Genomic DNA, 115343 nt, shown 5'->3' with positions numbered 1-115343 from the left:
CCATGCGGCGGCGTATATTTCAGGGCGTTATCCAGTAGATTCCCACACAGTTCGCCGAGCAAGACTTCATCGCCCTCAATCCACACCGCGCCCTGTTCCCCCTCATAACCCAGATCGATAGCTTTACTGCGCGCCTGCGCCAGCCGGGTAAAACAGCTGCTTTGCACCACCTCATACAAATTAACCGGTGAGAAGTGCTTTTCTCCCTGCTCTTTGCGCTTCACAGCCGACAGCTGAAGCAGCCTTTCCGTCAGTTGAATCGTGTTATCCAGAGTCACGCTCATGGCCTGTAAACTCTCGTACCACTGCTGAGGCTGTGGGCTGGCGAGGGCTACCGCCGCCTGAGTTTTCAGTACCGCCAGCGGCGTTTTGAGCTGGTGGGATGCGTCCGCACTGAAGCGTTCCTGACGAGAGATAAGGCCGCGCAGTCGGTCCAGATAGCGGTTAAACGCCACAATCAGCAGACGGGTTTCCGACCACGGCAACAGCTCCGGCAACGGCGTCAGCAGCCCAGGCTCGCGACGTACCATCAGCGATGACAACTGGCGCATCGGACGTAGCACCCGGCGCAGCAGCCAACCAACCAGCACCAACGTGAGCATTACCAGCAGTCCTTGCGAAACCCACGAGGAGAACAGCAACTGTCGCGCCAGATAACGCCGTGATTGCAGCGTTTCAGCGACATAAATCTCCGCCATGCCGATAATACCGCCCTCGTTGACGGGCTGTAGTAAACGCGCCACGCGAATTGCTTCGCCGCGATATTCAGTGTGATAAAACCACGCCAGCGCCGGATAAAGTCGTGTGCGCGAGGTGGCAGGCGGCATCGCAGGTAAATCGTCATAACCTGATATCACCTTCCCCGCCGGGTCGACCACTTTGTAATACAACCTGTCGTTCATATTCAGTTCAAAGCTGTCCAACACCACCCACGGCACATTCACTTCCAGCCGTTTATTACGCACCACTAACCGCTCAGAGACGGTTCTGGCGGACGAGAGCAGCGTCCGATCATACGCCTGCGTCGCCGCCTGTAACGCGCTGACATAGCTGTTAAACGCCGACAGCCCCCACAGCAACAGCAGTGGTAATCCGAGAAACATCAGCAGTTGCAGATACAACGACTGAGGCTTAACCCACCTCATCGCTACGCTCCAGCACATAGCCCAGACCACGTAGCGTGGCGATGCGTACATCGCTTCCCTGAAGTTTTTTACGCAGACGATGGATGTACAGTTCGATACTTTCTGGGCTGACCTCATCGCTCAAACTAAAGACCTGCTCAAACAACTGTTGGCGCGAAACCGGGCGCAACCGACGGTACATCAGCACCGTCAGCAGGGCCTGCTCACGCGGCGTAAGCGCCAACGGTTGCCCCTGCAACAGAAAGTAGCCTTCATCATGAAACGCCAGTTCGCCCAGTTGCTGTATGCCTTGTACCTGCCCCGCGCTGCGACGAAGCAAAGCCCGCAGCCGGGCATCCAGTTCCTCAATTTCAAACGGCTTTGCCAGATAATCATCGGCCCCGACGTTTAACCCTTTCACCCTGTCGGCCACCGCGCTGCGCGCCGTCAACAGCAGAACGGGGAGCGTCTGGCCACGCTTGCGCAGCCGCTGGACGACTTCAAGACCGTCCAGCCCCGGCATATTGATGTCCAGCACCGCCAGCGCGTACGTTTCGCTATGTAAAAGATGATCGGCCGCCTGACCATCAAAAACGCAGTCAACGGCAAAACCGTTTTGCACCAGCGCTTTCTCCAGCCAGTGAGCTAACTCACGGTTATCTTCCGCTAATAAGAGACGCATATCACATCCTGTAAAGTTTCTGCCGCATTGAAAGGGAATTGAAAGGTTAATGTTTTAACAATCACGCAACCGAACTGCTACACATCGGCTCACATAATCACAAAAATCTTCTTTCGTACCTGAAAATCCGGTTTTCCGGTGTGAGGATAAACAATGAAAAAACAATTACTTCGTACCCTTACTGCAAGCATTTTACTGATGAGTACCTCTGTTCTGGCAGAACAAGCGCCATCGCGCACCGAATGTATCGCCCCGGCGAAACCCGGCGGTGGCTTCGATCTCACCTGCAAGCTGATTCAGGTGAGCATGATGGAAACCGGCGCTATCGAAAAACCGATGCGCGTAACCTACATGCCCGGCGGCGTTGGCGCTGTGGCCTATAACGCAATCGTCGCTCAACGCCCGGCTGAAGCAGGTACCGTGGTGGCTTTCTCCGGCGGCTCCCTGTTGAACCTGTCACAAGGTAAATTTGGTCGCTATGGCGTGGATGACGTGCGCTGGTTGGCAAGCGTGGGCACGGATTACGGCATGATCGCCGTACGCCAGGACTCACCATGGAAGACGCTGAAAGATCTGCTGACGGCAATGGAAAAAGATCCTAACAGCGTAGTTATTGGCGCGGGTGCCTCAATCGGTAGTCAGGACTGGATGAAGTCGGCGCTGCTGGCGCAAAAAGCCAACGTCGATCCGCACAAGATGCGCTATGTAGCCTTTGAAGGCGGCGGCGAACCGGTTACCGCGTTGATGGGCAATCACGTACAGGTAGTTTCCGGCGATCTCAGCGAGATGGTGCCTTATCTCAGCGGCGACAAAATCCGCGTGCTGGCGGTGTTCTCGGAAGAACGCCTGCCGGGTCAGTTAGCCAATGTGCCAACCGCCAAAGAGCAGGGTTACGACCTGGTGTGGCCGATCATTCGTGGCTTCTACGTTGGACCAAAAGTCAGTGATGCCGAATACCAGTGGTGGGTCGATGCCTTTAACAAACTCCAGCAAACCGAGGAATTTAAAAAACAGCGCGATCTCCGCGGCCTGTTCGAGTTCAACATGAGCGGTAAGCAGCTCGACGAGTACGTGAAGAAGCAGGTTACGGATTATCGTGAGCAGGCGAAAGCCTTCGGTCTGGCGAAATAAACGCAGAGGCAAAGATGATGAGCGATCGTATTTTTGCAGGTATCTGGCTGTTGCTCTGTATAGCCGGGCTGTTCGTGGCCTGGCAAATCAGCAGCGAATACAGCTATGAGCCGGTTGGCCCGCGTCCCTTTCCGCTGGGCATTATCAGCCTGATGCTGTTATGCGCCGTGGCGCTGCTGTTGCGCCACCCGGACACCATCAGTTGGCCTCGCCGTCATGTGCTGCAAAAGCTGCTGACGATGGTGATTGTTCTGTTGATGTACGCCTGGGGTTTTGAATGGCTCGGTTTTCCCATCGCCACCGCCATTCTTACCGTGGTGATTGGCATGCTGTTCGGCGCAACCATTCCGGCTGCGGGTATTTCCGGCGCGGTCCTCGGCATTCTGTTGTGGTATGCCTTCGACCGGCTGCTTGACGTCACCTTACCACTCGGCGCCTGGCTGGGTTAACGGAGAAACGATGGATACCTGGATTTATCTTTCTCAGGGTTTCGCGGTGGCGATGACGCCGGAAAACCTGGTTATCGCCTTGATTGGCTGCTTTGTCGGCACCATCGTCGGGCTGCTGCCCGGCCTCGGGCCTATCAACGGCGTGGCGATCCTGCTGCCGCTGGCTTTCGCTTTGCACCTGCCGGCTGAATCTGCGCTGATCCTGCTGGCGACGGTCTACATTGGCTGTGAATACGGCGGGCGTATCTCCTCCATCCTGCTGAACGTGCCCGGCGATGCGGCAGCGATTATGACCGCGCTGGATGGCTACCCGATGGCGCAGCAAGGGCGCGGCGGCGTCGCGCTCTCTATCTCGGCGGTCAGCTCATTCTTTGGTTCGCTTATCGCTATCGGCGGCATCATTCTGTTTGCCCCAGCGTTAGCCCAATGGTCGCTGGCCTTCGGTCCGGCGGAATACTTTGCCTTAATGGTTTTCGCCATTGCCTGTCTCGGCAGCATGATGGCGCAAAATCCACTGAAATCATTTCTGGCAGCGCTTATCGGTCTCGGCCTTGCGACCGTCGGCGTGGACGCCAACACCGGGGTTTATCGCTTTACCTTTGACAGTGTTCATCTCTCCGACGGCGTGCAGTTTATCGTGGTAGTAATTGGGTTGTTCTCTGTCTCAGAAATACTGTTAATGCTGGAACATACCAGCAGTGGCCAGACGCTGGTGCGTAAAACGGGCCGCATGTTGTTCAATGCCAAAGAAGGTGCGCAGTGCGTGGGCGCCACCCTGCGTTCATCGGTGATCGGCTTTTTCGTCGGCGTCTTGCCTGGCGCGGGCGCAACCATTGCCAGCGCTATCACTTACATGACCGAGAAAAAGCTCAGCGGCAACAGCGACAGCTTCGGCAAGGGTGATATTCGCGGTGTGGCGGCACCTGAGGCCGCGAACAATGCCTCGGCCTGTGGCTCTTTTATTCCGATGCTGACGCTCGGCGTTCCAGGCTCCGGCACCACGGCAGTGATGATGGGCGCGCTGACCCTGTACAACATCACCCCTGGCCCGGCGATGTTCACCGAACAACCGGATATCGTTTGGGGACTGATTGCGGCGCTGCTGATTGCCAACGTGATGCTGCTGGTGATGAACATCCCGCTGATCGGTCTGTTTACCCGTATGCTGACCATCCCACTGTGGTTTTTGGTGCCCGCTATCGCAGCAGTCTCCGCGGTTGGCGTGTACGCCGTTCACAGCACTACCTTTGATCTGGTGTTGATGGTCGCCCTTGGCGTACTGGGCTACATTCTGCGTAAGATGCACTTCCCGATGTCGCCATTGATTTTAGGCTTCGTGCTGGGCGAAATGCTGGAGCAAAACCTGCGTCGGGCGCTGTCTATCAGTAACGGCAGCATGGATATTCTGTGGGCCAGCGGCGTAGCAAAAGTGCTGCTGGTGATGGCGGTACTGGTTATCGTGATCCCGCCGGTGCTGCGCCTGATCCGTAAGCGTAACAGCAAACCGCAGGTGGATATCGGCTAGTAATATGCCGGATGGGCATCGCCATCCGGCATTTTCATCTTAATTCCTGAACTGCACTAAGAACGTGCTCGACAAACCGCGTCAGTTTCGGCAACGCACGCAAATCTTGCCGCCACAGCAAATGAATGGGTCGCGGCTGCGGCGTAAACGCCTCCAGCACCCGCACCAGTCTGCCAGTAGCTAACTCTTCCGCCAACAGCACCTCCGGTTGTAACAGCAGCCCCGCCCCCGCCACTGCCGCCATACGCAGGCCATGACCATCGTTACAGCGCAGGATCGCATCGCGTTTCCATCTGACTTCGCCCCCTGCGCCCGGTAGCATCCATTCGTTGCGGGCCGTCCAGACGGTGTGGGACAGGCACAAATGATCCACCAGATCCGCGGGCGTGAAGGGGGTGCCATGACGAGCGAGATAATCCGGCGAAGCGCAAATCGCCATACGGTACGGACACAGATATTTCGCCACCACATCAGTCTGATGGATATCGCCAATGCGGATCGCCAGGTCAACCCCTTCATTCACCAGATCGACCATCCGATTGGTCAGATCCAGCTCAATTCGCACTTCCGGCCAGGCCTGTAAAAACGAGGCGGCCAACGGCGAGATCACACAGGCACCAAAGGAGGTTGGCGCGCTGATGCGCAGCGTCCCCGCAGGCGCCAGCCGCAGACGCTCCACTGAACGTTCGGCTATCGTCACCTGTTCCAGCACACGCCGGGCCTCTTCAAAATAGACTCGTCCGGCATCGGTCAGGCTCTGGCGGCGAGTGTTGCGCTCCAGCAGGCGCGTACCGAGTTGCGCTTCAAGGTGGGTGATATATTTCCCCACCATCACCGCAGACATCCCCAGTCGCGTTGCCGCGGTGGTAAAGCTCCCGCTCTCCACCACCGCGATAAACGTTTCCATGCCGCGCAGCTTATCCATATTGCAAACCTCTGGTTAGTAATCATCTAACTTTTAGCCAGTTTATCCGATTTCATTTTCATTAAAGAATAGCGGCTCACACTAATGCGGAGGTGGTTATGAAAATTGTTATTGTTGGTGCCAGCGGTACGGTGGGTCGTGCGGTTACAGAAACATTAAGCCGTAAACATGAAGTGATCCGTGTGGGTCGCAGCCAGGGTGATTACCAGGTCGATATCACCTCCCAGAAGAGTGTCGAGGCATTGTTTGAAAAAGTCGGTCGGGTAGACGCGATCGTTTCCGCCACCGGCAATTTGTTCTTTGGGCCGTTATCCACCATGACCGATCGGAATTTTAATCAGGGTTTACAGGATAAGCTGTTAGGGCAAATACGACTGGCCTTAACCGGGCAGCATTACCTCAATGATGGCGGCTCGATTACGCTCATTAGCGGTATTATCGCTCATGAACCCATCGCGCAAGGCACAAATGCGGCAACAATCAATGCCGGTCTGGAAGGGTTTGTTCGCGCAGCAGCCTGTGAATTGGGTCGTGGACTGCGCATCAACCTGATTAGCCCAACCGTACTCAGTGAATCCGCCGCAGCCTACGACGATTTCTTCCCTGGCTTCGAAAGCGTCCCGGCCGCCACCGTTGCCAACGCCTATCGCCGCAGTGTGGAAGGCATCCAAACGGGTCGCATTTATCAAGTCGGTTACTGACTTACTGCTGTCGCTGGTTTATCTCCAGCGACAGAGCAATTAACCCTATGTTTTAAAATACATTTTCTTGCCAACCTTCCCTCTACTCGCAGATATCCTCACCTTTTATAATGTTAAATAATTGTTGCTTTTGATCACAAATAAGAAACAAACAAGTTCATTCTGTGCGCGTTTTTCAAAAATGTAGATATTTTTAATTTATGGCTACGAAACGAGCTGCGCCATATCTCCCTGACAATCTACTGAGAGGATCGATTTGATGAACGCACTGACTGCCGTACAACCGAACGCTGAAGATCCAGCCCAGCACTACAGCGGTTTCACACTGAAACCATCAGTCCAGTCTCCACGCCTGCTGGAGCTGACTTTTTCTGCCGAAACCACTGAGCAATTTCTGCAGGCCGTCGCGCAGTGGCCGGTGCAGGCCCTGGAATACAAATCTTTCTTGCGTTTCAAAGTGGGCAAGATCCTCGATGATTTGTGCGGCAACCAGTTACAGCCCCTGCTGCTGAAAACGCTGCTCGATCGTGCCGAAGGGGCGCTGCTGATCAACGCCGTCGGCGTGGATGACGTGGCGCAGGCTGAAGAGATGGTCAAGCTGGCAACGGCGGTCGCGCATCTGATCGGACGCTCCAATTTTGATGCGATGAGCGGTCAATACTATGCCCGTTTTGTGGTGAAAAACGTCGATAACTCAGACAGCTATCTGCGCCAGCCGCACCGTGTTATGGAGCTGCATAACGACGGAACCTACCTCGAAGAAATCACCGATTACGTGCTGATGATGAAGATCGACGAGCAGAACATGACCGGCGGTAACTCGCTGCTGCTGCATCTCGACGACTGGGAGCATCTGGATCAGTACTTTACCCATCCATTGGCGCGTCGTGCGATGCGCTTTGCCGCCCCGCCAAGCAAAAACGTCAGCAAGGATGTGTTCCATCCGGTGTTTGACGTTGACCAGTTGGGCCGCCCGGTAATGCGCTACATCGACCAGTTTGTCCAGCCAAAAGACTATGAAGAAGGCGTCTGGCTGAGCGACTTGTCCGATGCGCTGGAAACCAGCAAGAACATTATTTCCGTTCCGGTTCCCGTGGGTAAATTCCTGCTGATTAACAACCTGTTCTGGCTGCACGGTCGCGACCGCTTCACCTCGCACCCTGACCTGCGCCGCGAACTGATGCGCCAGCGTGGTTATTTCGCTTACGCGACCAACCACTACCAGACCCATCAGTAAGCGCGAAGGAAAAAAGCGGATGTATGATTTTGTGATTATTGGCGGCGGTATTATCGGCATGTCGACCGCCATGCAACTGATTGATGTCTATCCGGACGCCAGAATCGCGCTGCTGGAAAAAGAGTCCGGCCCGGCCTGTCACCAGACGGGCCATAACAGCGGCGTGATTCATGCCGGGGTTTATTACACGCCTGGCAGCCTGAAGGCGCAGTTTTGCCTGGCCGGAAATCGCGCCACCAAAGCCTTTTGTGATCAAAACGGCATCCGCTACGACGTCTGCGGGAAAATGCTGGTTGCCACTTCCGCTCTGGAAATGGAACGCATGCGCGCGCTATGGGATCGCACCGCCGCTAACGGCCTGGAACGCGAATGGCTGAATGCGCAGGAGCTACGCGAGCGTGAACCCAATATCACCGGGCTGGGCGGCATTTTCGTCCCGTCGAGCGGGATCGTCAGCTACCGCGAAGTCACCGCCGCGATGGCAAAGATTTTCCAGGCCAAGGGCGGTGAGATTGTTTATAACGCCGAGGTCAGCGCGCTGAAAGAGCATGCCGCGGGCGTGATCGTCCATACGCGTCAGGGTCAGGAGTATGAAGGGTCAACGCTGATTAGCTGTTGTGGCCTGATGGCGGACCGACTGGTGAAAATGCTCGGCGTTGAACCCGGCTTTATCATCTGTCCGTTCCGTGGCGAATACTTCCGTCTGGCGTCAGAACATAATCAGATAGTCAATCATCTGATCTACCCGATCCCCGACCCGGCGATGCCGTTTCTCGGTGTGCATCTCACCCGCATGATTGATGGCAGCGTCACGGTGGGACCCAACGCGGTACTGGCATTTAAACGCGAAGGTTACCGTAAACGCGATTTCTCACTCAGCGATACGCTGGAGATCTTCGGCTCTTCCGGCATCCGCCGCGTACTGCAAAACAACCTGCGCTCCGGGCTTGGCGAAATGAAGAATTCGCTGTGCAAAAGCGGCTACCTGCGGCTGGTGCAAAAGTATTGTCCGAGTCTGACGCAGAAAGATCTGCAACCGTGGCCTGCAGGCGTGCGGGCGCAGGCTGTGTCTCCGGACGGCAAGCTGATCGACGATTTCTTGTTTGTCACTACGCCACGCTCCATTCATACCTGCAACGCCCCTTCTCCGGCGGCGACATCAGCGATCCCTATCGGCGCGCATATTGTCGGCAAAGTTCATGCACTGCTGGAGAGCCAGAGTAATCCCGGACGCATGCTGCGTGCGGCACGTAGCGTGGAGACATTACACGCCGCATTCACCCGTTAACATGATTAAGACAGGAAGCAATTATGCAACTGAACGATCCAACCTTATTTCGCCAACAGGCGTTGATTGACGGCAACTGGCGTGACGCCAACAACGGAGAGACCATCGCAGTAACGAATCCCGCCAACGGTCAGCAATTGGGTAGCGTACCGAAAATGGGGGCGGATGAAACCCGTGAAGCCATTAACGCCGCGAACCGCGCTCTACCCGCCTGGCGTGCACTGACCGCCAAAGAGCGGGCCAATATCCTGCGCCGCTGGTTCAACCTGATGATTGAGCATCAGGACGATCTCGCCCGCTTGATGACCCTGGAACAGGGCAAACCGCTGGCGGAGGCCAAAGGCGAAATCACCTATGCCGCCTCATTTATTGAGTGGTTTGCCGAAGAGGGCAAACGCATCTATGGCGATACGATCCCTGGCCATCAGGCTGATAAACGCCTGATCGTCATCAAGCAACCAATCGGCGTGACCGCCGCGATTACGCCGTGGAACTTCCCGGCGGCGATGATCACCCGCAAAGCCGGTCCGGCACTGGCGGCGGGTTGCACCATGGTGCTTAAACCGGCCAGCCAAACCCCCTACTCCGCACTGGCGCTGGCAGAGCTGGCCAATCGCGCCGGGATCCCGGCTGGCGTATTCAGCGTGGTGACCGGTTCAGCAAGCGCGGTCGGTAACGAACTGACCGGCAACCCGCTGGTGCGCAAACTGTCATTTACCGGCTCCACCGAAATTGGCCGTCAGCTGATGGAACAGTGTGCCAAAGACATCAAGAAGGTGTCACTGGAGCTGGGTGGCAATGCGCCGTTTATCGTCTTTGACGATGCCGATCTCGACAAAGCCGTGGAAGGCGCGCTGGCGTCGAAGTTCCGTAACGCCGGGCAAACCTGCGTCTGCGCCAACCGTCTGTACGTGCAGGACGGCGTGTATGACCAGTTTGCCGAAAAACTCGAGCAGGCGGTGAGCAAGCTGCGCCTCGGTGATGGTCTGCAACCAGATGTCACCACCGGGCCGCTGATCGACGAAAAAGCGGTCGCCAAAGTGCAGGAGCACATCGCCGATGCCCTGGATAAAGGCGCGCGCATTATCGCGGGCGGCAAGCCTCACGCGCTGGGCGGTAACTTCTTCCAGCCCACCATCCTGGTCGATGTGCCGGACAACGCGAAGGTCGCCAAAGAAGAGACATTCGGCCCGCTGGCGCCGCTGTTTCGCTTTAAAGACGAAGCTGACGTCATCGCGCAGGCCAATGACACCGAGTTTGGCCTGGCAGCCTATTTCTACGCCCGTGATTTAAGCCGCGTCTTCCGCGTTGGCGAAGCGCTGGAGTACGGCATCGTCGGGATTAACACCGGCATCATCTCCAACGAAGTCGCCCCATTTGGGGGGATAAAAGCCTCCGGTCTTGGCCGTGAAGGATCGAAATACGGCATCGAAGACTACTTAGAAATCAAATATATGTGCATCGGCCTTTAATAAAACAAATACTGGAGAACACCTGATGAGCACCAACAAAGAACTTATGCAACGTCGCAGCAACGCCGTTCCCCGTGGCGTAGGACAGATCCACCCTATTTTTGCCGAGCGGGCAGAAAATTGCCGGGTCTGGGACGTTGAAGGCCGCGAATTCCTCGATTTTGCTGGCGGTATTGCGGTGCTGAATACCGGTCACCTGCACCCGCAGATTGTTTCTGCGGTAGAAGCGCAGTTGAAAAAACTGTCGCATACCTGCTTCCAGGTGCTGGCCTATGAGCCATACCTGGAGCTGTGCGAAATCATGAACAAGAAAGTGCCGGGCGATTTCGCCAAGAAAACTCTGCTGGTGACCACCGGTTCTGAAGCCGTGGAAAACGCGGTGAAAATTGCCCGCGCCGCCACCAAACGTACAGGTACGATCGCCTTCAGCGGCGCTTATCATGGTCGTACCCACTACACCCTGTCTCTGACCGGAAAAGTAAATCCGTACTCTGCCGGAATGGGACTGATGCCGGGTCACGTCTATCGCGCGTTGTATCCTTGCCCGCTGCATGGCATCAGCGAAGACGATGCTATCGCCAGCATTCACCGTATTTTCAAAAATGATGCCGCGCCGGAAGACGTTGCCGCCATCGTAATTGAACCCGTCCAGGGCGAAGGCGGTTTTTACGCGGCCACCCCGGCATTTATGCAGCGTCTGCGCGCCATTTGTGACGAACACGGGATCATGCTGATTGCCGATGAAGTGCAGAGCGGCGCAGGCCGCACCGGTACGCTGTTCGCCATGGAGCAGATGGGCGTAGCACCCGATCTTACCACCTTCGCCAAATCTATCGCTGGCGGCTTCCCGCTGGCAGGAGTAACCGGTCGCGCCGAAGTCATGGACGCTATCCCGCCGGGTGGCCTGGGCGGTACCTATGCCGGTAACCCGATTGCCTGTGCCGCCGCGCTGGCGGTGCTGAACATTTTCGAACAGGAAAATCTGCTGCAAAAGGCCAACGAACTGGGGCAAACCTTGCGCGAAGGCCTGCTTGCTATCGCCGAAACGCATCGCGAAATTGGCGACGTGCGTGGGCTGGGGGCGATGATCGCCATCGAACTGTTCGAAGACGGCGACCATACGAAGCCAGACGCCAAACTGACCGCGGAAGTGGTGGCCCGCGCGCGTGATAAAGGTCTGATCCTGCTCTCCTGCGGACCTTACTACAACGTACTGCGCATCCTTGTCCCGTTGACCATTGAAGATGCGCAAATCCGCCAGGGGCTGGACATTATCGCCCAGTGTTTTGCTGAGGCGAAGCAGGGCTAACCCTATAAAAAACGCAATCCATAGGCCGGATAAGGCGGAGCCGCCATCCGGCACATAGGGTCAATAACAATAATACGCGTGCCCCGGCGCGGGAATGCCGGGGTGCTCTCCCAAGTGAAATACTTTCGAGAGGTTTAAAAGATGGGGCAAGTGTCACAATCACATGATTTAGGGGGCGGGCTGAAATCACGCCACGTCACCATGCTGTCTATTGCCGGGGTTATCGGCGCGAGTTTATTCGTAGGTTCAAGCGTGGCGATTGCAGAAGCCGGTCCCGCCGTATTATTAGCTTATCTGTTTGCCGGACTTTTGGTGGTGATGATTATGCGCATGCTGGCCGAAATGGCCGTCGCCACCCCGGATACCGGCTCCTTTTCCACCTACGCCGATAAAGCCATCGGCCCATGGGCAGGTTATACCATCGGCTGGTTGTACTGGTGGTTCTGGGTGTTGGTTATCCCATTGGAGGCCAATATTGCCGCCATCATTCTGCATTCCTGGATCCCTGGCATACCTGTCTGGTTATTTTCTCTGGTTATCACGCTGGCATTAACTGGCAGTAATTTGCTGAGCGTCAAAAATTACGGTGAATTCGAATTCTGGCTGGCGCTGTGCAAAGTGATTGCCATTCTGGCGTTTATTGTCCTCGGCGCGGTGGCGATTAGCGGTTTCTATCCTTATGCCGAGGTTAGCGGCGTTTCACGCCTGTGGGATCAGGGCGGCTTTATGCCGAACGGTTTTGGCGCCGTACTCAGCGCGATGCTGATCACCATGTTCTCCTTCATGGGCGCTGAGATTGTCACCATCGCCGCCACCGAGTCCGACACCCCGGATAAACACATCGTCCGCGCCACCAACTCGGTTATCTGGCGTATATCCATCTTCTATCTGTGCTCCATTTTCGTGGTGGTGGCGCTGATCCCATGGAACATGCCGGGGCTAAAAGAAGTGGGTTCTTACCGCTCGGTGCTGGAGTTACTGCATATTCCGCACGCGAAACTGATCATGGACTGCGTCATTTTGCTGTCGGTGACCAGCTGTCTGAACTCCGCGCTGTATACCTCATCCCGTATGCTCTATTCCCTGAGCCGTCGTGGCGATGCCCCCGCCTTTATGGGGAAAACTAACCGCAGTAAAACGCCTTACGTGGCGGTGTTACTGTCTACGGGGGCGGCGTTCCTCACCGTGGTAGTCAACTATTACGCCCCGGCCAAAGTGTTTAAATTCCTGATCGACAGCTCTGGTGCTATCGCTCTGTTGGTTTATCTGGTAATCGCTATTTCCCAACTGCGGATGCGCAAAATTCTGCTGGCGCGAGGTGGTGAAATTAAACTGAAAATGTGGCTTTATCCGTGGCTTACCTGGCTGGTCATCGCCTTTATTATCTTTGTGCTGGTGGTCATGCTCTTTCGCCCGGCGCAACAACTGGAAGTCATCTCTACCGGGTTATTAGCCATAGGAATTATTTGCACGGTGCCCATTATGGCACGCTGGAAAAAACTGCTATCGTGGCAAAAAGCACCCTTGCAAAATACGCATTAAATCTGTTCCCGGCGCACGCCGGGACATTTATTCAGGAGTAAGACCATGACCGCCATTCCCCAACCGACGGCCATTGATGGATACCGCTGGCTAAAGAACGACATCATCCGCGGTATTTATCAGCCTGATGAGAAACTGCGTATGAGCCTTCTGACCTCGCGCTACGAGCTTGGCGTGGGACCGCTGCGCGAAGCGCTTTCACAGCTGGTGGCGGAGCGACTGGTCACGGTGGTCAATCAGAAAGGGTATCGTGTCGCCCCGATGTCCGAGCAGGAATTGCTCGATATTTTCGATGCCCGCGCCAATATGGAGGCCATGCTGGTCGCGCTGGCCATCGAACGCGGCGACGATGCCTGGGAAGCGGAGATTTTAGCCAGGGCGCATATGCTCAGTAAGCTTGAAGCCGTGGACGCCAGCGAACAGATGCTTGATGAATGGGATCAGCGCCATCAGGCGTTTCACTCGGCGATTGTCGCCGGCTGCGGTTCCCAATATCTGCTGCAAATGCGCGAACGATTGTTTGATTTAGCGGCACGTTACCGGTTTATCTGGCTACGTAAAACGGTGTTGTCAGTTGAGATGCTGGAAGATAAACACGATCAGCATCAAACACTGACCGAAGCGATTCTGGCACGCGATGCCGTGCGCGCTAGCGAATTAATGCGCCAGCACCTGCTGACGCCGATTCCAATTATTCAACAGGCGATGGCCGGCAAGCTGCTGACGGAATAAGCCTGCACTTCATCATTCTTCCGGAATACGTAACACCTGCCCGGGATAAATTTTATCCGGGCTTTTCAGCATCGGTTTATTCGCTTCGAAGATTTTATTGTACAGATTAGCGTTACCGTAAACCTGTTTGGCAATAGCGCTCAGGGTATCGCCCGCTTTCACGGTATAAAACTGACTTTCGCTCGCGGGTGCAGAGGTTTTGACCTGATCGTCTACGCTGGCGATACCGGAGATATTACCAATCGCAATCAGGATTTTCTCTTTCGCTTCCTGGCTTAATCCATCACCAGAAACGGTGGCCTTGCCTTCGTTAATTTGGACGTTCACCTTATCTGCATCGGGGATGCCGGTTTTATTCAGGTGTTCCTGCACCTTCTTCGCCAGATCGGCCGTGTCATGATTTCCGGTGACCGCATCCCAAAGTTTTTCACCTGCATCTTTCACAAAATTGAAGAGTCCCATATCCACCTCGGTTATTAACAAGCAACACCAGGAAGTGTAGCAGAGGAGAGAGGACGGCAAAGAAAACGGCGCAAATGCGCCGTTTATGAAAAGAAATCTTAATTACGCGTTTGTACCCAAAAGGCGTGGATCAAACCTGGAATGTAGCCCAGCAGCGTCAGAACGATATTAAGGATAAACGCCCAGCCGAATCCTTTTCCCAGCAGTACGCCAAGCGGGGGCAGAATAATAGTGAAAACGATTCTCCAGAAACCCATACAAACTCCCTACAAGCAAAAAAGTTAATCATTGTTTAAAAAGAGATTTTATCTCTAAGAGTAGTCATTCTACTCAAATCTGCCAGCCTTCCCCTGCTGTTTTACCCTCTTTTACGCTCTTTACGCTGGCGTACGTTGGTTTTTTATTTTAGAATTTACTTAATTTAGAATATACTTAAATACATATGACAGAACTTGAACAACTCCAGGCCAGCGCTGAACAGGCGGCCGCTCTGCTCAAAGCGATGAGTAACCCGAAGCGGTTGCTGATTTTGTGCATGCTCTGCGGTTCGCCCGGTACCAGCGCAGGCGAATTAGCACGCGCTACCGGCCTGAGTCCTTCCGCTACTTCACAGCATCTGGCGCGTATGCGCGAAGAAGGTCTGATAGACAGCCAGCGCGATGCCCAGCGCATCCTTTATTCCATTAAAAATGCGGCCGTGAATTCGCTGATCGCCACATTAAAAACACTGTATTGCCCATAAGGAGCCATCATGACCATTGGGACGATTTCCCCGCGCGAGGCGCAGACGCTGGTCGCGCAAGGCGCGAAACTGATTGATATCCGCGATGCCGACGAGTACCTGCACGAGCATATTCCTGAGGCGCATCTGGCACCGTTACCCACACTTGAGCAGGGATCGTTGCCTACGAATTTACGCGCCGAGCAGGTGATTTTTCACTGCCAGTCAGGCAAACGCACACAAAATGCAGCGAACAGGCTCAGCGCGATTGCCGCGCCAGCACAAGTCTGGTTGCTTGAAGGTGGAATTGATGGCTGGAAAGCCGCAGGTTTACCGGTGGCAAAAGACAGTTCGCAACCGTTGCCGCTGATGCGTCAGGTGCAGATAGCCGCAGGTAGTCTTGCCTTACTCGGCGTCATTCTGGGTTACGCCGTCAGCAGCGCCTTCTTCCTGCTGAGCGGTTTTGTGGGTGCCGGGCTGATACTCGCTGGCGTGACCGGCTTTTGCGGCATGGCGCGGTTGCTGGACAAAATGCCCTGGAATCGTCGTACTCATTAAGCGGTAATACCTGAATCAGCGCTGTACCCGTCGATTGACGTGATCTATGGTGAGTTGTGCGATAAATAAAGGAGCGCAATATGTTTAAACCTGGCGATCTGGTTCAACCACGCATGGGCGGACCTAAACTGAAAGTTGTCGAAGTCAACGAAGATCAAATTGTGGCGGTACAAGCCAGTAATGAAAGCGGTGAGAAATTCACACTGAAAGCAGCTGACGTGACGCGATATACCGAAGACGGTGATTTCGGCGTCTGCTGAAAACAGGCGGTGAGGATACCCTCACCGCATTTATAATTAGATTAAAAAATCATCAAGAGATTTACCGGCAGCCAGCGCCTGGGCAATTGGCTTTGGTGTACGGCCTTGCCCGGTCCATGTTTTTGCTTCACCGTTGAAATCGATAAAACGATATTTCGCCGGGCGTGGTTGACGTTTTTTGGCTGCCCGCGACGTCGCTGGCGTCATACTCAGCAACTCTTCCGGATTGATCCCATCTGCCTGCATCAGGGCCAGCAAATTATTAATTTTTTCCTGCTGTTCTGCACGTTGGCGCTGAATCTGTTCTTCTTCATCGCGGCGTTCTTTGGTTACTACTCTGAATTTTTCGAGCATATCTTCGAGCACATCAACGGAAAATTCACGCGCCATTACACGCAGCGAGCGGATATTATTTAAGTTTTTTAACATTGAACTCATATTAACAAAACCTCTTTAACGTAAAAATGGTATTACGCCAAATATTGTATGCAACTGATTATTATTTTTCCAGTCTAATTTTTTCACAGATTATTAAACAAATAGCCATTCCCGTTATTTAAATGGCTATCCTGAAACCTGACATCAAATATTTTATATTCCCTGGCTAGTCACTGTAAATATACTCGCATAACGTCTCAGCACATCGTCTGATAAACACATCACTTTATTGTCCGGGGCCGGCACGCGCACATTCTGAACATCAGTCAACTTTCAGAAAAGGAGCGCAAAAAATTCAGAAAAACAAGTCTCCATAACTTATTGATATAAAATGCTTTTAATTAGCTAAACAACGAAAACACCAAAACGAACAAAAATCAAACCAATACAGAGCATTTTATCGACAAAAAGACAATAAATAAAAATTTTAAGCTAGTTGCCAGTTATTATCCAGGCAGATATCCTATTGAAACGCGAAAGCAGCAAGACAAATCACTAGCATCAAAGGTATTCAAAACCTTTTTTCCCCTTTTTACAAGGAGCATTAACATGTTCTCTCCGCAGTCACGCTTGCGTCATGCTGTAGCAGACACGTTCGCGATGGTTGTTTATTGCTCTGTCGTGAACATGTTGATCGAGATATTCCTTTCTGGAATGAGCTTTGAACAGTCACTGTACTCCAGACTGGTGGCCATCCCTGTCAATATTCTGATCGCCTGGCCATACGGCATGTACCGTGATTTGTTTATGCGCGCGGCACGTAAAGCCACGCAGGCTGGATGGGCAAAAAACCTGGCAGACGTGCTGGCTTATGTCACCTTCCAGTCGCCGGTTTACGTGATTATTCTGTTGACGGTTGGCGCGGACTGGCACCAGATTACGGCTGCGGTAAGTTCGAACATCGTGGTATCGATGCTGATGGGCGCAGTATACGGCTACTTCCTTGATTATTGCCGCCGCCTGTTTAAGGTCAGCAGCTATCACCAGGCTAAAGCCTGACACGCCTCTCGCGACTGGCCCTGCCAGTCGCGTTATTAGTTAGCGTTAACGTCGCCAAATAACCCACTCAGATAACGCTCAAGTGCAATACGCGAACTAAAGCCGTGAGGAATACCATAATGCTCATGGTTCTCTCCAGCTAAATACAACGGGAATTGCTGGTAGTGATCGCAGGTTTTAATGTCTGTCGCAGGTTCCGCCAGTGAAGAGCTGCGCTCTTTAAGCGTGGGATGGATGACTAAAGCGGTACGTCCCATACGTGCTTCCCGGTTAACGTACACATAATTTTCACCACGTCGATAGCCGTACGTTTTCGGCGTCACTACATCAACGGTAAAGCCCACTTTTTCAAGTACGCGCGCCACCTCATCAGGTCGTAAATACATATTATTTTCCTCGTTATCTTTTACTGCGGGCTTACCTTACCTGATTCAGCATTAGCAACGCTTTCAGAAAAGTCCATAAACGAGTGAAGACGGTGGGACGAATATCTTAAGAACCGTGCAGATTTATGTCAGCGCCTGCCGCAATTGATATGCCGCCTGCTGCGCCATTTCCGCTGAGCTAATATTGGTAAATGACAATAATATTCCCCCTTGTCCGTTCGGCGTTATACGCCACTGGCTCAAGGCCTGTACGGCCAGACCTGCCCGATTCGCTTTACGCACTAACGCAACATCGTCTGCGTCTACACTCATCACCAGTTGGATCCCACCCTCTTGCGGGAGTACGCTAAAACCGTGTTCGGTCAGGGCATTTTCCATCCACTGACGTCGCTGGGCATAATGTTGACGCATGCGTTTTAAGTGCCGCCAGAAGTGCCCCTCGCGCATAAAGTCCGCCAGCGTTTGTTGCCATAAAACCGGAACGCTACAGGCCGCTAGCGCCACCTGCTGGCGAAAATGTTCGACCTGAGTCATAGACACCACCAGCCATGCCGTGCGCAGGGCAGGAAACATTGATTTGCTGAACGTTCCGGCATAAATCACCCGCTGCGGCGCATCCAGGCTTTTCAACGGCGGCAACGGTTTACCGTGGTAGCGAAATTCACTGTCATAGTCATCTTCAATAATCCATGCCTGGGTGCGGGCCGCCCACTCCAGCAACTGATGGCGACGCTCCAATGAAAGGGCCACACCCAGCGGGCTTTGATGCGCGGGTGTAAGCAAAACAAAGCGCGCCTGCGGGTAATCGCGGATCCCAGCGCAGACATCCAGACCATTGGCATCAACAGGAACCGGCATCAGCGCAATTCGCTCCTGAGCCACCACCGGTCTGATCAACGGAAAGCCGGGATCTTCGACCCACATCCCTTCACCGGGTTGAGACAGCGCGCGCAGGATTAGCGTCATCGATGCCGCATAGCCAGAAGTGATAAAAACCTGCTCCGGCTGGCACTCAATGCTGCGCGAAACGCGCAGGTAATCAACAATCGCCTGACGCAGCCCCCTTTCGCCGCAAACATCCCCCACAGCCAGATCAAAACGCGTTTGGGTGCGCAAACGTCGGCCCATCACCCGCGCCCAGACTTCACGCGGGAAGAGATCGAGTGCGGGTAACCCCATCTGAAAAGGTTGTGGTCTGGGATTTTCTCCTGCGAAGATAGTGGGAGCCGTAGGCGCGGTCTCTGGTCGCAATTGCTCGCTGACAAAAGTTCCCGCCTGCCCACGTCGAGCCAGCCAGCCCTGCGCCACCAGCTCGGAATAGGCATGTTCCACCGTCGAACGCGAAACCCCCAGTTCCTGGGACCACGTCCGGCTGGAGGGCAATCTTGTGCCTGGTTTGAGTTCACCGGTCTCAATGGCATTTTTTAACTGGCGGGCGATTTGTTGATAGCGCGGCATTTATGGTCTGCTTTTTTTGCAACAATATGGCTCTCTGTAGCAGTCCATTATAGTGCTACATTGCGGGTTATCCAAACGAGGAGAGATACCATGACAATGTTACGCCAGCCCTATTATGAACTCAGTCCTGAAATTTATAACGCTCTGGTTCAGGCCAGCAAAGCGCTGGAAAATTGCGCGCTGGAACCTACGCTGACGGAACTGGTGTACCTGCGGGTCTCGCAAATCAACGGCTGCGCATTTTGCCTGGAAATGCACAGTAAGGCGCTGCGCAAAGCAGGCGTTGCGCAGGCCAAACTTGACGCGCTGGCAGGTTGGCGAGTGAGCCACCATTTCAGTGAGCAGGAACGTGCGGCGCTGGCGTGGGCCGAATCAGTCACTCATATCGCCAGCACCCACGCGGAAGATGATGTTTATCTGCCGTTGCTTGACCATTTTAGTGCCAAAGAAATCAGCGATCTGACGTTTGCCATCAGCCTGATGAATTGCTTCAACCGCCTGGCGGTTGGGATGCGCATGTAATTCTGCCCTGCCGGATGGCAGTATAAATGCCTTATCCGACCTACGATGTGTTCCCCTGTAGGCCGGATAAGACGCGACGCGTCGTCCTCCGACACCCCGTCATGCTACATATCCCTTCCCCCGTCACGCTCATCACTTTCCCCTTCATCAATCTAAAATTCCCATATCTTGTATGGTTGAATCTTTTTAAAACTACATCTAGTATCATTTCTATCAAGACACCTACAATCCGACGCTATCAATCGCGTCGATCCTTCACCCATAAATGGAAATACGAATCATGCGTATTGTTATTTACACTCGTAATAACTGTGTTCAGTGCCACGCCACTAAGCGGGCAATGGAAAGCCGTGGGTTTGACTTTGAGATGGTAAATATTGATTTGCAGCCCGATATGGCTGACAGCCTGCGCGATCAAGGCTTTCGTCAGTTACCGGTCGTCGTCGCCGGGGAAACCAGTTGGTCCGGGTTTCGCCCGGACATGATCAACCGTCTGCGTCCACAACCCCATATGGTCAGCGCATGAGCCAGCTCGTCTACTTCTCCAGCAGCTCCGAAAATACACACCGCTTTATCCAGCGTCTGGGGCTGCCTGCCATCCGCATTCCGCTTAACGAACGCGAGCGGATGCGGGTAGACGAACCTTACATTTTAATCGTGCCGTCCTACGGTGGCGGCGGAACGGCGGGTGCGGTTCCGAGACAGGTGATCCGCTTTTTAAACGATCCGCACAACCGCGCGTTAATCCGTGGGGTGATTGCCTCCGGCAATCGCAATTTCGGTGACGCCTATGGTCGCGCGGGTGAGGTCATCTCACAAAAATGCGGCGTGCCGTGGCTCTACCGCTTCGAGCTGATGGGCACCCAAAGCGATATCGACAACGTTCGACAAGGAGTGAGTGAATTTTGGCAACGACAACCGCAGAACGCATAACCCAGCCCACGCTGGATTATCACGCCCTGAACGCCATGCTGAATCTGTACGATCAGGCCGGGCGTATTCAGTTCGACAAAGACCACCAGGCGGTAGAGGTTTTTTTGGCCACGCATGTCCGCCCCAACTCGGTAGCGTTTGCCAGCCCGCAGAAGCGCCTGGAAACATTGATAGATGAAGGCTATTACGATGCCAGCGTGTTAGCTCGTTACGATCGCGCGTTTGTGATAAAGCTCTTTGCCCACGCTCACGCCAGCGGATTCCGGTTCCAGACGTTCCTCGGTGCGTGGAAGTTCTATACCAGCTATACGCTGAAAACATTTGATGGTAAGCGTTATCTCGAAGATTTTGAGGATCGGGTAACGATGGTGGCGCTCACGCTGGCGCAGGGAGATGAAACGCTCGCCATGCAGCTTACCGATGAAATGCTCTCCGGGCGCTTTCAGCCCGCCACGCCAACCTTCTTAAACTGCGGCAAACAGCAGCGCGGGGAGCTGGTTTCCTGCTTCCTGTTACGCATTGAAGACAACATGGAGTCCATTGGCCGGGCGGTTAACTCTGCGCTGCAACTTTCCAAGCGCGGTGGCGGCGTGGCGTTTTTGCTCTCTAACCTGCGCGAAGCAGGTGCGCCGATTAAACGCATTGAGAATCAGTCCTCCGGCGTAATCCCGGTAATGAAAATGCTGGAAGATGCGTTTTCTTATGCCAATCAACTCGGCGCGCGTCAGGGTGCGGGCGCAGTGTACCTGCACGCACACCATCCGGATATTTAATGAGATGGTCACTCCCTCCTTCCCAGTACTATGCTGAGGACAGGCTTTCATTCGGAGAACCATCATGGAAAACATTGCGCTTATTGGTATCGATCTGGGTAAGAACTCTTTCCATATTCATTGTCAGGATCATCGTGGGAAGGCCGTTTACCGTAAAAAATTCACCCGACCAAAGCTAATCGAATTTCTGGCGACATGCCCGGCAACAACCATCGCGATGGAAGCCTGTGGCGGTTCTCACTTTATGGCACGCAAGCTGGCAGAGTTAGGGCATTTTCCAAAGCTGATATCACCGCAATTTGTCCGCCCATTCGTTAAAAGCAACAAAAATGACTTCGTTGATGCTGAAGCTATCTGTGAAGCAGCATCACGTCCATCTATGCGTTTCGTGCAGCCCAGAACCGAATCTCAGCAGGCAATGCGAGCTCTGCATCGTGTCCGTGAATCCCTGGTTCAGGATAAGGTGAAAACAACTAATCAGATGCATGCTTTTCTGCTGGAATTTGGTATCAGCGTTCCGCGAGGTGCTGCCGTTATTAGTCGACTGAGTACCCTTCTTGAGGACAGTAGTTTGCCTCTTTATCTCAGCCAGTTACTGCTGAAATTACAACAGCATTATCACTATCTTGTTGAGCAGATTAAAGATCTGGAATCTCAGTTGAAACGAAAGTTGGACGAAGATGAGGTTGGACAGCGCTTGCTGAGTATTCCCTGCGTTGGAACGCTGACTGCCAGTACTATTTCAACTGAGATTGGCGACGGGAAGCAGTACGCCAGCAGCCGTGACTTTGCGGCGGCAACAGGGCTGGTACCCCGACAGTACAGCACGGGAGGTCGGACGACATTGTTAGGGATTAGCAAGCGGGGCAACAAAAAGATCCGAACTTTGTTGGTTCAGTGTGCCAGGGTATTCATACAAAAACTGGAACACCAGTCTGGCAAGTTGGCCGACTGGGTCAGGGAGTTGTTGTGTCGGAAAAGCAACTTTGTCGTCACCTGTGCTCTGGCAAACAAGCTGGCCAGAATAGCCTGGGCACTGACGGCGCGACAGCAAACTTACGAAGCATAAAGGCAGAAATACACCAGTTTAAACAATCATTCATCTGGTTTTGCGAATACTGATATTGATGATACTAACGGCCCACCGGCCTGTTGAGGAACCTGTAAAACGGAAAGGCTCATTGAAGCCGTATATTTTCTGGAGGTTCATCAGGCGCGGAACTCATCGAGGCGCGGGAATAAAATCCCATTCAGACGCCGGATAGATTCAAGCAAGCCAACTTGTCGTCAAAATCGGTGTTGCAAAAACGGGAGTGACCATAGATTACGTTTTCTGGATACCAAACGTGAAAACGCCGACGAGAAAATCCGTATCAAAACCCTGTCGCTTGGCGTGGTGATCCCAGATATCACCTTTAAACTGGCCAAAGAGAATGCCGACATGGCGCTGTTCTCACCCTATGACGTGGAACGCATTTACGGCAAAGCGTTCGGCGATATCGCCGTCAGTGAACGCTATGACGAACTGCTTGCCGATGAACGTGTGCGTAAAAAATACATTAACGCCCGCGATTTCTTCCAGCGGCTGGCTGAGATCCAGTTTGAGTCCGGCTACCCTTACATCATGTTTGAAGATACGGTGAATCGCGCCAATCCGATTGCCGGTCGTATTAGCATGAGCAATCTGTGCTCCGAAATTTTGCAGGTTAACAGCGCCTCCACCTACGATGAAAATCTCAACTACGCGCAGACCGGACACGATATCTCCTGCAACCTCGGCTCGCTGAATATCGCCCATACCATGGATTCCCCGGATTTTGGTCGTACCGTGGAAACGGCGGTTCGCGGCTTAACCGCAGTTTCGGACATGAGTCATATTCGCAGCGTGCCCTCGATTGCAGCCGGAAACAGCGCATCGCACGCGATTGGTCTGGGTCAGATGAACCTGCACGGATATCTGGCGCGGGAAGGCATCGCATACGGTTCGCCGGAAGGGCTGGATTTCACCAATATCTACTTTTACACCATCACCTGGCATGCGCTGAATACGTCAATGAAGCTCGCCCGCGAGCGTGGTAAAGCCTTTGCCGGATTCAGGCAGTCTCGCTACGCCAGCGGCGAGTATTTTAGCCAGTATCTGCAGGGTGACTGGCAGCCAAAAACCGACAAAGTTCGCGCGCTGTTTGCCGCCAGCGGCATTACGCTGCCGACGCGTGAGATGTGGTCGCAGTTGCGTGAAGATGTGTTGCGCTACGGCATTTATAACCAGAATTTACAGGCTGTCCCACCAACCGGCTCTATTTCCTACATCAACCATGCGACATCCAGTATTCACCCAATCGTGTCAAAAGTGGAAATTCGCAAAGAGGGCAAAACCGGGCGCGTTTACTACCCTGCTCCTTTTATGACCAATGACAATCTGGCCTTGTATCAGGATGCCTACGAGATTGGCCCACAAAAGATCATTGATACCTATGCAGAAGCGACGCGCCATGTCGATCAGGGACTGTCGCTGACGCTCTTTTTCCCCGATACCGCCACTACCCGCGATATCAACAAAGCGCAGATCTACGCCTGGCGTAAGGGCATCAAATCGCTGTACTACATCCGACTGCGTCAGTTGGCGCTGGAAGGGACCGAAATCGAAGGTTGCGTGTCATGCGCGCTGTAAGGAGGAGATCATGACATTATCCCGCGTGAGCGCCATCAACTGGAACAAGATTGAAGATGATAAAGACCTTGAAGTATGGAATCGCCTGACCAGTAACTTCTGGCTACCGGAAAAAGTCCCGCTCTCTAACGACGTCCCGTCCTGGCAAACGTTGAACGCTGCCGAGCAGCAGTTAACTATCCGCGTTTTTACCGGGCTAACGCTACTCGACACCATTCAGAATGTTGCCGGTGCGCCAGCGCTAATGGCGGATTCATTAACACCACACGAAGAAGCGGTGCTGTCGAATATCAGCTTTATGGAAGCCGTTCACGCCCGCTCATACAGCTCTATTTTCTCCACGCTTTGCCAGACCAAAGATGTGGATGCAGCTTACGCCTGGAGTGAGGAAAATAATCCGCTCCAACGTAAGGCGCAGATTATTCTGGCCCATTACGCCAGCGATAATCCGTTGCGGAAGAAAATTGCCAGCGTGTTTCTGGAATCCTTCCTGTTCTATTCCGGCTTCTGGTTGCCGATGTATTTCTCCAGCCGCGGCAAACTGACGAATACCGCCGATCTCATTCGTCTGATCATTCGTGATGAAGCGGTCCACGGGTATTACATTGGTTATAAATTTCAAAAAGGCCTGGAGTATATTTCTGAATCCGCACGCGAGGAGTTAAAGAATTTTGCCCTCGACCTGCTCATGGAACTGTATGATAACGAAGCGCGTTATACGGAAGAATTGTATGCAGAAACCGGTTGGGTGGATGACGTCAAAGCCTTCCTCTGTTACAACGCCAATAAGGCATTAATGAATTTGGGTTATGAGGCGTTATTCCCGCCAGAGATGGCGGAGGTTAACCCGGCAATCCTTGCCGCGCTGTCGCCCAATGCAGACGAAAACCACGATTTCTTCTCAGGTTCTGGCTCATCTTATGTAATGGGCAAAGCGGTCGAAACTGAAGACGACGACTGGAATTTTTAACTCTCATTTTCACGGGAAATACCGTACATTTTTCGCGGAAATATTTTAACAGGATCACACTTTTATCGTGCAAATATAATTGTGTGATCTACACTCAATATCAGCCGCATTATTCGCCTGCATTCCATCAATTCAGGCGCCTTTTCATTGGCATTTACAAAAAATATCAGTCTACTCATATTCGCGCTCAGCCCTTATATCACGGGAAGTCCCGCCATCTCAGCTTCGGCAATATTCATGCCACAACTAAATTCAGGGTTGTCTCAGATTCTCAGTATGTTAGGGTAGAAAAAGGTCACTATTTCCATCAGGTAATATATCGATATAAACAAATAACAGGAATCATTCTATTGCATGGCAATTAAATTAGAAGTGAAGAACCTCTATAAGATATTTGGCGAGCATCCTCAGAGAGCGTTCAAATATATTGAAAAAGGACTTACCAAAGAGCAAATTCTGGATAAAACAGGGCTATCGCTTGGCGTTAAAGACGCCAGTCTGGCCATTGAAGAAGGCGAGATATTTGTCATCATGGGATTATCCGGCTCGGGTAAATCCACAATGGTACGCCTTCTCAATCGCCTGATTGAACCCACCCGCGGACAGGTACTGATCGACGGCGTAGATATCGCCCGGATCTCCGATGCCGAACTCCGCGAGGTGCGCAGAAAAAAGATTGCGATGGTCTTTCAGTCCTTTGCCCTGATGCCGCATATGACGGTGCTGGACAATACGGCATTCGGCATGGAATTAGCCGGCGTCGCCGCGGATGAACGTCGCGAAAAGGCGCTGGATGCTCTACGTCAGGTTGGTCTGGAGAATTACGCTCACGCTTACCCGGATGAACTTTCCGGGGGGATGCGTCAGCGTGTAGGTCTCGCCCGCGCATTAGCCATTAACCCTGACATCTTATTAATGGATGAGGCCTTCTCAGCCCTCGATCCATTAATTCGCACCGAGATGCAGGATGAACTGGTAAAACTCCAGGCGAAGCATCAACGTACGGTGGTCTTTATTTCCCATGATCTCGACGAAGCTATGCGTATTGGCGACAGAATTGCCATTATGCAAAACGGTGAAGTGGTACAGGTCGGTACACCGGATGAAATCCTGAATAATCCGGCTAATGATTATGTACGCACCTTCTTCCGCGGCGTTGATATTAGCCAGGTGTTCAGCGCAAAAGATATTTCCCGCCGTAGCCCCGAAGGTTTAATTCGTAAAACACCAGGCGTAGGCCCTCGTTCGGCGCTGCAATTATTGCAGGACAAAGATCGCGAATATGGTTACGTGATCGAACGTGGCAATAAATTCGTCGGCGTCGTCTCGATCGACTCACTAAAAACCGCGCTTAGTCAGGCGCAAGGTATTGAAGCGGCGTTGATCAATGAACCGCTGGCTGTCGATGCACAAACTCCTCTCAGCGAGTTGCTTTCTCATGTCGGCCAGGCACCGTGTGCGGTACCGGTTGTTGACGAGGAACAGCAGTATGTGGGCGTCATTTCAAAACGCATGCTGTTACAGGCTTTAGATCGTGAGGGGGCAAACAATGGCTGATCAAACTAATCCGTGGGATACCACACCAGCGGCCGATAGCGCCGCACAAACCGCCGATGCCTGGAGCACGCCGTCTGGCGCACCTACTGACGGCGGTAGCGCAGACTGGCTGACCAGCGCGCCCGCGCCGGCACCAGAGCATTTCAACATTATGGATCCGTTCCATAAGACGCTGATCCCATTGGACAGTTGGGTCACCGAGGGGATCGACTGGGTGGTTACCCATTTTCGTCCGGTCTTCCAGGGCATCCGTGTACCGGTGGATTACATTCTCAACGGCTTCCAGCAAATGCTGTTGGGTATGCCTGCCCCCGTGGCGATTATTCTGTTCGCCCTGATCGCCTGGCAGATTTCCGGCGTTGGAATGGGTGTCGCGACGCTGATTTCGTTGATTGCTATCGGCGCCATTGGCGCGTGGTCGCAAGCGATGATCACGCTGGCGCTGGTGCTGACCGCATTACTGTTCTGTGTGGTGATCGGTCTGCCGATGGGCATCTGGTTGGCGCGCAGCCCTCGGGCGGCAAAGATTGTTCGTCCGTTGCTGGATGCGATGCAAACCACCCCCGCCTTCGTGTATTTGGTGCCGATTGTCATGCTGTTCGGTATTGGTAACGTCCCTGGCGTAGTGGTGACGATTATCTTCGCCCTGCCGCCAATCGTCCGTCTGACCATTCTGGGGATTAACCAGGTGCCGGCCGACCTGATTGAAGCCTCGCGCTCGTTTGGCGCCAGCCCACGTCAAATGCTGTTTAAAGTGCAGCTCCCGCTGGCGATGCCCACCATTATGGCCGGGGTTAACCAAACGCTGATGCTGGCGCTCTCGATGGTGGTCATCGCCTCGATGATTGCCGTTGGCGGATTGGGTCAGATGGTTCTGCGCGGAATTGGTCGTCTGGATATGGGATTAGCCACGGTTGGTGGCGTTGGGATTGTGATCCTCGCCATCATCCTGGACCGCCTGACGCAGGCCGTTGGTCGCGATTCGCGTAGCCGGGGCAACCGTCGCTGGTACACCACTGGTCCCGTTGGGCTTATCACTCGCCCTTTCACGAAGTAATACACCCGTTGCCCGGTAGCGCTGTGCTTACCGGGCCTATACGTCCCTCCAATAATTAAGGAACAACGATGCGACAGAAAGTTATTATTGCCACAGCGTTTGCCACCCTTGTCTCCACCAGCGCTTTCGCTGCCGACCTGCCAGGCAAAGGCATCACCGTACAGCCAATCCAGAGCACTATCTCTGAAGAATCCTTCCAGACGCAGCTGGTCGCCCGCGCGCTGGAGAAACTGGGTTACACCGTTAACAAAACCAGCGAAGTTGACTACAACGTCGGCTATACCTCCATTGCCTCTGGCGATGCAACTTTTACCGCCGTGAACTGGCAGCCGCTGCATGATGATATGTACGCCGCGGCGGGCGGAGACAAAAAGTTTTATCGCGAGGGGGTATTCGTTACGGGTGCTGCACAGGGTTATCTGATCGACAAAAAAACTGCTGAGCAGTACAAAATCACCAACATCGCCCAGTTAAAAGATCCCAAGATTGCCAAAATTTTTGACACCAACGGTGACGGAAAAGCCGATATGATGGGCTGTTCTCCTGGCTGGGGTTGTGAAGCGGTGATCAACCACCAGAACAAAGCCTTCGATCTGGAAAAAACGGTCGAGGTCAGCCACGGTAACTATGCGGCGATGATGGCAGACACCATCACCCGCTTTAAAGAAGGCAAACCGATCCTCTACTACACCTGGACTCCGTACTGGGTCAGCGACGTGATGAAGCCGGGCAAAGATGTGGTCTGGTTGCAGGTACCATTCTCTTCCCTGCCGGGTGAGCAGAAAGATATCGATACCAAACTGCCAAACGGTGCAAACTACGGTTTCCCGGTGAACACCATGCACATCGTCGCCAACAAAGCCTGGGCGGAGAAAAACCCAGCGGCAGCGAAACTGTTCGCTATCATGAAATTACCGTTGGCGGATATCAACGCACAGAACGCGATGATGCATGACGGTAAAGCGTCTGAAGCCGATGTTCAGGGTCACGTAGACGGCTGGATCAAAGCCCACCAGCAGCAGTTCGACGGCTGGGTAAACGAAGCGCTGGCTGCGCAGAAATAACATCGACTGAATGCCGGATACGCTAACGCTTATCCGGCCTGTTTCCCTCTATCCCCCCTAAACCGCACAATCCATCACCCAACAAATCAGCAACAGTTAATCACTTCCGTTATGATTGTTTTCTGCAACCCATTATTCAGTTGAAAACCATGACGAAAACCACTCAGGGACTTAGCCCTTCGCTGATCCTGTTAATGTCTATCGCCACCGGCCTTGCCGTCGCCAGTAACTATTACGCGCAACCGCTGCTCGACACCATCGCCCGCAACTTCTCACTGTCTGCCAGTACAGCGGGATTCATCGTCACCGCGGCCCAGCTCGGCTATGCCGCAGGTTTGCTATTCCTGGTACCGCTTGGCGATATGTTTGAGCGTCGGATGTTGATTGTTTCCATGACATTGTTAGCGGCAGGCGGCATGCTGATTACCGCCAGCAGCCAGTCGCTGGGCATGCTGATCCTCGGCACCGCCCTGACCGGGTTGTTCTCGGTAGTGGCGCAGATCCTGGTTCCACTGGCGGCAACGCTTGCCACCCCGGACAAGCGCGGGAAAGTCGTCGGGACGATTATGAGCGGCCTGTTGCTGGGTATTCTGCTGGCGCGCACCGTAGCGGGGTTACTGGCGAACCTTGGCGGTTGGCGCACCGTATTTTGGGTGGCATCGATATTGATGGCGTTGATGGCGATTGCGCTGTGGCGCGGTCTGCCGAAGATGAAATCAGATACCCATCTTAACTATCCGCAACTGTTAGGCTCCGTATTCAGCCTGTTTATCCACGATAAACTGCTGCGTACCCGCGCGATGCTGGGCTGTCTGACCTTTGCCAACTTCAGCATTCTGTGGACCTCAATGGCATTTTTGCTCGCCGCGCCGCCGTTTAACTATTCAGAGGGGATGATCGGTCTGTTCGGTCTAGCGGGGGCGGCTGGTGCGTTAGGCGCGCGCCCGGCGGGTGGCTTTGCCGATAAAGGAAAATCACATCTCACCACAACCGTCGGCCTGTTGTTACTGTTGCTCTCGTGGCTGGCTATCTGGCTCGGGCATACTTCGGTGCCAATGCTGATTATCGGCATCCTGATTCTGGATCTCACCGTTCAGGGAGTGCATATCACTAACCAGACGGTTATTTATCGCATTCATCCGGATGCACGTAACCGTCTGACCGCCGGCTACATGACCAGCTATTTTATTGGCGGGGCCGCTGGTTCGTTGATTTCCGCTTCCGCCTGGCAGCATGCCGGTTGGGCTGGCGTTTGTCTGGCGGGTACTACCGTTGCCGTACTCAACCTGTTGGTCTGGTGGCGAGGTTTTCACCGTCAGGAAGCCGTAAATTAAGCGTATAGCGCTTGTTTACCGCTGATTGGGCTCCACAGGGTGTTAAGGAGCCCATCAGTCTGCTAAGGTTATAACTCATTGAACCAAGTTATATTAATTTCGGTAATGAAACCTATAACCCTATGGAAAGCCCTATACCCCAGTCCGGATCCCGTTCGGCGACGTTAACGGAAGGATGCAAAGACAGTCTACCGATAGTTATCAGCTATATTCCGGTCGCTTTTGCATTTGGTCTCAATGCTACTCGCCTTGGCTTTACGCCGGTCGAAAGCCTCTTTTTCTCCTGCATTATCTATGCGGGAGCCAGCCAGTTTGTCATTACCACCATGCTTGCCGCAGGCAGTTCTTTGTGGGTCGCCGCACTGACCGTTATGGCTATGGATGTCCGCCATGTTTTATACGGTCCCTCCCTGCGCAGCCGTATCACACAGCGACTGAACAAACCCAAAAGCGCGCTGTGGGCCTTTGGCCTCACCGATGAAGTCTTTGCCGCCGCAACGGCTAAACTGGTACGGGATAATCGGCGCTGGAGTGAAAACTGGATGATTGGCATTGCGCTATGTTCCTGGGCTTCCTGGGTATTCGGCACGGTGGTCGGCGCGTTTTCCGGTAGTGGTTTACTCAAAGATTATCCCGCGGTTGAAGCGGCACTGGGCTTCATGCTTCCGGCGCTATTTATGAGTTTCCTGCTCGCCTCTTTCCAGCGTCAACAGGCGCTCTGCGTGACTGCCGCACTGGCTGGCGCGCTGGCGGGGGTAATACTCTTTTCTATCCCTGCCGCCATCCTTTTGGGCATCGTCTGCGGATGCCTGACCGCGTTGCTCCAGTCATTTTGGCAGGGAGGACCGGATGAGCTATGAAGTTTTACTGCTCGGCCTGCTGGTCGGCTGCGTGAATTACTGCTTTCGCTATTTACCGCTCCGTCTTGGGGTGGGGAATGTTCGCCCGACAAGACGCGGCGCGACGGGCATATTACTCGACACCATTGGCATTGCATCAATTTGCGCCCTGTTGGTGGTGTCTACCGCGCCAGAAGTGATGCACGATGCTCGCCGGTTCGTGCCTACGCTGGTGGGGTTTGTCATACTGGGCGCAAGCTTCTATAAGACCCGCAGCATCATCATTCCGACCTTACTGAGTGCTCTGGGCTACGGATTAGCCTGGAAAATGCTGGTTGGCTTATAGATAAAAACAATCATTTTAAATAAATAATACATTTACTTTATTTGTCACTGTCGTTACTATATCGGCTGAAATTAATGAGGTTATACCCAAATGGATAGTTCGTTTACGCCCATTGAACAAATGCTAAAATTTCGCGCCAGCCGCTACGAAGAGTTCCCTTATCAGGAAGTGCTTCTGACTCGTCTTTGCATGCACATGCAAGGCAAGCTGCTGGAAAATCGCAATAAGATGCTGAAAGCTCAAGGGATTAACGAGACATTGTTTATGGCGTTGATTACGCTGGAGTCTCAGGAAAACCACAGTATTCAGCCTTCTGAACTGAGTTGCGCGCTTGGCTCGTCACGGACTAACGCTACCCGCATTGCGGATGAGTTAGAAAAACGTGGCTGGATTGAACGTCGCGAAAGCGATAACGATCGCCGCTGTCTGCATCTGCAATTGACCGAAAAAGGCCATGCTTTTTTGCAAGAGGTTTTACCACCTCAGCACAACTGCCTGCATCAACTCTGGTCATCTCTCAGCACCACCGAAAAAGATCAGCTTGAGCAAATCACCCGTAAACTTCTGACCCGTCTTGATCAGATGGAGCAGGATGGCACGGTATTAGAAGCGCTGCGCTAACGCGCTGACTCGCTCAGAAATCCAGATTTATAAATGAAAACCGACAGGCCAGCACGCATACTGCTGGCCTTTCTGATGAACAGGTCGGCTCAGCCGATGTGAAAAAAATAAGATCGTGGAGAACAACATGAGCGCAAATGCGGAGACTCAAACCCCGCAGCAACCGGTTAAGAAGAATGGCAAACGTAAAAATGCGCTGCTCCTTCTGACCTTGCTCTTTATTATCATTGCCGGGGCTATTGGGATTTATTGGTTTTTAGTACTGCGTCATGTCGAAGAGACGGACGATGCGTACGTGGCAGGGAACCAAGTTCAAATCATGGCGCAGGTATCAGGCAGCGTGACGAAAGTCTGGGCTGATAACACTGACTTTGTTAAACAAGGCGATGTGCTGGTTACCCTCGATCAGACGGATGCTAAGCAGGCATTTGAAAAAGCCAAAACGGCATTGGCTTCCAGCGTGCGCCAGACGCACCAGCTGATGATCAACAGCAAGCAGTTACAGGCAAGCATTGAAGTGCAGAAAACCGCTCTGGCACAGGCGCAAAGCGATTTTAATCGTCGCGTACCGCTGGGCAATGCGAACCTGATTGGCCGCGAAGAACTGCAACATGCGCGTGATGCCGTTGCCAGCGCTCAAGCGCAGCTTGATGTCGCAATCCAACAATATAATGCTAACCAGGCGATGATTCTCGGCAGCAAGCTGGAAGATCAGCCTGCCGTGCAACAGGCCGCCACCGAAGTGCGCAACGCCTGGCTGGCGCTGGAACGTACCAGAATCGTCAGTCCAATGACCGGCTATGTTTCCCGTCGTTCCGTCCAGCCTGGCGCGCAAATCAGCCCAACCACGCCGCTGATGGCGGTTGTTCCGGCCACCAACCTGTGGGTCGATGCCAACTTTAAAGAAACGCAGCTTGCGCACATGCGTATCGGCCAGCCTGCGACGGTTATCAGTGATATTTACGGCGATGACGTGAAATACACCGGTAAAATTGTTGGCCTGGATATGGGTACGGGCAGCGCCTTTTCTCTCCTGCCTGCGCAAAACGCAACCGGTAACTGGATCAAAGTCGTCCAGCGTCTGCCGGTACGTATCGAACTGGATGCGCAGCAACTGGCGCAGCATCCGCTGCGGATCGGTTTGTCCACGCTGGTTACGGTGGATACCTCAAATCGCGACGGACAAATTCTGGCAAGCCAGGTCCGTACCACACCGGTATCAGAAAGTAATGCACGTGAAATCAACCTTGATCCGGTCAATAAGATGATCGAAGAGATCGTGCGGGCCAACGCGGGCTAATTCAAAGGTGCGTGTGATGCAACAGCAAAAACCGCTGGAAGGCGCGCAGCTCGTCATTATGACGATCGCGCTGTCTATGGCGACATTCATGCAGGTGCTGGACTCCACCATTGCTAACGTGGCGATCCCCACTATCGCCGGGAACCTGGGCTCTTCGCTGAGCCAGGGGACCTGGGTGATCACCTCTTTTGGGGTGGCGAACGCTATCTCTATTCCGATCACCGGCTGGCTGGCAAAGCGCGTTGGCGAAGTGAAGCTATTTATGTGGTCGACTATCGCTTTCGCCATTGCGTCGTGGGCGTGCGGTATGTCCAACAGCCTGAACATGCTGATTTTCTTCCGCGTGGTACAAGGGATTGTCGCCGGTCCATTAATTCCGCTTTCGCAAAGCCTGTTGCTGAATAATTATCCTCCCGCCAAGCGTTCCATCGCCCTCGCGCTATGGTCGATGACGGTGATTGTCGCCCCAATATGCGGCCCGATTCTTGGGGGCTATATTAGCGACAACTATCACTGGGGTTGGATATTCTTCATCAACGTGCCAATCGGCGCGGCGGTGGTATTGATGACCCTGCAAACTCTACGCGGGCGAGAAACCAAAACCGAGCAGCGACGCATTGACGCCATTGGTCTGGCATTGCTGGTCATTGGTATCGGTAGCTTGCAGATTATGCTCGACCGCGGCAAAGAGCTGGACTGGTTTGCCTCACAGGAGATTATCATCCTGACGGTGGTTGCCGTTGTCGCTATCAGCTTCCTGATCGTCTGGGAGCTTACCGACGAGCATCCGATTGTCGACCTCTCGCTGTTTAAGTCGCGAAACTTTACCATCGGCTGTTTGTGTATCAGTCTGGCCTATATGCTCTACTTCGGTGCAATCGTCCTGCTGCCGCAGCTATTGCAGGAGGTTTACGGATATACGGCAACCTGGGCCGGTCTGGCCTCCGCGCCGGTTGGGGTGATCCCGGTGATCCTGTCACCGATAATCGGTCGCTTCGCGCATAAGCTGGATATGCGTCGGCTGGTCACGTTCAGTTTTATTATGTACGCCGTCTGTTTCTACTGGCGTGCGTGGACGTTCGAACCGGGTATGGACTTTGGCGCATCGGCCTGGCCGCAGTTTATTCAGGGCTTCGCGGTAGCCTGCTTCTTTATGCCGCTGACAACCATTACGCTGTCCGGTTTACCACCTGAACGTCTGGCTGCGGCTTCCAGCTTGTCTAACTTTACGCGAACGCTGGCAGGTTCTATCGGGACTTCCATTACCACGACAATGTGGACTAACCGTGAGTCGCTACACCATGCGCAGTTAACGGAGTCCGTTAACCCCTACAACCCAAATGCCCAGGCTATGTATAACCAGCTGCAGGGATTAGGGATGAGCAAGGAGCAAGCCTCTGGCTGGCTGGCCCAACAGATAACCAATCAAGGGCTGATCATTTCCGCCAACGAAATCTTCTGGATGTCGGCGGGGATCTTCCTGGTGCTGCTTGGTCTTGTCTGGTTCGCTAAACCACCGTTTGGTGCAGGCGGCGGCGCTGGCGGCGCACATTGATCAAAAAAGCCAGTTCAAATGAACTGGCTTTTTTATACCGGCTGGCGCCTATTATTTGTCAGCCGGATTAGATGCGTTCCTGCATGACAACTAAATATGCAGTTCCTGCAACTTCTCTTTCGGCAGCGCCAGCTCTTCATTGCTGTTCACGCGCACATCGTGCTCAAGGATATGACGGGCAATGTCCTGCGCTTCACTGAGCGAGTGCATCTGATACGTGCCGCACTGGTAAACGTTCAGCTCAGGGATCTGGTTTTGATCCTGCACTTTCAGTACGTCAGCCATCGCCGCTTTCCACGCGTCGGCAACACGCTGCTCGTCCGGGGTACCAATCAGACTCATGTAGAAGCCAGTGCGGCATCCCATCGGAGAGATATCAATAATCTCAACGCCGTTACCGTTGAGGTGGTTACGCATAAAACCTGCAAACAGGTGTTCCAGCGTGTGGATACCTTTCTCAGGCATCACTTCTTTGTTCGGAATGCAGAAACGCAGATCAAACACGGTGATTGCGTCGCCATGCGGGGTGTTCATCGTTTTTGCAACCCGGACCGCGGGAGCTTCCATCCGGGTGTGATCGACAGTAAAACTATCTAACAACGGCATTTAGCCACCTCCGATAAATTTTTTAAAAATAATCTGAACTCTTTGTTCCGGGGCGAGTCTGAGTATATGAAAGACGCGCATTTGTTATCATCATCCCTGTTTTCAGAGATGAAATTTTGGCCACTCCCGAGTGGCCTTTTTCTTTTGTATCAAGCGTGCTTTTCCAGCCACACGCTAAACGGCTCGGTGTCAGCCGCTTCGATCTCCTGCTGACGACGCTTTGAAGCTTCGGTTTCAGCAATAAACTCTTCTTCCTGCAATATCTCCAACGGCTCTTCGCGCAGCAGATTGCGGTAAGCCTCACCCAACGCTTTGCCCGTACCGCCAATGCCTTCATCAATCATAGACCGTAGGATCCGGGCGGAGAATGTCAGTTCAGGATTATCAAAGCAGGCGACCAACTCGTCGCATACCTTTTGATACTCCTCTCCCCCGTGGATGCTGTCCAGCGTTTGTGCTACGCGTTTCAGGTCGCGGAACAAATCTTTACCCACTTTAGGCAGTGGGAACTGCGCTGTCTCACAGCCAATGCCTAAGGTCAGGCCAGGCTTACGCCCTTCCAGAATAACGCGATTCCAGTTAGTACGCGTACATAACAGCTCATCGCTACTCATTTCCGGCGCATCGGCCAATGCGCACCAGACCATAAACAGATCGAGGAAGCGCACCTGTTGCTCGTCTACGCCGATTGGTGAGAACGGGTTAATATCCAGTGAACGTACTTCGATGTACTCAATACCGCCACGCAGAAGCGCGTCAGAAGGCGTTTCACCACGACGAGTGACGCGTTTTGGACGAATAGGCGCATACAGTTCATTTTCAATCTGCAAAACGTTGCTGTTAATTTGCAGACGCTTACCGTCCTTCTCCAGACCGATCGCCGCGTACTCCTCGGAAGGGGTTTTGATCGCGCGCTTTAATCCTGCCACATACTCATGCAAATCGTTAAACGTAATTCCGAGATTACTTTGCGACTTATTGGTATAGCCTAAATCGCTCAGACGTAGCGATGTCGCGTACGGCAGGTAATACATCCCACAGTCGGTTTTTTCAAACGGCAGGGTGGTCGGTTTTCCTTGCAGGAAGGAGGAACAAATAGCCGGTGAGGCGCCAAACAGATACGGGATCACCCAACCAAAACGGTAATAGTTGCGGATCAGGCGGAAGTAACCTGCAGAGATCTTCTCTTTAGCATCTTCGCCGTCCGTTACGCCGCATTTCGCCTGCCAGAAAGCCATCGGCAGCGAGAAGTTGTAATGTACGCCGGAGATGGTCTGCATCAACGCGCCGTAACGGTTTTTGAGGCCTTCACGATAAAGCGTTTTCAAACGACCGGTATTCGACGTACCGTACTGAGCCAACTCAATATCCTGACCTTCGGCAATATAGCAAGGCATGCTCAACGGCCACATACGCTCGTCACCCAGGTTTCTGGCGGTATAACGATGCAGGTCGCGCATGAACGTCAGCATTTTATGAATATCGTCGCCAGGTGGAGTAATAAACTCCAGCAGCGCTTCGGCAAAGTCCGTGGTTATCCACTTATGTGTTAGCGCTGAGCCTAACACCTCAGGATGGCCTGTCGTTGCCAATGACCCATCAGCATTAACGCGCAGCGTTTCACGCTCCAGCCCACGTTGAATCCCCTTTAACGCCTGAGGATGGTTTTCCAGCCAGGCCAGTGCCTGTGATACGTTCGGGATCAAATTGACCTCCCGCCTGTCAAAATCGTTTTAATTAGCATAATGGTATTGGTTACCCTGAAGGCTATCTCACAACACAATTAGTGCCACCACATAATGCCTTGCGTCGTAACCGCTGCGACAACAACATAGCGCAACGCCTTGCCAAGGCATAAGAAAAAGAGAACTGGGCCCCACGAGATGCGCATCCATCCAGCTAACAGGCACAGTAAATCACCCACAACCGGCATCCAGCTTAATAATAGTGTGACAGCGCCATAGCGCCGCAGCCAACCAGTGGCTTTCTCTTGCCAGCGCGATGTTTTACGCAATGGAAAGAAACGCCCAAGGATAACGTTAGTTAACCCTCCAAGGCTATTACCCATTGTTGCTGTTAAGACTAAGACCCAGGGATGACTGGCCCCAGAAACCAGCAAGGCAACCAGAACAACTTCAGAATTGCCGGGTAATAGCGTGGCGCTGAGAAAACTGCTGGCAAACAGTGACAGGAGCGATAGTCCATCACTCACAATAACCGAACATCCACGGCGTCCATCCCCGCTGCGTTCGCCGCCTGCAGTCCAAAATCGGCATCTTCAAACACGACGCAGCGCGCCGGAACAACCCCCATTCGCTCAGCACAGAGCAAGAACGTATCAGGAGCAGGCTTATGGCGTTGTACGTGATCGGCAGCAACCACAGCATCAAAATAGCGACGCAGACCAAGGTGAGCGAGCAGAGCCTCTGCAATTGCGCTTTCACTCCCCGTCCCTACCGACATAGGACGGCGACCATGCCAGTCTTTCACCACTTCAACCAACGGTAAAGGCTGGACGCTATCCAGCAGCATGCTTTTTACCTTGTCCGTTTTTTCTCGTGCCAAAACATGAGGGTCAAGATCGGCATGATTCAATTCAATAACCGACTGGGCAATACGCCACGTTGGGGAACCATTGAGGGCGACCATGGCTTGTTCATCAAACCTTAGCCCATAATGGCCCAATACCTCATGCCACGCCTTACGGTGCGTAGGTTCGGTATCCAGGATGGTGCCATCCATATCAAAAATCAAACCCGCATAACGTTCGTACATCGTCTTCTCACAAGCCGAATGACCAGACGTTATTTTATCGTAATTGATTGATTTTGTCGCTGACAGCGAATTGAGGGATGTTCAGAGAGTATGTGGAAATAATTCAAGTGGGAGATGGTGCATCCGGGAGGATTACTCACTAGTGTTCGCCCTACGGGCCGTTGCTGAAGCAACGTTATCCTCCCTGGTGCTGGCGATTATCTCGCAGACCGTGAAATAACAGTTTCGCTATTATTTAGGAGAAGATGGTGCATCCGGGAGGATTCGAACCTCCGACCGCTCGGTTCGTAGCCGAGTACTCTATCCAGCTGAGCTACGGATGCATCGGTGAAACGTACTTTACTGCAGATGTGATGTCGCTGAAAAAGCAATATCGATTTTCTGTAATAACGCTAATGCACTATTGCAGATAAGATGGTGCATCCGGGAGGATTCGAACCTCCGACCGCTCGGTTCGTAGCCGAGTACTCTATCCAGCTGAGCTACGGATGCATCGGGAAACTTGCTTTACTGCCGATATTGATACCGCAATAAGCGATATCAAGTAAGAGATGGTGCATCCGGGAGGATTCGAACCTCCGACCGCTCGGTTCGTAGCCGAGTACTCTATCCAGCTGAGCTACGGATGCAAATGGCGGTGAGGCGGGGATTCGAACCCCGGATGCAGCTTTTGACCGCATACTCCCTTAGCAGGGGAGCGCCTTCAGCCTCTCGGCCACCTCACCAACACGCCTCTTGCGAGTGCTTCGAAGAACTTGTTTCTGCTCATCGTCGCTGCGTGGCGCACATATTACTTTCTGGGACTTATAAGTCAAACAATTTTTCCAGAGCTTTTATCGTTTGCACATTTCACGCGCAATTAGTCTGCAAAAACGGCAAAAAGAGTGTTTTATCAACAGATAAATTGGCAGTTTCCTGCCGGCAATGTACAAACAGAAAATTCGCCGGGAACGACAATATGCGTATGGGAAACGAGAAAACGAGGGAATGAAGCAGAAAAGCGAAGAAAGAGGACAACTCAATCAGGTTGCGCCTCACCAGAAAGGTGAGACGCGAAAACCTTAGTAACTGGACTGCTGGGATTTTTCAGCCTGGATACGCTGGTAGATCTCTTCACGATGGACAGAAACTTCTTTCGGGGCGTTTACGCCAATGCGTACCTGGTTGCCCTTCACCCCTAAAACTGTCACGGTGACCTCATCGCCTATCATGAGGGTCTCACCAACTCGACGAGTCAGAATCAGCATTCTTTGCTCCTTGAAAGATTAAAAGAGTCGGGTCTCTCTGTATCCCGGCATTATCCATCATATAACGCCAAAAAGTAAGCGATGACAAACACCTAAGTGTAAGCAGTCACGGCATCACATTCTGTTAAACCTAAGTTTAGCCGATATACACAACTTCAACCTGACTTTATCGTTGTCGATAGCGTTGATGCAAACGCTGCGGATTGAAGCCCGCAGCGTCGACTTACGCTTATAGTTATTACAGTTTTGCGCTGACCCAGCCTTTCACACTGGCTAACGCTGCAGGCAGAGCCGCTGCATCCGTACCACCGGCTTGCGCCATGTCCGGACGACCGCCACCCTTACCGCCTACCTGCTGAGCGACCATACCAACCAGCTCCCCTGCTTTCACACGGTCTGTCACATCCTTAGACACACCAGCAATCAGAGAAACCTTACCTTCAACTACCGTTGCCAGAACGATAACGGTAGACCCCAGTTGATTTTTCAGATCATCAACCATGGTACGCAACATTTTCGGCTCAACGTCCGCGAGTTCACTGACCAGCAGCTTCACGCCGTTGATATCAACCGCTTTGCTGGAGAGATTTGCACTCTCCTGCGCCGCAGCCTGTTCCTTCAATTGCTGCAATTCTTTTTCGAGTTGACGCGTACGTTCCAGTACAGAACGCACTTTATCACCGATATTCTGGCTATCGCCTTTCAGCAGTTGCGCGATATCGCTTAAGCGATCGCTCTCAGCATGCACGGTTTGGATAGCGCCTTCACCGGTTACAGCTTCGATACGACGAACGCCCGCCGCAGTACCTGACTCAGACACAATGCGGAACAGACCGATATCCCCCGTACGGCTGGCGTGAGTACCGCCACACAGTTCGGTGGAGAAATCGCCCATACTCAGAACGCGCACGTGGTCATCATATTTCTCGCCAAACAGCGCCATTGCGCCTTTGGCTTTCGCCGCTTCCAGATCCATGATGTTCGTTTCAATCGGCAGGTTGCGACGAATTTGCGCATTCACCAGATCTTCAACGGCACGGATTTCAGCAGGCTTCATGGCTTCGGTATGAGAGAAGTCGAAGCGCAGCACTTTATCGTTAACCAGTGAACCTTTCTGTGCCACATGCGTGCCCAGTACCTGGCGCAGCGCCGCGTGCATCAGGTGCGTTGCGGAGTGATTCAAACGGATACGCGCACGACGAGCTTCATCCACATCAGCCTGCACTGCATCGCCAATTTTCAGAGAACCCGCAGACAGTTTGCCGATATGACCAATCGCCTGGCCATATTTTTGCGTGTCGCTCACGACAAACGCAAAGCCCGCACCTTTCAGTTCGCCCTTGTCGCCAACCTGACCACCAGATTCCGCATAGAACGGCGTCTGATCCAGTACAACAACAGCATCCTGACCAGCGTTAATGGCGTCTACCGCTTTACCATCGACAAACAACGCAGTCACTTTGCCGTTCAGCTCAAGGTGCTCATAGCCTTTAAATTCTGAAGCGCCATCAACGCGAATCATCGCATTATAGTCTGCGCCAAAGCCGCTGGCTTCACGCGCACGACGACGCTGTTCTTCCATTGCGGCTTCAAAGCCCGCTTCGTCAACCTTGATGTTGCGCTCGCGGCAAACGTCTGCCGTCAGGTCAACCGGGAAGCCGTAGGTGTCATACAGACGGAAGGCGGTTTCGCCATCCAGCGTATCGCCGGTCAGTTTTGCCAGTTCTTCGTCCAACAGTGCCAGACCACGCTCCAGCGTACGCGCGAACTGTTCTTCTTCGGTTTTCAGAACCTGCTCAACCATAGCCTGTTGACGCTGCAGTTCTTCACCTGCTGACCCCATGACTTCCACCAGCGGACCAACCAGCTTGTAGAAGAAGGTATCCTTCGCGCCCAGCATGTTGCCATGACGTACCGCGCGGCGAATGATACGGCGCAGCACATAGCCACGGTTTTCATTCGATGGGACAACGCCATCGGCAATCAGGAATGCACAGGAACGGATATGGTCGGCGATGACGCGCAGCGATTTATTGCTCAGATCGGTCGCACCGGTAACTTTCGCTACGGATTCAATCAGTGAGCGGAACAGGTCAATTTCATAGTTGGAGTTAACGTGTTGCAGCACGGCCGCAATACGCTCCAGACCCATACCGGTATCCACGGACGGCTTCGGCAGCGGTTCCATGGTGCCGTCAGCCTGACGGTTGAACTGCATAAAGACGATGTTCCAGATCTCAATGTAGCGATCGCCATCTTCTTCTGCGCTTCCCGGAGGGCCGCCCCAAATGTGGTCGCCGTGATCGTAGAAAATTTCGGTACACGGACCGCAAGGACCGGTATCACCCATCTGCCAGAAGTTATCGGATGCATAGGCCGCGCCTTTGTTATCACCGATGCGGATGATACGTTCGCGCGGAATACCGACTTCTTTTTCCCAGATTTCATAGGCTTCATCGTCAGTTTCATAGACGGTGACCCACAGACGCTCTTTTGGCAGGGCAAACCAGTTTTCACCGGTCAGCAGTTCCCACGCGTATTGAATGGCATCGTGTTTGAAATAATCGCCGAAGCTGAAGTTGCCCAGCATTTCGAAGAAGGTGTGGTGACGTGCAGTGTAACCGACGTTTTCCAGGTCGTTGTGCTTACCGCCCGCACGTACGCAACGCTGCGAGGTAGTTGCGCGGGAATAATTACGCTTGTCGAGGCCAAGGAAAACATCCTTGAACTGGTTCATCCCGGCGTTGGTAAACAACAAAGTAGGGTCATTGTTCGGTACCAGGGAGCTGCTGGCAACTACCTGATGTCCTTTACTATGGAAAAAATCGAGAAACGCCTGACGGATCTCAGCGGTGCTCTTGCTCATAATTATCCTGAAGAAATCAAGCTAACGAAATGTCATTACCAGCATCGACACGTAAACTGCGCCTCTGGCAATCGAAAAGTGGGAATAAGATAAGTTTTCTTTACTGGGAAGTAAAATCCCGTATGCGCTCAATCGTCAAAATTTCGCCATATTGCCTGAATATCTTCCATCAGATAGCCGCGATAGAGCAAAAAACGCTGGACCTTTACCTTATCTGAAAAATCCACTGGTAAAGGTTCACCGTATTTCCGGATTGCCTGCTCGCGCGCAAGTACTGCCCAGTCAATTTCACACTCGCGCATGGCGCGCTCGATAGCCTCACGCGAGATCCCTTTCTGGCTGAGTTCCTGCCGCACTCGCGCAGGCCCATAGCCTTTACGGCTACGGCTGGCGATAAACTGCTGAACGAAGCGGTCATCATCCAGATAACGACTTTCAATGCACCAGGCAATGACCTTGTCGTAATCTTCCGCAGAAGCATCAATGTCTTCCGGTCCATGTTTACCCATCACCGGCGCGGCCAGTTTACGCCGTAGTTCCTGCTCGCTGTGATCGCGCATTGCCAGAATACGCACGGCGCGGTCGAGCAGTCGGGAATAAGCGGATCGGCGGGAAGTTGCATCTGTCATAGTGAACCTTCAGAAATGCAAAAGGGCTGCATGATATGCAGCCCTTTACTATTATGCGATGTAAAACAGATTATCAGAAATCTTCGTTCGTTTCTGCTACGTCTGCACCACCGTCATCAACGGAGAAATCTGGCGTTGAATCCTGGTTATTGAGCAGTAACTCGCGCAATTTCTTCTCAATCTCTTTTGCGGTTGCCGGGTTTTCTTTCAGCCAGTTGGTCGCATTCGCTTTACCCTGACCGATTTTCTCACCGTTATAGCTGTACCATGCACCGGCTTTTTCAATCAGCTTCTCTTTCACGCCCAGGTCAACCAGTTCGCCGTAGAAGTTAATACCTTCACCGTAAAGGATCTGGAATTCAGCCTGTTTGAACGGCGCTGCAATTTTGTTTTTCACAACCTTAACGCGGGTTTCGCTACCAACCACGTTATCGCCTTCTTTCACCGCGCCAATACGACGGATATCCAGACGAACAGACGCATAGAATTTCAGGGCGTTACCACCGGTGGTGGTTTCCGGGTTACCGAACATAACGCCAATCTTCATACGGATCTGGTTGATGAAAATCAGCAGCGTGTTGGACTGCTTCAGGTTACCGGCCAGCTTACGCATTGCCTGGCTCATCATACGTGCCGCAAGGCCCATGTGAGAGTCACCAATCTCGCCTTCGATTTCTGCCTTCGGCGTCAATGCGGCAACGGAGTCGACAACGATAACGTCAACCGCGCCGGAGCGCGCCAGCGCATCACAGATTTCCAGCGCTTGCTCACCGGTATCCGGCTGAGAACACAGCAGGTTGTCGATATCAACACCAAGCTTACGGGCATAGACCGGATCCAGCGCGTGTTCTGCATCGATAAATGCACAGGTTTTACCTTCACGCTGCGCAGCGGCAATAACCTGCAGGGTCAGCGTTGTTTTACCGGAGGATTCAGGCCCGTAGATTTCGACGATACGGCCCATTGGCAAACCGCCCGCGCCCAATGCGATATCCAGAGAAAGCGAACCGGTGGAGATAGTTTCCACATCCATGGAACGGTCTTCACCCAGGCGCATGATGGAGCCTTTACCGAATTGCTTTTCGATCTGACCCAGCGCTGCCGCCAACGCTTTCTGTTTGTTTTCGTCGATAGCCATTAATTACTCCTGTCATGCCGCTTTCGGGTTAAACCGCGAAACGTGGTAGATAATGTTCTGTTGAGGCAATTATACTGTATGCTCATACAGTATCAAGTATTTTGTAGAAATTGTTGCCACAGGGTTTGTAACGCGTAGACGGTCGCCTGTCGGCGTACCGCGTCGCGATCGCCGCTGAAGCATTCCCGACGCGTAATCCCCTCGCCGCTCGCGCTGGCAAAGGCGAACCATACGGTACCCACGGGCTTTTCTTCACTGCCGCCATCCGGCCCGGCAATACCGCTGATCGAGACCGCGAAATGCGCGCGCGCAGCTTTTAGCGCGCCAATTGCCATCTCCACCACCACAGGCTCGCTCACCGCCCCATGCTGGGCCAACGTCTCTTCGCGCACGCCAATCATCTGTGCTTTAGCTTCGTTGCTGTAGGTCACAAACCCGCGCTCAAACCAGGCGGAGCTTCCGGCAATATCCGTAATCGCTTTGGCCACCCAGCCGCCGGTGCAGGATTCCGCCGTCGTAACGGTCGCCCCACGCGCTTTCAGCGCCAGGCCAACCTGCTCGCTTAACTGCATCAGTTCACTGTCAGTCATTTCAGCCTCTGTCAGTTAAAAAATATGCCGGACAAGATAGCACTTTCATAACCAATGTGGGGATGGAGAGAACGTTTTACGAGGGGGATTCCAAAAATTGCTCCGTTGCATAAATAAGACCTGCCGGATGACGATGTCAGGGCATCTTATCCGGCCTACAAGAGATTTCTTCCCGTAGGCCGGTGGAGCGATTACTGCACGCGCGCCAGCGCGACCGCCTGACCCAGTTGCCACACGGCCATCGCGTAGTGGGTACTGTGGTTGTAGCGGGTGATGGTGTAGAAGTTCGGCAATCCATACCAGTACTGATAGCCGGTACCAATATCCAGGCGCAGCAGGCTGGCCTGCTGATGATTCCCCAACGACTGCTGCGGCGTCAGTCCCGCGGCGGCAAGCTGTGAAATGCTGTACTGAGTTTTAAAACCGTTCGCCAGCCCGGGGGCCTGGCCATTCGCCGGCACCGCGACCATATCGCCTTTCACCCAGCCATGGCCTTTAAAATAGTTCGCCACGCTACCGATGGCATCTACCGGATCCCACAGGTTAATGTGTCCATCGCCATTGAAATCGACCGCATACTCTTTATAGGAAGACGGCATAAACTGGCCGTAGCCCATCGCACCGGCGAAGGAACCTTTCAAATCGAGCGGATCGTCGCTTTCATCCCGCGCCATCAACAGGAAAGTTTCCAGTTCGCCGGAGAAGTACTCCGCACGACGAGGATAGTTAAAGGACAGCGTCGCCAGCGCATCGAGAATTCGCGTTTTGCCCATCACGCGGCCCCAGCGCGTCTCCACGCCAATAATACCGACGATAATTTCCGGAGGAACGCCGTAGACCTGCCACGCGCGGTTCAGGGCATCTTCATATTGATTCCAGAAGGCTACGCCGTTTTGTACGTTGTCCGGGGTGATGAATTGTTTGCGATAACGCAGCCATGCGCCGTTAGGTCCGGCTGGCGGTTGCGTCGTCGGCGCCTGACGGTCCATTAAACGTAATACCGAATCCAGGCGCTTGGCCTGCGACAGGATCTCCTGCAACTGCTGACGGTCAAAGCCGTGCTTGTTCACCATTTTCTCGATGAACTGTTGCGCGTTCGGGTTATTGGCAAAATCGCCGCCCGTTAGCATGACATTATGCTGTGGCTCAAGCAGGAAACCGCCGGATGGCGTACCCGTAGTCGTTTGAGTCTCTGAAGGTTTAGGTTTGCTGCTACAGGCAGCAAGCAATACGAAAAGGGGAAGTAACGCTACATAACGACGCTTGAACATGAGACATCCATTAAACAAATTCAGCCTGGGAGAAGTATGGTAAAGCATCCTCCGCCATACAAGGAAGCAGTAGTCGCTCTGCTTCACAGAATTTTCCCCCTCTTACACTTCCGACCGTCATATTTGCGAGCGCTTACACAATAACTTTCACATTAAAATATTTATCTTTCATTTTGAGATCAAAATAACACTTTTAAATCTTTCGATCTGATTAAAATTAGTTTCCGTTTGGCAAGATAACTAAAATACCCTACAGGAGAGAATAATGATCGACACCATCACACTCGGTGCTGAGTGGTTTATCGGGCTGTTCCAGAAAGGCGGAGAGGTGTTTACCGGCATGGTGACCGGTATCCTTCCCCTGCTGATTAGCCTGCTGGTCATCATGAATGCGCTGATTAACTTTATCGGCCAGCAGCGTATTGAACGTTTTGCCCAGCGCTGCGCCGGAAACCCACTATCCCGCTATCTGCTACTGCCGTGCATCGGCACATTTGTGTTTTGTAATCCGATGACGTTGAGCCTGGGCCGTTTTATGCCAGAAAAGTACAAACCCAGCTACTACGCTGCGGCCTCTTATAGCTGCCATTCCATGAACGGCTTATTCCCGCACATCAACCCCGGCGAGCTGTTTGTCTATCTGGGTATCGCCAGCGGCCTGACGACGCTGGGGCTTCCTCTTGGCCCGCTGGCGGTGAGCTATTTGCTGGTCGGCCTGGTGACCAACTTCTTCCGCGGCTGGGTGACCGATTTCACCACCGCCATTTTCGAGAAAAAAATGGGCATTCAACTTGAGCAGAAAGTTCATCTGGCGGGAGCAACATCATGACGCGTATTCGTATTGAAAAAGGCACCGGCGGCTGGGGCGGCCCACTTGAACTGGATGCTGTGCCGGGCAAGAAAATTGTCTATATCACTGCCGGAACTCGCCCTGCGATTGTCGACAAACTGGCGAACCTGACCGGTTGGCAGGCCGTTGATGGTTTCAAAGAGGGCGAACCGCCGGAGAATGAAATTGCTGTGGCGATCATCGATTGCGGCGGCACGCTACGCTGTGGGATCTATCCCAAACGTCGCATACCCACGATAAATATTCACGCCACGGGGAAATCCGGTCCGCTGGCCCAGTACATTGTTGAAGATATCTATGTCTCTGGCGTGAAAGAAGAAAACATCACGGTTGTCGGGGAAGCATCCGCTGCGCCACAGCCTGCAAGCAGCACTATCGGTCGCGATTACGACACCAGTAAAAAGATTACTGAACAAAGCGATGGTCTGTTGGCAAAAGTCGGTATGGGCATGGGGTCAGCCGTTGCTGTCCTGTTCCAGGCCGGTCGCGACACTATTGATACCGTTCTGAAAACCATTCTACCGTTTATGGCGTTCGTCTCGGCGCTGATCGGCATCATCATGGCTTCTGGTCTGGGAGACTGGATAGCCCACGGTCTCGCACCGCTCGCCAGCCACCCGCTGGGACTGGTGACGCTGGCGCTGATTTGCTCTTTCCCGCTGTTGTCGCCTTTCCTCGGCCCTGGTGCGGTCATCGCCCAGGTTATCGGGGTGCTGATCGGCGTACAGATTGGCCTGGGGAACATCCCTCCCCATCTGGCGCTACCGGCCCTGTTTGCCATTAATGCGCAAGCGGCATGCGATTTTATTCCGGTGGGATTATCGCTGGCCGAAGCGCGTCAGGACACGGTCCGCGTCGGTGTGCCATCCGTCCTGGTAAGCCGCTTCCTGGCCGGCGCGCCTACCGTTCTCATCGCCTGGTTTGTATCCGGCTTTATTTACCAATAAGAGGCACTCAAAAATGACCGTGATTTATCAAACCACCATCACCCGTATCGGACAGAGCGCCCCAGACGCACTTTGCGACCAGATGTTGATCACCTTTCGTGAAGGTGCGCCAGCGGATATCGAAGAGTTTTGCTTCATCCATTGCCACGGAGAGCTGAATGGCGCTTTGCGAGCTGGGCTCCAGTTTGAGCTAGGCCAGCATCACTACCCGGTCACCGCCGTTGGCAGCGTGGCGGAACAGAACTTACGTGAACTGGGGCATATCACCCTACGTTTTGACGGACTCAGCGAAGCGGAATTCCCAGGCACCGTACATGTGGCGGGCCCTGTACCGGACGATATCGCGCCGGGCTGTATTTTGAAGTTTGTTGCTTAAGATTGAAGGAGAAAAAGATGAATCAGGTTGCCGTTGTCATTGGTGGAGGCCAGACCCTGGGGGCATTCCTTTGCCGTGGGCTTGCGACAGAAGGATACCGCGTCGCGGTGGTGGATATTCAAAGTGATAAAGCCGCCAACGTCGCGCAGGAGATTAACGCCGAGTTTGGCGAAGGCACAGCGTACGGTTTTGGCGCTGATGCCACCAGCGAACAGAGCGTGCTGGCACTGTCACGCGGAGTGGATGAAATATTCGGTCGCGTCGACCTGCTGGTTTACAGCGCGGGTATCGCTAAAGCCGCGTTTATCAGCGATTTTCAGCTTGGGGATTTCGACCGCTCGCTGCAGGTGAATTTGGTCGGTTACTTCCTCTGCGCCCGTGAATTCTCACGCCTGATGATCCGCGATGGCGTTCAGGGACGCATTATCCAGATCAACTCCAAATCAGGGAAAGTAGGCAGTAAACACAATTCGGGCTACAGCGCGGCAAAATTCGGCGGCGTGGGTTTAACCCAATCGCTGGCGCTGGATCTAGCGGAATACGGTATTACCGTCCATTCGCTAATGCTCGGCAACCTGTTGAAATCACCAATGTTTCAGTCGTTATTACCGCAATATGCGACCAAGCTGGGCCTTAAGCCAGATGAGGTGGAGCAGTACTACATTGATAAGGTTCCGCTTAAACGCGGCTGCGATTATCAGGACGTACTGAACATGCTGCTGTTTTACGCCAGTCCAAAAGCCTCTTACTGCACCGGGCAGTCCATCAACGTGACCGGCGGTCAGGTGATGTTTTAATGTTGAATTGCCGGATGGCTGCTGCGCTTATCCGGCAAAATCAAAGGAGTACATAATGGTTTCCGCACTGATTACCGTCGCCGCTATCGCCTGGTGCCTGCAACTGGCGCTCGGCGGCTGGCAAATATCCCGCTTTAACCAGGCGTTTGACAAACTCTGCCAGCAGGGCCGGGTTGGTGTAGGTCGTTCCGGCGGACGGTTTAAACCGCGCGTGGTCGTCGCCATTGCGCTTGATGAGCAGCAGCGGGTTACCGATACGTTATTTATGAAAGGTCTGACGGTATTCGCCAGACCCGGAAAAATTGCCACGATAATGGGCAAACATCTTGATGATTTACAGCCTGATGTGATCTTTCCCCATGATCCGTTATCACAGAATGCACTATCATTGGCGCTTAAACTGAAACATGGGTAATTTCGTTGTGAATGCTAATAGCTTGCGAAATTATCATTTTGCAACTTATTAAGTCAGGGTAATCACGCCTATGAAACCTCGTCAGCGTCAGGCTGCCATACTGGAGCACCTGCAAAAGCAGGGAAAATGCTCGGTTGAAGAACTGGCCCACTACTTTGACACGACCGGCACAACCATTCGCAAAGACCTGGTCATTCTGGAAAATGCCGGAACCGTCATTCGTACCTATGGCGGCGTGGTGTTAAATAAAGACGAATCCGATCCGCCTATCGATCACAAAACGCTAATCAACACGCACAAAAAAGAGCAGATTGCCGAAGCTGCCGTCCATTATATCCATGATGGCGATTCCATCATTCTGGATGCGGGCAGCACCGTATTGCAGATGGTGCCGATGCTTACCCGCTTTAGCAACATCACCGTCATGACCAACAGTCTGCACATTGTTAACGCCCTTTCGGAGTTGGACAACGAGCAAACCATCCTGATGCCCGGCGGGACCTTTCGCAAAAAATCTGCGTCATTTCACGGTCAGCTGGCAGAAAACGCCTTTGAGCAATTCAGCTTTGATAAACTCTTCATGGGTACCGACGGCATTGATCTCAATGCCGGCGTGACCACCTTTAATGAGGTGTTTAGCGTCAGTAAAGCGATGTGCAATGCCGCTCGCGAAGTGATTCTGATGGCCGACTCCTCAAAATTTGGGCGTAAAAGCCCTAATGTTGTGTGCAGTCTGGAAAGCGTCGACAAGCTGATTACCGATGCGGGTATCGACCCTGCATTTCGTCAGGCGCTGGAAGCAAAAGGGATTGAAGTAATCATAACCGGAGAAACCAATGAGTGATGCACTACTGAACGCGGGCCGTCAGACGTTAATGCTGGAACTACAGGAAGCCAGCCGACTGCCAGAGCGGCTGGGCGATGATTTTGTCCGCGCCGCCAATACGATCATCCACTGTGAAGGCAAAGTCATTGTCTCCGGGATTGGCAAATCAGGCCATATTGGCAAAAAAATTGCTGCGACCCTCGCCAGTACCGGCACCCCAGCCTTTTTTGTGCATCCCGCTGAAGCCCTGCACGGCGACTTAGGGATGATCGAAAGCCGTGATGTCATGCTGTTTATCTCCTACTCCGGCGGTGCGAAAGAGCTGGATCTCATCATCCCGCGCCTGGAAGACAAATCCGTCGCCCTGCTGGCAATGACCGGAAAACCGACTTCGCCGCTGGGCCTGGCGGCCAAAGCCGTGCTGGATATTTCTGTTGAACGTGAAGCCTGCCCGATGCGCCTGGCGCCGACCTCCAGCACCGTGAACACGCTGATGATGGGCGACGCGCTCGCAATCGCCGTGATGCAGGCGCGCGGCTTTAACGAAGAAGATTTTGCCCGCTCGCATCCGGCTGGCGCGCTGGGCGCTCGTCTGTTAAATAAAGTGCATCATCTGATGCGCCGTGACGATGCCATTCCGCAGGTGACTCTGACCACCAGCGTCATGGACGCGATGCTGGAGCTGAGCCGCACGGGCCTTGGTCTGGTGGCTGTTTGTGACGATGCGTCGCTGGTGAAAGGCGTCTTTACCGACGGCGACCTGCGCCGCTGGCTGGTTGGCGGCGGCGCGCTCACCACGCAGGTTAGCGAAGCAATGACCCATAATGGCATTACGCTGCAGGCGCAGAGCCGCGCGATTGACGCCAAAGAGATCCTGATGAAACGCAAAATCACTGCCGCACCGGTGATAGATGAAAACGGGAAACTCACCGGTGCTATCAACCTGCAGGATTTCTATCAGGCCGGTATTATCTAATCCTTCAGCCCCAGGCGTTTCGCCAGCCGGTGCAGGTTGGCGACGTCTGTTTCCAGCGCCCGCGCGCTTGCCGCCCAATTGTGATTATTTTGCGCCAAGGCCCGGCGGATCATCTCGCGCTGAAATGACTCCGTTGCCTCACGCAAATTGTGATGCTGCGGGATCTCTGCCACGACGTCCGGCTGCGGTACAGGGCTTTCATCCTGCAAGGCAAAATGCTGTGCCTCCAGCACCACCTCATCCCCTGCCCGGGTAGCCCTTGCCAGCACAACCGCCCGATGAATGGCATGTTCCAGCTCGCGCACGTTTCCGGGCCAGCCGTAACTCAGCAGATGATTACGCGCGCCGGGGCTTAACACCACGCGGGAAAGTCCCAGCCGCAGCCGACATTGCTCGCAAAAATAGCCCGCCAGCAGCACTACATCTTCGCCGCGCTCACGCAGTGGCGGCACGGAAAGGGGAAAAACGCTCAGGCGATGAAACAGATCTGCGCGAAAATTCCCCGCCAGCACCTCTTCGCGTAAATCACGATTGGTCGCCGCCAGTACGCGCACGTCAACGCGCAGGCTGCGATCGTCCCCCACACGCTGAATATCGCCATACTGTAATACGCGCAGCAGCTTGGCCTGCAACGCCAGCGAGAGTTCGCCAATTTCGTCGAGAAACAGCGTGCCGTTATCCGCCATTTCAAACTTACCGCTACGATTACTGATAGCCCCGGTAAAAGCCCCTTTTACGTGACCAAAAAGTTCACTTTCCGCCACGCTTTCGGGCAACGCCGCGCAGTTGAGATACACCAGCGGATTCACCGCACGCGGCGAACCTTCATGGATAGCTTTGGCTACCAGCTCCTTCCCGGTCCCGGTTTCGCCGCTGATCAATACGTTGAGATCGGACCCTGCAACAATCTCAATCTCTTTTTTCAACTGCATCATATTGGGCGACAGGCCAATCATCTGGGTTTCCGTCACCTGCTCGAAAGCCGTCGACGAACCCGGCAGCATATTCTGGCTTTCCAGTTGTTCAATCAGCAACGCATTACTCAGCGCCCCCGCCGCCAGAGCGGCAATCAGCCTCAGCTCTTCATCGCTGAAGACATCGAACTGATCGGGCTCCATGCCATCCAGCGTTAACGCACCAATCAGATTTTGTCCGGCAAACAACGGCAACCCAATGCAGGCATGGACCTTCAGGCTCTCCTGACCCGGGATTAACCCGTCATAAGGATCGGGCAGATCGCTGTCGGCAGGAAAACGTACCACGTCCCCGGCGCGGGCAATCGCCTCCAGCCGCGGATGTCCCTCCAGCGTGAAGCGGCGGCCCAGAACATCCTGCGCCAGGCCATCGATAGCCAGCGGGATAAACTGTCGTGACTCGTAGCGCAGCAGTGCCGATGCGTCGCACTCCAGCACTTGGCGCAAAGTCGTGATCAGGCGCTGAAAGCGGTCCTGATGTCCGATACCGCTTTGTAATTCGATGGCGATACCCGCCAGCACATCTACTGAAAAGCTCATGGCAACCTCATTGTCATTTTGACAATTCATATTGTCATATTGACAATGAAATGAACAGTCATTTTGACTACCACCTTATAAGCAATAAATAATAAACCATTAAAAATCAAATGATTAAAAAGTTGGCACACAACATGCAATAAGCAAAACATCTTTTTTAGAAAAACGCTGAATTAATTGAGGTTGCTATGTCTATTCTGGTTAAAAATAACATTCATTGGGTTGGCCAACGTGACTGGGAAGTGCGTGATTTCCACGGCACTGAATACAAAACGCTGCGCGGCAGCAGCTACAACAGCTATCTCATCCGTGAAGAAAAAAACGTGCTGATCGATACAGTAGACCATAAGTTTAGCCGTGAATTCGTGCAGAACCTGCGCAGTGAAATTGACCTCGCGGATATCGACTACATCATCATTAACCACGCAGAAGAAGACCACGCCGGAGCGCTGACCGAACTGATGTCTTGCATCCCGGACACGCCAATTTACTGCACCGCTAACGCAATTGATTCCATCACCGGCCACCACCATCATCCGGAGTGGAACTTCAACGTGGTGAAAACCGGTGATTCTCTGGACATCGGCAACGGCAAACAGCTGATCTTTGTTGAAACGCCGATGCTGCACTGGCCTGACAGCATGATGACCTACATGACCGGCGATGCGGTACTGTTCAGTAACGACGCCTTCGGCCAGCATTACTGCGACGAACGCCTGTTCAACGACGAAGTTGACCAGACCGAACTGTTCGAACAATGCCAACGCTACTACGCCAACATCCTGACCCCGTTCAGCCGTCTGGTGACACCGAAAATCACTGAAATCCTCGGCTTCAACCTGCCGGTGGATATGATTGCGACTTCTCACGGTGTGGTATGGCGCGAAAACCCAACGCAGATCGTTGAGCTGTACCTGAAATGGGCGGCCGATTATCAGGAAGACCGCATCACCATCTTCTACGACACCATGTCCAACAACACCCGCATGATGGCGGACGCCATAGCCCAGGGCATCAACGAAGTTGACCCGAACGTGGCGGTGAAAATCTTTAACGTCGCACGTAGCGACAAAAACGAAGTCCTGACCAACGTCTTCCGCTCTAAAGGCGTGCTGGTCGGTACCTCCACCATGAACAACGTGATGATGCCGAAAATCGCCGGACTGGTGGAAGAGATGACCGGTCTGCGTTTTCGTAACAAACGCGCCAGCGCCTTTGGTTCTCACGGCTGGAGCGGCGGCGCAGTAGACCGCCTGTCCACCCGTTTACAGGATGCAGGTTTTGAGATGTCGCTGAGCCTGAAGGCGAAATGGCGTCCGGATCTGGATGCGCTGGAACTGTGTCGTCAGCACGGTCGTGAAATTGCACGTCAGTGGGCGCTTGCTCCGCTGCCGGAAACGGCGGTAAAAGCGGCAACCAAAGAAGAAGAGTGCGCCTGTGCCGCTGCGGCTGCGGCTGACCTCGGCCCAAGCATGCAGTGCAGCGTGTGTCAGTGGATTTACGATCCAGCAAAAGGTGAACCGTTGCAGGATGTCGCGCCAGGTACCCCATGGAGCGACGTGCCGGATAACTTCCTGTGCCCGGAATGTTCATTAGGTAAAGACGTCTTCGACGTACTGGCAACGGAGGCAAAATGAGCCGCGGAATTGTCATTATTGGTTCGGGCTTCGCCGCCCGCCAGTTAGTCAAAAATATCCGTAAACAGGATGCAACTGTTCCGTTGACCCTGATTGCCGCTGACAGCATGGATGAGTACAACAAGCCCGATCTCAGCCACGTTATCAGTCAGGCACAGCGTGCAGACGACCTCACCCGCCAGTCGGCGGGGGAGTTTGCCGAACAGTTTAACTTGCGCCTGTTCCCATACACCTGGGTGACCGACATCGACGCCGATGCCCACATCGTGAAAAGTCAGGACCAACAGTGGCAGTATGACAAGCTGGTTCTGGCTACGGGGGCTTCAGCCTTTGTGCCTCCAGTTACCGGACGTGAGTTAATGCTCACACTGAACAGCCAGCAAGAATACCGCGCCTGTGAAACGCAACTGCGTGATGCCCAGCGGGTACTCATTGTCGGCGGTGGCTTAATTGGCAGTGAACTGGCGATGGATTTTTGTCGTGCCGGTAAAGCGGTAACGCTTATCGACAACGCCGCCAGCATTCTGGCCTCGCTGATGCCACCGGAAGTCAGCAGTCGCTTACAGCATCGTCTGACCGATATGGGTGTGCATCTGCTGCTGAAATCCCAGCTTCAGGGTCTGGAAAAAAATGAATCGGGTATTCGCGCCACGCTCGATCGTAGCCGCAGCGTAGACGTCGATGCAGTGATCGCCGCCACCGGTCTGCGCCCGGAAACGGCGCTGGCCCGTCGCGCCGGATTGAACATCAATCGTGGCGTCTGCGTCGACAGCTATCTGCAAACCAGTCACCCGGATATTTATGCGCTCGGCGACTGTGCGGAAATTAACGGTCAGGTGCTGCCGTTCCTGCAGCCGATTCAACTGAGCGCCATGTATCTGGCGAAAAACCTGCTCGGCGGCAATGCGCCATTGAAGCTGCCTGCCATGCTGGTAAAAGTTAAAACGCCGGAACTGCCATTACATCTGGCAGGGGAAACCCAGCGTCGCGATCTGAACTGGCATATTGCCGCTGAAGCGCAAGGTATGGTGGCCAGAGGAATGAACGAAGAAGGCCAGCTATGTGCGTTTGTGGTCAGTGAAGACCGGATGAAAGAAGCCTTTGCGCTGCTGAAAACATTGCCCATGTAAGTTTGTGATGCCGGATGGCGGCGCTTCGCGCCTTATCCGGCCTACGAGCAAGCATCTATTTGTAGGCCGGATAAGGCGCAGCCGCCATCCGGCATCTTACCCTTCCGCGAACGCCCGCGCCGCGGCAATCACGCCCTGCCCCAGAGATAATCCCCCATCCCCCGCCGGTAAACGCTGCGGAAACAGTAAGGTGAAATCAGCCAGATAAAATGCCAGCCGCGATGACAACAAACGGTTATGCATCACGCCACCGCTGAATACTAACGTCTTCACGCCACGCGCTTCGGCCTGCTCACGCATCAGCGTGGCAAACCCACACGCCAGCGCATCATGAAACGCCCACGCCCTTGCTGCAGACGCCCCCTGCCAGTTCAGCCATTGCTGCCAAAACACAGCCAGGTCAAGTTCATTACCTTGCAACGGGATGGTTACCGGATGCTCAACACCATCACATTGCGAGGCCAACGCCTCCAGCGCGCAGGCGGCCTCGCCTTCATAACTCAATGAAGTCGGAGCGCACTGGAGCGCGGCGGCAACGGCATCAAACAGCCGTCCGCACGATGACGCCAGCGGGGCATTGATCCCCCGCTCAATGGCGCGTGCCAGCACGTTCCAGTTTTGCTGTTGCAGCGCCGATGTTTCCGGGTAACGCTGCCAGTCAGGGACAAAACGCAGACACTGCGCGAGCAGGTTACGCCACGGCTGCTTTGCCGCCAGATCGCCGCCCGCCAGCGCGACCGCGGGTAAGCCACCCAAGTGTTCGCATTCACGATAGTTGACCCGCAAACACTCTCCGCCCCACAGCGCGCCGTTTGCCCCCATGCCGATACCGTCTACCGTCAGAGCAATCACGTCGCCACCGTCCAGCGGCCAACCGTGCTCGGCAAGGCTCGCAGCGGCATGCGCATGGTGATGCAGCACCGTTTCGGTCGGCAGATTCATCTCACTGGCCCACTGGCTGGAAACATAGCCGGGATGGGCGTCATGCACAATACGCTGTGGCGTAAAGTCATAAATGTTCTGGATCAGGTGCAGCGCATCACGCCACTGCTGCTGGATGCCGTCATCACTGAGATCGCCCAAATGCTGACTGATAACCGCCTGTTCGCCGCGCACCAGACAGAAGGTATTTTTTAGATCCGCGCCTAAGCACAGCATCGGCGGCACGTCGCGAAATCCCGGCGGCAGTGCTATCGCATCCGGCACGTAACCCCGCGAACGGCGCAGCATTTCCCCGCTTTCACGCACCACGGAGTCATCCATACGCTGCACAATTTCGCGGTTATGCAGCAGGAAACCGTCGGCAATCTCGCGTAAATCTTCCAGCGCCTGCGCGTTGGTAATGGCTGGCGGCCTGCCGCTGAGGTTGCCGGAGGTCATTACCAGCGGGCAATTCATCTCTTGTAACAGGAGATGCTGCAACGGATTCGCTGGCAACATGACGCCAACTTCCGTTAACCCTGGCGCAATTCCCTCGCTCAGTGCCGCTACACAGCGTTTCTGCACCAGCACGATCGGCGCGGCAGGGGCGGTTAACAGACGACGTGCGGCTTCAGGTAGCCCGTCATCGCCAGGCAGCATCACTGCCAGAGGTTTTGCCGGACGGTGTTTGCGCAGCCTGAGTAGCGCTACGGCGTTATCATTTCGCGCATCGCAAACCAGATGAAATCCACCAATGCCTTTCACAGCGACAATGCCGCCCGCTTTTAGCAACGCCACCGCCGCCTGCAGCGCCTCTTCTTTTTCCGCTCTCTCACCCGCGCTTAGCCACTCAAGATGTGGACCGCATTGCGGGCAGGCAACGGGTTGGGCGTGAAAGCGACGGTCGTAGGGATCGCGATACTCTGTATCGCATTGCGAACAGAGAGGGAAGGACGCCATCACGGTAAACGGACGGTCGTACGGCATGGCGCGGATAATCGTAAAACGCGGACCACAATGGGTACAGTTGATGAAGGGGTAGCGATAGCGACGTTCGCCGGGAGTGTTCATTTCAACAAGGCATGCGGGACAAGTCGCGGCGTCCGGGACAATTTGCGTATTCATCGTGCCGCCTGCACTTTGGCGAATCGAGAAATCGGCAGGCTGCTGCGTCCAGGCGAATGGTTCGCTCTCAATGCTATCAATGCGCGCCAGCGGCGGACAATGTTGATGCAATTGCGCAATAAACTCCGCCGGATCTTCCTGTAAGCGCACCACCACACCGTCACCGTCGTTGCACACGTCGCCATGCAGTTGCAGGCGCTGCGCCAGTTGCCAGATGAAGGGGCGAAAGCCGACGCCCTGTACCTTACCGCGAATACGCAGTTGTACGCCGGAGTGGTTGTTGATTGTCATTATGTCCTTCCCGCAGTCATCTATCCCGGTTTGCCGGATGGCGGCTGCGCCTTATCCGGCCTACATGACTCCCGTGTAGGCCTTAAAGCTGCGCGCCATCAGGCACGTATTTTACGCGGATTTTTAGCGATCAGAACAGCAAAGATGCGGTGGAGTCCAGCGCCGCGCGACGGCGTTTTTCAGCGCTCAGTTGCTCAAGCTTATTGCGATCCACATAAATCAGCGCGTGAGTCGGGCAGACTTCCATACAGGCAGGACCCGCTTCACGGTGGTGGCACAAGTCGCACTTGTTGGCTTCGGCTTTTTCTGCACGAACGTTCAGGCCCGCGCCGCTGTTACGCACAACCGGACGCACGACAACTTCCATTGCCCCATAAGGACACGCCACCACGCAGGTTTTACAGCCAATGCAGCGTTCCTGCATCACGTGGACAAAGCCTTTATCACGGCTGATTGCTCCGTTCGGACAGACGTTAGCGCACGGCGCGTCTTCACACTGGCGGCACAGCGTTGCCGTGGAGACGTTAACGCCTTTGATGACGTGAATGCGGGGTAAAAAGGTTTCAGGGGTCAGCGATGCGCAGTCCTGGTTATCCTGATGGGATACCACGCAGGCCACTTCACAGGTACGGCAACCAATGCATTTATTGGCGTCTGCAATGATGAAACGGTTCATCAATTTCTCCAGCAATGACAGATTATCTGCCGAAGCATTCACGAATCGTGCCAAATTTTAATGCACTGTTATTAAAGAGTTTTTATTTTGATGGATGTGAGAATGGTGTGTCATCGTCACTAGTGACGATGACAAATGACAACCGTCAGCGCGAAACATACGGCGCAACAGAGTCGCGCTGAATGAGTTCCCCGATGAAGATTTTTGGCGGTGTAAACACTCCATCGCCCAGCATAAATATCAGACGGCCGATCGTTTCCTGGATCATTTCCGTCACCGGTATTTTGACGCTGGAAAGCGCCGGAATAGTGTATGGCGCGATAGCGATATCATCGAAACCAATCACCGACACTTGGGCAGGCACGCGGATACCCTGCTCATGCAGCTGCTTCATCGCGCCTATCGCCATATCATCATTGCTGGCCACCAGCGCGGTAAAATTGACCTTGCGTGCAAGCAAGGTATCAACGCCCGCCGCACCGCAGGCTGGCGTCCATTTTCCTTTGACAATCAAATCATTATTTAGCGGAATGCCATGCGCAGCCAGCGCGTCTTTATAGCCTGAGAGTCGTTCCACGCCGGTAGGTGAATCCATCGAGCCGGTAATAAAACCAATCTCCTGGTGCCCGGCGGCAATCAACTGCGCAACGGCGTTAAAGCTGGTTTGTTTTTGATCGCACCAGACGCTGTGGCTACTGTTTTTACGCAGCCGTCGGTTAAGCACCATAATCGGCTGGGCGTGCGCGTCAATGATCTCGTCTATTTCATCCACGCTGAGAAAACGCGGATAAATCATAATCGCGTCACAGCGCAGGTCGAGTAAGTACTGGATCGCCTGACGCTCTTCCTCTGCGCTATGCTTACCATCAGCCAGCAACAACTGGCGCCCCTTATCCTCCGCCATCCGCGCGGTGTGAAACAGCAGCTCGCTGAAATAGACGCCATGATAAAGAGTGTTGGTCACCACCAGACCCAGCGTTTGCGTGGTCTTCGCTGCCAGACTGCGCGCCAGTAAATTAGGGCGGTAACCACTCTCTTCAATGGCCTGAAACACACGGTCTTTGGTTTCCTGGCTGACGTAACCGTTCCCGGAAAGCACCCGGGAAACCGTCGCTTTCGACACCCCGGCCCGCTTCGCCACTTCCAGCATAGTGGTCATAGTACTCATCCCTTTTCTCTTAATGTGACGCAGTGTACTGCACCGTTTCGCCGCTGTCCTTGCTGCTAAAACGCGGCGCCTGACATCTGGTGATCATCATCACGATTATAAAAATAATAAAAATTAAATCTTGTTTAAAAATTATAAATTAAACATTCTTTTGTGGAACCGGTTTCCTATTTGAGTTTCATCAACTCAGAAACGCGACCTGCGCAAACGGATAAAAACATAACGTACCCTACTGATAAAACAGGATTAAATCCGATGTCCAAGAATTATGCAGCGCTGGCGCGCTCCGTTGTGACGGCTCTGGGAGGCGTCGACAACATCACAGCAGTGACCCACTGTATGACCCGTTTGCGTTTCGTTATCAAAGATGATGCGCAGGTCGATAGCGCGACACTGAAAACGCTTCCTGGCGTGCTGGGCGTAGTACGTAACGATAATCAGTGTCAGGTGATCATCGGCAACACCGTTTCGCAGGCGTATCGCGAAGTTGTCAGCCTGCTACCAGCCAACATGCAGCCTGCTGAGCCGCAAACCAAACCCCGGCTGACGCTGAAACGGATTGGCGCGGGGATCCTCGATGCGCTGATCGGCACGATGTCACCGCTGATCCCGGCAATTATCGGTGGATCAATGCTCAAGCTGCTGGCAATGGTTCTGGAAATGACCGGCGTGCTGGTGAAAGGATCTTCCACCCTCACCATTCTGACCGTTATCGGCGACGGCGCATTTTTCTTCCTGCCGCTGATGGTCGCCGCTTCGGCAGCCATTAAATTCAAAACCAACATGTCGCTGGCAATTGCTATTGCGGGTGTGCTGGTCCATCCCAGCTTTATCGATCTGATGGCAAAAGCTGCGCAGGGTGAGCACGTTGAGTTCGCCCTGATCCCGGTGACGGCGGTGAAATATACCTACACAGTGATCCCGGCACTGGTCATGACCTGGTGTCTGTCATACATCGAACGTTGGGTGGATCGTATCACTCCGGCAGTGACAAAAAACTTCCTCAAACCGATGCTGATCGTGCTGATCGCCGCCCCGCTCGCGATCGTTTTAATCGGTCCGATTGGTATCTGGATCGGTAGCGCAATTTCAGCGCTGGTCTATACCATTCACGGTTATCTCGGCTGGCTGTCGGTCGCCATTATGGGCGCATTGTGGCCGCTGTTGGTGATGACGGGTATGCACCGCGTGTTTACGCCCACCATTATCCAGACCATTGCCGAAACCGGTAAAGAAGGCATGGTGATGCCGTCTGAAATCGGCGCCAATCTGTCGCTGGGTGGTTCATCGCTGGCGGTGGCATGGAAAACCAAAAACCCGGAACTGCGTCAGACGGCGTTAGCGGCCGCCGCGTCAGCCATCATGGCTGGCATTTCCGAACCCGCGCTGTACGGCGTGGCGATCCGTCTGAAACGCCCACTGATTGCGAGCCTAATCAGCGGGTTTATTTGCGGCGCCGTTGCCGGCATGGCTGGACTGGCGAGTCATTCCATGGCGGCCCCCGGTCTGTTCACCAGCGTCCAGTTTTTCGATCCGGCTAATCCGATGACCATTGTCTGGGTGTTTGGCGTGATGGCGCTGGCGGTCGTGCTTTCCTTTGTATTAACACTGATTCTCGGCTTTGAAGATATTCCTGTCGAAGATGCTGCCGCGCAGGCCAGAAAAAATCAGGCCGCACAACCGGGCAATATCAATGGAGCCAGCATTTGACTGGCATGAACTGAGGTTAACTATGTCTGTTTTTCCGCAAGGATTTTTATGGGGCGGCGCGCTGGCCGCCAACCAGTCTGAAGGGGCATACCGGGAAGGCGGCAAAGGGCTGACCACCGTCGATATGATCCCCCACGGCGAACATCGGATGCCCGTTAAGCTGGGTCAGGAGAAGCGCTTTACGCTTCAGGATGACGAATTTTATCCCAGCCATCAGGCAATCGACTTTTATCATCGCTATAAAGAAGATATTGCGCTGATGGCGGAAATGGGGTTTACGGTTTTTCGCACCTCAATAGCCTGGAGTCGTCTCTACCCTAACGGCGACGAACTGGCGCCTAATGAAGAAGGTATCGCTTTTTACCGGGCCGTTTTTGCCGAGTGTAAAAAATACGGTATTGAGCCGTTAGTCACGCTATGTCACTTCGATGTGCCCATGCACCTGGTTACTGAGTACGGCTCCTGGCGGAACCGCAAAATGGTGGAGTTCTTTACCCGTTACGCCCGCACCTGCTTCGAGGCCTTTGACGGCCAGGTGAAGTACTGGCTGACGTTCAACGAAATCAACATCATGCTACACAGCCCCTTTTCAGGCGCCGGGCTGGTGTTTGAAGAAGGTGAAAATCAGGATCAGGTGAAATATCAGTCCGCCCACCACGAACTGATTGCCAGTGCCCTGGCGACGAAAATCGCCCATGAAGTAAATCCGCAAAATCGGGTCGGCTGCATGCTGGCGGGCGGTAATTTTTATCCTTATTCCTGTAAACCAGAAGATGTGTGGACCGCGCTGGAAAAAGACCGCGAAAACCTGTTCTTTATTGATGTGCAGGCGCGTGGGGCTTATCCCGCCTACTCCGCCCGGGTGTTTCGTGAAAAAGGCGTGGCGATAGAAAAAGCCGCGGAAGATGACGACATCCTGAAGAACACCGTCGATTTTGTCTCGTTTAGCTATTACGCATCACGCTGCGCCTCCGCTGACATGAACACTGGCAACACCAGCGCTGCCAACGTAGTGAAATCACTGCGTAATCCGTACATTGCCGCCAGCGAATGGGGCTGGGGTATCGATCCGCTTGGCCTGCGCATCACCATGAATATGATGTATGACCGTTATCAGAAGCCGCTGTTTCTGGTGGAAAACGGACTGGGGGCGAAAGATGAAATCGATGCCAACGGCGAGATCAATGACGACTATCGCATTCGCTATCTACGCGAACACATCCGCGCCATGGCTGATGCCATTGAGGATGGTGTGCAGCTAATGGGTTACACCACCTGGGGCTGTATCGATCTGGTTTCCGCCTCAACCGGCGAGATGAGCAAGCGTTACGGTTTTGTGTATGTAGACCGGGACGATGCGGGCCAAGGCACGCTGGCGCGTACCCGAAAAAAATCATTCTGGTGGTACAAAAAAGTGATCGCCAGTAACGGGGCCGATCTGGCGTAACCGCTCAGCCGGAGGAGTCTGTAATCCTCCGGCTGAATCGCTTATTTTCATTTCATGAATTGCATTCCAAATGTGGAATCTTCCTTCCAGTTTCCGGTTTGCCCTTGCGCATTTTTACTGGCATTTTATTCAGTAGTTTTTGCTCTTATCCGTTCACCACAAGGAAGCGTTCATGTCTGATGAAAATGGCACAACAGCAGTGGCTATCACCAAACCCGTACGTCGTTTGAAAGTGGGTTATGTCAGAAAACGCCATGAAGATCGTAACACGGGTTTCACGCTCCGTATCAGTCGGCATGCCTCGCTAACGCTGAACGGCGACTGGCTGGAACAAGCGGGATTCCCTACCGGGACGGCAGTGAATGTTTCGGTGATGCAGGGGAAATTAATTATTGAGCAGGCAACGGAAGAACAGAGAGTGTGAGGCTCAAAACAGGCCGGATGCCACGGGCATCCGGCGCTGGTAAGGTTAGTCTTCTGGCGCTTCTAACTCGGAAAATCCACCGTGGCCTTCCCACCTGGCTAATCGTTGATAGACTGTCTCGACCGCATCTTTGATTAGCTGCGTCATCGGGTAATAAAAACCGACAATATCCGGCTGAATGCCGAGGAAGATCACCTCGCCAACATCCTCTTTTAGCTGATCAACCAGATAGTTCAGCGGCATGTTGTGGGTGGTCATCATGAACATTTCGGCAATATCATCAGGGTCGATAATGCGGATTTCACCAGGGTTTAACCCCATGTCGGTGGCATCCACAATCAACAGACGCTGCGGGCGCAGTTCACGGATAGCGACGATATCGTTTTCCGGCGCGCTACCGCCGTCGATGACAACCCAGTTGCCCTGAGGACTGGCAGCGCACATTTCCGCCAGTAGCGGACCCGCGCCGTCATCGCCCATCATGCTGTTGCCGACACAAAGTAAAACGTCAGTCACGGTGTCTCCTCACCATCAGATAGATGGCGCTTTCCTGGTGAATATCATGCAGCATGCTGAGCATCAGCTTGCTCCACTCCTGCTGCTGAGGAGTCTGCACGGCGCGCGCAGCATCAAACGCGCGAGCCAGCATTTGCACATGGTTGAAATCGATGACGATCTCGCCATACTTCGGCACGCCTTCCATTTTCCGGCGGGCTTCGCTTCCTTCGGCAAGCGTGGCAATCCATGCCAGATATTCATCCCACGGACAGGTTAACGCCGCTTCCAGGCAATCGATGATCCCAAGGTGGTGACCAATCGCCAGGCTGTAATAGACAACCTGCTGCGCCTCTGCGGGCGTCGCATCGTTCTCATCAATAAACTTACGGCTCAGTTGACTGAACACCACCGTTTCACTCATCGGATACGCGCCTCTTCGACTACGTGGTTAAGATACGTGACGATTTCGGTCAGACGCGGATCGTTTTCCGCTTCCAGCCAGCGCGCCACCTGATGTTCACCCTGCCCTAACTGCGTCATATAGTCATCAGCAATCTGGCGACCGTAGCGATAACCCGCCAAACGGCGAGCTTCGCGGTCCACCTTGACGCGCAGCGGCTGAACCATATCCGGATGCAGAATTTCAGCGGGCTGTTCGTCCAGTTCACCTGGCGCACGCGCATGAATTTTCTGTTCCAGCAGACCCAGCGCCATCGCAAAACCGTACAGCGTTGCCGCAGGCGTCGGCGGACAGCCAGGAATATACACGTCCACCGGTACGATTTTATCCGTGCCGCCCCATACGCAGTATAAGTCGTGGAAGATACCGCCGCTGTTACCGCAGGCGCCGTAAGAGATACAAATTTTCGGATCCGGCGCAGACTGCCAGGCGCGCAGCGCCGGAGAACGCATCGCGCGGGTTACCGCGCCGGTAAACAGCAGGATATCCGCATGACGCGGCGACGGTACCACTTTGATACCAAAGCGTTCGGCATCAAACAGCGGAGAGAGCGTGGCGAAAATTTCGATTTCGCAGCCGTTGCAGCCGCCGCAGTCCACACGATAAACATATGCTGAACGCTTGATGCTTTTCAGCAGCGATGCTTTCATGCTGGCAATGGATTCATCCACCGTCATCGGTACCGGAATACCGTTGGCGTCACGTGGGCCTAATAAATTGCTCATCAGCTGGCCTCTTTCATATGGCGAGTCAGTTCAATACGGTCAGACGGCACCAGACATTTCTGGCGCTTACAATCCGGGCAGGTCTCAAAGCTTTCACGGTGGTTTTCCGCGCGGCTGTCACCGTTGTGCTTGAGCAGCGCAATGGCGTAATCAATCTCTTTTTGTACCGCGAACGGGCGGTTACAGACGCGGCAGTTACACAGCGAAAAGCGAGACTGCTGCAGGAAATCTTCTTTCTTCCATACCGCCAGCTCATATTCCTGCGACAGCTTGATCGCCGCCGTCGGGCAAACTTCTTCGCAGCGGGCGCAGAAGATGCAGCGACCGAGGTTGAACTGCCAGGCCAGCTCATTGGTAGCCAGATCGGTTTCGACCGTCAGCGCGTTAGACGGACACGCATTAACGCAGGCCGCGCAGCCAATGCACTGCTGCGGATTGTGCTCTGGTTTGCCGCGGAAGTTTTTATCGACCGCAATCGGCTCCAGCGGATACGACGACGTCGGCGCCCCGGTTTTGATGACTTTTTTGATAAAGGTAAACATGGCGATTCCTTATTTCAGCGGCGAGTTTTTACGCTCGATGCTGTAGCGCTCAAGTTCTTTGTACGGCACGACTTTGCTCTTCTTCTTACGCACATCGACCACGGTCATACGGTCGGTACAGGAGTAGCAAGGATCGAGGCTACCGATAATCAGCGGGGCATCGGAAACAGTGTTGCCACGCAGCATGTAACGCAGCGTTGGCCAGTTGGCGTAGGTTGCCGCACGGCAGCGCCAGCGATACAGTTTCTGGTTATCGCCGGTCATGCTCCAGTGGATGTCATCCCCGCGCGGCGCTTCGGCAAAGCCCAGCGCGAAGCGGTGAGGAATATAGGTAAAGCCTTCCACCGCCAGCGGGCCGCCCGGCAGGTTGTCCAGACCAAAGTCGATCATGTTCAGTGCGGTATAGACTTCATTGATACGGACTTTAAGACGAGAAATAACATCGCAACCCTGCTCGCTGTGCACTTCCATCGGCAGCAGGCCATAGCCGACAAACGGGTGATCGGCACGGGTATCACGCGCGTGACCGCTGGCGCGAACCATCGGACCGACGTTACTAAAGTCGCGGGCGATCTCCGGATCCAGACGGCCAATACCCACGGTACGCTGTTCCATGTTCGGCGTGCTGAGCAGCATATCGACTAGTTCCTGCACCTCACGACGCATCTGCTGCGCCAGTTGACGGGTCTGGATCATATCGTCTTTCAGCAGGTCACGACGGATACCGCCGATCAGGTTCATACCGTAAGTTTTACGCGCCCCGGTGAGGATCTCCGCCATCTTCATCGACGTTTCACGCACGCGGAAGAACTGCATAAAGCCGGAGTCAAAACCGGTGAAGTGACAGGCCAGGCCGAGGTTCAGCAGATGCGAGTGCAAGCGTTCCACTTCCAGCAGAATGGCGCGGATCATCTGCGCGCGTTCCGGCACCACGATACCCATCGCATTCTCTACGGAGGTGGTATAGGCGGTGCTGTGGGCAAAACCGCAGATGCCGCACACGCGGTCCGACAGGAACGTCACTTCGTTGTAACCCATACGGGTTTCCGCCAGTTTCTCCATGCCGCGGTGGACATAGAACAGACGATAGTCGGCGTCGATGATGTTCTCGCCGTCAACAAACAGACGGAAGTGACCGGGTTCATCGGAGGTCACGTGCAGCGGGCCAATCGGCACCACGTTATTTTTCTTGTCGCCCAGTTCATTGATGAACTCGTAGGTTTCAGCATCGGTGGTCGGCGCCGGGCGCTGACGATAATCCATACTGTCTTTACGCAGCGGATACAGCTCGTCCGGCCAATCATCCGGCAGCACCAGACGACGTTCATCCGGCAAACCGACCGGGATCAAACCGTACATGTCGCGCACTTCACGCTCGCCCCAGACGGCAGCCGGAACGCGTGGCGTGACGGATGGGAATTCCAGCTTATTGGCATCCACTTCAACGCGGACGGTGATCCAGCACTTGGTGCCCTGCTCCATCGACATCACGTAATAAACGGCGTAATGGCCGCACAGCTGACGTTCGTCGTTACCAAACAGCACGGACAACCAGCCGCCCTGTTTGTAGTACAGGAACTCAACCACTTCCGGCAAGTAGTTCACCTTGACGGTGATAGTCAGCTGATCTTTAGTCTGCCAGGCTTCATCCAGCACCACGCCCGGAAAGGCCTGGTGCAGAGCGGCGAGATAGTGTTGACCTAATTTTTCTTCAGACATGCTCAAACTCTCTTAAATCACGCCACCAGCAAGGAGACGAACGCTAAAAACGCAAACCCAAAACCGGCCCAGGTCACGCGTGAAGTGGCGCAAAAACGCAGACGCGCCATGCTGTTTTCGAACAAGGCGATGACCAGCACGCCGAGGACCAGCTTGACGACGGCAATCACCAGCGCCAGCAGCAACCCACCCGCGGTGAAGGTTTCCATCTGTCCCCACGGCAGGAACACGCCGACGAACATTTGCAGAACGACCAATTGTTTGAGGCTAATGCCCCACTTCAGCACCGCAAAACCGCTGCCGCTGTATTCGGTCAATGGACCTTCCTGCAACTCCTGCTCTGCTTCCGCCAGATCGAACGGCAGTTTGCCCATTTCGATAAAGGTGGCGAAAGCACAGGCGCACAGCGCCAGAATCAGCGGGATGCTGCGCGCAGCAGGCCAGTGATAAACGGTATCGGCGATATTGCTGATATGCGTTGAACCCGCAACCTGCGCCGCTACCCACAGACCCAGCAGCAGGATAGGTTCAACCAGCACGCCGAGCATCGCTTCACGGCTGGCGCCAATAGCGGTAAACGGACTACCGGTATCCAGACCCGCGATAGAGAAAAAGAAACGGGCGATGGCGAACAGGTAAATTAAGGTGATCAGATCGCCCAATTGCGGCAGCGGTGAACCAACAGTCACGACCGGTAACGCGGTGGCAATAGTCAGCATCACGCCCACCATCACAAACGGCGTCAGGCGGAAAACCCAGCTGGAATCCGCAGGCGCAATGCTCTGACGGCCCAGCAGTTTGATAATGTCGCGGTATTCCTGCAAAACGCCCGGACCGCGGCGATTGTGCAAACGCGCACGCGCCACGCGGGTCACACCGGACAGCAGCGGCGCAACGGCAAACAGCACCAGCGCCTGAATTAACGGATATAAAACACTCATTTTCAGGCTCCTCGTGAAACCACAATCACCACCAGCACCGCCAGCTCAATCAACGCCAGGCGACGAAACAGTACCGGGGCGGCCGCATTCTGCCAGCCCGGAACCAGTGATACCGGGTTCAGCCATTTACGCAGTTTGAGTACCGGGGCAAAGGCTTCTTTCACCGGCATGGCAAAACCGTGTGCGGTAATAACCATTGACTGCTCGTGATCGTAACCACACACCCATGCCGCACCGCGTGAACGCGACGGCAGACGGTTGCCTTTGAAAATTGCCATGATGATGAACGGCAGCAGCGGACACGCGATCAGCAGCAGCGTGATCATCGGCTGAGAAACGGTGGTGTTCGCCGTTTCCAGCGGCAATGGAACGGCAGAGGAAATCATCGGCAGCAGCCACGGCGCAGCAACGCCGCCAATCACGCAGCAGATAGCCAGCGCAACCACGCTCACGCCCATCAGGATTGGCGCGCAGCAGGCATTTTCAGCTTCCTTCGTGCGCGGCGCGCCAAGGAACGTAACGCCATACACTTTCGCCATACACATCACCGCCAGCGCGCCAGTAATCGCCAGTCCTACCGCCAGCAACGGCCCTAACAGACGACCGACAAACGCGCCGCTGTTACCCAGTTTAAAGAAGGACTGATAGATGACCCACTCACCGGCAAAACCGTTCAGCGGCGGCAGTGCGGCCATCGCCATCAGGCCAACCAGCATCGCCAGAGAGATAACCGGCATACGTTTACCGATACCACCCAACTTCTCGATATCACGATGACCGGTACGGAACCAGATGCTGCCAGCACCGAGGAACAGAACGCTTTTGAACAGGCTGTGGTTGACCAGATGATACAGACCACCGGTCAAACCCAACGCAATCAGCGCCGGTTGATTCAGCGCAATCCCGGTTACGCCAGCGCCCAGACCCAGCAGAATAATGCCGATATTTTCCAGCGTGTGGTACGCCAGCAGACGCTGGATGTTATGTTCCATTAACGCATACAGACCGCCGACAAATGCGGTGATCATGCCCAGCACCAACAGCGTAATGCCCCACCACAGCGGCGCGTTACCGCCCAGCAGGGACAAGGAAAGAATACCCAGCAGACCGACCTTCATGACCACGGTAGAAAACAGTGCCGCAGCCGGCGCGCTGGCGTTGGCATGTGCCTGTGGCACCCATCCGTGCAGTGGGATAATCCCGGCCAGCAGGCCAAAACCCGCCACGCCCAGCAGCCAGATGTCAGACCCAAGCGGCAGCTCCTGGGTGCGCAGATCGAGCAGACGCAGTTCCAGCGTACCGTAGCGCTGCCACACCAGGTAGCAGGCAATCGCCAACAGCAGCGTACCGATGCGCCCCAGCGCAAACCACAGTTTGCCCTCTTTACTGCAACCGGTCAGGAACACCGCGCACAGTGCCATGATTTCCGCCATCACCACCAGCGTACCGAGGTTGCTGGCAACTACCGCACATACCGCTGCGGCCATCAGCAGATTCACCAGCAGGCCGTTGGCTTTCACCTGTGGATGGCGATGCCAGTCAATGTTGTACAGGCTGACAAACAGACCACACAGGCCCAGGGTAATCAGCCAGATAGCGTTCAACGGGGTAATTTGCAGGCTGTGACCAATAAACGGCATCACACCGCTTACCGCCAGCGCGTTGGTCAGCACCATAAAACCCGCGCCAGCCGTACACAAACTGCCAACAGCACCGCCAACCCCTGCAATCCAGCCGCTCAGTGGTTTATGAAATGAAAACAGAAATGCCAGAACAGCAGCCGCTGTAAACCAGGCCACGCCGCTGTTAATCAGTGAAATTGCGCTCATTTTGCATCTCCACTTTGAGCCTGCTGAAACAAGGTGAGATCGCCGAAGTCGGTATTGAAAGTCAGCTCACGTTTACGTTTGCTGGCGCGGGCGATATCCATGTTGCTCACCAGATGCAGGGCTTTGGTCGGGCACATGCGTACGCAGGCCGGACCTTGCTCGTCAAAACTACACAGATCGCATTTCACCGCGATGGCACGAACGCCCGGAACCCAGTCCAGCAGCGTGCTTACGCGAGCTGGAGCTGGCGGAGCCGGAGGCGCTTTTGATGTATTGGCGTTTGCCGGGATATGCAGCGGACGGCTACCGGAAAACTCAATAGCACCGAACGGACAGGCGATCCCGCACAGTTTGCAGCTTACGCACAGGCTTTCATTCAGCTGTACGGCACCATCAACGCGATTAATCGCATTAACCGGACAAACGGTAGCGCATGGCGCATCTTCACACTGGTGGCAAAGCTGCGGCGCGGATTCTTTTTCATTTAACATCACTTTCAGGCGCGGCATTGACTGCAGGCCATGCTGGCGATGTGTCTCTGAGCAGGCGGCTTCACAGGTGTGGCAGCCGATACAAAGAGTGGAGTCAGCAATTACAAAACGATTCACCAGGCATTCCTCAGGTGATAGTCATTTTTGACGAAAACATGTCAGGCAAATGTCATTTCGACATTTTCGACATGCCCATTCCCTAAACTGTCGTGACGCAGAAGTAAAGCCGCATCATGACAAACGTGGGCAGCACCCGAGGCTTAAGCCGGGCTATGTCCCTCAACCAGCTGGCTTAAATTCACCGGCATATTGTTTTCAACCGCCGTATACAGGCTGTCATAGACGCTGGCGATTTTTTCGAGATAGTGCTCCAGCACCTGATCGCGATCGCGGTTGCTGATACGCTCATCAACTTTACCGTCGATGGTCAACTGTGCCTGTGCAATCAGTTGTTTATCATCACCCTCTTTCGTTTCGACGTAATACTCGATGGTGTGACTGTTAAAGCCATCCGCCAGCGTGACATAGATAACGAAGTGTTCAAAAAGGACAAAGCACAGATCTTTGTCCGGCGCACAGCTCATCGCATGATGCAAACGCGCTTTCGACAAGGTGATCCCCTGAACCAGCGAGTTGCAGTAAATACGCCACTGGTCCTGTAGGCGACGATGCCGTTCAGCGATGTAATCGGCTTTTTCGCTTATTTCCCAAATAGTCATGTCAGGTTACCCGTTTAGCAGAGATGAACAGCCTTAAGCACATTTCATGCCAAAATTAATTTTCTTTATTTTCATAAACATAAGAAATCAAAGGCGGGTGACGATGTGTCATTTCGTCATCGTCGTCATTGTCACGAATGAAAAAATTCAACCTGGCATGTTTATTGCTTTTAATACGACAACTTCATAGGAGGCGGTATGCACGAAATAACCCTCTGCCAACGGGCACTGGAATTGATTGAACAACAGGCCACGCAACACGGAGCAAAGCGAGTAACTGGGGTCTGGCTCAAAATTGGCGCATTTTCTTGCGTAGAAACCAGCGCTCTCGCCTTTTGTTTTGATCTGGTATGCCGCGGGACCCTTGCAGAAGGTTGTAAACTCCACCTCGAAGAACAAGAAGCGGAATGTTGGTGCGAATCTTGTCAGCAATATGTCACGTTACTGACGCAACGCGTGCGTCGGTGTCCGCAATGCAACAGCGATACGCTGAGAATTGTGGCCGATGATGGTCTACAGATTCGACGAATTGAAATAGACAGTAATTCTGCGCCGGATGGCGACGCTTAAGCGTCTTATCCGGCCTACAGGAATAGCCTGAGTTGTAGGCCGGATAAGGCGAAGCCGCCATCCGGCAACAGATTTACCGCAAGATAGAGATCAGGAGTGAGCGATGTGTACGACATGTGGTTGCGCTGAAGGCAACCTTTATATAGAGGGTGATGAGCATAATCCCCACTCGGCGTTTCGCAGCGCGCCATTTGCCCCGGCGGCTCGCCCGGCGCTGAATATTACCGGTGTGAAAACCTCTAATTTCGCACCGAGCCAGACCGCAGAAGGCGACCTTCACTACGGTCATGGCGAGGCGGGTACCCATGCGCCAGGCATGAGCCAGCGCCGTATGCTGGAAGTCGAAATTGACGTGCTGGACAAAAATAACCGTCTGGCCGAACGTAACCGCGCCCGTTTTGCCGCTCGTCAGCATCTGGTATTAAACCTCGTATCAAGCCCGGGCTCTGGTAAAACGACGCTGCTGACCGAAACGCTGATCAAGCTGAAAGACAGCGTACCGTGCGCCGTGATTGAAGGCGACCAACAGACGGTCAACGATGCCGCCCGTATTCGCGCCACCGGCACCCCAGCCATCCAGGTCAACACTGGTAAAGGTTGCCACCTTGACGCGCAAATGATTGCTGACGCCGCGCCGCGTTTGCCGCTTGATGACAACGGCATTCTGTTTATTGAAAACGTCGGTAACCTGGTCTGCCCAGCCAGCTTCGACCTCGGCGAACGTCATAAAGTGGCGGTGCTGTCCGTCACCGAAGGCGAAGATAAGCCGCTAAAATATCCGCATATGTTTGCCGCCGCATCGCTGATGCTGCTCAATAAAGTGGATCTGCTGCCGTACCTCAATTTTGATGTTGAAAAGTGCATCGCCAGCGCCCGGGAAGTGAACCCGGACATTGAGATCATCCTGATTTCCGCCACCAGCGGCGAAGGGATGGACCAATGGCTCTCCTGGCTGGAGACACAGCGATGTGCATAGGTGTTCCGGGTCAAATCCGCACCATTGATGGCAACCAGGCCAAAGTCGACGTTTGCGGTATTCAGCGCGACGTCGACCTGACGCTGGTCGGTAGCTGTGATGAAAATGGTCAGCCGCGTCTGGGTCAGTGGGTACTGGTCCACGTCGGCTTTGCGATGAGCATCATTAATGAAGCAGAAGCGCGCGACACGCTCGACGCACTGCAAAACATGTTTGACGTTGAGCCGGATGTCGGCGCGTTGCTGTACGGCGAGGAAAAATAAATGCGTTTTGTTGACGAATACCGCGCACCAGAACAGGTGATGCAGTTGATAGAGCACCTGCGTGAACGTGCCGCTCTCCTCCCCTACACCGCCGAACGACCGCTGCGCATCATGGAAGTTTGTGGTGGTCATACCCACGCTATTTTCAAATTCGGGCTCGACCAGTTGCTGCCCGAAAACGTGGAGTTCATTCACGGTCCTGGCTGCCCGGTTTGCGTTCTGCCGATGGGCAGGATCGACAGCTGTGTTGAAATCGCCAGCCATCCGGAAGTGATTTTCTGCACCTTTGGCGACGCCATGCGCGTGCCGGGAAAACAAGGCTCACTACTACAGGCCAAAGCGCGCGGCGCGGATATCCGCATCGTCTATTCACCGATGGATGCGCTGAAGCTGGCACAGGAAAACCCGACACGTAAGGTTGTGTTCTTTGGCCTGGGTTTTGAAACCACAATGCCAACCACCGCCATTACCCTGCAGCAGGCCAAACAACGCGATGTGCAGAACTTTTACTTTTTCTGTCAGCACATTACGCTTATCCCCACGCTGCGCAGCCTGCTGGAACAGCCGGACAACGGCATCGATGCCTTTTTAGCACCGGGGCATGTCAGCATGGTGATTGGCACCGACGCCTATAATTTCATTGCCTCAGATTTCCATCGCCCGTTAGTGGTCGCCGGCTTTGAGCCGCTCGACCTGCTGCAAGGCGTGGTGATGCTGGTTGAACAGAAAATCGCCGCCCATAGTCAGGTCGAAAACCAGTACCGCCGCGTAGTACCGGATGCCGGTAACACCTTAGCGCAACAGGCCATCGCTGAGGTATTTTGCGTCAACGGCGACAGCGAATGGCGTGGTCTGGGCGTGATCGAATCGTCTGGCGTTCACCTGACGCCGGACTATCAACGTTTTGATGCCGAAGCGCATTTTCAGCCAGCGCCACAGCAGGTATATGACGATCCACGCGCGCGTTGTGGAGAGGTGTTGACCGGCAGATGTAAACCGCATCAGTGTCCATTATTTGGCAAAACCTGTAACCCGGAGACCGCGTTTGGCGCACTGATGGTCTCCTCAGAAGGCGCATGTGCCGCCTGGTATCAGTATCGTCAGCAGGAGTGTGAAGCATGAACAGCGTACAACTCGCCCACGGTAGCGGCGGTCAGGCTATGCAGCAGTTGATCAACAGTCTGTTTATGGAAGCTTTTGCTAATCCTTGGCTGGCGGAACAGGAAGATCAGGCGCGTCTGGAGCTGGCGCAACTGGTTGCAGAGGGCGACCGCCTGGCGTTCTCTACCGACAGCTACGTTATCGACCCGTTGTTCTTCCCCGGCGGCAATATCGGCAAGCTGGCTATCTGCGGTACGGCGAACGATGTCGCCGTCAGCGGCGCTATTCCGCGTTATCTCTCCTGCGGGTTTATCCTTGAAGAAGGTCTGCCGATGGAGACGCTGAAAACCGTCGTCACCAGCATGGCGGCAACCGCACGCGAAGCGGGCATCGCCATCGTGACCGGTGATACCAAAGTCGTGCAGCGTGGCGCCGCAGATAAGTTGTTTATCAACACCGCCGGTATGGGGGCGATCCCCGCCAACATTCACTGGGGCGCGCAAACTCTCGGCCCTGGCGATGTATTGCTGGTTAGCGGTACGCTTGGCGATCATGGCGCAACCATTCTTAATCTGCGCGAGCAATTGGGTCTTGATGGCGAACTGGTCAGCGACTGTGCGGTGTTAACGCCGCTCATTCAGACGATACGTGATATACCCGGCGTGAAGGCGCTGCGTGACGCCACGCGTGGCGGCGTGAATGCGGTGACGCATGAGTTTGCCGCATCATGCGGATTTGGTATTGAGCTGTCTGAAGCGGCCCTGCCTGTGAAGCCTGCGGTGCGTGGCGTTTGCGAGCTGTTGGGCCTCGATGCGCTCAACTTTGCCAACGAAGGCAAACTGGTGATTGCCGTTGAGCGTCAGGCTGCTGAAAGCGTGCTTGCCGCGCTGCACGCGCATCCGTTAGGACGCGATGCGGCAATGATTGGTGAAGTGGTTGAACGTAAAGGCGTACGTCTTGCCGGACTGTATGGCGTGAAACGAACCCTCGATTTACCACACGCTGAACCATTACCTCGTATATGCTAGCAGCCAGTTGGCAGCATACTGTAGGCCGGAGAAGACGCATTTGCGTCACTATCCGGCATTAACGCTGCATTATCGCCTGATGGCGCTTTGCTTATCAGGCCTACGGATTGCGTGACCAGCGAGTTTGCGGTCAGCCATCCGGCAATAATTTACGACTTATACCTATAATTCATTTACCGTTTTCGCACCGTTTTGCGGTGCTTTCCCTGGAAAAGCAATATGTCGTATACACCGATGAGTGACCTCGGACAGCAAGGACTGTTCGATATTACTCGTACATTATTACAGCAGCCCGATCTTCAGTCTCTCAGCGAGGCGCTTACACAGCTGGCCAAGCGTTCCGGACTGGCCGACTGCGCGGCTATTGTCTTATGGCAGGCACAAACGCAACGTGCGCGTTATTTTGCGACGCGCGAAAATAGTAAACCTATCGATTATGAAGACGAAACGGTGCTGGCGCATGGGCCGGTACGCCGTATTCTGTCGCGCCCCGACGCGCTGCACTGCAACTATCATGAGTTCACGGAAACCTGGCCGCAGCTGGCATCCGGCGGATTATATTCTGAATTTGGTCACTACTGTCTGCTGCCGCTGGCGGCGGATGGGCGCATCTTTGGCGGTTGCGAATTCATTCGCAATGAAGACCGGCCATGGAGCGAAAAAGAGTACAATCGGCTGCAGACCTTCACCCAGATTGTCGGTGTCGTGGCTGAACAAATTCAAAGCAGAGTCAGCAATAACGTCGATTACGATCTGCTGTGCCGTGAGCGTGACAACTTTCGCATTCTGGTCGCCATCACCAATGCGGTGCTTTCCCGACTGGACATAGACGAACTGGTCAGCGAAGTCGCTAAAGAGATCCACCATTATTTCGACATCGATGCTATCAGCATCGTGTTACGCAGCAGTCGCAAAAATAAGCTGAGCATCTACTCCACCCACTATCTGGATGAACATCACCCGGCGCATGAACAGAGCGAAGTGGACGAAGCAGGCACGCTCTCTGAGCGGGTCTTCAAAAGCAAAGAGATGCTGCTGATTAACCTGAGCGAACGCGACGCCCTTGCTCCTTATGAACGGATGCTGTTCGAGACCTGGGGCAACCAGCTACAAACTCTGTGCCTGCTGCCGTTAATGTCCGGTAATAACATGCTTGGCGTACTAAAGCTGGCGCAGTGCGAAGAGAAAGTCTTCACCACCGCCAACCTCAAACTGTTGCGCCAGATTGCCGAACGCGTGGCGATTGCCGTGGATAACGCCCTCGCCTACCAGGAAATTCACCGTCTGAAAGAACGTCTGGTCGATGAAAACCTGGCGCTGACCGAGCAGCTCAACAACGTTGACAGTGAGTTCGGCGAAATCATTGGCCGCAGCGAAGCAATGTACAGTGTGCTCAAACAGGTCGAGATGGTGGCGCAAAGCGACAGCACCGTATTGATTCTCGGCGAGACCGGAACAGGCAAAGAGCTGATCGCCAGAGCAATTCATAACCTGAGTGGCCGTAACGCCCGCCGGATGGTAAAAATGAACTGCGCGGCAATGCCTGCCGGATTGCTGGAGAGCGATCTGTTTGGTCATGAGCGCGGCGCGTTTACCGGGGCCAGCACGCAACGTATTGGGCGTTTCGAACTGGCGGACAAAAGCTCACTGTTCCTTGATGAAGTGGGCGATATGCCGCTTGAGCTTCAGCCGAAGCTATTGCGCGTTTTACAGGAACAGGAGTTTGAGCGTCTGGGCAGCAATAAGCTGATCCAGACCGATGTCCGTTTGATCGCCGCCACCAACCGCGATCTGAAAAAGATGGTCGCCGATCGCGAGTTTCGCAACGATCTTTACTATCGGCTGAACGTCTTCCCGATCCATCTGCCGCCGCTGCGTGAACGCCCGGAAGATATTCCGCTGCTGGTAAAAGCCTTCACCTTTAAAATTGCCCGCCGGATGGGGCGCAATATCGACAGTATACCCGCCGAAGCACTGCGTACGCTGAGCAGTATGGAATGGCCGGGTAACGTGCGTGAACTGGAAAATGTGGTAGAACGCGCAGTACTGCTCACAAGAGGCAATGTACTGCAACTGTCTCTGCCGGATGTCGTCGCTTTGTCGCCTTCCACGCCGCCGGTGGCGACCGAAGTCGCACAAGATGGTGAAGATGAATACCAGCTGATCATGCGCGTGCTGAAAGAGACTAACGGCGTTGTTGCCGGTCCCAAAGGCGCGGCGCAACGACTGGGGCTGAAGCGCACGACGTTACTGTCACGCATGAAGCGCCTGGGTATTGATAAGGATGCGCTGGTTTAACGGTTCACCCGATAGCGCTTTGCTTATCGGGTCTACCCACAGGTGTATTTGTAGGCCGGATAAGCAAAGCCGCCATCCGGCATAGAATTGTTACTTACTTCTTCCGCTGGTACTTCTCGGGCAATTCCGGGACGGGACGTTTGTCATCAATCAGATGACGTACGGTCAGGATCGGATGACGCCAGAGCATTCTTGGCCCAGCCCAACGCATAATCTGCTTCATCTCTTCACGTTTGGCGGGTTGATAACAGTGTACCGGGCACTGTTTGCAGGCCGGTTTTTCCTCACCAAATACGCATTTATCGAGGCGCTTTTGCGCATAGGCAAACAATGCATCGTAATGTCCCGGCTCGTCTACAGCCTGCGGACACTGGCTCTCGTACAGCGAGATCATTCTCTGGATCGTCATTTTTTCTCGTGCAATACGTTTGCCGGACATGGTGCCTCCCCTATTAAGTTGCATAAATAATACACCTTAATAGTGAAGGCAACCATGACCTGCGAACAATTCCCTGGGAGAATAGTTAAATTGCCCTGCGTTTATAAGGACGGTAGTGCGGTAGCCAAAAGTTATCTTTAATGCTCCGCAACAAGGCATCGTCGCTCATTTTTTCCGCCACACCTGACTGCTGCGCCGCCTTGCCGACCTCAAACGCAATATTGCGAGTCACATCGCATATTGTGCCAATCTCTGGTAACAGCGCGCCTTCACCGTCATGCACCAGCGGAGAAGCTTCCGCCAGCGCACGGCTTGCCGCCATCAACATAGCCTCTGTTATCCGCGTCGCGCCGCTGGCAATAGCCCCCAGACCGATCGCCGGGAAAACATACACGTTATTACACTGTGAAACAGGAATGACACGTCCATACATCTCTACCGGCTCGCATGGGCTACCGGTTGCGATAATGGCCTGTCCCTCGGTCCAGTGAAGAATATCTTCTGGCCGTGCTTCCATTTTTGAGGTGGGATTCGACAATGGCATCACGACAGGGCGATCGCAGTATTGGTACATCGTGCGAATCACCTCCTGCGAGAACAATCCAGCCTGACCCGAAACCCCCAACATTACCGCGGGTTTGGCATTACGGATCACTTCCAGAAGTGACGGCGCCAGCCCCTCATACTGCCAGTCAGAAATTTCCTCGGGTGACTGCGCCAGCGGTTGCTGGAAATCAGCTAAGGCATTATTGCTGGTCATTACCAGACCGTCGCGGTCGACCATAAAAATGGTCCGTCGGGCTTCGGCCTGCCCCATGCCTTCTGACATACGACAAGCAACAATATGCCGGGCGATCCCACATCCCGCAGCCCCCGCCCCAACAATCACGATGGATTGCTGATGAAAGTCCCGGCCGCTGCCACGGCAGGCTGCGAGTATGGTTGCCAGAGCCACCGATGCCGTGCCCTGGATATCATCATTAAAACAGCACAGTTCATCGCGATAACGTTCAAGCAAAGGCACGGCCGTATGCTGGGCGAAATCTTCAAACTGCAGTAGAACATTAGGCCAGCGCCGTTTTACGGCAGCAATAAACATTCCAATAAACGCGAAGTAATCTTCACCGGTTACGCGCGGATGACGCCAGCCGATATAGCGCGGATCGTCCAGCAGTCGCGTATTGTTCGTGCCGACATCCAGTAGAATGGGTAACGTATTGGCCGGATTAACCCCGCCACACACGGTATAGAGCGAAAGTTTTCCGATAGGAATTCCCATACCGCCAACACCCTGGTCGCCCAATCCCAGAATACGCTCGCCATCGGTGACGACGATGACCTTGATATCGTGACGTGGAATATCATGCAATATATCGTCAATACGTTCGCGATCGGGCCAGGAAATAAAGACGCCACGCGCACGACGATATATCCAGGAGAATTTTTCACAGGCGGCCCCAACCACTGGGGTATAAACAATTGGCAGCATCTCTGGCAGATACTTTTTCAGCAGGTAATAAAATAACGTTTCGTTGGTATCCTGAATATTACGCAGATAAATATGCCGTGCGTTATGGGATTCTGCTTCGATATACTGTTGATAAGCTCGCTCGGCTTGTTCATCAATATTTTCAATGGCGCATGGCAGTAAACCGCCAAGGTTAAAGTCATGCCTTTCTTGCTGCGTGAAGCTGCTGCCCTTGTTTAATAACGGAGACTCAAGCAGTAACTTTCCCGTAAACGGGACGTATAAAACATCGTTTGTCACGTTGTCATCCATAAATTGCAACCAGATAAAAAATAAGAGCCTGTGTTACCAGGCTCTCGGTATTCAAATCAGGACATAGTTGGCTATCAGCATCGCTGCGATACCTGCCAGCGCAGGAAGCAGGGTTCTTCTGACAATCATAAATGGTGAACATTCACCCGCTTTACTCACCGCAATAATGATGCCAGCCACTGGAGACATCGAGCGCCCCATACCCGCCATCAGCTGCATAGGGAGGATCATATTGACGGCGCTTTCACCAAATTTTGCCGCAATTGAAGGAGCCAGTCCGGAGAAAGAGAAAAAGGCTGCAACGCCAGATCCGGTCAGCACAGCGGTGATCCCCACCAGGGCGGTCATCACCAGCGTCATGCTGGTAAAGCCCAGACCGGCGTTTTGTACGGACTGCAACAGATAATCTACAGCACCAATTTTCTGCAGTCCCTGAGCATAAATATCCGCACATACCAGCAAAGAAACGATGCTGGTAAACATACTGCCCATGCCTTTGAAAAAGACCTGTATCCCTTTACAGCAGCTTTTGAAATCACGCGTGGTCGCCAGCTCGAAGAAAAAGGCGACAACTGCGCCAAGAATCATCGCAGTCACCACATCGATTTTGATAGATTTGATCACCAGCGGGCTAAAGACCAACACCAGTACCACCGGCAGAACCGGCAACAGCGCGTAAATAGCAGGAACTTTACGCCCTTCTTCTTCAGCCTCAACCACGCTTTGCGCGCCGGGTACGAAGCCATCTTTTTTGTCGAAATACTTCGCGGTAAAGTAAATCACCACCGCCACAGCCAGCATCACCACCACCGCTACCGGCATCTGATAATGGGCAAAGTAGATAGCACTTTCCATACCGGCATGCTTCGCCGCCAGATTGGCCGTACCTACCGCAGGTCCTAAGTCCATAAACGCGCACAAACCAATCATCGCGGCCGCGGAGGCTTTACTCACCCCAAGGCGAACCAGGACCGGGAAGAATGTCACCAGCAGCAGCATCGCCAGGCCTGCCGCACTTGAAATTGCCACATGCAGAAGCTGCGCACAGATATACCCCAACGCAAGGATTAAGTAAGGCGCTTTAATCACCTGCAGCGGCCGAATACACATATTGACCATCGCATTCGACGCTTTAATATGATCCATATAGCTGGCGAATCCACCCGCAGCCATAATGATAAGACCAATACCTGCAATTTGTGTGGTAAGCGATTCTTTTGCAAAGCTAAAGATATCCAGCCAGGTTGACCCCGTGGATTTTGCTTTATCATACAGAATACTGTTTTCTGGATAAAACAGTACGGTAATGGTCAATAATGCCAGTCCAGCGAGTAATAAAACAGTTTGCGGCTGATAATTTTTCACAATTAACCATGCAGCAATAACTGTTATCACTATTGCTATAATAAACGCCGTCATAATAACAATTCCTATGCCATATAAATCGGGTAGGGTTACCTGTCACATCATCATAACTTATGTAGGATAGTAAAGAATCACCCCTATATATAAGCAGCTATAATATGTACATAAAATTATCGTATTACATACTCAAACATTGAGTTTTAATTGTAATGGGTTGTGTGGTTGTAAAATACGGGAAAGGTGTTTTCCCACCCCTTTTTGTGAGTAAGATCGCAACTCATCTGAATGCGTCCGCCTTCCCAAGAAAAGACTGGATGTGGGTGTCCAACATATTCATTCTATGATTGACGTCGAAAGCGTATTATCCTATAACAACGTTGATATACAACAGCCATCGGGTGTTATCCATGTACAAGAAAAACACATTAAGTCTGGATGAGTATAACTCACTCACTCTTAATATGGGTGATCTAACTGAATCTGAGTGCCGACTTAATGAGTACATTAATAAACACTTTAATGAACTCCCCTATCATGGCATTGTGGATCTTTCACAAAATGCGATGGTAAGCAAAGCGACCATTGGCCGGTTCTTAAATAAAATTGGCTTTACAGGTTATGCAGCTTTCCGCAAAGCATTAGACATTACGTTGTCAAAAAATAAAATTTCTGCGCCTTTTGAGAAAAACACCAAACTACGTAACAACCCCAGCATTACCACAGAAAGTATCGTTACTGATTTCACATGTAAAGTATCAGAATTATTTAATCAATTTAAAAATAATATCGATATTGAAAGCCTGAATGCTTTTATCGATCTGGTACTGAACAATCAACGTCATATTTATGTTGTCGGCCCTTCATCTTCTCATGCCATGGCGACACATTTTTGTACCCTGCTAAAATACTTTCGCAGCGATATAACACTGTTACCGACAGACATCAGCGAACTTCCCAAATGTCTTATCAATATTGAGGAGAAGGACGTACTGATTGTCTTCTCCTACTATCGATTCAATCGGGTTGCCCTCAATATTGCAAAGTGGTTCAGAAAAAAGAATGCCGTCGTGGTACTGGTTACCAACTCAGAAGCGAACCCTTACGGTAAATTCTGCGATCTGCAGTTTGTTCTTCCCAGCGACGTACAGTCCATTTTTCAAAGCCGTATACTCGGCTTCTTTTTTATCGAACTCATTTTGCATCTGGCTTATGAGAAAGGCGATAACGAGGGGAATTTTGCCCAACTGGAGGAATTATTCGTCTTTTTTGAAACTTTTTCGGCATCAGCCCACAACACTTAGCGCCGCCAGGAGAGTGCCTCCTCCCGGCAGCATGGCAAATCAGGCAATCTCTACCGTTTTTACGCGTTCGAATTCAGCTATCGTTTCAGCAATTAGCGCATCATTAGCCCCGATATATGATAGCGGCTCGCAGGCGGCGGTAATTTCCGCCACAGACAGTGATGCGCAGATTTCCGGGCTGGCCAGCACAACCTCCATGAAGTTCTGCTCACCAGTTGCATTCTTCAGAAGTTTTTTCAATAAGTTATAGGCTGACTCTCTGCCAATTTTGGCGGCAAGTTTCATCGTCAGCGATTCCGACATAATAAAGTGTTTCGAGCAGTCAAAATTAGCGCGCATCTTCTCTTCATTAATAACGAGATGCGAAAGCAGATTTTTTGCACGTGTCAGGCTGGTCGATAAGGCATTCGATGCCTCCGGAAGGATCGTCCAGTTCAGAACCCTCATAGAAGCGGCTCGCACATCCTGTTGATCCAACATGGCCGGCGCGCCGGAAGCATACATCCAGCCCATTCTGGCCAGCGTTTGTATCATGTTACTGGCGCGCGGATTGACTTTGTGCGGCATTGTGCTTGATCCTCCACCGCCTTCGCCTTCAAACACTTCAGCGATCGGCGTGCGCCCCATGGTTTCGACATCGTTAGCCAGTCGACACAGCGTGCCATGGACAAGCGCAAAAAACTGCACAACTTCAACGACCGCATCCTGACTGGCATTATTAATACCGCAGGGCACGTTAAGACCCAGCGCCAGCATCAGTCGTTCACGGGTTTCCATACCCTGCTCGCCCACGGAAGCCAGATTGCCTACCGCACCACCAAAGAGTCCGGTCACCGCGCGTGGATACAACTGCTGGAGTCTTGCCAGGTGGCGGTTAATCTCTGTCAGATAACTGCACACATGGAGCCCCCATGTTGTGGCGGAGGCATCTACCGAATTGGTGCGCGCGACCATTACCGTGCGGGTGTGTCGTATTGCCATTGCTGTTATAACTTCACCTACATCAAGCAATTGCTCGCGCAGCAATTGCAGCGTTTGCTGCAATCTCATCGCCATACCTGAATCCAGCAGGTCTTGAGTGGTGCATCCCCAATGCAGAAACTGGCCTACCAACGGCGTACCGAAGGCGGAGATCTGATCGATTAGCGGTTTTATTGCCATACCAACCGTTTGTGTTTCCTTTGCCAGAGTAGGCCAGTCTATTTGTATTTCCTGGCAGGCATGCGCAATTTCAGATGCCGCCTGCTCGGGGATAATCCCTAACTCACTTTGAATGCGTGCAACAGTGACCTCAAATCGCAGCCAACAACGCAGCAGATTGTCGTCAGACCATATTTCCCGCATCCGCTCGTGGGTGAACAATGATGAATAAAGATCAGAATCAAATACCGTTGTTTGCTTACCGAACATACAGCGCCTCTCCGGCCAATGATGCGTTATAATCGAAAATGTGATTAATCAATTTTGCGGGATCTGTTCTGCAAATTACAGGGGAAAATAGTATTCCCACCCCAAAACCGGCTATGAGAATGCACTATTCCCATTTTCAGTTTTTGCTCCCGTTAGAAATGGGATGTACTTCACAGTAATTCCTGCATTACAGTTTAAACAGTCACAACATTTCAATAAAAACGTTCATTAAATATAAGAACCATTAATGCAATAGCGCAATCAGATATATTTATGCGTGAATAATCACATTTCATTACGAGAAAAAATGTTTCCCATACCGCTGTCCTTCCTTTTTCACAAACAATTATCCCGCTGTGAACTTTCTTTTTATGGTCAGGAAATTAATGCTGTTTTGAGGGATGACATGAAGCTAAAAAATTATTCACTAATATTACTAATGGGTATGAGTTCCTCGGCGTTCGCCTTAAACGTCTATAATAAAGATGGAAATACTCTGGATATCTATGGACGTGTTGAGGGTAAAATTGCGAGTGGTCAGAATTCATTTGCCGGCAGTGAAAGCCGAAGCGATTTGGGTGGACGTGTAGGTATTTATCTCACCCGAGATCTGGATCTGCTGCCAGATACCAAAATCGTGGGTCGCCTGGAATGGCAGGTGCGTACCGAAAAAAATGATAACAATACCGGTGAAAGCGATATGGAAGCCCGCTATTCCTATGTCGGTCTGTCGAATAAAACATGGGGTGAATTGATCACCGGGAGAACCAAAAACCCGTTGTACCAGGTTATGAAAATGACCGATAAATACAAAAACTTTACGCCCAATATCTACAGCTATGGCATTACAACCATTGATGATTCGTACCAGTTCAACCGCCAGGACGGCACCGTACAGTGGAACGCCAAATTTGCTGGTAACGAAATTCAGCTGGCATGGGTCTCCGGTAATGGCAACAGCGATAACGAAGCCCTCGATTATGGCGCGATGGCCAGCTATCGTAAGTCTTTCAAATTTGGCGATTTTAGAATTACACCGGCGATTGCGGCCAGTCGTTATAAGCGACAGGATGGTGTTGTGACCACCGATGGACGTAATCAAAACGATCAAATTATGGGAGGGTTACAACTCAACTATAAAGCCTATGAAGTTGCGGTAACCGCGTTACGCACATCTATTTCCCGCGATAACAAAAGTGATAATAATTATAAAGGAATGGACTCACTTATTTCCTACAACTTTGGCACCGTCAAGGTTCTCACTGGATACAGTTTTTTAAATGAAGATGGTAAAGATATCGCTGAAAAAGAAGACTGGCGTGCTGAAGCGCAATTAACATTGGCTGAGGATACGTGGTTATCATTTACTTACGATAAAGAATTCGCCAGTAAGAACAAAAAAACCAATGATGATGCGCTCATCGTTGGACTCCGTTATGATTTCTAAGAGATAACCAATGAAAAAGATAACTTTGCTTACCGCTGCAATGGCCCTTGCACTGAGCAGTGTCTGCGCTCATGCGGATACGTTATTAGCGCCTTCCGCTCATGCCAAAATGGATGGCGAGAATAAAATCGTCGCGCTTTATGGTAACTCATTCACGTTCTATAACAATAATATCAACACCCGATTACGGGATTTGACGCAGTCTTTACTGCCGGACCATGCCAAAGGCTATAAGTATCGGGGGATAACGATTTCCAGCGGTCATTTAGGCTGGCAAATTGAGAATATGCGCTACCAGAACACGCTACAGAAATGGGATGTGGTGGTATTGCAGGGGAACTCCACAGAAACGATCTCAAAGAAAGAAAGTACCCGACAAAACTTCGTTGACTCGGCAACCCAAATGGCCGAAATGGCACATAAAGCCGGTGCAAAAGTCGTCTATTTCATGACCTGGGCGAAGAAAGCTAAACCCGAAGATAGCCAAAAACTGGCGGATGCTTATATCTCCATTGCGCAAAAAACAGGGGGGTATGTCGCTCCGGTAGGTCTGGCTTTCGAGAAAGCGCGCAAAACCCATCCGGAAATAAACCTGTATTATCATGATGGTGTACACCCTTCGATTTCTGGAACGTATCTCGCAGCCTGCGTATTTTTCGCTACCTTGTATAACCAGTCTCCGGTCGGCGGCGCACTTCCGGTCGATACGGACATGACCCCTGCCACCGCCAAAGCGTTACAACAGGTTGCATGGGAAACCGTCACTGAGTTCCAGAAGTCATAATCATCAGGTTATTCATCACCGACACGCCGGCAATTCTGTCGGCGTGAAATGCATTATCCCCCACCAATTCCTTAGCACCCTACGCAAATAAGAATTATTTTCATTTATTTATGCCTTGTGCTATATAACATAGCAAAGGCTATATTCGTTGATAAATTAACCACTTTGTTGTGAGGGATACTATGCCGCAGCTGCCCCATCTGAAGTCATTTCTCCTTGCTGGCGCGTTAACGGCGCTGACGTTGTCACCTGCCTGGGCGCAAGAAAAGTTCAAAGTGATAACCACCTTTACGGTGATTGCGGATATGGCGAGTAACGTGGCAGGTGACGCCGCGGACGTCAGTTCCATCACCAAACCTGGGGCAGAAATTCATGAATATCAACCCACGCCGGGCGATATCAAGCGGGCGCAAGGCGCACAGCTTATTCTCTCGAACGGGCTTAACCTCGAGCTGTGGTTTGCCCGTTTCTACCAGCATTTATCCGGCGTGCCGGAGGTAATGGTCTCCAACGGTGTGCAGCCAATGGGTATCAGCGAAGGGCCGTATAATGGCAAACCCAATCCGCACGCCTGGATGTCGGCAGAAAACGCGCTGATCTACGTGGATAATATTCGCGATGCGCTGATGAAATACGATCCGCAGAATGCCGCAACCTATCAGAAAAATGCGCAGAATTATAAAGCCAAAATCCAGCAGACGCTGGCGCCACTACATGCAGAACTGGCAAAGCTCCCTGCCGATAAACGCTGGCTGGTCACCAGTGAAGGCGCGTTTTCTTATCTGGCACGTGATAACGGCCTGAAAGAGTTGTATCTGTGGCCGATCAATGCCGATCAGCAGGGTACCCCCAAACAGGTACGCAAAGTGATCGATGCGATCAGAGCGCATCATATCCCAACGGTATTTAGCGAAAGCACCGTGTCCGATAAACCTGCGCGTCAGGTGGCCCGTGAGTCTGGCGCACATTACGGCGGCGTACTGTATGTCGATTCGCTCAGCGCGGCCGATGGCCCGGTACCGACCTATCTGGATTTACTGCGCGTCACCACACAAACCATTGTTAACGGCATCAACGAAGGTCTGGAGAGCCAACCATGAGTCACTCTGCGATTACCGTAAATCAGGTTACGGTGACGTATCGCAACGGTCACACCGCATTGCGGGACGCCACTTTTCAGGTTCCGGGCGGTTCGATTGCCGCCCTGGTCGGCGTAAACGGTTCAGGAAAATCAACGCTTTTTAAAGCGCTGATGGGGTTTGTTCGCCTGGCGCAGGGGGAAATATCTATTCTGCAACAGCCGGTTAATCAGGCACTGAAACAGAATCTGATTGCCTATGTCCCTCAGTCGGAAGAGGTGGACTGGTCGTTTCCGGTACTGGTGGAAGATGTGGTGATGATGGGTCGTTTTGGCCATATGGGCTGGCTGCGTCGGCCAAAACAGATCGACCACGCCAGTGTTGATGCAGCGCTGGCACGGGTCGATATGCTGGACTATCGCCATCGCCAGATAGGTGAACTGTCTGGCGGGCAGAAAAAACGCGTTTTTCTGGCAAGAGCCATCGCTCAGGATGGACAGGTGATTTTGCTGGATGAACCCTTCACCGGCGTGGATGTGAAAACCGAGGCGCGCATCATCGACCTGCTACGCGAACTGCGCGATGAGGGGCGAACCATGCTGGTCTCTACCCATAATCTGGGATCCGTTACCGAATTTTGTGATTACACGGTAATGATTAAAGGTACGGTGCTGGCAAGTGGCCCGACCGAAACCACCTTTACGACTGAGAATCTTGAGCAGGCATTCAGCGGCGTTCTGCGCCATGTGGCGCTGAGCGGCGGTGAGCAACATGTGATTACCGATGATGAACGCCCGTTTATTTCGCGACGCGCGGCCAACGAGGGGGAATAATCATGAACTGGCTGACAGAACCGTTTGGTTACCAGTACATGCTCAACGCGATGTGGGTCTCGGCAATGGTCGGCGGCCTTTGTGCGTTTCTCTCCTGCTATCTGATGCTCAAAGGTTGGTCGCTGATTGGCGATGCGCTGTCGCACTCTATCGTTCCGGGCGTTGCCGGCGCTTATATGTTAGGGCTTCCCTTCGCCCTTGGCGCATTTCTTTCCGGTGGACTGGCAGCGGGCAGCATGCTGTTTCTCAATCAGCGTTCGCGCCTGAAGGAAGATGCGATTATCGGACTGATTTTTTCCTCTTTTTTCGGTATCGGGCTGTTTATGGTGTCGCTCAATCCGATGTCGGTCAACATCCAGACCATTATTCTGGGAAACGTGCTGGCGATTGCACCGGAAGATATTCTGCAACTGGCCATCATCGGCGTCATCTCGCTGACTATTCTGTTGCTGAAGTGGAAAGATCTGATGGTGGTTTTTTTTGATGAAAACCATGCGCGCTCCATCGGTCTGAATCCTGGCCGGTTAAAGCTGTTATTTTTTACGCTGCTCTCCGTTTCCACGGTTGCCGCTCTGCAAACCGTCGGCGCATTTCTGGTGATTTGTCTGGTGGTCACACCCGGTGCCACCGCCTGGCTTCTGACCGATCGTTTTCCGCGTCTACTCACTATCGCCGTGGCTATCGGCAGCCTGACCAGCTTTTTTGGCGCCTGGCTGAGCTACTGGCTGGACGGCGCAACCGGCGGAATTATTGTGGTTCTACAAACGCTGCTGTTCCTGCTGGCGTTTGTCTTTGCGCCAAAACACGGTCTGCTGGCGAATCGCCGCCGCGCCAGCCGGGTGAACAAGGAGTCCGTATGATCTTCACAACGCTGCTGGAACCCTTTCAGTTTAGCTTTATGGTCAATGCGCTGGTCATCTCCACCATTGTCGCCATCCCCTGTGCGCTGTTGTCGGTGTTTTTGGTGCTTAAAGGCTGGGCGCTGATGGGCGATGCCATGAGCCACGCGGTTTTTCCCGGCATTGTGCTGGCGTGGATAGCGGGTATCCCACTGGCGATTGGCGCGTTTATCGCCGGGCTGTTTTGTGCGGTGGCAACGGGCTATCTCGACGACAATAGCCGAATTAAGCGTGACACCCTGATGGGGATCGTCTTTTCCGGTATGTTTGGCGCGGGCCTGGTGCTATACGTTTCGATCCAGTCGGAGGTCCATCTCGATCATATTCTGTTCGGCGATATGCTGGGCGTATCGTTTAGCGATATTGTGCAAACCTCGGTTATTACGCTGGGGATTGCGCTTATCATCGGGCTGAAGTGGAAAGATCTTCTACTGCACGCCTTCGATCCGCATCAGGCAAAGGCCAGCGGTCTTAACACGACGCTGCTGCATTATGGTCTGTTGTGTATGATTGCCCTGACGATCGTCGCCACGCTGAAATCGGTAGGCATTATTTTGTCGATTTCCTTGCTAATTGCACCAGGCGCCATTGCGATATTAATGACACGGAAATTTTCCCATGCCTTATTGTTGGCGGTGGTCATGTCGGTCATAACCTCATTTCTGGGCGTGTATCTGTCATTTTTCATCGACAGCGCGCCAGCTCCCACCATCGTCGTATTATTTTCGCTGCTGTTTGTGATTACCTTTATTTATTCAACGCTGCGCGATCGCCGTTTAGAGAAACAGCTGCTGCGGCATGATATATAAATAACGCTTAATAGTATGTTCGCTAATATTATGACATCGACAGGCACCCCAGCTATGAATATAGCCTCCCACAGGAGGCTATATTCTCCGTAAACTACAACATCGTGAGAATACGATTTAATAAACGGATCCGCGGTTCAATTGAGGCAATATCAAGCCACTCATCGGCACTGTGAAAACCTGCACCGACAGGCCCCAGCCCGTCCAGTGTTGGAATACCTAACGCCGCCGTCAGGTTGGCATCGCTACCCCCCCCCCACTGCCTGCCAGGTAACCGAAATTCCCTCTTCTTTCCCGGCCCGTTCAACCAGCGCCATCAGGCGCTGTGTCTCTTCACTCGCCGCCATCGCGGGTTTATGACTTACACGGGTCAGCGTGGTGGTCACGCCATCAAGGAAACCTTGCTGACACAGCGACTGTAGCGACTTGTGCACGCGCTCATACTCTTCATTTTCCCAAAAACGCACATCCAGTTCCGCGTGTAGCTTTGCCGCCACGACGTTCGCCGCGCTTCCCCCCTGCACCACACCGACGTTTAGCGTGGTTCCGCGGGTCATATCGGTCAATGCGTTAATGGCCAGCACACTGTTGGCAAAAGCGGTAATGGCAGAACGCCCTTTTTCTGGCTCATTCCCGGCATGCGCCGCCACGCCGTCAAACGTCAATTGATAGCCGCCGACCCCTTTTCGCGCTTTCACCAGCGAACCGTCAGCCCGGGCAGCTTCACAGACCAGCACGCAACGCGACCGCTTCGCCAGTTCGCTAATCCACATACTGGAGTGAACGCTGCCGGTCTCTTCATCCGGATTCATCGCCACCGCGATAGATAAACGTTGCAGATGCTCCGCCGGCAGTGTGCGCATCGCCCAGAGGATATTCAGTAAACCGCTTTTCATATCGGAAACGCCCGGCCCGTAAAGACGGCTTTCATCGCGGCTCATTGGACGTTCAGCTACGGTTCCCACCGGGAAAACGGTATCCAGATGACCTACCAGCAGTACATCATACTGCGTCGCCCGGGGCTTATTGGTCACCAGCAAGGCCGGGCCCACCGCATTGCCTAAATCTACCAGCTCCGTTTGCCAGTCTTCTTCCTGCTGCCAGAGTTCACGCACCACCGCGGCAACCTGGGCTACCCCCGCGACCGTTTGTGTTCCACAGTCTACGTTGACCAGTGTTTGCAGTTCATCAATGTATTTTTCCAAATCCATGGTATTTCCTTATCAGAGAATAATGCGCATCAGCAGCATCGCTAAAAAAGCGTTCAAAACGGAGATAACAATCATCAGGGGAATACGTTTAGCGCTGGTGCCAATAACCCCCAGAATGCGTCCCAGGTATTGCACCTGGGAGCCCATCAAATAAATTGCCGGCGCCAGGATAGCCAGGTGTTCACCGGTCAGAATGCCTTTATCAAACAGACCAATCGCAACGCCAATACCTCCGCCCATCGACATCCAGCCGCCAATCAGTACCGCTGCAGCTTCACCTGGCAGGCCAAAAAGTCCCATCAGCGGAGCGAATACCATGCCAAGCCCTTTCAGCGCCCCGGTAATCTCCAGCGCTTTGATGATGACAAAGGCCATCACCACGTTTGGCAGCGTGCTGGTGGTAGCGATGTTCCAGCCTTTACGCGCACCTTCGACAAATACATCAGTAATAACAGGATTAGAGGTTGGCGCACTCATGATGCTTCTCCCGGAACAGTTGATTGGGCTTTTTTATTAGTGAAAGTCAGGATCAGGCGCATCATGTTGGCGCCAACAATTTTCATGATGAACATCACGGCCACACACGCGCCAATGGACGCGGGTACCGCCGGGGTACCATCCACTGCCATCAGGGTGAACAGGATTGCGCCGGAAGAGAAAAAGTTAGTGATCATGGCCCCGGCCGAAAACTGGAACATAGCAAAAATGTCCTTTTCGTTTTCTGTAATTTCACCTTCATCGGCCAGGTTACGGGTAAGCGATGCGCCAACGTCCGTACTCTGCAAGCTGCCAATCAACGCCAGACCGGTATTTCCAGGGATCCCCATCAGCGGACGCAATAATGGGGTCAACAGGTGCCGCGCCGCACGCAGCGCGCCGTAGTGTTCCAGCACATTAATCATGCCCAAGGCAAACATTACTGCGGGGATTAATCCCAGCGCGAAAAGAAAGCCATCCATAGCACCATGACCACCGGTACCACGAAATGCGCTGGTTGCGGTCGTCAGGGTATCGCCTTCAAGACTCACTTTACTGACAACCCTGCCAAATGCGCCATTCAGAGTGGTGAAATCAAATACACCGTACCATTCTTTTCCGCCGAGTAATCCAGAGAAAAATACTGCGGCGAATGCCAGAGCAAAATAAGCCCCGGGTCCTACCTTATTATCCTGGGAGGGTAAACTCATATCCATTTCCTTGTTATCGTGGAGAATCACCCGGACATTTTGAATAAACAAAGAATAAATAAAGTGATTTAAATCATTTCCACGACGCGAACCAAATAGAAATATTTAAAAATGTGACGGGCCTGCGCTTGCTATTTAATTAAAGCCATCATGCTGACATTTAAATTAATCATTACTTATGTAATGAAGCGTAAATATCACAACAGGAAGGTGAGCGGCATTAAAAAAGATAAACAAAAATATTTACAGCTAAACTATTTCATGCCGCGGTAAAATAGATTTATAACACCATTAGCCTATCGCCAGCTTAACAACGGGCTGAAGGCTTCGCAGCCCACCAACGCGCGTAGCGCAGGCAGATGACAGTTGCGCGCCAGAAGCGGTGGTACGGCAAAAATGGTATCGCCAGGTAAGATGACATTCTCCAGTTGTCCCCACAGATACCAGCCGGTTTCAACGCCGCTATCCGGGACAAACAGATGTAAATGTCTGCCCTGTTGCGGCTCATCGGCAATGCCCAGCCACTGGCTTAAACGCGGGATTTCCGGCGCAACCCTTGTCACCAGCGAACAGCGCCCGACCTGGTTTGCCGGAATATAAAAATTGAGCGTTCCGAGGGTAATACGCACCGCAGCCAGATTAATGGGAGCCGTCATAACCACTGGTCTCCTGATAACGCGCAAAAACCAGATTCAGATCGAGCAGCGTGAACCAGGTTTCCGCCACATTAACCACCCCCACTGCGATAGTTTGCAGTGCCGGAGGCAGCGAGTCTCCCGGCAAGTGGATTTGGCTTTCGGCGACTTCCAGCACATCAATCAGTTTGTCGATCAGGATCCCGCTTTGCATTTTCTCGGCGCAGCCAATCAGGATAGTGCGTTTACCTGCCGGGTTAACGACAGGTTTATCGATGAGGCTGTCCAGCCTCATCACCGACTCTACACGTCCACGGTAGTTGATGACGCCTTCCAGCATCGGCGCACAGCAGGGAACCCAGGATATAGGGCGCTCCGCGAGGATCTCTTTTATCTGCGCCCCATAGAAAGCAAAATTCTTACCCGCCAGTTGAAATAGCACCAGCGTTCGCTGCGGCTCATCCACATTTTCACACTCCGGCTTTTCACCGTGATTTAGGGCGAGAATTTGCTCCAGCTGTTGGCTCATGATTTCTCCTTTTTACTCAGCAATGCAGAAGGTGTTACGGCCATTTTGCTTCGCGGCATACAGCGCCTGGTCGGCGCGTTCGCGCAGCGTTTCAACACGATCGCCAAACTGCCACTGTGCGATGCCTGCGCTAAAGGTACTGTGAAAACTGGCGTCATTGACGGCGAAGGTGACCTGTTCATAGTCCCTGCGTAATCGTTCGACCACCCGTGCCGCCTTTTCGCTACTGGTGTTGGGCATAATGATGACAAACTCTTCGCCCCCGTAACGCCCCACGATATCGGTGCTGCGTAAGCGATGGGAAAACAGCTGCGAAATGCCAACAATCACCTGGTCGCCAACCGCATGGCCGTAGGTGTCGTTAATACTTTTGAAATGATCCAGATCCACCATCACCATGCAGAACGGATTACCGCTGTAATTCGACTCGGCAATCGCGCTTTTCAGAAAATGGGTTGTCGTTGAGTGGTTATATAATCCACTCAGACTGTCCTGCGACATACGCGCACGCAGAGCGCGCATTCTTTCGGCACGGATAGACACGGCACGGATGAGCTCCTCGGGATCGGCTTGTTTGAGAATAAAATCCTCCGCACCGATGCTCATTGCCCCAAGCTGTGCATGCTTGTTGGTCTCGCTGGAGAGATAGGCGATCGGCAAACCAATATGCTGTGGTATCTGACGAATAAGTTTTGTTAATTCCTCACCGCTAAATTCCGGCATATGGTAGTCCATCAGCACCAGATCGATAGGTTGCGCGTTCAGCACATGTAGTAAATAGTGAGGTTTCTCCAGCACATGTACCTCCATTCCCGCCATGCGCAGCCTTTCAGCGTTGTATTCCGCCACCGCGGGCTCATCATCGATCAACAGCACCTGATACGGTTTTTTCAGCGAAGGCTGCGTCAGGCGGTGTAGTTCCTGTACCAAATCAGTGATAGAAGCCGGTTTCACGTAGTAGCCATCACAGCCGGATTTAATGGCGTTGATACGGGCGTTAAAATCGCTGTGGCAGGAGAGAAATAGAACCGGGAAAGGTTTACCCACTTTCAGCTTTAGCTCCGCCATCGTCAACGGCCCACCGTAGGCGTTGTCCGGGAAGCTGACATCCATAATCACCACGGCTGGCGGTTGTGCCAGTACGGCTTGCGTAAAATCCTCAGTATTGGCGAATACATGACAGGTAAAGCCGAAACAGCGCAACTGGGTGGCAAGCAACTCAACCTGGTCGACATCATCATCACACAGGTAGATAGGTTTGCTGGCCCGCCGGACATATCCCTCTTCCGGGCGCTGGGAGGAGACAGGCAAGGTGAACTCCGTATCGCTAATACGATGCTCAAGATTGAGCTGCTCCTGGGTGAGGGTATACAACCAGCGGATAATTCGCCGCAGCTCATCATAATGCAGTATGCTTTGCTCTGACTCCGATTCTGTTAGTAAACGCTCACCTTCTGCTGAGGCATTCGCCAGCGGGCTAAAACCAAAGGACCCCGCCGAACCGTGAATACTGTGCAGCAGAATATGCAATTGCTTACGACAAGCTTCGCTGGGTTCAGCGACCAATTGAACGAGCAGTCTTTCTGCCTGTGCCAGCATATCGGGGATGCGACGTAAAAATCCCTGACGCAGACGCGCTATTTTTTCCTGCGCCGCCGCCATCGCTATGTGCTTATTTTCTGGTTTCATCAAACGCCCAGGCTTATTCAGTGACCACGGACGGTAGCAGGAGCGCATTCACTGCCGCCCCCAGATTTTCCGCCAGGTTTTCATCTTTTTTTACCCACCGGTCATACAGGAGATCGCTGGCCGTCACTTCGTTTGCACTGAGTAATATAAAGGGCTTAGACCAGGCCTGAGCGCGTAACAGCGCCAACAAATCCAGACCACTGATCTCAGGCATATGCAGATCGCTAATCACCAGGTCGATGTTTTTATCCGAATCCAGGCACGCCAGGGCAGAAATAGCGCTTTCCACAATCACCACGTCGTAGCCATCCATCTGCAAAAAAATAGAGGCCAGCTCAGCCGCAAAAAGATCATCATCCACTAATAAAATTCGCATCTTCTCTCTCGATTTTGCGCCATCAGCACAAAAGCATTTTTAATGTTTTTATTAAACTGTCCTGCTCGAAATCGCCTTTGGCGATGTAGGCGTCCGCCCCTACCTGAATGCCCCGTCGTCGGTCTTCTTCCTTCGCGCGGGAGGTCACGATAATGATTGGCGTGTGCTGGTAATTTTTCTCTGCGCGCAACGATTTTGTGAAGGTAAAACCATCCATAAACGGCATTTCGACATCCGTCAGTACGGCATCGAATTGGGTCAGTTTCGCTTTTTGCAGCCCTGACAGCCCATCTTCAGCCAACGTGACCTGATAGCCATGCGCCTCCAGCACATTTTTTTCTATCTCGCGGGTATTGAGGGAATCATCAACCACCAGCACGTGCCAGGCATCTTGCGCCACGCTCGACGCGGGCGCCGGGGCGCTGGTTTGCCGTGACTGTTGCGCCATCGCCATCAGCGCAGGCACTTGCAGAATGCTGACCAGTTGGTTATCCGGCGTCTGTACCATCCCGGAGACCAGCGACTGCTGCTGCATATGCTTTGGTAACGGTTTGATCATCATCTTGCGTTCATCGAGCAGCTTATCTACCCGCAGCGCCATTTTGCTGTACTGGTTCTGCACAACGATTAAACGTTGTCCTGCCGATGAGAGATTGCCCTGGCGATCGTGAATGCCCAGCAGAGCGCCTGCGCAAACCACGGGAATAAACTCGTTATGCAAAATAATGGCCGGTCGCCCGGCGATTTCGCTAATCCCCTGCGCAGTACACTCCACCACCTCAACCACATACTGTGCCGCCAGTCCAAACAGGTGTCCCTGCTCTTCAAATTGCATAATTCGCATCATCGTGAGCGAAACAGGCAGGCGCAGGCTAAAGCTGGTTCCGACGCCTGGGCGACTGTATACCTGCAAATCACCTTGCAGGTCGGTCACCACCGTTTTGCGTACCACATCAAGACCCACACCGCGCCCCGACAGCTCAGAGACTATCTTGCTGGTGGAAAAGCCGGGATGAAAAATCAGCTCATTACACTCCTGCTCGGAGAGTTGTCCCGCCATCGATGCGGGAACCAGGCCTTTGCTGACCGCCTTCGCGCTGATGGCCTCATAGTTGAGACCGCGACCGTCATCTTCAATGCGCAGTAATATTCCGCTGCCGTCCTGTTGAGTGGTGATGGTAATGGTGCCACGGGTCGATTTACCCAGTGCCAGGCGTTCGTCGATCTCGCCAATGCCGTGATCGACCGCGTTACGCAGCAAATGCGTCAGCGATTCCGATAGCCGGTCAATGAGCTGGCGGTCGATTTCCACTTCACCGCCGACGAAGCGGCACACCACCTGTTTGTTCAGCGTGGAAGCCAGTTCACTGACCTGTAAGGAGATCGGCTCAAACAGCGTCGATAGCGGAAGCATGCGGATCCGCGCCGCCACGTCGTACAGTTCAAACATCTGCAAATGCTGGAGCTGAACGCTTTCTTTTAGTTGAGCGCTGAAATCATGGATCTGTTGGCGAAGCTGCTCGGCGCTCAGGCCCGGCAATCGGGGGACCAACTGACTCAGGTTTTGGATCTGCTGTTCAAGGCGATCATGTCCGGCGAGCACTTCCCCGAGGATGTCGATCAGGCCGTCCAGCTTGTTCAGCTTAACGCGTACGAAATCGGCCTGCTTGATACCGGAGTCCAGGGAGGGGGCTGCCACAGAAGCCGAAACACCAGGTTTGTCCGTAGCCGTTGGCGACTCCAGCAGCGGAGTAACGGTTTCTCCCCGGCTGGCGGATGCCAGGCGTTCGCACAGCCCGGCATCCGCCGGTGGCAACTGATTATCGCCCTCGCTGACAAAAAGCTGGGTCAACTGGCCCGAAAGATATTCCACGGACTCATGAATCAGATTACCCAGCGCCCTGTCCGGCGTCAGTTTGTTATCGCGTAGCTCACTTAATACATCTTCAAGATGATGAGTGACATCAGCGATACTTTGCAGTTTCAGCATCCGCGCGCCCCCTTTCAGGGTATGCGCGGCGCGAAACATCTCACCTATCCAGGCTTCAGTATGTTCATCAGCGGAGAGGAGGAACGCCCCTTCGCTGATCGTCTGCAAATGACCTCTCCCTTCATCAATAAAGCGCAGAACGAATTTTTTCAGATCGATAGCCATAATCGCTCTTATTAGCCACTTCGGTGGGCAAATTGCGCCAGTTGATGTTCACAAAGAAAACGAAACGTATTGCCAGGAAACACCATCGGCAAACGCAGACGACAAACCGCAGATGGGTTGTTCATTTCGTCGTTCAGCAGTTGCATCACCACGCGATACGTACGCTGCGCAGGCTGACTTAACTCGCTTTGACGGTACATTTCGGCCAGATAATAGTGCGCCGGCCAGTAACCAGGCTCCTGATAAACCACCTGTTTAAACCAGGCGATAGCCTGCTGCGTCTGACGCTGCCACATCATCGCCAGACCGAGCAGCATTTTGGCCTCTGCCGACCACTCATCCTGAGCGAGGATCTTCTGCGCATTTCCGGCTGTCTGAGAAAATTCACGCTGCTCAAGGGCAATGACGCCCTGAATCAGCAACGCATCCGGGTTACGGGGATCGTCGCGTAGTACGTGGGCGATGCACGTTTCAGCCTCTGAAAAACATTTTTCATCGAGACAGACACGAGCCTTTTTTAGCCAGTCATCATTTTGCTGAGCCATGGGCATGGAAGGTTCATACTCCACTACCGCTCTCGGCTGCGGAGCGCGTACCGCTACCCTGGGTACCGGTACGATTGTTGGCGGTTCACGATGGTGGCAAAAATAAAAAATGCCCTCTTCCTGCTCCAGCTTCAGAATGTCGAAATTGTTGGCCAACGTTTCCGCATTGCCAAAAAATAAGGCCCCCTGAGGCTGGAGCATTTTCGACAAATTACCGTGCAGTTCACGACGCGTTGGCGTGTCGAAATAGATAGACACGTTACGCAGCAAAATGATGTCCACTTCCGGCAACAGCTGCTCTTTTATAATGTTGGTGCGGTGAAACGAGACTTTCTCACGGATCGCATCATGCAGTCGGTAGAGGTTTCCTGAGCGGGTAAAATAGCGCTGCTGAATGCCTGGGTCGACGCCGCGAAACGAGTAGCTTGAATAGCTGGCGTTTCTGGCTTTTGCCAGGATTACCGGGTCAATATCACAACCGTAAATTTCAATCCGCTGAGCCATTTCGCCCTGGTATTTCTCATGCAGTTTAATCGCCAGCGAATAGGCTTCTTCTCCGGAAGAGCATCCGGCGCTGAGAATACGCACCGGGCCGCTGCGCTGTTGCAGCAGACGCGGGACCCACTTATCACAGATCAAATCCAGCGTCTCGTTTTCGCGGAAGAAATAGGTTTCGTTAATGGTTATCAGCGTAATGAAGCGATCAAACTCGTCCTGTGAAATGCGCAGTTGTTCATAATATTCATAGTAATTACTGATGTTTCGTTCGCTCATACGCCGTTTCAGCGCCGATTTCAGCAACGCTTCCATTGCGTTATCAAAGTGCAAACCCACCCGGTCTTTGATCAGGCGGGCGTAATCAGGAAGATTGGGGATCATGGCAATTTACTCTCAAAATGCCCGTGAAAGGCCATCGATAGCAGCACCTTCGCGAGACCGTCCAGAGGGATCGTGCGGTGTATCAGTTGCCTGTCGATCGCGTTCTTATTCATACCGAACACCACCGAGCTTTCTTCATCCTGCGCCAGCGTTCTTCCTCCCCGGCGGAAAATAAGCTCAATGCCGCGACAACCATCGCTACCCATACCCGTCATAATCAGCCCGACGGCCTTTTCGCGAAATACCTCAGCCACCGACTCCAGCAACAGATTGCAACTGGGATGATAGACATCGCTTTCCTGTCTGGGAATTGCCGCCAGGCGTTGATTGCTTTTGACGATCAGATGCTGCTCCGGCGGTAAAATATAGACGTACCCTGCTTCGACCCGATCGTCTTCCTGCGCCAGCCGCACCTTCAGTTCGGTCACGCTGTCCAGCCAGTGCACCATATTTTTTGCGAAGCCATCGGCAATATGTTGGGCAATGAGTACCGGACATGGAAACGTACCGGGGAGATCCTGTAATAGCTTGCTCAGTGCCTGCGGCCCCCCCGTCGAACAGGCAATCGCCAGCACAAAAGGCCAGTCCTGCGGTGTCTTTACTGTGTCCATCGTCGGGCGCGCGGCGGGCATGACCGGTTCGGTTGGGTGGCGTAATCCCTTGATATGACGAATCACTTTCACACCGACCAACAATTCCACTTTGCGATGCAGCGCATCGGTCGAGAGCGGGAAATCGCTGCTATGGTGCAGCACCGCCAGCGCCCCACGGGAGATATAATCATCATCCCATTGTTTCTCTGGGCAAAACCGCATCACAAGGATGGGAATAGCGCTGGTCGCCATGATCGTTTCCACAACCTCGACGTTATCGGGGCTTGAGGTATCCAGCGTCAGAATCAGCAGATCGGGCATCAGCTGTTGTAATAATCTCATCGCTTGTCTGCGATGGGCGGCTTGCCCCACCACTTTAATGTGCGGATGATCTTCCAGTTGCCTGACCAGTTCATTACGCGATGCGCTGTCCAGGTCAAGGATCAGCACCCGTATATTGCCGCTGTTCATGCATCCGTTTCCGTCAAGGTGAATGACGTCGACGCTTCTTTCAGTGCTTTCGACAGTTGCGTCATATCCTGACTGACAACCAAAATGTCTTTGATCGATTGCGAGGTATAGTTACTGGCCACGACAATCTCACGCAGCGCCATGACCACCTGATTGCTCGCCGTTTTCTGCTGCTGGGTCGATAGTGAAATTTGTAGCGCCGCCGTAGAAGTTTGCTCGGCGGTAACGACGATGTCGTTCAGATGTTCAGCGCTGACTTTACAAGCTCTGGCTCCCGCTTTAATGCTCTCGCCACCTTTCTCCGCGTTCAGCACCAGACGATTGATCGCATTTTGGATCTCGCTGATCTTGTTCTCGATCTCAACCGTCGATTCCGTCACGGAGTCGGCCAGACGACGAATTTCAGCCGCTACCACCGAGAAACGCTTACCGGCTTCTCCTGCGCTGGCGGCCTCCAGCGCGGCGTTAAAGGCGATAAGTTTCGTTTGATCGGCAACGCTATTGATGATCACCATCACGCGACTGATTTCCGTCGACTTATTGCCGAGCATCATAATTTCACGCATGTTTTGCTGATTATCGGTATCAATATCCGTCATCCGCATCAGCAATTGTGACATCGACTCTGAACCTTTATTGCAATCCTCAAGCGTCTGGTTGGCAATATCCACTACCGCCCGCGAGTGCTCAGCAATCTGTGTCGATGAAGCCGACAACTCTTCCATCGTGGAGGTAATCTCGGCCACCGAGGATGACGTTTCCACGCTGGTTGACGCCTGACCATCTACCGCTTCGGTAATATGCAGTGAAGCCTGGTGTACCGAATCCGCGTGAGAAACCATATCGCCGACCAGCGAGTGCAGACGCTGACGCATCATCTCTACCGCGCTCAGCAGTTCACCTATTTCATCGTGATGATCGATCTCAACATCAACCGTTAAATCTCCTTTTGCGATGGTCTGCGCAATCCCGAGTACGCGGTTTAAACGGCGTGAAATCAGAAAACGACTGGCAACGGCAATCAATACTAAAATGACCGGTAACAGAAAAGCCGTGAACAGCAACAGTCCATTGCGTACCAGGTTACTGCTTCTGGATACATCATCAACGTAGCTGGTGGTGGCAATAATCCAGTCGATCCCGTCGATATATTCATAGACGGCAACCTTGGTTCTCGGCGGCGTACCGTAGCGACTTACCCAGTTGTAGTAAGTAATGCCATTTTTATGTTCGAGGATATCGGCAAACAGCTTATAGCCATTGGCATCGGTGATATTAATCGCCTGTTGATTGCTCAACGATGGATGGACCAACATACGACCCGGTTCGAATCCGGCATCCAGCACGTAGGCGTAACCCTCTTTACCAATATGCACATTCAGCAAACGCTGAATGATCGGTTGCAGACTTTGTTTAACATCGAATCCCACCGCAACCGCGCCAACGACCTGACCATATTTATCGGCTATCGGCTCATAGTGGCTAATAAACTGCTTTCCAAACAGCGTGACCACACCCGAAAATGGTTTGTTTTTCAGCAGTAGCTGCAATGCTGGGTTATCGTGCCCCAATGCCGTTGCGGTAGCCGTATTGCCAGAGCTTGCCAATAACGTGCTGCTAACGCGCACAAACTGCTCACCTTGCAGAATAAATGTGCTGGCAAATACGCTGGTTAATTCGGTGAAATGCGCGTTCGTATTAGGATTGCTCAATACCGCTTTTAATTCAGTTGCGTCCATATAACGCAGCGGCTTATCGGCAACGTTTTGGTAATTATTAATATAAACGTTGCTGTAATGCTCCGCATCGCGGGTGACGCGCTGGAATTCATTAGAAATACTATTGTGGAAAATACGTGTGTTGGTTTTAATCATCTCCAGGGCATTAGCCTGCAATTCCCGGGAAAGGTAAGAAGATAATATAAAAGAGGCACCAATCAGCAGCGTTGCAATACAAAAAACCAGAATCATACCGAGCTTCATGGCCACACCGGGATGGATATTGTGCAGCCATGAGAGCAATCGGGCGCGCGGTCCCATACCGGCAGCGCCCGCCGTTCGATTCTTCACTTTACTAATGTCACTCATGATTTTTATTCTCTACCTGAGAAGAAATTACTTTTTTTGGCCATAAGGCGTTAGCGCCCTGCTATTCCAACGTGAGCAATGGTGTAGGTTTGCCAATGTGATATCCCTGTAACCACCCAACATTCATTTTTTCCAGACATGCCTGAATATTGGCGTTTTCGACAAATTCAGCGACCACCTGCATATTTTTCATTTCAGCGACACGGCAGAATGACTCGACGATGTAGTAGCTGATCTCGCTTTCGGTGATCCGGCGAATAAAAGATCCATCTATTTTCAGGATGTCTGCTTCGATATTCATCAAGCGCGCATGACTGGCAAATCCGGTACCAAAATCATCAATCGCCACGCGGCATCCCAGCTGACGTATTAAGCTCAGGGTTTCCACGGTTTGTCCTTTATCTGATAACGTATCCGCTTCGGTTATCTCAAAAATAATCCGCTGCGGCTCCACAGCGTAATCGTGCAGAAGCTGAGTAATTCTGGTGACAATATTTGAACGACACACCGTTACTGGTGCCAGGTTAATGGCAAAACAGCGCTGCGGATGGGTGCGCATGAACTTTAGGGTGTTTTCGATAACCCACAGATCGATATCCGGCGCCAGTCCCGCATCATGGGCAACCGGCAGAAAGCTGTTTGGTGGAATAAATTCCCCCCGTTCGTTGAGCATACGGATCAATATTTCATGATATGGCGCTTCGCCACGGGTACTGACTATCGGCTGGGCCATCAGAACGAAGGCATTATTATCCAGCGCATTTTGCAATGCGGTGCGGATTTCTGTTTTATCAACGATGTGGTTGCCAAGGACCCGACTATGCTGCGCTTCGAGATTTTCCGGCCTGCCGTTGGTCAGAGATAAACCAGCTACCATGCCGAGCTTACCCACCAGCTGGTAGATGTCATCGCTATGCTCGTTAATCAGGCAATAGCCCAAACCACTGCGAAAACCCAGCCGGCGGTTGTTGTAGAAGAGGCGAAAACTATTAGCTGCCTGGTACAGGTCGCATAACCGCTCCCAGGACCCATTCTCCAGGCGGATAAGCAGATCATAACCCGCGTGATAATAGACCTTCTCGCTTTTGATCAGATGACTTCTGAGATGCTCAGCAAGGATCTTTTGGTAGCGGGCGCGAAAATGAAAACCATAGCGGCGCGAAAAGAGCTCCAGCTCGGGGATCTGTATCAGGCATACCGTCGCCCCCTCAGTGGTAAACAACTCCGTCTTCAGAGCACGCAGGTTCGCCATACCCGTCATCGGGTCAGTCAGACCCAACAGCAGGACCTGGTTAAACCGCTGGCGGGTAAATTTTGCCAGCGCTCCCATGATCACAATGGTGAGTGAAAAGACAAAAATAAGGGTGGAAACCAGCGCCTGATGCAGCATGAAATTGATGTCGCTGGCGATATAGCTGTCGTTATGTTTGCCTAAAATAATCAGTACGACTGTCCACACCAGCATGGTGAACGAGTGACCAATCTTAATCGCCCCCCACAGCATCAATGGAAATAACAGGATCAGGCTATAGAAAGAAAAAAAGATGTTCGGACTGTGTGGTGACGTCAAACAGAACATCAGTGAAATCAGCAAAATACACCAGATACTGACGCCAAAGGCGGTGATATTCCCTTTACACTGAAAGACAATTGCTCTGATAAAGGTCAACAGATAAGACGGTCGACGAATGATGCGATAAATTTTGTAGAAAAAGGGGATGCCCGTCAGGCAACCGTTGATGATCCCCTGAATACGTACCAGCATCTCCAGGCTCATAACTGGGATATTGTCCACATCCGGGCGATGGCCATGGGTGACGAACACGGCAAAAATCCTGCTGAATAACAGATAGAGCAGGATGTTGAAGCCGCATAGCCAAATCAGGCGGCTCAGGCTGATTTTTATACGGCCAAAACTGGCGCAGCTGCGTCTGCCCGTAACGTTGCGATAAGCGGCATAGCTAAAGGTTGAGGCCATAACCAGGCACAGCGCATCCACCCGCTCGCTTTGTGGCCCCACTACGAACATCAACGCGAGAAACAGAATAAATCCCGGCAATACCCGAAAACCAAACAGAACCAATGCGGCGGAAAATACGGCGAGTTTGAGATCGTAAACTGTTAAAATATTACTATTGAGAAGACAATAACCGTTAAGATATTGTGCCAGTGGATATAACAGGCCAGGCAAAGCAAGTGGCAGGCACCATTTTTGAATGCTTTTTGCTGTGTTAGTATTTATTATCGCGTCCAAATCAATTTATCCGCTATGCACTATACCAATAGGACTTTAATCCAGACTCGAATGTCACAAACAAATCATTTTGGGTCAGTCGCTGAACCATAGCAAAATTGTCAACATTGACCGCGCACTGAGAAAATAAAGTTAGGCTCTATATTGAAGCGAGCATCTTATTCATATCAGATCAGGAAATAAATACTCATTAATAGACAAAAATGGACATCCCGGCGGGATGAAACTACAACACACACACTTAACAGCATAGCTAATTCATTGATACCAAATATAAAAACCACACCTTACTGATGACTTCACCACACCTCCAACCAGTTCAAACAAAAAACACTCCTTGTCGTTTTAATGTCAACATTAATATCCTGGAAGAGGCATAATGAAAAATGTATTTTTATGAACACTTTTGCCTGTTGACGATAAGCACAGCGTTATCTATATTCGCATACCGTTATTGTTGCCATTACTCACGCTGGTTCAATGTTAGTTATTTGTTACGTCATTGCGTTTCACATCATTCATCTACTTATTTGCAACAATAACATTCCATTAAGAAATAGCAGAAATAAATTTAGCATCGCCTAATCAATTCAGGAATTAACATAATCCGTGGCAAAGTCTCTGTTTTCCCTTAAAGCAATAAAAGGGTGGCAACATTCCATCACTGGCAAAATAACGCAATTTTTGCTGGTGGGTATCGTTATTGCTTTTAGCGCAGGCGCCTTTACCAACTGGAGCCTGATAGACAACTTTTCTTATCAGCAGTGGGTGCAGCGCGCTGAGGCGAATGCACAGATTATGACCTACATCATCCGCAGCGTGTACACCACCGTTTCGGTTGAAACCAGCGATGCCGGGCAGATCTCCCGCATCGTCTCCGACAGACAACTTGGCGACACCGACTCTATTCTGCAAACCGGTTATAACCCGGTAGACGTCCTGGCGTTGGCATCCGTGCAGACGCACAGCCCCACCTGGCTGTTTCTCTATACGCCGGAAAAAGGGTATGTAGGGATTAACAACAAGTCTGAAAATGGCGAAGGAATTATTTCCTTCTCTGGTCGTCTGCCGCGCGATGTGCTGGTCAATTACTATGTTGGTTTCGCCCAAATTAATGGCGAAGAGTGTTTTATCAGCGCCGTGCCAATTTTGACGCCTTCCGGTGAGATCCTCGGGAGCCTGATAAGTAGCATCGGTAAAAAAAGCGATTTATACGCCACCTACGATGCGATGCTAAAAAAGAGCTGCATCATTTTCATCCTGATTATGCTGGTGACGTTGGCATTAGTTACGATGTTTATGCGTCGTTTATTCCGTCCGGTTCCACTGCTGATCAACTCTCTCACCCGCATTGCCCATGAGGAGACCGACTGCATTACCCCCTATCTTGATCAGGACGATGAGATTGGGCATCTTGCAGGAGCGATTGAAAAATTGCGCGTCGCGATGAAAGAGCGCGGTTATCTACAACGCATGCATGAAATGTCGCAAAAGATGGAGCATATGGCCCATCATGATTCGCTGACCGGCCTACCCAACCGCGTTTCGTTTGGTCAGGCGTTAGATAAGCGCGTCAGTGAAATTCATCTGGATGAAAAACCGTTCAACCTGCTGTTAATTGACCTCGACAATTTCAAGCCAGTCAACGATACCTTCGGCCATAAAGCCGGAGATGAGTTGTTAATCAGCGTTGCCCAGCGTCTGCAGTTATTGCTGGGACCCAACGACATCGCGGCGCGTCTGGGCGGTGATGAATTCGCCATCCTGCAACATGTCAGCGACAACGCCATCAGGGAGGCGAATCGTCTGGCAAAACGCATTATTCGTGCGCTGAGTACCCCATTCACCTGGAGCACTCATACTTTTTCCATCAGTTGTAGCATCGGTATCACCACCGCGCCATATCAGGGCAACAATACCTCGACGCTGATGATCAATGCCGATCTTGCTATGTATGCCTCTAAGCATCATGGCCGCGGCTGTTTCCATTTCTTTGAAGACGGCATGGTGATGAAGCAGACCCACAGCCTGTTTATTAATCAGGAAATCATTGATGGTATTGATAACAAGGAGTTCGAACTTCACTACCAGCCAATTATAAACCTGGCAGATGAAAGCGTGTATGGCTATGAATCGCTGATCCGCTGGAATCACCCCACCAAGGGACTGATTTATCCAGATTATTTTATCAACATAGCCGAAAGTTCCGGCCTGATTGTGCGTTTAGGTGAATGGATTATTCGTCAGTCCTGTGAAGCGGCGGCTAAATGGCCGGAGCGCACCAGAATTGCCATCAATATATCGGCCTACCAGTTGCACAGTCCGGGGCTGGTTGATGTGATCAAAGACGCCTTACGCATCAGCCAACTCGCGGCAGAACGCCTTGAAATAGAAATTACCGAATCCGAGAAACTGGATAGATCAATCGCCTTACCTGTACTGCAAGAGATCCGCGCTATGGGTATCGAAATTGCCATGGACGATCTGGGTACTGGGTATGCGGCGCTGGATTACCTGCTGATCTACCCTTTCACCCGCATCAAGATCGCCCGCACGTTGGTCGATAAACTGCAGCAGGATAATGCCAGCCAGTATTTGATTGTGATGCTGATTCAGTTTGCCCATAAGTACAATATGTCGGTCACCGCGGAAGGGGTAGAGACCGCGCAACAGCGCGACATCCTGCGCGACATAGAGTGTCAGAATGTTCAGGGCTATTTCTTTAGCTACCCGCTTCGCGAACGTGAGGTGCTTTCCGCGTTTGCCGAAGAGGCTATTGAAGAAGGTCTGAGCAATGCCTGACATCTTTCACCTGGCAAAACGCCTGCTCATGATGGTTGTGCTGCTGGCTGTGGCCACACCATGCATGGCAGATAAGCAACTGCATACGCTTGAACAGATCGCCAGCAAGAAAACCATTACCCTTGGCTATCAGGATGATGCGTTTCCCTTCTCCTGGCAAAATGGAAATACCCCTGCGGGCTACTCCATTGATATCTGCAACAGTATCGTCAGCGCGCTCAAGACAAAGCTTCAGCTAAAAAACCTAAAAATAGAGTGGGTAAAAGCCAATTCAGCATCGCAGTTTGTGCTGATTAAAAACCACATGGCAGACATCATGTGTATACCTGCCTTTTATTCACAAAGCCGGCACAGCATGAGCGAGTTCTCCCTGCCGTTTTACTTTTCGAGCACCCGCTTTGTGATGCGAAAAACCGAAAGCAACGACAACCTGGCTGAACTTTCCGGACATAGCGTACTGGTAAAAAGCGGTACGATTTACGTTGAGCAACTGCAAAAAGTGAATGCTGCGAATGATCTGGATATTAATATTCAACTCGACACCAATAATATTACGGCCTTCAACGAACTGAAGAACGGTGAGTATTCAGCACTGATCTCCAGCACGGTATTACTTAAAGGGATGATTGCACAAACGCCAAACCCTGAAGATTATGCGCTTTCCGATATCGCGCTCAGCGCCCCCCTTCCGGCAGGACTGTTGCTCCCGTTACATGATAAAGAATTTAAAGAGTTTGTTGATGATGCACTCTCCTCTCTGATGACCAGCAACGAATTTGCTGCGCTGTACAATAAATGGTTTCAGTCACCGATTCCGCCAAAAGCCATTAATTTAAACATTCCCATGTCAGATAACCTGAAAGCACTAACAGCTGCTAAAAAGAAGATCAGTTTTGATTATGAAAAATATAATTAATCGTGAGATGGCAAGGGTGAAACGTAAGGTGCAATGGCTGCTCCTACTGGCAGGTATCGTCATCTCTCCTGCGCTGATGGCGCAGCAAAACGCCGCGACGCTCGACCATATTCAAAACAGCAGCGTGCTAAACGTGGGCTATCGCCAGTTGCCGCCGTTTTCATTTACCGACCACAATGGCAAGGTCACGGGTTATACCATTGCGGTATGTAACATAATTGCCGATAAGTTGCGCCAGTATCTTAAGCTCAACAGCTTAACTATTCATTATATTCCCGTGAGCTTTGGGGAACGCTTTACCGCATTAAACACGCGCAAAATTGATATGGACTGTAGCGTAAATACCAATGCGCCGGAGCGGATGTCCAGCGTCTCATTTTCTCTCAACTATTACATCGCAAAAATGCGCATCATTGCGTTACGTAAAAATAATATCCACTCGATTGACGACCTTAAAGGCCGCACGGTGAGCCTGCCAGGAAGCTCAAAAGATTTGCTGGAGTTTAATAAAACCAACAGAGAGCAGCATCTTAATATTTCGACAATTACTACCACCACGATAAACGGTGCGTTTAACAAGATGGTGCATAATGAAGCCGCCGCCTTATTCCTGGATGATGTGCTGGCCTGGCCGTTAATTAAGGATAGCGAGCAACCGGAACTGTTCAGCGTGTCGGCACAGAGCATCGGCAATGATATGCACTATGCCATTATGATGAGGAAAAACGATCCGCAGTTCGTGACTTTTGTTAACAGCACGCTGAAAGATTTCTTCGCCTCACCGATCAACGCGCAGTTACGCAAAAAGTGGCTGTCTCCCTGGTCCTGCGAAAAGATGAAAATCCCATCGCCAGGCAGCTGTCAGCATAGTAATTGAACACTATCAGCCGCTCTTTACACCACCGCTTGCTGCGCCTGTGGAAAATCCCTGGGGTGCTGCTGTTGCTATTGACAGTCCATTCGCTGCGCGCCGCCTGGGATTTTGCCAGCATCCAGCAGAAATCCGATGCGCTTTACGGTCCCGCGAGTCCGCAAGCGCAACGGCGGATCAAGGCCTGGCAGCAGTTGTTGCTCCAGTTGCGTAATGCAGACGAACAAACACAATTACGCGCCGTAAACCAATTTTTTAACGATAAGCTCCGTTATACCGAAGATATTGACGCCTGGCATGAGGTCGATTACTGGGCAACCCCCATTGAATCACTGCGCAAAGGCGAAGCGGATTGCGAAGACTACGCGATCGCTAAATATTTCACTCTCCGCCAGTTGGGCATCTCCGAAGACAAACTACGCATCACTTATGTTAAGGCCCTGCGTTATAACCGGGCGCATATGGTGCTGACCTGGTACCTCACGCCTGAAGCAATTCCTCTGGTACTCGACAGCCTGACCAATACCATTTCACCAGCTACGCAGCGTATGGATTTATTACCCGTGTACTCCTTTAACAACACTGGCCTTTGGCTTCCGGGCAATCAGAACAATAAGCGCGTTGGGGACAGCAAGAGACTTTCTCGCTGGCAGCAAGTTTTCATCAAAATGCGGGAAGAGGGCTTCCCGATGGATAAATAGGAATCACCTGTGTCTCTTTTTAAACAGTTACTCCTGACAATCTCTCTCTTTATGATGGTTGTGTTTAGCGGCAATTTTATCGTGACGTTAGAAAGCTCTCGCGATCAGTCCAATAACCAACTCCTTTCACATGCCCAGGATGCAGCAACTGCGCTGGGCGTTTCGCTGACGCCCAACGTCAACGATCCGGCGATGATCGAGCTAATGGTGAGCTCCATTTTCGACAGCGGTTACTACAAAAAAATCCGTATTGTCGATCTGCAAAACGGTAAAACGATGCTTGAGCGCCGCGCGGCGGCGTCGATTCCCGATGTTCCCGGCTGGTTTGTTAATCTGGTGGATGTAACTCCGCAAACCGGCGAGGCAACAATTATGCGCGGCTGGCAGCAGGCCGCTCGTGTAGAAGTGACCAGCGATCCGATCTTTGCCGTACAGCGTCTGTGGGACAATACCTTAGGCAATCTGTTGTGGATGCTGTCCTGTAGTCTCGCCTGTTTAATCGCTGGCATTCTGCTGCTGCGCAAACTGCTGCGCCCGCTCAATTATCTGGCAAAACAATCAGAAGCCATTGCCCGCCGCGAGTTTCTGACGCTACAGGAACTGCCAAAAACGCCGGAATTACGCCGTGTCGTTAACGCCATGAATTTGATGGCAGCGAAGCTCAAGTCGTTATTTGAAGAGCAAGCTGTCTATAGCGAACGTTTGCACAATGAAGCTTATCTCGACAGCCAGACCGGAATTGCCAACCGCCGCGCGTTCGATATGCAGTTTCAGGCGCGGCTAAGTGATGCCGATACGGCGCCAGGGTATCTGATGCTGGTTCGCGTTCAGGATTTAGGCGGTCTGAATCAGCGTTTTGGCGGACCGCATACCGATAAGCTGTTGCTCAACATCGCTAACCTGCTGGACGCGCATAAAGAAAAATATGCCTCTCTCGACAGCACCCTCGCCCGCATTCGCGGCGGCGAGTTCGCCCTGCTCTGTCCGGGGGTTACACACGGTGAAATGCTGGACATGGGCAATTCGCTGTGTCAGAAACTGACGGCCTTTTATGCCACCGGTATGTCAGACCAACAGCCGGTCGCCTATACCAGCATGGTGCCATTCAGCGCCGGAGATAACGCGCAATCATTGCTGATCCAGGCCGATCGCCTGCTGGTGGAAGCAGAAACACATACCGACCATCAGGTGGTACCCACCACCGAGGTGCCAGCGGCTACCGAAGATCAGCATTTGTGGTTTGTTCGCCTCGAGCATGCGCTGGAAAATCAGCAATTTCAGTTGGTTTATCAACCCGTTGTGGATTGCCGCTCGCCCGACAAAATCCTGCATTACAAAGTGCTGTCGCGCATTATTGACGAACAGGGCAATACCATTACCGCCGGTCGTTTCCTGCCGTGGATCCACCGCTTTGGCTGGAGCCATCGCCTCGATAAAGTGATGCTGAAACTGACGCTGAACCAACTAAAAACTGCGCCGGGGAAATTAGCGCTGAGTATTTCAGGCAGTTCTGTCGCCAGCGCGAACGCCATTGCTGACCTGCTCAATCCGCTGCGCTATGCACCGCGTATAGCCACCCAGCTGATTCTGGAACTGGATGAAAATCAGCTTCCTGGGCCACATCAGATGGCAGCATTTGTCAAAGCTGTAGGCCAGCATCGCTGCGCGCTCGGTCTGCAACACTTCGGCAGTCGCTTCAACATGATCGGTCATCTGTCGCAGTGGGGGCTTGCTTATCTGAAAATCGACAGCAGCTATATCCGTAATATTGATGAAGAAAACGATAAACGTTTGTTTATTGAAGTGTTGTGCAGCGCCACGCGCAGTATTGATTTGCCGCTGATTGCCGAACGTGTTGAAACACAAGGCGAGCTTAAGGTACTGCAGGAGTTAGGGATTGATGGCGCAATGGGTCAATTATTAGGTGAACCCGCGCCGTTGTGATAACAGCAGGCAGCCTGTATATCGCCGGAGGGCGCTTCGCTTATCCGGCCTACAAGCCGGCTGCCTGCATCAGCTAAAAAATACGGTCATCACTACCAAGCAGTTGTTCCAGTCCACCGAGTTCCTGACGCGCGTTCGCGCGATTCATTAATTTAACCTGCGCCATCGGCGGAAGATCGGTAATGGCAATCACGCCTTTACGAATCAGCAGGTAAATCAGATCGTCGAGCACGCGGACCATCTCCAGGTCGCTTTTTTGCAGCATCTCTAACGTCTGTTGGGTGTCATTGTCAGCATTTTTACCAGCGCCTGCTGCCTGCGCGTGTGGTCCAGAATTCATATCAGTGTCTTTCATTTCGTATACCCTGATGCCGCTGCCCTGTTCGCACAGGGCAGCAAGCAACGGTTAGTGAGTCGGGTTGTGATCGGGTTTGGCTATCAGGTGATCCAACGAGTAGGTCGCAGAATGCAGATCGCCGCTTGCATGAGTAGACAGTGCAGTATCAATGCCATGCGCGACCTTCGCCGGACTGGCGATCTGATGATGATCGCCGCCGCTTTGAATGTACTTCGCAATATCCACGCCTTCGTGCAGTTCACGCGCCAGATCGCTGAGATCGACTTTATCGAGCACGGCCTTCGCCTTATCGTCAGCGCTCAACACGGCAGTTGCCTGCCCGTGTCCGGTCGCGGCTGGCGCATAAGACAGAGATAATGCGTTGTCGTCGAACAGGTTGTGCAGCGCATGCTGCATCGCGGCATGATTTCCTTTATCCGCCGTATGCCCTTTGTGTGGTGCCGGATCGTCCATCGTCACATTCAGCGTTTGCGTATACGGTGTAATATTGCCGTGGTCATCATGCGCCTCGACCAATACGCTCACTCGGTTATGACCTGCCCGGAACGCTGAAGTCTCGGTCTCAATGTCATAGGTCAGCCCATTATTGCCCTGATGAAGAATCGCATCGTACTGATGCCCATTAACCAGCGCTTTAATATGCTCCCCATCATGCACATCACCGCTCACGCTGCCGGTGATATGGGTGATAGTCCCCTGTGCTTCCGCACGTGAGATGTGGTTATCACCGGTGAGTTTATCCACGATAAGCGTGGCGTCTGCCTGTTGATCCACTGCATAGGTGTGGGACGTTGTCTTTGAGTACGGGTTACCTGGCGCATCATGACCGTTGACCTCAACCGAGAATGCGGTGTTCGCTTTCATCACACCGCTGTCTACATCGACATGATAAACCCGCTCACCATTCCCCAACGTATCTACCGAACCTGTATATTCATGACCACCAATCTTTAATTTGATCGAATCCCATACATCCACATCGCCGCCAAGATGCCCGGTTACCCTCACCATCGTTCCCTGGAGTTCCTGATGATTCAGGACGTTATCCTGGGTGACGCTATCAATATCCATCGTTCCTGCAGCGGTCCTGTCGATAGTGATGGTCTTATCGGTCTGGATCTCATCACGGTTACCTGCATCATCATGGGCGGTGACGTGAGCGGTTATCTTTTGATCGTGAATCAGGTCAACCGTACTGGCATCTACGCTAAATACCTTCTGTCCGCCGCTGTTATTCACATCAGCCACCAGATCTTTACCGTTAACCGTGATGGTCACCCGATCGCCAACATCCACATCCCCGGTAACATAACCGCTGATGGTGGTTTTCGCATGCTGAGTTTCCTCGTTATTCAGCACATCATCGACTGACACCTTATCCAGCACGATGCTGGCATCAACCTGCGTATCGATAGTGACCGTTTTGTCGTTTACGGCATGCATTGGGTTCAACGCCGAATCCTGCCCTTCTACGCTGACGTGAATATTCGGGTCATTTTGCAGCCCGACCGTACTCACCATCGCTTTGTAGCCCAGTTGCCCGTTCATATGCGGCAGCTCAATGACACGCGTATGTACTGTGACGCCATCGACGAGAATGGCGACTTTATCACCGAGATGCACGTCGCCATCCACCGTACCACTCACCTCTACGCTTCCGGCTTTCACTTCATCAGCATTGATAATATCGTCGCCGCCGACGGTGTTGATGGTCACGCTGCCGCTTGCCGACTTATCAATCGCATAGCCCTGCGTGAAGCTGGCAGGCTGCACGTTGCCGTGATCGTCATATCCTGAGACTGTCGCGACAATCGTGCGATCGGCCAGCAGGTCTTTGGTGTAAATATCGACGCAGTAGTGATGGTTATTATCGACAGTCGCCGCATAAGGGTTTCCGTTAACCGTCAGCGTCACCTTATCGCCGGGATGCACATCTCCGGATACCGACCCCGTTACTGTCATCTTAGGTTGCAACGATTCCCGCGCGTTCAGCACATTGTCACCGGCAATGTTATCTATCGTCACGCCAGCATTAGCGCTCAGATCGACCACGACATGGCTGCTGGCAGAGGCGCTCCCCTGATTGCCATTATCATCCGTCGCCATGACCGTCGCGATAATATCCGGGTTATTGTGCAGATCGTTGATACTGACCTTCGTCGACCAGACCAGGTGACCATGTTTATCATCATGCACGACCGCAGTTAGCGTATTGCCATTGACCTGCAGACTCACCACGCTGCCATCGTGGATCCCTTCGCCGCTGACCGTGCCGCTGACGGTCGTTTTCCCGCTTTGCGCCTCAGCAGCATTGATAACATCATCACCGGCGATCTTATCCATCGTTATCTGCAGCAGGTTATCCGTATCGACGGTGATGGTTTTCTGCACCGTATCTGTCGCTGCCCCAGCCGTGATAGAGACATCAAACATCGGGTGCGCCTGCAGTTCATTCGTTGGCACATCCACTTCGTATGCCAGCTGTCCCGGCATCGTCGGGATGCTCATAACATGCCCGGTGTACTGCACATGATTGATGGTAACAATCACTTCGTCCCCGGCCTGAACGTCGCCGCTGACCAGGCCACGGATTGCCGTCGTTGCTTTCTGCGCTTCATCGTGGTTGAGAACGTCATCGCCCGCCACCTTATCAACGGTAAGATGCACGGTCGGTTGGTGAGGTTGCGTGGTTCCCGTCCCCGTGGTGGGGACAGTGATCGCAGGTGGCGTAGTGAATCCGTAAGGGGTATTGCCGATTACTGCCGTATGGTGTAACCAGGGCAGATCGATAAATTTATGCTCCGTCGCCGTGGCTGTATTGCCATGATTATCATGAGTAGTGATGGCAACCAAAATATTGCCATTATCGTCAAGATCACCAGTACCAATGTTTGCCTGGTAACCGAGTGTGCCATCAGCCAGAGTCACAACATGGGTGGTATAGACAACTCCGTGACCGACAGTAATGGTTATCGTGTCCCCCGAAATAGCATCGGGGTCTACATGTCCGGATACAGAGATAAAGTCAGGTCTGGAGCCAGGAAGCAGATTATTCGCGACCGTCTGACCTGGCGGTAAACCAGTGGAAGCCTTATCAATCGTGATCCCGGCATCGGCAACGGTATCAACCAGCACCGGCATGTCATCGTGCCCGTGTGCAATATTGCCGGCGTCATCTTTGGCCGTCACTTCGGCATGAATATGCGGATCCATTAGTAGATCCAGAGTCGACACCTTCGTGCTGAAAGCCCGCTGGCCGTTGTGATCTTCCACCTGCGCATAGTAAATCTGATGGTTGATGGTGAGTTCAACCGTATCACCGATTTTGACATCGCCTCCCACCGTACCCCTAACCGTCGTTTGCGGCTTAAGGGCTTCGTCGTGGTTAATCACCGCATCACCACTGCCAGTGACGATCGGATCGATATGAACAATCGCGTCAATCTGGTCGTCGATAATCACGGTGCTGTGCGCATCTGCCGTGACGTTATTTCCTGCCGCATCAGTGGTGGTGATGGTTGCGGTGATATGCGGATCGTTT

General features: G+C 52.8%; 106 protein-coding genes, 4 tRNA genes and 3 pseudogenes (2 of these 113 cut by a window edge). 60 read left to right on the top strand and 53 right to left on the bottom strand.

The features are described from left to right. Together FDX04_RS13780 and tctD are read right to left on the bottom strand one after the other, a co-directional pair. On the bottom strand, positions 1-1145 hold the 5' portion of the coding sequence (locus tag FDX04_RS13780; RefSeq protein ID WP_137361182.1) for a sensor histidine kinase. It extends 268 nt beyond the left edge of the window; 1145 of the gene's 1413 nt are visible here — the first part of the coding sequence; its start codon is at positions 1143-1145; the stop codon falls past the left edge of the window. Continuing rightward, a complete protein-coding gene (tctD, locus tag FDX04_RS13775) occupies positions 1132-1806 on the bottom strand; it encodes a transcriptional regulator TctD (RefSeq protein ID WP_042313173.1) in 675 nt (224 codons plus the stop codon). Before tctD ends, FDX04_RS13780 begins: the two co-directional genes overlap by 14 nt. 153 nt (positions 1807-1959) lie before the next feature. Between tctD and FDX04_RS13770 the strand changes: the two genes are divergently transcribed. From FDX04_RS13770 to FDX04_RS13760, 3 genes are read left to right on the top strand one after another with little or no spacing between them, the layout of a single operon-like run. Continuing rightward, positions 1960-2937: a tripartite tricarboxylate transporter substrate binding protein gene (locus FDX04_RS13770; RefSeq protein WP_038632908.1), complete on the top strand. Its 978-nt coding sequence runs from the start codon at positions 1960-1962 to the stop codon at positions 2935-2937. A gap of 14 nt (positions 2938-2951) precedes the next feature. Continuing rightward, positions 2952-3386 carry a tripartite tricarboxylate transporter TctB family protein gene (locus tag FDX04_RS13765; RefSeq protein WP_094301039.1) on the top strand — a complete coding sequence of 145 codons (435 nt, stop codon included), beginning with the start codon at positions 2952-2954 and terminating at the stop codon, positions 3384-3386. Positions 3387-3396: 10 nt separating this feature from the next. Continuing rightward, the gene (locus FDX04_RS13760) at positions 3397-4911 is read left to right on the top strand and encodes a tripartite tricarboxylate transporter permease (RefSeq protein ID WP_042313169.1); all 1515 of its coding nucleotides are present in this window, start codon (positions 3397-3399) and stop codon (positions 4909-4911) included. A 34-nt stretch (positions 4912-4945) separates the two neighbouring features. On the opposite strand, the gene FDX04_RS13755 is transcribed toward FDX04_RS13760, so the two are convergent. Beyond that, positions 4946-5836, bottom strand: coding sequence for a LysR family transcriptional regulator (locus tag FDX04_RS13755; RefSeq protein WP_079226110.1), 891 nt, complete (start codon positions 5834-5836; stop codon positions 4946-4948). A 98-nt stretch (positions 5837-5934) separates the two neighbouring features. On the opposite strand from FDX04_RS13755, the gene FDX04_RS13750 reads away from it, so the two are divergent. The 7 genes from FDX04_RS13750 to csiR all read left to right on the top strand — a co-directional run bounded on the left by FDX04_RS13750 (position 5935) and on the right by csiR (position 14117). Next, positions 5935-6537 (top strand): short chain dehydrogenase, encoded by a 603-nt coding sequence (locus FDX04_RS13750; protein ID WP_137361184.1) that lies wholly within the window; start codon positions 5935-5937, stop codon positions 6535-6537. A gap of 259 nt (positions 6538-6796) precedes the next feature. Continuing rightward, positions 6797-7774 (top strand): glutarate dioxygenase GlaH, encoded by a 978-nt coding sequence (glaH, locus tag FDX04_RS13745; protein ID WP_137361185.1) that lies wholly within the window; start codon positions 6797-6799, stop codon positions 7772-7774. Between the two features lie 19 nt (positions 7775-7793). After that, positions 7794-9062 carry an L-2-hydroxyglutarate oxidase gene (lhgO, locus tag FDX04_RS13740; RefSeq protein ID WP_137361186.1) on the top strand — a complete coding sequence of 423 codons (1269 nt, stop codon included), beginning with the start codon at positions 7794-7796 and terminating at the stop codon, positions 9060-9062. A 23-nt stretch (positions 9063-9085) separates the two neighbouring features. Further along, positions 9086-10534, top strand: coding sequence for an NADP-dependent succinate-semialdehyde dehydrogenase (gabD, locus tag FDX04_RS13735; RefSeq protein WP_079226107.1), 1449 nt, complete (start codon positions 9086-9088; stop codon positions 10532-10534). A 25-nt stretch (positions 10535-10559) separates the two neighbouring features. Next, positions 10560-11843 carry a 4-aminobutyrate--2-oxoglutarate transaminase gene (gene gabT, locus FDX04_RS13730; RefSeq protein ID WP_042313152.1) on the top strand — a complete coding sequence of 428 codons (1284 nt, stop codon included), beginning with the start codon at positions 10560-10562 and terminating at the stop codon, positions 11841-11843. Positions 11844-11984: 141 nt separating this feature from the next. Continuing rightward, the gene (gene gabP, locus FDX04_RS13725; RefSeq protein ID WP_137361187.1) at positions 11985-13385 is read left to right on the top strand and encodes a GABA permease; all 1401 of its coding nucleotides are present in this window, start codon (positions 11985-11987) and stop codon (positions 13383-13385) included. Between the two features lie 45 nt (positions 13386-13430). Then, on the top strand, positions 13431-14117 hold the full coding sequence (gene csiR, locus FDX04_RS13720; protein WP_061382314.1) for a DNA-binding transcriptional regulator CsiR: 687 nt from the start codon (positions 13431-13433) through the stop codon (positions 14115-14117). Positions 14118-14129: 12 nt separating this feature from the next. Here the strand turns inward: csiR and lysM are convergent, their stop codons facing one another. Then, the gene (gene lysM / locus FDX04_RS13715) at positions 14130-14579 is read right to left on the bottom strand and encodes a peptidoglycan-binding protein LysM (protein ID WP_038632949.1); all 450 of its coding nucleotides are present in this window, start codon (positions 14577-14579) and stop codon (positions 14130-14132) included. A 98-nt stretch (positions 14580-14677) separates the two neighbouring features. Further along, the gene (locus FDX04_RS13710) at positions 14678-14836 is read right to left on the bottom strand and encodes a YqaE/Pmp3 family membrane protein (protein WP_038632951.1); all 159 of its coding nucleotides are present in this window, start codon (positions 14834-14836) and stop codon (positions 14678-14680) included. Positions 14837-15021: 185 nt separating this feature from the next. Between FDX04_RS13710 and FDX04_RS13705 the strand changes: the two genes are divergently transcribed. From FDX04_RS13705 to FDX04_RS13695, 3 genes are all read left to right on the top strand, one after another. After that, positions 15022-15321, top strand: coding sequence for a helix-turn-helix transcriptional regulator (locus FDX04_RS13705; protein ID WP_006687216.1), 300 nt, complete (start codon positions 15022-15024; stop codon positions 15319-15321). Positions 15322-15330: 9 nt separating this feature from the next. Beyond that, the gene (locus tag FDX04_RS13700) at positions 15331-15858 is read left to right on the top strand and encodes a rhodanese family protein (protein ID WP_079226105.1); all 528 of its coding nucleotides are present in this window, start codon (positions 15331-15333) and stop codon (positions 15856-15858) included. Between the two features lie 80 nt (positions 15859-15938). Then, positions 15939-16118, top strand: a complete 180-nt coding sequence (locus FDX04_RS13695; protein ID WP_038632960.1) for a hypothetical protein — start codon at positions 15939-15941, stop codon at positions 16116-16118. Positions 16119-16154: 36 nt separating this feature from the next. Here the strand turns inward: FDX04_RS13695 and stpA are convergent, their stop codons facing one another. After that, entirely contained in the window at positions 16155-16556 is a 402-nt protein-coding gene (gene stpA, locus FDX04_RS13690) for a DNA-binding protein StpA (RefSeq protein ID WP_079226104.1), read from the bottom strand. A 549-nt stretch (positions 16557-17105) separates the two neighbouring features. Between stpA and alaE the strand changes: the two genes are divergently transcribed. Next, the gene (alaE, locus tag FDX04_RS13685) at positions 17106-17555 is read left to right on the top strand and encodes an L-alanine exporter AlaE (protein ID WP_003037259.1); all 450 of its coding nucleotides are present in this window, start codon (positions 17106-17108) and stop codon (positions 17553-17555) included. A gap of 35 nt (positions 17556-17590) precedes the next feature. Here the strand turns inward: alaE and FDX04_RS13680 are convergent, their stop codons facing one another. After that, on the bottom strand, positions 17591-17941 hold the full coding sequence (locus FDX04_RS13680; protein WP_042313139.1) for a DUF2002 family protein: 351 nt from the start codon (positions 17939-17941) through the stop codon (positions 17591-17593). A gap of 123 nt (positions 17942-18064) precedes the next feature. Next, on the bottom strand, positions 18065-19399 hold the full coding sequence (locus FDX04_RS13675) for a PLP-dependent aminotransferase family protein (protein WP_137361189.1): 1335 nt from the start codon (positions 19397-19399) through the stop codon (positions 18065-18067). A 90-nt stretch (positions 19400-19489) separates the two neighbouring features. On the opposite strand from FDX04_RS13675, the gene FDX04_RS13670 reads away from it, so the two are divergent. The 16 genes and pseudogenes from FDX04_RS13670 to emrB all read left to right on the top strand — a co-directional run bounded on the left by FDX04_RS13670 (position 19490) and on the right by emrB (position 34941). After that, positions 19490-19921 carry a carboxymuconolactone decarboxylase family protein gene (locus FDX04_RS13670; protein WP_038632976.1) on the top strand — a complete coding sequence of 144 codons (432 nt, stop codon included), beginning with the start codon at positions 19490-19492 and terminating at the stop codon, positions 19919-19921. A 280-nt stretch (positions 19922-20201) separates the two neighbouring features. Then, on the top strand, positions 20202-20447 hold the full coding sequence (nrdH, locus tag FDX04_RS13665) for a glutaredoxin-like protein NrdH (protein ID WP_042313131.1): 246 nt from the start codon (positions 20202-20204) through the stop codon (positions 20445-20447). Next, positions 20444-20854 carry a class Ib ribonucleoside-diphosphate reductase assembly flavoprotein NrdI gene (gene nrdI / locus FDX04_RS13660; protein ID WP_042313128.1) on the top strand — a complete coding sequence of 137 codons (411 nt, stop codon included), beginning with the start codon at positions 20444-20446 and terminating at the stop codon, positions 20852-20854. Before nrdH ends, nrdI begins: the two co-directional genes overlap by 4 nt. Beyond that, positions 20827-21624 (top strand): annotated as a pseudogene (locus FDX04_RS13655) (ribonucleotide reductase N-terminal alpha domain-containing protein); the annotation flags it as partial. The gene nrdI and the pseudogene FDX04_RS13655, both read left to right, overlap by 28 nt. A gap of 67 nt (positions 21625-21691) precedes the next feature. Beyond that, positions 21692-22696, top strand: coding sequence for an IS110-like element IS5075 family transposase (locus FDX04_RS13650; protein WP_000427614.1), 1005 nt, complete (start codon positions 21692-21694; stop codon positions 22694-22696). Between the two features lie 255 nt (positions 22697-22951). Further along, positions 22952-24298 (top strand): annotated as a pseudogene (nrdE, locus tag FDX04_RS13645) (class 1b ribonucleoside-diphosphate reductase subunit alpha); the annotation flags it as partial. A gap of 10 nt (positions 24299-24308) precedes the next feature. Next, on the top strand, positions 24309-25268 hold the full coding sequence (gene nrdF, locus FDX04_RS13640; RefSeq protein ID WP_042313123.1) for a class 1b ribonucleoside-diphosphate reductase subunit beta: 960 nt from the start codon (positions 24309-24311) through the stop codon (positions 25266-25268). Between the two features lie 354 nt (positions 25269-25622). After that, a complete protein-coding gene (gene proV, locus FDX04_RS13635) occupies positions 25623-26825 on the top strand; it encodes a glycine betaine/L-proline ABC transporter ATP-binding protein ProV (RefSeq protein WP_042313120.1) in 1203 nt (400 codons plus the stop codon). After that, positions 26818-27882 carry a glycine betaine/L-proline ABC transporter permease ProW gene (proW, locus tag FDX04_RS13630; RefSeq protein ID WP_137361191.1) on the top strand — a complete coding sequence of 355 codons (1065 nt, stop codon included), beginning with the start codon at positions 26818-26820 and terminating at the stop codon, positions 27880-27882. The genes proV and proW overlap by 8 nt, the downstream gene beginning before the upstream one ends. 68 nt (positions 27883-27950) lie before the next feature. Next, complete coding sequence (gene proX, locus FDX04_RS13625) at positions 27951-28946, top strand: glycine betaine/L-proline ABC transporter substrate-binding protein ProX (RefSeq protein WP_048215698.1); 996 nt, start codon at positions 27951-27953, stop codon at positions 28944-28946. A 149-nt stretch (positions 28947-29095) separates the two neighbouring features. Then, on the top strand, positions 29096-30280 hold the full coding sequence (locus tag FDX04_RS13620) for an MFS transporter (protein ID WP_042313311.1): 1185 nt from the start codon (positions 29096-29098) through the stop codon (positions 30278-30280). A gap of 122 nt (positions 30281-30402) precedes the next feature. Beyond that, a complete protein-coding gene (locus tag FDX04_RS13615; protein ID WP_079226097.1) occupies positions 30403-31140 on the top strand; it encodes an AzlC family ABC transporter permease in 738 nt (245 codons plus the stop codon). After that, entirely contained in the window at positions 31130-31465 is a 336-nt protein-coding gene (ygaH, locus tag FDX04_RS13610; RefSeq protein WP_042313111.1) for an L-valine transporter subunit YgaH, read from the top strand. The genes FDX04_RS13615 and ygaH overlap by 11 nt, the downstream gene beginning before the upstream one ends. 90 nt (positions 31466-31555) lie before the next feature. Then, positions 31556-32086 (top strand): multidrug efflux transporter EmrAB transcriptional repressor EmrR, encoded by a 531-nt coding sequence (gene emrR, locus FDX04_RS13605; RefSeq protein WP_042313109.1) that lies wholly within the window; start codon positions 31556-31558, stop codon positions 32084-32086. 127 nt (positions 32087-32213) lie between these two features. Next, positions 32214-33386, top strand: a complete 1173-nt coding sequence (gene emrA / locus FDX04_RS13600; protein ID WP_137361192.1) for a multidrug efflux MFS transporter periplasmic adaptor subunit EmrA — start codon at positions 32214-32216, stop codon at positions 33384-33386. A 16-nt stretch (positions 33387-33402) separates the two neighbouring features. Continuing rightward, the gene (gene emrB, locus FDX04_RS13595) at positions 33403-34941 is read left to right on the top strand and encodes a multidrug efflux MFS transporter permease subunit EmrB (RefSeq protein WP_137371078.1); all 1539 of its coding nucleotides are present in this window, start codon (positions 33403-33405) and stop codon (positions 34939-34941) included. A 90-nt stretch (positions 34942-35031) separates the two neighbouring features. Here the strand turns inward: emrB and luxS are convergent, their stop codons facing one another. From luxS to mltB, 14 genes are all read right to left on the bottom strand, one after another. Beyond that, positions 35032-35547, bottom strand: coding sequence for an S-ribosylhomocysteine lyase (gene luxS / locus FDX04_RS13590; protein WP_016154160.1), 516 nt, complete (start codon positions 35545-35547; stop codon positions 35032-35034). 149 nt (positions 35548-35696) lie between these two features. Next, positions 35697-37253, bottom strand: a complete 1557-nt coding sequence (gene gshA / locus FDX04_RS13585; protein ID WP_137361195.1) for a glutamate--cysteine ligase — start codon at positions 37251-37253, stop codon at positions 35697-35699. A gap of 77 nt (positions 37254-37330) precedes the next feature. Then, positions 37331-37759 (bottom strand): YqaA family protein, encoded by a 429-nt coding sequence (locus tag FDX04_RS13580; RefSeq protein ID WP_042313100.1) that lies wholly within the window; start codon positions 37757-37759, stop codon positions 37331-37333. Next, a complete protein-coding gene (gene yqaB / locus FDX04_RS13575) occupies positions 37756-38322 on the bottom strand; it encodes a fructose-1-phosphate/6-phosphogluconate phosphatase (protein ID WP_137349501.1) in 567 nt (188 codons plus the stop codon). The genes FDX04_RS13580 and yqaB overlap by 4 nt, the downstream gene beginning before the upstream one ends. A gap of 246 nt (positions 38323-38568) precedes the next feature. Beyond that, positions 38569-38645 (bottom strand) — tRNA-Arg (locus tag FDX04_RS13570). Positions 38646-38737: 92 nt separating this feature from the next. Next, positions 38738-38814, bottom strand: a tRNA-Arg gene (locus tag FDX04_RS13565). A 60-nt stretch (positions 38815-38874) separates the two neighbouring features. Then, a tRNA-Arg gene (locus FDX04_RS13560) sits at positions 38875-38951 on the bottom strand. A gap of 3 nt (positions 38952-38954) precedes the next feature. After that, a tRNA-Ser gene (locus tag FDX04_RS13555) sits at positions 38955-39047 on the bottom strand. Between the two features lie 336 nt (positions 39048-39383). Continuing rightward, complete coding sequence (gene csrA / locus FDX04_RS13550; protein ID WP_000906486.1) at positions 39384-39569, bottom strand: carbon storage regulator CsrA; 186 nt, start codon at positions 39567-39569, stop codon at positions 39384-39386. Between the two features lie 238 nt (positions 39570-39807). Beyond that, positions 39808-42435 (bottom strand): alanine--tRNA ligase, encoded by a 2628-nt coding sequence (alaS, locus tag FDX04_RS13545; RefSeq protein ID WP_137361196.1) that lies wholly within the window; start codon positions 42433-42435, stop codon positions 39808-39810. A 128-nt stretch (positions 42436-42563) separates the two neighbouring features. Further along, complete coding sequence (gene recX / locus FDX04_RS13540) at positions 42564-43064, bottom strand: recombination regulator RecX (RefSeq protein WP_061382321.1); 501 nt, start codon at positions 43062-43064, stop codon at positions 42564-42566. Positions 43065-43137: 73 nt separating this feature from the next. Next, positions 43138-44202 (bottom strand): recombinase RecA, encoded by a 1065-nt coding sequence (recA, locus tag FDX04_RS13535; protein ID WP_042310549.1) that lies wholly within the window; start codon positions 44200-44202, stop codon positions 43138-43140. A gap of 92 nt (positions 44203-44294) precedes the next feature. Then, positions 44295-44792, bottom strand: coding sequence for a nicotinamide-nucleotide amidase (pncC, locus tag FDX04_RS13530; RefSeq protein WP_048225249.1), 498 nt, complete (start codon positions 44790-44792; stop codon positions 44295-44297). A gap of 191 nt (positions 44793-44983) precedes the next feature. Next, positions 44984-46063: a lytic murein transglycosylase B gene (gene mltB, locus FDX04_RS13525; RefSeq protein WP_170975163.1), complete on the bottom strand. Its 1080-nt coding sequence runs from the start codon at positions 46061-46063 to the stop codon at positions 44984-44986. A gap of 265 nt (positions 46064-46328) precedes the next feature. Here mltB and srlA point away from each other — a divergent pair, with 265 nt between their 5' ends. From srlA to gutQ, 7 genes are all read left to right on the top strand, one after another. After that, positions 46329-46892 (top strand): PTS glucitol/sorbitol transporter subunit IIC, encoded by a 564-nt coding sequence (gene srlA / locus FDX04_RS13520; RefSeq protein ID WP_003825953.1) that lies wholly within the window; start codon positions 46329-46331, stop codon positions 46890-46892. Further along, positions 46889-47860 carry a PTS glucitol/sorbitol transporter subunit IIB gene (locus FDX04_RS13515; protein ID WP_137371076.1) on the top strand — a complete coding sequence of 324 codons (972 nt, stop codon included), beginning with the start codon at positions 46889-46891 and terminating at the stop codon, positions 47858-47860. Before srlA ends, FDX04_RS13515 begins: the two co-directional genes overlap by 4 nt. A 13-nt stretch (positions 47861-47873) precedes the next feature. Then, positions 47874-48236: a PTS glucitol/sorbitol transporter subunit IIA gene (gene srlB / locus FDX04_RS13510; RefSeq protein ID WP_137361198.1), complete on the top strand. Its 363-nt coding sequence runs from the start codon at positions 47874-47876 to the stop codon at positions 48234-48236. 17 nt (positions 48237-48253) lie between these two features. Then, positions 48254-49033 carry a sorbitol-6-phosphate dehydrogenase gene (srlD, locus tag FDX04_RS13505; protein WP_003037345.1) on the top strand — a complete coding sequence of 260 codons (780 nt, stop codon included), beginning with the start codon at positions 48254-48256 and terminating at the stop codon, positions 49031-49033. A 55-nt stretch (positions 49034-49088) separates the two neighbouring features. Continuing rightward, positions 49089-49448, top strand: a complete 360-nt coding sequence (gene gutM / locus FDX04_RS13500) for a transcriptional regulator GutM (protein WP_137361199.1) — start codon at positions 49089-49091, stop codon at positions 49446-49448. 70 nt (positions 49449-49518) lie between these two features. Continuing rightward, on the top strand, positions 49519-50292 hold the full coding sequence (locus FDX04_RS13495) for a DNA-binding transcriptional repressor (protein WP_137361200.1): 774 nt from the start codon (positions 49519-49521) through the stop codon (positions 50290-50292). Next, the gene (gutQ, locus tag FDX04_RS13490) at positions 50285-51250 is read left to right on the top strand and encodes an arabinose-5-phosphate isomerase GutQ (protein WP_137371075.1); all 966 of its coding nucleotides are present in this window, start codon (positions 50285-50287) and stop codon (positions 51248-51250) included. The genes FDX04_RS13495 and gutQ overlap by 8 nt, the downstream gene beginning before the upstream one ends. Here gutQ and norR read toward each other — a convergent pair. After that, positions 51247-52764, bottom strand: coding sequence for a nitric oxide reductase transcriptional regulator NorR (norR, locus tag FDX04_RS13485; RefSeq protein WP_085048872.1), 1518 nt, complete (start codon positions 52762-52764; stop codon positions 51247-51249). The genes gutQ and norR overlap by 4 nt on opposite strands. Before the next feature lie 188 nt (positions 52765-52952). On the opposite strand from norR, the gene norV reads away from it, so the two are divergent. Both norV and norW read left to right on the top strand, forming a co-directional pair. Beyond that, positions 52953-54401, top strand: coding sequence for an anaerobic nitric oxide reductase flavorubredoxin (gene norV, locus FDX04_RS13480; protein WP_137349497.1), 1449 nt, complete (start codon positions 52953-52955; stop codon positions 54399-54401). After that, on the top strand, positions 54398-55531 hold the full coding sequence (gene norW, locus FDX04_RS13475) for an NADH:flavorubredoxin reductase NorW (protein WP_137371074.1): 1134 nt from the start codon (positions 54398-54400) through the stop codon (positions 55529-55531). The genes norV and norW overlap by 4 nt, the downstream gene beginning before the upstream one ends. 96 nt (positions 55532-55627) lie before the next feature. Here the strand turns inward: norW and hypF are convergent, their stop codons facing one another. The 3 genes from hypF to FDX04_RS13460 all read right to left on the bottom strand — a co-directional run bounded on the left by hypF (position 55628) and on the right by FDX04_RS13460 (position 59703). Further along, positions 55628-57868, bottom strand: coding sequence for a carbamoyltransferase HypF (gene hypF, locus FDX04_RS13470; protein ID WP_137361204.1), 2241 nt, complete (start codon positions 57866-57868; stop codon positions 55628-55630). 130 nt (positions 57869-57998) lie between these two features. Next, a complete protein-coding gene (gene hydN, locus FDX04_RS13465; RefSeq protein WP_003037366.1) occupies positions 57999-58544 on the bottom strand; it encodes an electron transport protein HydN in 546 nt (181 codons plus the stop codon). Positions 58545-58689: 145 nt separating this feature from the next. Next, positions 58690-59703 carry a LacI family DNA-binding transcriptional regulator gene (locus FDX04_RS13460; protein ID WP_042310567.1) on the bottom strand — a complete coding sequence of 338 codons (1014 nt, stop codon included), beginning with the start codon at positions 59701-59703 and terminating at the stop codon, positions 58690-58692. A 264-nt stretch (positions 59704-59967) separates the two neighbouring features. Here FDX04_RS13460 and ascF point away from each other — a divergent pair, with 264 nt between their 5' ends. The 3 genes from ascF to FDX04_RS13445 all read left to right on the top strand — a co-directional run bounded on the left by ascF (position 59968) and on the right by FDX04_RS13445 (position 63293). Next, positions 59968-61422 carry a PTS cellobiose/arbutin/salicin transporter subunit IIBC gene (gene ascF / locus FDX04_RS13455; RefSeq protein ID WP_137371073.1) on the top strand — a complete coding sequence of 485 codons (1455 nt, stop codon included), beginning with the start codon at positions 59968-59970 and terminating at the stop codon, positions 61420-61422. A gap of 22 nt (positions 61423-61444) precedes the next feature. After that, positions 61445-62869 (top strand): 6-phospho-beta-glucosidase, encoded by a 1425-nt coding sequence (locus FDX04_RS13450; protein ID WP_137371072.1) that lies wholly within the window; start codon positions 61445-61447, stop codon positions 62867-62869. A 172-nt stretch (positions 62870-63041) separates the two neighbouring features. Continuing rightward, positions 63042-63293: a SymE family type I addiction module toxin gene (locus FDX04_RS13445; protein ID WP_042310574.1), complete on the top strand. Its 252-nt coding sequence runs from the start codon at positions 63042-63044 to the stop codon at positions 63291-63293. 45 nt (positions 63294-63338) lie between these two features. On the opposite strand, the gene hycI is transcribed toward FDX04_RS13445, so the two are convergent. From hycI to hycA, 9 genes are all read right to left on the bottom strand, one after another. Further along, positions 63339-63809 carry a hydrogenase maturation peptidase HycI gene (gene hycI / locus FDX04_RS13440; RefSeq protein ID WP_137361207.1) on the bottom strand — a complete coding sequence of 157 codons (471 nt, stop codon included), beginning with the start codon at positions 63807-63809 and terminating at the stop codon, positions 63339-63341. Then, positions 63802-64212 (bottom strand): formate hydrogenlyase maturation HycH family protein, encoded by a 411-nt coding sequence (locus FDX04_RS13435; RefSeq protein ID WP_137361208.1) that lies wholly within the window; start codon positions 64210-64212, stop codon positions 63802-63804. Before FDX04_RS13435 ends, hycI begins: the two co-directional genes overlap by 8 nt. Continuing rightward, positions 64209-64976 (bottom strand): formate hydrogenlyase subunit HycG, encoded by a 768-nt coding sequence (gene hycG / locus FDX04_RS13430; RefSeq protein WP_079226087.1) that lies wholly within the window; start codon positions 64974-64976, stop codon positions 64209-64211. Before hycG ends, FDX04_RS13435 begins: the two co-directional genes overlap by 4 nt. Continuing rightward, a complete protein-coding gene (gene hycF, locus FDX04_RS13425) occupies positions 64976-65518 on the bottom strand; it encodes a formate hydrogenlyase subunit HycF (protein ID WP_061382331.1) in 543 nt (180 codons plus the stop codon). The genes hycG and hycF overlap by 1 nt, the downstream gene beginning before the upstream one ends. A 9-nt stretch (positions 65519-65527) precedes the next feature. After that, positions 65528-67237 (bottom strand): formate hydrogenlyase subunit HycE, encoded by a 1710-nt coding sequence (gene hycE, locus FDX04_RS13420; protein ID WP_006687169.1) that lies wholly within the window; start codon positions 67235-67237, stop codon positions 65528-65530. Between the two features lie 17 nt (positions 67238-67254). After that, positions 67255-68178, bottom strand: coding sequence for a respiratory chain complex I subunit 1 family protein (locus FDX04_RS13415; protein WP_042310580.1), 924 nt, complete (start codon positions 68176-68178; stop codon positions 67255-67257). A gap of 2 nt (positions 68179-68180) precedes the next feature. Beyond that, positions 68181-70007: a formate hydrogenlyase subunit 3 gene (hycC, locus tag FDX04_RS13410; RefSeq protein ID WP_137361209.1), complete on the bottom strand. Its 1827-nt coding sequence runs from the start codon at positions 70005-70007 to the stop codon at positions 68181-68183. Beyond that, entirely contained in the window at positions 70004-70615 is a 612-nt protein-coding gene (hycB, locus tag FDX04_RS13405) for a formate hydrogenlyase subunit HycB (RefSeq protein WP_032940517.1), read from the bottom strand. The genes hycC and hycB overlap by 4 nt, the downstream gene beginning before the upstream one ends. Positions 70616-70758: 143 nt before the next feature. Beyond that, entirely contained in the window at positions 70759-71217 is a 459-nt protein-coding gene (hycA, locus tag FDX04_RS13400) for a formate hydrogenlyase regulator HycA (protein ID WP_042310585.1), read from the bottom strand. A 198-nt stretch (positions 71218-71415) separates the two neighbouring features. Between hycA and hypA the strand changes: the two genes are divergently transcribed. From hypA to flhA, 6 genes are all read left to right on the top strand, one after another. After that, complete coding sequence (hypA, locus tag FDX04_RS13395; RefSeq protein ID WP_137361210.1) at positions 71416-71787, top strand: hydrogenase maturation nickel metallochaperone HypA; 372 nt, start codon at positions 71416-71418, stop codon at positions 71785-71787. Positions 71788-71890: 103 nt separating this feature from the next. Further along, on the top strand, positions 71891-72763 hold the full coding sequence (hypB, locus tag FDX04_RS13390; RefSeq protein WP_038633101.1) for a hydrogenase nickel incorporation protein HypB: 873 nt from the start codon (positions 71891-71893) through the stop codon (positions 72761-72763). After that, positions 72754-73026 (top strand): hydrogenase 3 maturation protein HypC, encoded by a 273-nt coding sequence (gene hypC, locus FDX04_RS13385; RefSeq protein WP_038633103.1) that lies wholly within the window; start codon positions 72754-72756, stop codon positions 73024-73026. Before hypB ends, hypC begins: the two co-directional genes overlap by 10 nt. Then, on the top strand, positions 73027-74148 hold the full coding sequence (hypD, locus tag FDX04_RS13380; protein WP_137371071.1) for a hydrogenase formation protein HypD: 1122 nt from the start codon (positions 73027-73029) through the stop codon (positions 74146-74148). Continuing rightward, positions 74145-75155 (top strand): hydrogenase maturation carbamoyl dehydratase HypE, encoded by a 1011-nt coding sequence (hypE, locus tag FDX04_RS13375; RefSeq protein ID WP_061382333.1) that lies wholly within the window; start codon positions 74145-74147, stop codon positions 75153-75155. Before hypD ends, hypE begins: the two co-directional genes overlap by 4 nt. Before the next feature lie 219 nt (positions 75156-75374). Then, positions 75375-77453 carry a formate hydrogenlyase transcriptional activator FlhA gene (flhA, locus tag FDX04_RS13370; RefSeq protein ID WP_061382334.1) on the top strand — a complete coding sequence of 693 codons (2079 nt, stop codon included), beginning with the start codon at positions 75375-75377 and terminating at the stop codon, positions 77451-77453. Positions 77454-77547: 94 nt separating this feature from the next. Here the strand turns inward: flhA and FDX04_RS13365 are convergent, their stop codons facing one another. The 3 genes from FDX04_RS13365 to dcuC form a co-directional block, all read right to left on the bottom strand. Then, positions 77548-77892, bottom strand: coding sequence for a nitrous oxide-stimulated promoter family protein (locus FDX04_RS13365; protein WP_042311148.1), 345 nt, complete (start codon positions 77890-77892; stop codon positions 77548-77550). An 85-nt stretch (positions 77893-77977) separates the two neighbouring features. Beyond that, positions 77978-79672 carry an NAD-dependent malic enzyme gene (locus FDX04_RS13360; RefSeq protein WP_137361211.1) on the bottom strand — a complete coding sequence of 565 codons (1695 nt, stop codon included), beginning with the start codon at positions 79670-79672 and terminating at the stop codon, positions 77978-77980. Between the two features lie 51 nt (positions 79673-79723). Then, positions 79724-81091, bottom strand: coding sequence for a C4-dicarboxylate transporter DcuC (gene dcuC / locus FDX04_RS13355; protein WP_042310602.1), 1368 nt, complete (start codon positions 81089-81091; stop codon positions 79724-79726). Positions 81092-81444: 353 nt separating this feature from the next. Between dcuC and FDX04_RS13350 the strand changes: the two genes are divergently transcribed. Then, on the top strand, positions 81445-82338 hold the full coding sequence (locus tag FDX04_RS13350) for a MurR/RpiR family transcriptional regulator (RefSeq protein WP_137371070.1): 894 nt from the start codon (positions 81445-81447) through the stop codon (positions 82336-82338). Between the two features lie 39 nt (positions 82339-82377). Here the strand turns inward: FDX04_RS13350 and FDX04_RS13345 are convergent, their stop codons facing one another. Then, positions 82378-83748, bottom strand: a complete 1371-nt coding sequence (locus tag FDX04_RS13345) for an adenylosuccinate lyase family protein (RefSeq protein ID WP_137361214.1) — start codon at positions 83746-83748, stop codon at positions 82378-82380. 406 nt (positions 83749-84154) lie between these two features. On the opposite strand from FDX04_RS13345, the gene FDX04_RS13340 reads away from it, so the two are divergent. The 6 genes from FDX04_RS13340 (at position 84155) to sitD (ending at position 89599) form a co-directional block, all read left to right on the top strand. After that, the gene (locus tag FDX04_RS13340; protein ID WP_079226082.1) at positions 84155-85195 is read left to right on the top strand and encodes a porin; all 1041 of its coding nucleotides are present in this window, start codon (positions 84155-84157) and stop codon (positions 85193-85195) included. A gap of 10 nt (positions 85196-85205) precedes the next feature. After that, positions 85206-85979 (top strand): DUF4886 domain-containing protein, encoded by a 774-nt coding sequence (locus FDX04_RS13335; RefSeq protein WP_042310610.1) that lies wholly within the window; start codon positions 85206-85208, stop codon positions 85977-85979. Between the two features lie 182 nt (positions 85980-86161). After that, positions 86162-87079 carry a metal ABC transporter substrate-binding protein gene (locus tag FDX04_RS13330; protein ID WP_042310613.1) on the top strand — a complete coding sequence of 306 codons (918 nt, stop codon included), beginning with the start codon at positions 86162-86164 and terminating at the stop codon, positions 87077-87079. Then, the gene (gene sitB / locus FDX04_RS13325) at positions 87076-87891 is read left to right on the top strand and encodes an iron/manganese ABC transporter ATP-binding protein SitB (protein ID WP_137361216.1); all 816 of its coding nucleotides are present in this window, start codon (positions 87076-87078) and stop codon (positions 87889-87891) included. Before FDX04_RS13330 ends, sitB begins: the two co-directional genes overlap by 4 nt. Before the next feature lie 2 nt (positions 87892-87893). After that, entirely contained in the window at positions 87894-88751 is an 858-nt protein-coding gene (gene sitC, locus FDX04_RS13320) for an iron/manganese ABC transporter permease subunit SitC (RefSeq protein WP_137361217.1), read from the top strand. Then, positions 88748-89599, top strand: coding sequence for an iron/manganese ABC transporter permease subunit SitD (gene sitD / locus FDX04_RS13315; protein ID WP_042310618.1), 852 nt, complete (start codon positions 88748-88750; stop codon positions 89597-89599). Before sitC ends, sitD begins: the two co-directional genes overlap by 4 nt. Positions 89600-89693: 94 nt before the next feature. Here sitD and FDX04_RS13310 read toward each other — a convergent pair. From FDX04_RS13310 to FDX04_RS13255, 12 genes and pseudogenes are all read right to left on the bottom strand, one after another. Next, positions 89694-90810: pseudogene (locus FDX04_RS13310) on the bottom strand (M20 family metallopeptidase). Positions 90811-90822: 12 nt separating this feature from the next. Continuing rightward, entirely contained in the window at positions 90823-91287 is a 465-nt protein-coding gene (locus FDX04_RS13305; RefSeq protein WP_061382340.1) for a YjiG family protein, read from the bottom strand. Further along, a complete protein-coding gene (locus FDX04_RS13300; protein WP_137361220.1) occupies positions 91284-92003 on the bottom strand; it encodes a nucleoside recognition domain-containing protein in 720 nt (239 codons plus the stop codon). The genes FDX04_RS13305 and FDX04_RS13300 overlap by 4 nt, the downstream gene beginning before the upstream one ends. Positions 92004-92293: 290 nt before the next feature. After that, entirely contained in the window at positions 92294-92653 is a 360-nt protein-coding gene (locus FDX04_RS13295; RefSeq protein ID WP_137361221.1) for a hypothetical protein, read from the bottom strand. After that, positions 92637-93161 carry a chemotaxis protein CheW gene (locus tag FDX04_RS13290; RefSeq protein WP_137365344.1) on the bottom strand — a complete coding sequence of 175 codons (525 nt, stop codon included), beginning with the start codon at positions 93159-93161 and terminating at the stop codon, positions 92637-92639. Before FDX04_RS13290 ends, FDX04_RS13295 begins: the two co-directional genes overlap by 17 nt. 12 nt (positions 93162-93173) lie before the next feature. Continuing rightward, positions 93174-94850, bottom strand: a complete 1677-nt coding sequence (locus FDX04_RS13285) for a diguanylate cyclase (protein WP_137371069.1) — start codon at positions 94848-94850, stop codon at positions 93174-93176. Between the two features lie 13 nt (positions 94851-94863). Then, on the bottom strand, positions 94864-95226 hold the full coding sequence (locus FDX04_RS13280; RefSeq protein WP_137361223.1) for a response regulator: 363 nt from the start codon (positions 95224-95226) through the stop codon (positions 94864-94866). A 22-nt stretch (positions 95227-95248) separates the two neighbouring features. Continuing rightward, entirely contained in the window at positions 95249-97381 is a 2133-nt protein-coding gene (locus FDX04_RS13275; protein ID WP_137371068.1) for a response regulator, read from the bottom strand. Positions 97382-97392: 11 nt separating this feature from the next. Further along, complete coding sequence (locus FDX04_RS13270) at positions 97393-98805, bottom strand: protein-glutamate O-methyltransferase CheR (protein ID WP_137371067.1); 1413 nt, start codon at positions 98803-98805, stop codon at positions 97393-97395. Next, positions 98802-99869, bottom strand: coding sequence for a chemotaxis protein CheB (locus tag FDX04_RS13265; protein WP_079226074.1), 1068 nt, complete (start codon positions 99867-99869; stop codon positions 98802-98804). Before FDX04_RS13265 ends, FDX04_RS13270 begins: the two co-directional genes overlap by 4 nt. Beyond that, positions 99866-101956 (bottom strand): Cache 3/Cache 2 fusion domain-containing protein, encoded by a 2091-nt coding sequence (locus FDX04_RS13260; RefSeq protein WP_137349485.1) that lies wholly within the window; start codon positions 101954-101956, stop codon positions 99866-99868. The genes FDX04_RS13265 and FDX04_RS13260 overlap by 4 nt, the downstream gene beginning before the upstream one ends. Positions 101957-102017: 61 nt before the next feature. After that, on the bottom strand, positions 102018-104147 hold the full coding sequence (locus FDX04_RS13255) for an EAL domain-containing protein (protein WP_249935537.1): 2130 nt from the start codon (positions 104145-104147) through the stop codon (positions 102018-102020). A gap of 672 nt (positions 104148-104819) precedes the next feature. Here FDX04_RS13255 and FDX04_RS13250 point away from each other — a divergent pair. From FDX04_RS13250 to FDX04_RS13230, 5 genes are read left to right on the top strand one after another with little or no spacing between them, the layout of a single operon-like run. Next, positions 104820-107012, top strand: a complete 2193-nt coding sequence (locus tag FDX04_RS13250; protein WP_042310643.1) for a bifunctional diguanylate cyclase/phosphodiesterase — start codon at positions 104820-104822, stop codon at positions 107010-107012. Then, positions 107005-107928 carry an amino acid ABC transporter substrate-binding protein gene (locus tag FDX04_RS13245; RefSeq protein WP_137361227.1) on the top strand — a complete coding sequence of 308 codons (924 nt, stop codon included), beginning with the start codon at positions 107005-107007 and terminating at the stop codon, positions 107926-107928. The genes FDX04_RS13250 and FDX04_RS13245 overlap by 8 nt, the downstream gene beginning before the upstream one ends. After that, entirely contained in the window at positions 107912-108805 is an 894-nt protein-coding gene (locus tag FDX04_RS13240; RefSeq protein WP_137361228.1) for a transporter substrate-binding domain-containing protein, read from the top strand. The genes FDX04_RS13245 and FDX04_RS13240 overlap by 17 nt, the downstream gene beginning before the upstream one ends. Positions 108806-108810: 5 nt before the next feature. Further along, the gene (gene lapG, locus FDX04_RS13235) at positions 108811-109500 is read left to right on the top strand and encodes a cysteine protease LapG (protein ID WP_371415442.1); all 690 of its coding nucleotides are present in this window, start codon (positions 108811-108813) and stop codon (positions 109498-109500) included. Between the two features lie 9 nt (positions 109501-109509). Then, positions 109510-111444 carry an EAL domain-containing protein gene (locus FDX04_RS13230; RefSeq protein ID WP_137371065.1) on the top strand — a complete coding sequence of 645 codons (1935 nt, stop codon included), beginning with the start codon at positions 109510-109512 and terminating at the stop codon, positions 111442-111444. Between the two features lie 73 nt (positions 111445-111517). Here the strand turns inward: FDX04_RS13230 and FDX04_RS13225 are convergent, their stop codons facing one another. Next, a complete protein-coding gene (locus FDX04_RS13225) occupies positions 111518-111784 on the bottom strand; it encodes a hypothetical protein (protein WP_371415441.1) in 267 nt (88 codons plus the stop codon). 66 nt (positions 111785-111850) lie between these two features. Then, on the bottom strand, positions 111851-115343 hold the 3' end of the coding sequence (locus tag FDX04_RS13220; protein ID WP_137371064.1) for a retention module-containing protein. Its footprint extends 5624 nt past the window's final position; 3493 of the gene's 9117 nt are visible here — the last part of the coding sequence; the start codon falls outside the window, past its right edge; the stop codon is at positions 111851-111853.

This window comes from Citrobacter sp. wls615 (assembly GCF_005281355.1).
Classification (GTDB): Bacteria; Pseudomonadota; Gammaproteobacteria; order Enterobacterales; family Enterobacteriaceae; genus Citrobacter; species Citrobacter werkmanii.
Note: the sequence above shows the minus strand (reverse complement) of the source record. Positions and strands in the feature narration are given on the sequence as shown.

What these genes read in the sequence shown, in the direction of transcription:
- ygaH (WP_042313111.1), top strand. Translation starts at nt 31,130, where the DNA reads ATGAGCTATGAAGTTTTACTGCTCGGCCTGCTGGTCGGCTGCGTGAAT.
- gabT (WP_042313152.1), top strand. Translation starts at nt 10,560, where the DNA reads ATGAGCACCAACAAAGAACTTATGCAACGTCGCAGCAACGCCGTTCCC.
- FDX04_RS13765 (WP_094301039.1), top strand. Translation starts at nt 2,952, where the DNA reads ATGATGAGCGATCGTATTTTTGCAGGTATCTGGCTGTTGCTCTGTATA.
- tctD (WP_042313173.1), bottom strand. Translation starts at nt 1,806, where the DNA reads ATGCGTCTCTTATTAGCGGAAGATAACCGTGAGTTAGCTCACTGGCTG.
- FDX04_RS13285 (WP_137371069.1), bottom strand. Translation starts at nt 94,850, where the DNA reads ATGAAACCAGAAAATAAGCACATAGCGATGGCGGCGGCGCAGGAAAAA.
- FDX04_RS13750 (WP_137361184.1), top strand. Translation starts at nt 5,935, where the DNA reads ATGAAAATTGTTATTGTTGGTGCCAGCGGTACGGTGGGTCGTGCGGTT.
- FDX04_RS13270 (WP_137371067.1), bottom strand. Translation starts at nt 98,805, where the DNA reads ATGATCCCCAATCTTCCTGATTACGCCCGCCTGATCAAAGACCGGGTG.
- hycF (WP_061382331.1), bottom strand. Translation starts at nt 65,518, where the DNA reads ATGTTTACCTTTATCAAAAAAGTCATCAAAACCGGGGCGCCGACGTCG.
- FDX04_RS13240 (WP_137361228.1), top strand. Translation starts at nt 107,912, where the DNA reads ATGAAAAATATAATTAATCGTGAGATGGCAAGGGTGAAACGTAAGGTG.
- FDX04_RS13695 (WP_038632960.1), top strand. Translation starts at nt 15,939, where the DNA reads ATGTTTAAACCTGGCGATCTGGTTCAACCACGCATGGGCGGACCTAAA.
- FDX04_RS13295 (WP_137361221.1), bottom strand. Translation starts at nt 92,653, where the DNA reads ATGACGGCTCCCATTAATCTGGCTGCGGTGCGTATTACCCTCGGAACG.
- hycA (WP_042310585.1), bottom strand. Translation starts at nt 71,217, where the DNA reads ATGACTATTTGGGAAATAAGCGAAAAAGCCGATTACATCGCTGAACGG.
- norV (WP_137349497.1), top strand. Translation starts at nt 52,953, where the DNA reads ATGTCTATTCTGGTTAAAAATAACATTCATTGGGTTGGCCAACGTGAC.
- hypB (WP_038633101.1), top strand. Translation starts at nt 71,891, where the DNA reads ATGTGTACGACATGTGGTTGCGCTGAAGGCAACCTTTATATAGAGGGT.
- sitD (WP_042310618.1), top strand. Translation starts at nt 88,748, where the DNA reads ATGATCTTCACAACGCTGCTGGAACCCTTTCAGTTTAGCTTTATGGTC.
- hycC (WP_137361209.1), bottom strand. Translation starts at nt 70,007, where the DNA reads ATGAGCGCAATTTCACTGATTAACAGCGGCGTGGCCTGGTTTACAGCG.
- mltB (WP_170975163.1), bottom strand. Translation starts at nt 46,063, where the DNA reads ATGTTCAAGCGTCGTTATGTAGCGTTACTTCCCCTTTTCGTATTGCTT.
- FDX04_RS13245 (WP_137361227.1), top strand. Translation starts at nt 107,005, where the DNA reads ATGCCTGACATCTTTCACCTGGCAAAACGCCTGCTCATGATGGTTGTG.
- pncC (WP_048225249.1), bottom strand. Translation starts at nt 44,792, where the DNA reads ATGACTGACAGTGAACTGATGCAGTTAAGCGAGCAGGTTGGCCTGGCG.
- FDX04_RS13290 (WP_137365344.1), bottom strand. Translation starts at nt 93,161, where the DNA reads ATGAGCCAACAGCTGGAGCAAATTCTCGCCCTAAATCACGGTGAAAAG.
- FDX04_RS13360 (WP_137361211.1), bottom strand. Translation starts at nt 79,672, where the DNA reads ATGGATGACAACGTGACAAACGATGTTTTATACGTCCCGTTTACGGGA.
- gabD (WP_079226107.1), top strand. Translation starts at nt 9,086, where the DNA reads ATGCAACTGAACGATCCAACCTTATTTCGCCAACAGGCGTTGATTGAC.
- proW (WP_137361191.1), top strand. Translation starts at nt 26,818, where the DNA reads ATGGCTGATCAAACTAATCCGTGGGATACCACACCAGCGGCCGATAGC.
- FDX04_RS13450 (WP_137371072.1), top strand. Translation starts at nt 61,445, where the DNA reads ATGTCTGTTTTTCCGCAAGGATTTTTATGGGGCGGCGCGCTGGCCGCC.
- FDX04_RS13300 (WP_137361220.1), bottom strand. Translation starts at nt 92,003, where the DNA reads ATGGATATGAGTTTACCCTCCCAGGATAATAAGGTAGGACCCGGGGCT.
- nrdF (WP_042313123.1), top strand. Translation starts at nt 24,309, where the DNA reads ATGACATTATCCCGCGTGAGCGCCATCAACTGGAACAAGATTGAAGAT.
- FDX04_RS13710 (WP_038632951.1), bottom strand. Translation starts at nt 14,836, where the DNA reads ATGGGTTTCTGGAGAATCGTTTTCACTATTATTCTGCCCCCGCTTGGC.
- FDX04_RS13350 (WP_137371070.1), top strand. Translation starts at nt 81,445, where the DNA reads ATGTACAAGAAAAACACATTAAGTCTGGATGAGTATAACTCACTCACT.
- flhA (WP_061382334.1), top strand. Translation starts at nt 75,375, where the DNA reads ATGTCGTATACACCGATGAGTGACCTCGGACAGCAAGGACTGTTCGAT.
- hypC (WP_038633103.1), top strand. Translation starts at nt 72,754, where the DNA reads ATGTGCATAGGTGTTCCGGGTCAAATCCGCACCATTGATGGCAACCAG.
- FDX04_RS13650 (WP_000427614.1), top strand. Translation starts at nt 21,692, where the DNA reads ATGGAAAACATTGCGCTTATTGGTATCGATCTGGGTAAGAACTCTTTC.
- gabP (WP_137361187.1), top strand. Translation starts at nt 11,985, where the DNA reads ATGGGGCAAGTGTCACAATCACATGATTTAGGGGGCGGGCTGAAATCA.
- FDX04_RS13760 (WP_042313169.1), top strand. Translation starts at nt 3,397, where the DNA reads ATGGATACCTGGATTTATCTTTCTCAGGGTTTCGCGGTGGCGATGACG.
- lhgO (WP_137361186.1), top strand. Translation starts at nt 7,794, where the DNA reads ATGTATGATTTTGTGATTATTGGCGGCGGTATTATCGGCATGTCGACC.
- nrdH (WP_042313131.1), top strand. Translation starts at nt 20,202, where the DNA reads ATGCGTATTGTTATTTACACTCGTAATAACTGTGTTCAGTGCCACGCC.
- FDX04_RS13515 (WP_137371076.1), top strand. Translation starts at nt 46,889, where the DNA reads ATGACGCGTATTCGTATTGAAAAAGGCACCGGCGGCTGGGGCGGCCCA.
- dcuC (WP_042310602.1), bottom strand. Translation starts at nt 81,091, where the DNA reads ATGACGGCGTTTATTATAGCAATAGTGATAACAGTTATTGCTGCATGG.
- luxS (WP_016154160.1), bottom strand. Translation starts at nt 35,547, where the DNA reads ATGCCGTTGTTAGATAGTTTTACTGTCGATCACACCCGGATGGAAGCT.
- emrR (WP_042313109.1), top strand. Translation starts at nt 31,556, where the DNA reads ATGGATAGTTCGTTTACGCCCATTGAACAAATGCTAAAATTTCGCGCC.
- FDX04_RS13680 (WP_042313139.1), bottom strand. Translation starts at nt 17,941, where the DNA reads ATGTATTTACGACCTGATGAGGTGGCGCGCGTACTTGAAAAAGTGGGC.
- FDX04_RS13340 (WP_079226082.1), top strand. Translation starts at nt 84,155, where the DNA reads ATGAAGCTAAAAAATTATTCACTAATATTACTAATGGGTATGAGTTCC.
- srlB (WP_137361198.1), top strand. Translation starts at nt 47,874, where the DNA reads ATGACCGTGATTTATCAAACCACCATCACCCGTATCGGACAGAGCGCC.
- FDX04_RS13670 (WP_038632976.1), top strand. Translation starts at nt 19,490, where the DNA reads ATGACAATGTTACGCCAGCCCTATTATGAACTCAGTCCTGAAATTTAT.
- FDX04_RS13265 (WP_079226074.1), bottom strand. Translation starts at nt 99,869, where the DNA reads ATGAACAGCGGCAATATACGGGTGCTGATCCTTGACCTGGACAGCGCA.
- csiR (WP_061382314.1), top strand. Translation starts at nt 13,431, where the DNA reads ATGACCGCCATTCCCCAACCGACGGCCATTGATGGATACCGCTGGCTA.
- FDX04_RS13445 (WP_042310574.1), top strand. Translation starts at nt 63,042, where the DNA reads ATGTCTGATGAAAATGGCACAACAGCAGTGGCTATCACCAAACCCGTA.
- FDX04_RS13330 (WP_042310613.1), top strand. Translation starts at nt 86,162, where the DNA reads ATGCCGCAGCTGCCCCATCTGAAGTCATTTCTCCTTGCTGGCGCGTTA.
- lysM (WP_038632949.1), bottom strand. Translation starts at nt 14,579, where the DNA reads ATGGGACTCTTCAATTTTGTGAAAGATGCAGGTGAAAAACTTTGGGAT.
- emrA (WP_137361192.1), top strand. Translation starts at nt 32,214, where the DNA reads ATGAGCGCAAATGCGGAGACTCAAACCCCGCAGCAACCGGTTAAGAAG.
- hypA (WP_137361210.1), top strand. Translation starts at nt 71,416, where the DNA reads ATGCACGAAATAACCCTCTGCCAACGGGCACTGGAATTGATTGAACAA.
- srlD (WP_003037345.1), top strand. Translation starts at nt 48,254, where the DNA reads ATGAATCAGGTTGCCGTTGTCATTGGTGGAGGCCAGACCCTGGGGGCA.
- hydN (WP_003037366.1), bottom strand. Translation starts at nt 58,544, where the DNA reads ATGAACCGTTTCATCATTGCAGACGCCAATAAATGCATTGGTTGCCGT.
- gutM (WP_137361199.1), top strand. Translation starts at nt 49,089, where the DNA reads ATGGTTTCCGCACTGATTACCGTCGCCGCTATCGCCTGGTGCCTGCAA.
- gutQ (WP_137371075.1), top strand. Translation starts at nt 50,285, where the DNA reads ATGAGTGATGCACTACTGAACGCGGGCCGTCAGACGTTAATGCTGGAA.
- hycE (WP_006687169.1), bottom strand. Translation starts at nt 67,237, where the DNA reads ATGTCTGAAGAAAAATTAGGTCAACACTATCTCGCCGCTCTGCACCAG.
- FDX04_RS13615 (WP_079226097.1), top strand. Translation starts at nt 30,403, where the DNA reads ATGGAAAGCCCTATACCCCAGTCCGGATCCCGTTCGGCGACGTTAACG.
- FDX04_RS13335 (WP_042310610.1), top strand. Translation starts at nt 85,206, where the DNA reads ATGAAAAAGATAACTTTGCTTACCGCTGCAATGGCCCTTGCACTGAGC.
- alaS (WP_137361196.1), bottom strand. Translation starts at nt 42,435, where the DNA reads ATGAGCAAGAGCACCGCTGAGATCCGTCAGGCGTTTCTCGATTTTTTC.
- FDX04_RS13460 (WP_042310567.1), bottom strand. Translation starts at nt 59,703, where the DNA reads ATGACCACTATGCTGGAAGTGGCGAAGCGGGCCGGGGTGTCGAAAGCG.
- hycG (WP_079226087.1), bottom strand. Translation starts at nt 64,976, where the DNA reads ATGAGCAATTTATTAGGCCCACGTGACGCCAACGGTATTCCGGTACCG.
- norR (WP_085048872.1), bottom strand. Translation starts at nt 52,764, where the DNA reads ATGAGCTTTTCAGTAGATGTGCTGGCGGGTATCGCCATCGAATTACAA.
- sitC (WP_137361217.1), top strand. Translation starts at nt 87,894, where the DNA reads ATGAACTGGCTGACAGAACCGTTTGGTTACCAGTACATGCTCAACGCG.
- FDX04_RS13675 (WP_137361189.1), bottom strand. Translation starts at nt 19,399, where the DNA reads ATGCCGCGCTATCAACAAATCGCCCGCCAGTTAAAAAATGCCATTGAG.
- yqaB (WP_137349501.1), bottom strand. Translation starts at nt 38,322, where the DNA reads ATGTACGAACGTTATGCGGGTTTGATTTTTGATATGGATGGCACCATC.
- recX (WP_061382321.1), bottom strand. Translation starts at nt 43,064, where the DNA reads ATGACAGATGCAACTTCCCGCCGATCCGCTTATTCCCGACTGCTCGAC.
- FDX04_RS13495 (WP_137361200.1), top strand. Translation starts at nt 49,519, where the DNA reads ATGAAACCTCGTCAGCGTCAGGCTGCCATACTGGAGCACCTGCAAAAG.
- glaH (WP_137361185.1), top strand. Translation starts at nt 6,797, where the DNA reads ATGAACGCACTGACTGCCGTACAACCGAACGCTGAAGATCCAGCCCAG.
- FDX04_RS13225 (WP_371415441.1), bottom strand. Translation starts at nt 111,784, where the DNA reads ATGAATTCTGGACCACACGCGCAGGCAGCAGGCGCTGGTAAAAATGCT.
- stpA (WP_079226104.1), bottom strand. Translation starts at nt 16,556, where the DNA reads ATGAGTTCAATGTTAAAAAACTTAAATAATATCCGCTCGCTGCGTGTA.
- nrdI (WP_042313128.1), top strand. Translation starts at nt 20,444, where the DNA reads ATGAGCCAGCTCGTCTACTTCTCCAGCAGCTCCGAAAATACACACCGC.
- FDX04_RS13700 (WP_079226105.1), top strand. Translation starts at nt 15,331, where the DNA reads ATGACCATTGGGACGATTTCCCCGCGCGAGGCGCAGACGCTGGTCGCG.
- ascF (WP_137371073.1), top strand. Translation starts at nt 59,968, where the DNA reads ATGTCCAAGAATTATGCAGCGCTGGCGCGCTCCGTTGTGACGGCTCTG.
- FDX04_RS13755 (WP_079226110.1), bottom strand. Translation starts at nt 5,836, where the DNA reads ATGGATAAGCTGCGCGGCATGGAAACGTTTATCGCGGTGGTGGAGAGC.
- FDX04_RS13275 (WP_137371068.1), bottom strand. Translation starts at nt 97,381, where the DNA reads ATGGCTATCGATCTGAAAAAATTCGTTCTGCGCTTTATTGATGAAGGG.
- FDX04_RS13435 (WP_137361208.1), bottom strand. Translation starts at nt 64,212, where the DNA reads ATGAGTGAAACGGTGGTGTTCAGTCAACTGAGCCGTAAGTTTATTGAT.
- FDX04_RS13345 (WP_137361214.1), bottom strand. Translation starts at nt 83,748, where the DNA reads ATGTTCGGTAAGCAAACAACGGTATTTGATTCTGATCTTTATTCATCA.
- hypE (WP_061382333.1), top strand. Translation starts at nt 74,145, where the DNA reads ATGAACAGCGTACAACTCGCCCACGGTAGCGGCGGTCAGGCTATGCAG.
- FDX04_RS13280 (WP_137361223.1), bottom strand. Translation starts at nt 95,226, where the DNA reads ATGCGAATTTTATTAGTGGATGATGATCTTTTTGCGGCTGAGCTGGCC.
- FDX04_RS13620 (WP_042313311.1), top strand. Translation starts at nt 29,096, where the DNA reads ATGACGAAAACCACTCAGGGACTTAGCCCTTCGCTGATCCTGTTAATG.
- norW (WP_137371074.1), top strand. Translation starts at nt 54,398, where the DNA reads ATGAGCCGCGGAATTGTCATTATTGGTTCGGGCTTCGCCGCCCGCCAG.
- FDX04_RS13415 (WP_042310580.1), bottom strand. Translation starts at nt 68,178, where the DNA reads ATGAGTGTTTTATATCCGTTAATTCAGGCGCTGGTGCTGTTTGCCGTT.
- FDX04_RS13260 (WP_137349485.1), bottom strand. Translation starts at nt 101,956, where the DNA reads ATGAGTGACATTAGTAAAGTGAAGAATCGAACGGCGGGCGCTGCCGGT.
- FDX04_RS13365 (WP_042311148.1), bottom strand. Translation starts at nt 77,892, where the DNA reads ATGTCCGGCAAACGTATTGCACGAGAAAAAATGACGATCCAGAGAATG.
- recA (WP_042310549.1), bottom strand. Translation starts at nt 44,202, where the DNA reads ATGGCTATCGACGAAAACAAACAGAAAGCGTTGGCGGCAGCGCTGGGT.
- sitB (WP_137361216.1), top strand. Translation starts at nt 87,076, where the DNA reads ATGAGTCACTCTGCGATTACCGTAAATCAGGTTACGGTGACGTATCGC.
- proV (WP_042313120.1), top strand. Translation starts at nt 25,623, where the DNA reads ATGGCAATTAAATTAGAAGTGAAGAACCTCTATAAGATATTTGGCGAG.
- hypD (WP_137371071.1), top strand. Translation starts at nt 73,027, where the DNA reads ATGCGTTTTGTTGACGAATACCGCGCACCAGAACAGGTGATGCAGTTG.
- srlA (WP_003825953.1), top strand. Translation starts at nt 46,329, where the DNA reads ATGATCGACACCATCACACTCGGTGCTGAGTGGTTTATCGGGCTGTTC.
- FDX04_RS13770 (WP_038632908.1), top strand. Translation starts at nt 1,960, where the DNA reads ATGAAAAAACAATTACTTCGTACCCTTACTGCAAGCATTTTACTGATG.
- csrA (WP_000906486.1), bottom strand. Translation starts at nt 39,569, where the DNA reads ATGCTGATTCTGACTCGTCGAGTTGGTGAGACCCTCATGATAGGCGAT.
- alaE (WP_003037259.1), top strand. Translation starts at nt 17,106, where the DNA reads ATGTTCTCTCCGCAGTCACGCTTGCGTCATGCTGTAGCAGACACGTTC.
- proX (WP_048215698.1), top strand. Translation starts at nt 27,951, where the DNA reads ATGCGACAGAAAGTTATTATTGCCACAGCGTTTGCCACCCTTGTCTCC.
- FDX04_RS13305 (WP_061382340.1), bottom strand. Translation starts at nt 91,287, where the DNA reads ATGAGTGCGCCAACCTCTAATCCTGTTATTACTGATGTATTTGTCGAA.
- hypF (WP_137361204.1), bottom strand. Translation starts at nt 57,868, where the DNA reads ATGACAATCAACAACCACTCCGGCGTACAACTGCGTATTCGCGGTAAG.
- FDX04_RS13705 (WP_006687216.1), top strand. Translation starts at nt 15,022, where the DNA reads ATGACAGAACTTGAACAACTCCAGGCCAGCGCTGAACAGGCGGCCGCT.
- emrB (WP_137371078.1), top strand. Translation starts at nt 33,403, where the DNA reads ATGCAACAGCAAAAACCGCTGGAAGGCGCGCAGCTCGTCATTATGACG.